Genomic DNA, 113,411 nt, shown 5'->3' with positions numbered 1-113,411 from the left:
GGCCCGGCCTGGCCGGCTTCGCGAAGTCCCTCGCCAACGAGCTCGGCCCGCGCGGGATCCGGGTGCTCGGCCTGCTGCCGGCCCGTATCGACACGGACCGCGTCCGCGAACTCGACGGGCTGTCGGGCGACGCGGAGGCGGCGCGGGCGACGCACGAGTCCCGTATCCCGCTGCGCCGCTACGGCACCCCGGAGGAGTTCGGCAACACGGCGGCGTTCCTGCTCTCCCCGGCGGCGTCCTATCTGACGGGCCTGATGCTCCCGGTGGACGGCGGCGCCCTGCACGGCTTTTAGGGCGTGCCCGGCGGATCTCGGCGGGCTCCCGGGCGCCCGGCCTCAGCTCACCCGTTCCGCGCGGTGCTTCGCCGCGCGGAGGCGGACCTCCGCCGGCAGCGCCGCCAGTCCCGCCGAGTCACGGGCATGGGTCAGCGCCTCGCCCGAGAGACGGCTCAGCGCCTCACCCGGGGCGACGTGCGGTTCCAGCAGCAGGCGGACGCGCGCGGCGGGCTCGCTGCGGCGGCCCGTCAGCCTGACCCGTGCGCCGGCCACTCCGTCCATGGACTCCGCCTCGCTCTCCAGCACGCCTTCGAGCGCGCGGCCGCGCAGCAGCGCGCCCTCGCCGTCGCCGCTGTCGACCAGCACCTCCGCCAGCCGGGCGCGGCGCAGTTGGGACAGCAGCCACCACAGGGCCAGCACGACCACGACCGCGAGGACCGCGATGACGGCCGGCCACCACCAGCCCTCGTTGCGCCAGCGGAGCCGGTTCGCGCGGCTGAGCAGCACATCGTGCGGCCCGCCGTACGGCCACCAGGACGGCACCGGCCACCCCAGCCCCTGGGCGAGCGCCACGCCGCCCGCGCAGAGCAGCACCAGGCCGATCAGGGCCAGCAGCACACGGTTGACCACCCGGACCATCCCGTCATCCCTTCTTCGTGGGCCTGCGGACCTGCACCGTCAGGGCGGGCGGCCTGGCGAGGCCCAGTTCGCCGATACCGGCGCCCAGCGCGTTGTCCAGGTCGGCCCGTACGTCGTCGAGTTCACGGAAGTGGGACTGGGCACGCACCTTCACCTTGGAGCGCTTCACCCGTACCCGCGCGGACTGCACCCCGGAGACCTCCATGGCCCGGTCGCGCAGCGCCAGCGAGGCGGCGTCCCGGTCCAGCCCGGCCCGTACCCCCGTGAAGTCCCGCCGCATCGTCAGCAGCGCGCGCAGCCCCGGGGTGAGGGCGAGCAGGATCAGCCACAGTCCGAGAGCCATCGCGACGGCCGCGGCCACCAGCACCCAGATCTCGTCGAGCGGCTGAGCGGCCAGCTGGCCCGCGAGCCGGCGGCGCCAGGACATGGCGGGATGGCCGGCCCGTACCGCCGCGATGTCGTAGAGCAGCAGTCCTGCCGCGCCGAGCACGACCAGGGCGGCCAGGGCCGCGGGGATCCGGCGCGCGGACCAGAAGCGTCCGGTTCTGCCGCCCCTGTCGTCCTTCGGCGCCGGCTTGGGCTCGTACCGCGTCGCGGACGACGCCTGGTCCATTCCGAGTACGCCGCCCGGCGCGCCGCCCGTCTCCTGCCCGGCTCCCCCGGCCACGGGTTCACTCATCGGATTCTCCCCTGTGCCACACCGCGCGAATGGACGGAGTGCAGCCGTTCGACCTGCACCACCACTTCGGGCACCTCCATGCCCGCCAACGCGTGTACCCGGTGGGCGACCTGCTGACGCACCGCGCCGCACCGCGCACCGATGTCGGTGGGATAGTCCAGCTCGACACCGACCCGGACGTGCGCGCTGCCGTGGTGCACCGTGACGGTGGCATGCGGTGCGGCACCGCCCTCCGGTACGCCGCCGAGCGCTTCCCGCGCCGCCCGCGCGGCGATCTTCGCGACGACCCGGTCCGCGATCGTGATCTCCCCGCGCTCGGCGGCCGCCACCCGGTCACCGGCCACGCCGGGTCACCGCCGCCGGTCGTAGCGTTCGCGACTGCGGAAGAACTCGCCGGGATCCAGATCGCCGTCGAGGAACCTCCCCGCCACAAAACCCACCACTCCCAACGCGGCCACCAGCACAAAGGCTCCGAAGCCGCCGAAATACCCGGCGAATCCGAGCGCCATACCGGCCAACAGGCCAAGCACCGCCATGCTCATCGCGCTCTCTCCTCTTCCGCTCCTCTTCCGGTTACGGCCACCGCTACTGGAGCCGCGTCTCCGGCCCTTCGTCGTCGTCCTCGTCGGGCAGCTTCACATCGCTGACCGCGATGTTGACCTCGACCACCTCAAGGCCCGTCATCCGCTCGACCGCGGAGATGACGTTCTCCCGTACGGCGGCGGCGACAGCGGTGATGGAGACGCCGTAGTCGACGACCAGCTCCAGATCGAGCGCCGTCTGCACCTCGCCCACCTCGGCCTTGACGCCCTGGCTGACGGATCGGGAGCTGCCGGGGACACGGTCGCGTACGGCGCCGAAGGTGCGGGACATGCCGCTGCCCATGGCGTGCACGCCGAGCACGTCGCGGGCCGCGAGGCCGGCGATCTTCTCCACCACACCGTCGGCGATGGTGGTGCGGCCGCGGGAAGCGGGCGGGCCGCCGCCGCGCCTGGTGACGGACGGTTTGCGCGCCTCGTCGCCCGAGAGCTCTCTGCCGGAAGACACGGACTGATTGCGGGGTGCGGTGTCGGACATCGCCATTCATCCCTTTCCGGGCGGTGGTGACCTCTTTTGCACACATTAGGTGCGCTTGCCCGGTCCCGCGCCGTGGATGCGGCAGGCTGGCACGATGACGACTGAGCACAGCACCGACGGATGGACGGCCGCGGTACGGCAACGGCTGGGCCTGGGCAGGCTGCTGCCGCTCGGCGAAGCGGCGGACGGGGCCTGGCTGTCCGAGCAGGCAGCCGTGGGGGCGCTGCGGCGGGCCGCGGCGCGGGTGCCGGGTGTCGCGCTCGGTACGGTGCGGCTCTCCCTGGCGGAGCCGGACGCGCCCGGGGAGCCCGCCGTGCCGCCCCCGCCGAGCGCGCTGCCGCCCGGACCGCTGCGTATCGACGGGGAGTTCGCGGCGGCGGCCGGCGAGCCACTGCTCCCCCTGGCCGACCGGCTGCGCGAGGCGCTGTCCGGCTGTGCGGTGGACCGGCTGGGGCTGTTGGTGACACAGACCGATCTGCGGGTGACGGCGCTGCTGGACCTGACGGGAGAATCACCGGCGCCCGCTGGGCCGGTGGAGGTACCGCTCGCTCTCCCGGACAGCGGGCCCGCGCAGGTGGTGGCCGCCGTCCCCGGTGTGGCACATCTGACGCGGGCCCTGGGCCCCGGAGTGGTCCTGACGCCGGGACATGTCCGGGTCGAACTGGCGACGGCGGCGGGTCACCGCCCGCTGGATGTGGCACGGGCGGTGCGGGCGGCGGTCACGGCAGCGCTGCCGGGGGCTCCTTCGGTGGCCGTACTGGTCTCGGCGATGGAGGCGGCGCCGGACACGCCTTAGGACGCGTACGTATCAGTCGGCGAGACCCGCGAGGTCGCGCAGCCGGCGGGCCTGGGACGCGCGTTCGGCCGTGCGCTGCGCCTCGAAGGAGCGGCCCGCGGCGCCCTGCAGAAGCGCCTTGGTCTCGATCACGGCGTCACGCGGCGCGGCCAGCAGCGCACCCGCCAAGTCCCGTACCGCGGCGTCGAGTTCTTCGCCGGGCACCACAAGGTTGGCGAGTCCGGTGCGCTCCGCCTCCTCGGCCTGGACGAAGCGGCCCGTGGCGCAGATCTCCAGCGCGCGGGCGTAGCCGACGAGCCCCACCAGCGGATGGGTGCCGGTGAGGTCGGGGACCAGGCCGAGGCTCGTCTCGCGCATGGCGAACTGCACGTCCGAGGCGACGATCCTCAGATCGCACGCCAGGGCGAGCTGGAAGCCGGCGCCGATCGCATGCCCCTGGACGGCCGCGATCGACACGATGTCGTTGCGGCGCAGCCAGACGAAGCCTTCCTGGTACTCGGCGATGGCCGCGTCGAGCTCCGTGTCGGAACCTCGTGCGAGGTCCATGAAGGACGGCTCGCCGTCGAAGCCTTCGGGGGTGAACGCCTGCCGGTCGAGCCCCGCGGAGAAGGACGTGCCCTCCGCGCGCAGCACCACGACCCGCACGTCGCCCGGCAGGGACCTTCCGGCGTCTGTCAACGCCCGCCACAGAGCGGGAGACTGGACGTTGCGCTTGGCCGGATTGGTCAGACTTACCGTGGCGACCGCGTCCTCGACGGTGAGCCGTACGCCATCCTTGTCGAGTACTGGTTCGAGCGAAGTCATGGGGCGCCTCCGGTTCGGGCAGTCAGGGCATCGAGCCAAGTGACTGCACAGTAACCACCTGGGCGATCGTGTGATCGACCGGGTGGCCACCATCCGAACCGGTGGCCAGGAGGAGCCATGCTCGGTCGTCAGGCCGAAGCGGCCTTCTTGCCTCGCGTCGCTCCGCCGCGTCCCCGCAGCGTGACTCCGGACTCGCTGAGCATCCGGTGAACGAATCCGTAGGAACGGCCGGTCTCTTCGGCCAGCGCACGGATGCTCGCACCGTTGTCGTACTTCTTCTTCAGGTCTGCCGCGAGCTTGTCACGCGCGGCGCCGGTTACCCGGCTGCCCTTCTTCAGAGTCTCGGCCACCCGTGCCTCCTCATGGGAAGTGCGCTCTGGACTTCTCATGATCACCCCTCGCGAGCCTCCTGGCCACCCATTCGGCAAGGTCTGTACGACCAGCTTTGCCGGACGTAGGCGTCCGGACACGACCGGAATTGCGTATTCCAGACGTGGAGGCCGCCGCCCCCGGCCGCAGTCCCGGCTGAAATGCCAGGTCAGCGGCGTGCCGGGGGTGGCGGCCGAAGATCATCTCCGGGAAGGACCGGCCCGTCGCGCGGCGCGCCGGGGTATGAGACGCACTCACTCAGATGAAGGATCACTGCTGAGCCGAATGATCCATACGGAGTGGATCACGGGAATGGATCACGCGCGTGGATCACCATGCCGATCATGGCACCGGCAGGCCGGCGGGCTGTCAGGCGAGCGCCACCAGATCCGCGTAGTCCGCGCCCCAGAGGTCCTCGACCCCGTCGGGCAGCAGAATGATCCGCTCCGGTTCCAGCGCGTGGACCGCGCCCTCGTCGTGGGTGACGAGGATGACCGCGCCCTTGTACGTACGCAGGGCGCCGAGGATCTCCTCGCGGCTGGCCGGGTCCAGGTTGTTCGTCGGCTCGTCGAGCAGCAGCACATTGGCGGCGGAGACGACCAGGGTGGCCAGCGCCAGCCGGGTCTTCTCGCCGCCGGAGAGCACCCCGGCCGGCTTGTCGACATCGTCCCCGGAGAAGAGGAAGGAGCCGAGCGTCTTACGGACCTCGACGAGATCGAGGTCGGGGGCCGAGGAGCGCATGTTCTCCAGGACGGAGCGCTCCGGGTCCAGGGTCTCGTGCTCCTGGGCGTAGTAGCCGAGCTTGAGGCCGTGCCCGGGGGTCACCTGTCCGGTGTCCGGCTTCTCGACCCCGGCCAGCAGCCGCAGCAGCGTGGTCTTGCCCGCGCCGTTGAGGCCGAGGATGACGACCCTGGAGCCCTTGTCGATGGCGAGATCCACATCGGTGAAGATCTCCAGGGAGCCGTACGACTTCGACAGGCCCTCGGCCGTCAGCGGGGTCTTGCCGCAGGGGGCCGGCTCGGGGAAGCGCAGCTTGGCGACCTTGTCGTGCTGACGTACCTGCTCCAGACCGGACAGCAGCCGCTCGGCGCGGCGGGCCATGTTCTGCGCGGCGACGGTCTTGGTGGCCTTGGCGCGCATCTTGTCGGCCTGCGAGTTCAGGGTCGCGGCCTTCTTCTCCGCGTTGGCGCGCTCGCGCTTGCGGCGCTTCTCGTCCGACTCGCGCTGCTGCTGGTAGAGCTTCCAGCCCATGTTGTAGACGTCGATGTGCGAGCGGTTGGCGTCCAGGTAGAAGACCTTGTTGACGACGGTCTCGACCAGCTCGACATCGTGGGAGATCACGATGAAGCCGCCGCGGTACGTCTTGAGGTAGTCGCGCAGCCAGACGATCGAGTCCGCGTCGAGGTGGTTCGTGGGCTCGTCGAGAAGCAGGGTGTCGGCGTCGGAGAAGAGGATGCGGGCCAGCTCGACGCGGCGGCGCTGACCGCCGGAGAGCGTATGGAGGGGCTGGCCGAGCACCCGGTCGGGCAGGCCGAGCGCGGCGGCGATGGTGGCGGCCTCGGCCTCGGCGGCGTACCCGCCCTTGGTGAGGAACTCCGTCTCCAGGCGCTCGTACTTCTTCATCGCCTTCTCGCGGGTGGCGCCCTGGCCGTTCGCCATCCGGTGCTCGTTCTCCCGCATCTTCTTCAGTACGGAGTCGAGGTCACGGGCGGAGAGGATGCGGTCGCGTGCGAGGACGTCGAGGTCGCCGGTGCGCGGGTCCTGCGGCAGATAGCCGACCTCCCCGGAGCGGGTGATGGTGCCGGCGGCGGGCAGGCCCTCACCCGCGAGGCACTTGGTGAGGGTGGTCTTGCCGGCTCCGTTGCGGCCGACGAGACCGATGCGGTCGCCCTTGGCGATACGGAACGAAGCGGACTCGATGAGGATGCGGGCGCCGGCGCGCAGCTCGACGCCGGTTGCGGTGATCACGGAAAGACTCCAGGGCGGTATGGACGGCGGAAGAGGGCAGGCGGAGGGATTCTTCGACGCCGGCTAATGCACAAGGAGAAATGCCATACGGCCCATTCTAGCCGGGCCGGGTCACTGCTTTCTCTGGCCGGTGCCCCTGGCTCTTCGGGCGGTCCTCCGGGAGTTCGTTGCCGAGCGGGGTGCGGCCGGGGACGATCCGGCCGAGGCCGTCGACGGCGATCACTCCGGATGTCCAGGCGCCCCGCCCGCCGCAGGGCTGGGCGACGAGCAGGGCGCCGCCCGTGCGGACGGAGCGGCGGGGTTCGAAGGCGCAGCCGCCGGCGGCGGGCAGCACCCAGCGCAGATCCCCGTCGGGGACGCGGTAGGCGGCGATGCGCCGCGGAGTGACGACGGCGAGCATCCGGCCCCGGGGGCCGAGGGGCTGGAGCACCCCGGCGGCGCGGCCGGGGCCGGCGGCCAGCCAGTCGGCGAGGCCGGGGAGGGCGCGGTGCCAGCGGACGGCGTCGCCCGTGGTGCGTTCCGTGTCGGTGACCAGACCGTCGCTCCAGAGGGCGAAGGCATGGCCGGGCGCGGCCGCCAGGGAGAGCGGGCGGTGGCCGGTCCTTTCATGGACCCAGCGCAGCGCGCCGGAGCGCGGGTCGCGTGCCTCGACGCGGGGGCCCGCGGAGCGCAGTACGGGGTCGGGGGCGCCCGGCGCGGTGGCGGACACGGCGGCGTGCACGGTGAGCTGGTCGCCGAAGGGGGCGTGCCGGGACTGGTGGGCGGCGGTCACCAGGGGGACGGCCAGTACGGCCGAGACGAGCGCGAGGGCGAGCCGGCTGCCGCTGCGGGCGCCGCCGCCCGTCGCCGTGGCCGGCAGGGTGGTGGTCGGCAGAGCGGTCACTGTTCCCCTTCGGTTCCCCTGGCCCGGATCAGGCGCGAGCGTAGCGACGGGCGGCGCGGCCGGGACCGGCACCTGGTACGACACGGCGGCCGCGACCGGGCACATCCCCCGTTCGGCCTTGCCCGGCTGTCAGTGGCCGGTGCGAGACTGAGATCCACGTCACAGTCCAGCCCGTGAAGGGGTGATCAGCATCTGAGCCCGTCGGCCGGGCACCGGCCGGCGGGCCGGGCCCCTGCCCCGGTGTGCGGTCAGGATCCGCCGGTGTGCACCTGGAACGCGGCCCGGCGCACGGCCTTGGCGAGGGCGGGATCCGGGTGGGCGGCGGCCAGGGCGACCAGGACCTGGACGGTCCTGGGGTGGTCGACGGCCCTGACCTCGTCGAGCAGGGCGGGCACATTGCCCTGCACGGCGGAGTCCAGGTGGCGGACCAGCAGTTCGCTCTCGCCGTGGTCGGCGACGGCCGCCGCGGTGTCGACCCAGAGCCAGGTCGACTCCTCACGGGTGAGGACCTCGGCGGCGTCGTCGGGGTCGGCGCCCTCGTACTCCGCCAGCCAGAGCAGGGCGTAGGGGCGCAGCGAGGTGTCGTCGGCCGCCGCCCGTACCCCCGCCTCGGCCGGAGCGCCGACGACACGCAGCGCCTCGAAGGCGAGCCCGCGCAGGAGCGCGTCCTCACCGCGGGCGACGGCCAGGAGTTCGGTGACGGCGCTGCCGACGGTGCGGGCGGCGAGCCAGGCGCGGTATTCGGCGCGGGCCGGTCCCGGGGTGAGCCGGGCGCAGCCGCGCAGCATGTCCTGGGCGGACTGCTCGATATTGCCCGCCGGGCTCTGGGCGGCGACGCAGATCTGCTCCAGCTTGACCCACACCGCCCAGTTGCCGAGCGGGGTGAGGGTCGCCTGGCCCTCTCCCAGGGTCAGCGCGCCGACGGCAGCCAGGCCCTCCAGGGCCCAGTCGAGGAGCGGAGGAAGGGGGACGTCGGCCGCGGGGGGCTCTTCGGCGCCCTCCGGCCCGTACGGGACCTCGCAGCGCTCCTCGTGGAGTTCGGCGACGCGCTGGCGCAGCAGGTCGAGCAGCGCGGGGACGAGCACGGGCCCGGCCGAGAGCTGGAGGAGGGAGAGCACCTGGGGGACGGCCTCGACGACCTCGGCGACCGTGGCAGGAGCGACATCGGCGGGTGCCGGGTGGACGAGCGACCAGGCGTCGAAGAGGGCGACCCAGCCGCGCTGGACGGCGCTGTCGTCGCGGTCCCAGGCCTGGAGCCGCCAGCCGGGACGCACGGTGCCGCCGTGCAGCTCGACGAGTCCGGCCAGCCTGGCCCGGTCCCAGCCCGCGCGCACCTGTTCCGGTGTCAACTCCAGCGCCGCGGCGGCCCGTTTCTGGGCGGGCTCGGCCAGCGGCCCCGCACCGGGGTCGCGGTCGACGGCCGCCCAGCGGGCGATCCGTACGGCATCGGCGAGGACCGCCCTCGCCTGGCGGGCCAGCTCCGCGGTGGGCGGAGTGCCCTCGGGCGGCCTGGGGGCCGGCCGGCTGCGGCCGTCGGTCACTGCCCGTCGGGCCGTGGCCAACGGCCGCGGGCGGACGAGTCGGAGTCTGGAGTTGCCCAATTGCTCATCAGGCTTTCGGGACGTCACGAGAGGCAGTCTTCCCGGTGACCGCCCGAAAGCCCAAACGGAATCTGTTCTGTCGGTACCGGAACGACCGAGGAGGCCGCCGCGAGGGGGGCTCCGCAAGGGGACGGAAGGGACGGTGGAGGCCCGTTGGACGACGCGGGGGCGGCTGGCTGACCGGACCCGCGCCGACCGGTTCTGCCTGCGACAACGGCCTTCTGGCAGCCCCGGCGCGGGCCGTGGGGCAGCCGCTAACCGAGGGGTGTGAGGAAGCGGCGGAGCGTCTCCTCGTATCCGGCCGGATCCGCGTTCCACATCGCGGCATGCGGAGCCTGCGGCACGATGTGGAGGCTGATCAGCCCGGGGCCGCGGGCCGCGAGTTCACGGGAGCGTTCCCAGGACGCGAGGGTGTCGCCGGGGCCGTGGAAGATCAGCGCCGGGGCACGCATGTGGTCGGGGTCGGCGGCCCGGAGCAGCCGGTCCCCGTGCAGTCCGGTCCTGCCCTGGGCCGCCCTGACCGCGAGCGGCAGAAGCGGCGCGGGGGTGCGGCGCGCGGTGGCCAGCGCCCGCAGGGTGGCCTCCCAGTCCAGCACCGGGGAGTCGAGCACCAGCCCGGCGATCCGACCGCTCAGCGCGGACTTGGCGGCGGCGTGCAGGGCCATCGAGGCGCCGGTGGACCAGCCGTGCAGGACGACCCGCTCGGCGCCGAAACGGATGGCGTAGCGGATCGCCGCGTCGAGGTCGCGCCACTCGGAGTCACCGAGATGACCGAGACCGTCCGGGGAGCGGGGGGCGCCGGGGTCGCCGCGGTACGCGAGATCGAGCACCGGGAACTGGTGCTCCGCCAGGAATCCCATGATGTTCATGGGGTGCTCGCGGGTGGCACCCAGGCCGTGCACGGTGATCACCCAGGTCTCCCGCTGTCCCGGCACGAACCAGGCGGGCAGGGATCCGAGTTCGCCGGGGATCTCCACGTCCTTGTAGTCGAGACCGAGGGCGGTGCCGGGGTCGCCGCTGTACACCTGCGGGGTGAGACGGACGCGGTGGCCGACGACGAGACTGCCGTGGCTGACGCGTTCCAGCCGGCGGACAACGGTGTCGGGGGCGTGCGCCACCCCCTCCAGGACGGGTCCGACGACCGCGTGGACGCCCGGCCCTTCGAGCCCGTACGTACCGGGGCGCAGGGCGGCGAGGCAGCGGGTCAGGGTGACCTGTCCGGCGGCCGTGGCGTGCACGGTGAGGCGGGGGTCGCTGGGCAGGGGCCGCCCCGGCGATGCCTTGAGAGCGACATCGCTGGCGTACCGGCCGGCCGCGACCGCAGCCGCGCCGACCCCGAGCAGTGTGGTGACGGCCGCTGCCGTCGCTGTAGCCGGGCGCACGGTCTCAGTGTCGTCATGCACGCGCCGTAAAGCCAGTGGGCGGGGTCCGTCAGGGGACGGCGGACCCCGGCTCGGCCCGGCTCACCGGCTCGGCCGCGCGGGCGAGCTCAGCCCGGCTCAGCCCGACTGGCCGTAGCCCTTCAGCTTCTCCCCGGCCTCGCGCACCTGGGCCTCGGACAGGAGCGTCGGGGTGTGGCCCGGCAGGGAGCCGGCCGTGAGCCAGAGACGGCACATCCATTCCAGCTGGGCGGTGCGGTCGTAGGCCTGGGCGAGGGAGTCGCCGTAGCTGACGGTGCCGTGGTTCTGGAGCAGGCAGGCCGTGCGCCCGCGCAACGCCTGGAGCATGCCGGCGGCCAGTGCGTCCGAGCCGTACAGCGCGTACGGGGCGACTCGGACGGCGCCGCCGAGGGCCGCCGCCATGTAGTGGATCAGCGGCAGTTCGGGGACGAGGGTGGAGACGGCGGTCGCGTGCACCGCGTGGGTGTGGACCACGGCGGCCGCGGGGGTGTTCCGGTAGACCGCGAGGTGCAGCGGCAGTTCGCTGGTCGGGGTGAGATCGCCGAGGAGCTGCCGGCCGTCGAGACCGACCGCAACGGGGTCCTCCGCGGCCAGCTGTTCGTACGGCACCCCGCTCGGCGTGACCAGGACGAGTCCGCCGATCCGTACCGAGACATTGCCCGAGGTGCCGACGACCAGCCCCTCCGCCGCCGTCCTGCGGGCCGTGGCCACCAGGTCCTGCCAGGCCTGTTCGATCGCTTGCTGCCGCTGCTGACCGGTCATGGGGCGATCTTCTCAGGCGGCCCGTGCAGGGCCGTCACCGCTCCCGGCGCGCGCCGCGCGGAATGTCCTCACATGGGGTCACCGCAAAGACCTGCCTAGTTCATCTTCCGTTCACCCTGACTCCTTACGTTCACCGAGGCCACCGACGTCGAACGATTGCCTGGGTCAATGGAAAACCTCACCCTGCTGCTCGCGATTGTCATCGTGACGGCGCTCGTGTTCGATTTCACGAACGGTTTCCACGACACCGCCAACGCGATGGCGACGACCATCTCGACCGGCGCCCTGAAACCCAAGATCGCGGTGGCCATGTCCGCCGTGCTGAATCTCGTCGGCGCGTTCCTGTCCGTCGAGGTCGCCAAGACGATCTCCGGCGGACTCATCAACGAACAGGGCATCCAGCCAGAAGTGATCTTCGCGGCGCTCGTCGGCGCCATCCTGTGGAATCTGTTCACCTGGCTGCTCGGCCTCCCGTCGAGCTCCTCCCACGCACTCTTCGGCGGCCTGATCGGCGCCACCCTGATGTCCGTCGGCGCCTCCGGGGTCAACGGCGGCGTCGTCGTCACCAAGGTCCTGATCCCCGCGCTCGCCGCCCCCCTCGTCGCCGGCCTCGCGGCCCTGCTCGCCACCCGGCTGACGTACCGGATCGGCCGCCGCACGGACGAGAAGGCCACCGCCAAGGGCTACCGGGCGGGCCAGATCGCCTCCGCGGGTCTCGTCTCCCTCGCCCACGGCACCAACGACGCGCAGAAGACCATGGGTGTCATCACCCTCGCGCTGGTGACCGGCGGCGTCCTCGCGCCGGGCTCCAACCCCCCGCTGTGGGTCATCGTCTCCGCCGGTGTGGCCATCGCGCTCGGCACGTACCTCGGCGGCTGGCGCATCATCCGCACCATGGGCACCGGCCTCACCGACCTCAGGCCGCAGCAGGGCTTCGCCGCCCAGACCAGCGCCGCGACCGTCATCCTGGCCTCCTCCCACCTGGGCTTCTCCCTCTCCACGACGCAGTCCTGCTCCGGCGCCGTGATGGGCGCGGGCCTGGGCCGCAAGGGCGGGGTGGTCCGCTGGTCCACCGCCACCCGGATGTTCGTCGCCTGGGGCCTGACGCTGCCCGCCGCGGGCCTGGTCGCCGCCGGCGCCGAGTTCCTGACCGGCCAGGGCGCCTGGGGCGTCACGGTCGTCGCCGTCCTGCTCGTCGTGCTGTCCGGTGTGATCTGGCTCGCCTCGCGCCGCCGGCCGGTCGACCACACGAACGTCAACGAGACCGGCGGCGAGGCCGGCCCCGCCACGGACACCGAGCCCGCGGGTGTGGTGACCACCGCCATCGCGGCCGTCACCCCGCCGCCCACGGCCGCCGCCGCGGCCGCGCAGGACCTCTCGACCACCATCCCGGCCCCCACGGGCCCCGCCGGCGAGCCGGCGCGAACCGCCACGGTGTAACGGCTCCCCCGCCGACCAGACCGCAAGGAAAAGGACCGCATGAACATCGACTGGGCAGCCCTCGGCTCCGTCTTCGGCGTCAGCCTCGTGGCCACGATCGGACTCGTGGGCCTGTTCACCCTGGGCATCGTGGGCCTCGCCAAGCAGGAGTCCGCCGCCACTCAGGGCGCCAACGGCTCGGTGGCACTGGCCCGCACCGGCGCCTACGCCTGCTTCGCGCTGTGCGCGGCGGCCGTGGCGTACGGCATCTACCTGATCGTCGCCTGACCCCTGAGCACAGTTCGACTACGACACCGTTCGACTACGGCAGTTCGACCCCGGCCGGCCCCGGCGCACTTCGTGTGCGCCGGGGCCGGTTCCTTGTGGCCCGTGGGGAACACGCGCCGTGTGGGGCTGGGCACTCTGTCCCGTCGCAGGTCAGAGATGAGTTGACGGGTGTTTGCGCAGCGTGGTGGACTGCCGGGGCCATATACGGAGGCAGAAGAGGAAGCCGGTGCGAATCCGGCGCGGTCCCGCCACTGTCACTGGGAATCTCGTCCCCAGGAGCCAGGAACTCTCGCCGCCGCATTTCGTCGAGCCGGGGCGCGGACCCTGAGTGAGGACATTTCGCCATGCCTGGCCGCGGTTCAGCCGCCGAGCGGGTCTTCGCGTACGGCGCCACCGCCGGCCTCCTGTGCGACCGGCTGTTCGGCGATCCCCGACGGGGCCACCCGGTCGCCGTGTTCGGCAGGACCGCGGGGGCCGTCGAGCGGACGCTCCGGCGTGACCACCGCGGATGGGGCGCGCTGCACACCGTGGTGTGCGCCGGTGGCGCCGTCGGCGCCGCGGCGCTCGCCGCCCGGGGCGTACGGGACCGTCGCGCCGCCTCTGTGGCCCTGACCGCCGCCGCCACCTGGGCCGTTGTCGGTGGCACCTCGCTGGGGCGGGAGGCGCGGGCCATCGGCGGCGCGCTCGCCGCCGGGGACATCGAACGGGCCAGGGAGCGGCTGCCGCATCTGTGCGGACGTGACCCGCAGGCCCTGGACGGACAGCAGATCGCCCGGGCCGTCGTGGAGTCCGTCGCCGAGAACACCTCCGACGCCGTCGTGGGCGCGCTGGTGTGGGGAGCGGTCGCGGGGGTGCCGGGGCTCGTGGGCTTTCGTGCCGTGAACACCCTGGACGCGATGGTGGGTCACAAGTCCGCCGTGTACCGCCGGTTCGGCTGGGCCTCGGCCCGTCTCGACGATGTGGCCGGCTGGCCCGGCGCCCGGCTGACCGCCGCGCTGGCCGTGCTGGCCGGCGGCGATCCCCGGGGGGCCGTGCGGGCGCTGCGCGACGACGCCCGCCACCATCCGAGCCCCAACGCGGGCCCGGTGGAGGCGTCGTTCGCCGGCGCGCTGGGCGTACGGCTCGGCGGGACGCTCACGTACGGCGGACGCGTCGAGCACCGGCCCGTGCTGAACGGCGAGGGGCGGCCCGTCGAGGTCGCGGACATCGAGCGGGCCGTGCGCCTGTCGCGCCGGGTGAGCGAGCTCGCCCTGGCGGCCTGTGTGGCCGGCCGGTTCGGCTGCGGCGCCCTACGGCGGACAGCTTCGGGAAAGGGACGCGGATGAGTCGGGGCGGGCGCGGCGGTGGGCTGCTGATAGCCGGAACGACCTCGGACGCGGGGAAGAGCGTCGTCACCGCGGGCATCTGCCGGTGGCTCGTACGCCGGGGGGTGAAGGTCGCGCCCTTCAAGGGGCAGAACATGTCCCTGAACTCGTTCGTGACGCGCGAGGGCGCGGAGATCGGGCGGGCGCAGGCGATGCAGGCCCAGGCGGCCCGGGTCGAGCCGTCCGCGCTGATGAATCCCGTCCTGCTGAAGCCGGGCAGCGACCTCAGCAGCCAAGTGGTGCTGCTGGGGCGGCCGGTGGGCGAGCTGAGCGCCAAGGGATTCTTCGGAGAGCCCGGCGGACCGTCGTCCCCCGGAGGAGCCCTGTACGGCGGCGGGCGGGCAGCCCTGCTCGGGACCGTCCTGGAGTGCCTGGAAGAGCTGCGGGGCAGCTACGACGCCGTGATCTGCGAGGGGGCGGGCAGCCCCGCCGAGATCAATCTGCGGCGTACCGACATCGTGAACATGGGCATCGCGCGGGCCGCACGGCTGCCGGTGGTGGTGGTCGGGGACATCGACCGCGGCGGGGTCTTCGCCTCGTTCTTCGGGACGACCGCGCTGCTGAGCCCCGAGGACCAGGCGCTGATCGCGGGCTATCTCGTCAACAAGTTCCGGGGCGACGTGTCGCTGCTGGAGCCGGGTCTCGAGATGCTCCGCGGGCTGACCGGGCGGGCCACGCTGGGGGTGCTGCCGTGGCGGCACGGTCTGGGCATCGACGAGGAGGACGGGCTGCGGGTCTCCCTGCGCGGCGCCGTGCGCGAGTCGCTGACCGCTCCCCCGCACGGCGAGGACGTGCTGCGGGTGGCGGTCTGCGCCGTACCGCTGATGTCCAACTTCACCGATGTGGACGCGCTGGCCGCCGAGCCGGGTGTCGTCGTGCGGTTCGTGGACCGGGCCGAGGAGCTGGCCGACGCCGATCTGGTGGTGGTGCCGGGCACGCGCGGCACGGTGAAGGCGCTGGCGTGGCTGCGGGAGCGCGGGCTCGCCGACGCGATCGTCCGGCGGGCCGCCGAGGGGCGTCCCGTGCTGGGCATCTGCGGCGGTTACCAGATCCTGGGCGAGCACATCGACGACGAGGTGGAGTCGCGGGCGGGCGCGGTGGCCGGTCTGGGACTGCTGCCCGTACGGGTCAGGTTCGACCGGCACAAAACCCTGGCCAGGCCGGTCGGGGTGGCCCTCGGCGAACCCGTCGAGGGGTACGAGATCCATCACGGCGTCGCCGAGGTGCGGGGCGGCGAGGCATTTGTTTCCGACGAGCAGGGACGGGCGCTCGACGGCTGCCGGGTGGGGGCCGTGCAGGGCACGCACTGGCACGGGGCGCTGGAGAGCGACGCGTTCCGGCGGCGCTTCCTGACGGAGGTGGCGCGGGCGGCGGGCCGGCGCTTCGTGCCCGCGCCCGGCACGAGCTTCGGCGCACTGCGCGAGGAACAGCTCGACCTGCTCGGCGACCTCGTCGAGGAGCACGCGGACACGGACGCGCTGATGCGGCTGATCGAGGAGGGAGCGCCCGCCGGGCTGCCCTTCATCCCGCCGGGGGCGCCATGACCACCATCGAGCCGTTCAAAGGAGCGATCAGCATATGAGCACCCCTTTTCCGTTCACCGCCGTCGTGGGGATGGACGATCTGCGGCTGGCCCTGCTGCTCAACGCCGTCAGTCCGGCCGTGGGCGGTGTCCTGGTCCGCGGTGAGAAGGGCACGGCCAAGAGCACGGCCGTGCGGGCGCTCTCGGCGCTGATGCCCCAGGTGGCGACCGTCGCCGGCTGCCGGTTCAGCTGCGATCCCGCCGCGCCCGATCCGCGCTGCCCGGACGGACCGCACGAGAGCGCACCCGGCGTGTCCCGGCCCGCCCGGATGGTCGAGCTGCCCGTCGGCGCGTCCGAGGACCGGCTCGTCGGGGCGCTGGACATCGAACGGGCGCTGTCCGAGGGCGTGAAGGCCTTCGAGCCGGGACTGCTCGCCGACGCGCACCGCGGGGTGCTGTACGTCGACGAGGTCAATCTCCTCCATGACCACCTGGTCGACCTGTTGCTGGACGCGGCCGCCATGGGCGCTTCGTACGTGGAGCGCGAGGGCGTCTCCGTACGGCATGCCGCGCGCTTCCTGCTGGTCGGGACGATGAACCCCGAAGAGGGCGAGCTGCGGCCGCAGTTGCTGGACCGGTTCGGGCTCACCGTGGAGGTCGCCGCCTCGCGCGAGCCCGAACTGCGCGTGGAGGTCGTACGGCGGCGGCTCGCGTACGACGACGATCCGGCCGGCTTCGCCGCGCGCTGGGCCGGCGAGGAGAGCGCCCTGCGGGAGCGGATCGCCGCGGCGCGGTCCCTGCTGCCCGAGGTGCGGCTCGGGGATGCCGCACTGCTGCAGATCGCCGCGACCTGCGCCGCCTTCGAGGTGGACGGGATGCGGGCGGACATCGTGATGGCCAGGACCGCGACGGCGCTGGCCGCGTGGGCGGGGCGTACGGACGTACGCGCGGAGGACGTACGGCAGGCCGCGCTGCTGGCGCTGCCGCACCGGCGCCGCCGCAATCCGTTCGACGCGCCGGGACTTGACGAGGAGAAGCTCGACGACACGCTGGAGGAGTTCACCGGCGAGGACGGCGACGGGGACAACGACCCTGATCCGGACGGTCCCGACGGATCCGGAGGCGGGGGCGGCCGGCCGCCGGAGTCCGGTCCCGAAGGGCCCGACGCGCCGGAGCGGGACGCCTCCGGGCAGGACGACACGCCCGAGCGGCCGGAGCCGCGGCCCGAGCCGGAGGCCGGACAGCCCCAGCGTGCCGGAGCCGGCGAGCAGTCCGCCGTACAGGCCGCCGAGCCGTTCCGTACGAAGATGCTGAGCGTTCCCGGTCTGGGCGAGGGCGCGGCCGGGCGCCGCTCCCGGGCCCGTACGGAACACGGCAGGACGACGGGGTCGCGACGGCCGCGTGGCGCGCTCACCAAGCTGCATCTCGCGGCGACCGTGCAGGCCGCGGCGCCGCACCAGCGGGCGCGCGGGCGCAGCGGCCCCGGCCTGGTGGTCCGCAGGGACGATCTGCGGCAGGCGACGCGGGAGGGGCGCGAGGGAAATCTCGTGCTGTTCGTGGTCGACGCGTCCGGGTCGATGGCGGCCAGGCAGCGGATGAGCGCCGTGAAGGGCGCGGTGCTCTCGCTGCTGCTGGACGCCTACCAGCGGCGCGACAAGGTCGGACTGGTCACCTTCCGGGGGAAGGACGCGGCGGTGGCGCTGCCGCCGACGTCGTCGGTGGACGCGGCCGCGGCCCGGCTGGAGTCGCTGCCGACGGGCGGCCGCACCCCGCTCGCCGCCGGGCTGCTGAAGGCGCACGACGTCCTGCGGGTGGAGCGGATGCGCGATCCCGCGCGCCGCCCGCTGCTGGTGGTGGTGACGGACGGGCGGGCGACGGGCGGCCCCGATCCGGTGGCGCTCGCCTCGCGTGCGGCGCGGCTGCTCGCCGCGGAGAAAACGGCCTCGGTGGTCGTGGACTGCGAGTCGGGGCCGGTACGGCTCGGTCTGGCCGGCACGCTCGCCATGGATCTGGAGGGCGCCGCCGTCACCCTCGACGAGCTGCGCGCCGACAGCATCGCCGGCCTGGTCAGGGACGTACAGGGCGGACAGGGCGCACCCGGCGCCGCGCACGGAGCCAGGGGAACCAACGGACCCAGGAGGGCCGCGTAATGCCACAGGGACAGCCGGAGACCGTACCGGACGACGGGCTCACCACCCGTCAGCGCCGCAACCGCCCGCTCGTGCTCGTCCACACGGGCACCGGCAAGGGCAAGTCGACGGCGGCCTTCGGGCTCGCGCTGCGCGCGTGGACGCAGGGCTGGCCGATCGGGGTGTTCCAGTTCGTGAAGTCGGCGAAGTGGAAGGTCGGCGAGGAGCAGGCGCTGAAGGTGCTGGGGGCGAGCGGCGAGGGCGGTTCCGTCGCCTGGCACAAGATGGGTGAGGGCTGGTCCTGGGTGCAGCGCGACTCGCAGCTGTCCAACGAGGAGGCGGCGCGCGAGGGCTGGGAGCAGGTCAAGCGGGATCTGGCGGCGCAGACGCACCGGCTGTACGTCCTGGACGAGTTCGCCTACCCGCTGCACTGGGGCTGGGTGGACACCGACGAGGTGATCGAGGTGCTGCGCGCGCGTCCCGGCACCCAGCATGTGGTGATCACCGGCCGCAACGCTCCGGAGAAGCTGGTGGAGTTCGCGGATCTCGTCACCGAGATGACGAAGGTCAAGCACCCGATGGACGCCGGTCAGAAGGGCCAGAGGGGCATCGAGTGGTGAACGTCCCGCGCCTGGTCGTCGCGGCGCCGTCCTCCGGGAGCGGCAAGACCACGGTGGCCACGGGCCTGATGGCGGCCTTCTCGGAGCGCGGGCTCGCGGTGTCCCCGCACAAGGTCGGGCCCGACTACATCGATCCGGGGTATCACGCGCTGGCGGTGTCGACGGGGGCGCGGACCCGCCCGGGGCGCAATCTCGACGCGTACATGTGCGGACCCGGGCTGATCGCGCCCCTGTTCGCGCATGGCGCGGCGGGCTGCGACCTCGCAGTCGTCGAGGGCGTGATGGGGCTGTACGACGGCGCCTCCGGCCAGGGTGAACTGGCCTCCACCGCCCAGGTGTCGAAGCTGCTGCGCGCACCGGTGGTGCTGGTGGTGGACGCCTCGTCGCAGTCCCGGTCCGTGGCGGCGCTGGTGCACGGCTTCGCGTCCTGGGATCCGGAGGTACGGATCGGCGGGGTGATCCTCAACAAGGTCGCCACCGACCGGCACGAGCGGCTGCTGCGCGACGCGCTGGACGAGTCGGGCGTACTGGTGCTGGGGGTGCTGCGGCGCACCGACCAGGTCACGCCCTCGCGCCATCTGGGCCTGGTCCCGGCCGCCGAGCGGCACGCGGACGCCCTGGGGTCGATGCGGGAGCTGGCCGGGCGGGTGCGCGCGGGCTGCGATCTGGAGGCGCTGCTCGCCCTGGCGCGCAGCGCGCCGGCGCTGGACACGGCCGCCTGGGAGCCGGACGTCGAGCCGGTGGGCGGCGCCCGCCCGGTGATCGCCGTGGCCGGCGGGTCCGCGTTCACCTTCTCGTACGCGGAGCACACGGAGCTGCTCACGGCCGCGGGCGCGGACGTCGTGCCCTTCGATCCGCTGCGTGACGAGGAACTCCCCGACGGCACCCGGGGTTTGGTGATCGGCGGCGGCTTCCCCGAGGTGTACGCCCCGGAGCTGTCCGCCAACGAGCCGCTGCGCAAGGCCGTGGCGGAGCTGGCGTACTCCGGCGCTCCGGTGGCCGCCGAGTGCGCCGGGCTGCTGTATCTGGCGCGCTCCCTGGACGGGAAGCCGATGTGCGGGGTGCTGGCCGCCGACGCGCGGATGTCGGGGCGGCTGACGCTGGGCTACCGGGAGGCGGTGGCGATCGGCGACAGCGCGCTGGCACGGGCCGGGACGCGGGTCCGCGGGCACGAGTTCCACCGGACGGTGCTGGATCCGGGCGCGGGGACGGCTCCCGCGTGGGGGCTCGTACACCCCGAGCGCCGGCTGGAGGGATTCGTCCAGCAGGGCGTGCACGCGAGCTATCTCCATACGCACTGGGCGGCCACGCCGGACCTGGCGCGGCGGTTCGTGGAGAGATGCGCGGCCTGACCGGGGCCGGGCGGCGCGCGCCCGGCAGGCTCTCATCCGGCGAAGCCGACCACCAGCCAGATGAAGACCACGCCCAGGACCGTGCACAGCAGCGTGGAGCGCGCCGGGTGTTCGTGGTGGGCCTCGGGCAGGATCTCGGCGGCGGCGAGATAGAGCAGGGCGCCGCCGAAGAAGCCGAGATAGCTGCCGAGCACCTCCTCCGGGAGGGTGAACAGCAGCGTGGACGCGGCGCCGAGTACCGGCGCGACGGCGTCCGCGACCAGCATCATGATCGCCTTGCGGCGGTCGTTCCCGTACAGGCTGGTGAGCGTGTACGTGTTGAAGCCGTCGGCGAAGTCATGGGCGATGACGGCGAGGGCGACGGCGGTGCCCATGCCGCTGCCGATCTGGAAGGCCGCGCCGAGCGCGATGCCGTCCATCACGCTGTGGCCCACCATGGCCGCCGCCGCGGTCACTCCCAGCTGGGGGACGCGGCCGTCCTTTCCGGGGGCCGCACCGTGCCCGCCGCCCCCCTGCGGGTCGCCTCCGTGGGCGGCCTGACGGCCGGCGAGCAGGCGTTCCACCAGATGGGCGACGAGGAATCCGCCGACGAACAGCAGCAGCGCCTGTGGCACGCCGAAGATCTCCTCGCCCGCCGCGTGCATCGCCTCCGGCAGCAGGTCCAGGCCGACCACACCGAGCATCAGGCCCCCGGCCAGGCCCAGCACCAGATGACGGCGGTCGGTGACGCGTTGCGCCGTCCAGCCGCCGAACAGCGTCATGAGGAACGCGCCGAGCGCGACGAAGACCGCCATGCGCCCCTGCATAGCCGATCAGGGCCGTGCCGCGCACATCCCGGACCGGCCCGCGGACCGGAAAGGGGCCGTTCGTGACCGCCGGCGCCACCGGGTGGTCGCTGGTCGTGGGAATCGGCGCGAGCAGGGGCGCTCCCGTCGGGGAGGTCCTCGGGCTGATCGAACAGACGCTGCGGGACGCGGGGCTCCCGGCGTCGTCCGTCGCCGAGCTGGCGACCGTCGACACCAAGACGGGCGAGGCCGGGATCGTCGGCGCGGCCGCGCGGCTGGGCGTGCCCGTACGCGGGTACCCAGCCGCCCTGCTGGCCGGGATCGCCGTACCGAATCCGTCCGGTGCGCCGCTGGCCGCCGTGGGGACACCGTCCGTCGCCGAGGCCGCCGCACTCGCGCGCGGGGGTGAACTCCTCGTACCGAAGCGGAAGTCGAGCCCGGCGGGCCGGCCCGCTTCGGTCACCTGCGCCGTGGCGCGTCAGGGGGGCCGGTCGGAGTGGAACCGGTGCGGGCGGACATGATGTCGGTGTTGACTGTGGAAAACAGCGGCCGCGCGGGGCACCGTGGGCCGCACAGTGACGCCCCGGGCTGCCGGTGGCATGCGGAAGGAGCCCGGTGACCCGCGTCGTCCAGCCCATCGAGAGCATGGCGCCCCAGGAGCCGTCGGCCGACCGGCTGTCGCCGGTGCCGGCGCGGTCGCACGTGCCCCCCGTCATACCCTGCGATCAGTCCCGTGGCTCTTATGTCTACGCGCGCTGACCTCTACGACCTGCGGCATCACGGCGATGCCGAGATGCGGGACGGAGCGGCGGGACTGATCGATCTCGCGGTCAACGTCCGTACGGACACTCCCCCGGCCTGGCTGCGCGCGCGCCTCGCCGAGTCGCTGACCGGGCTCGCCGCCTACCCCGACGGGCGGGCGGCGCGCGCGGCGGTCGCGGCGCGGCACGGACTGCCGGTGGAGCGGGTGCTGCTGACCGCGGGGGCGGCGGAGGCGTTCGTCCTGCTCGCCCGCGCCCTGCCGGTGCGCAGACCCGTCGTCGTCCATCCGCAGTTCACCGAGCCGGAGGCCGCCCTGCGGGACGCCGGGCACACGGTGCGGCGGGTGCTGCTGCGGGTGGAGGACGGCTTCCGGCTGGATCCGGACGCGGTGCCCGAGGACGCGGATCTGGTGATGCTCGGGAATCCGACCAACCCGACGTCGGTGCTCCATCCGGCGGCGGAGATCGCGAAGCTCGCCCGGCCGGGGCGGACGCTGGTCGTGGACGAGGCGTTCATGGACGCGGTGCCCGGCGAGCCGGAGGCGCTCGCCGGGTACACCGATGTGCCGGGGCTCGTGGTGCTGCGCAGCCTCACCAAGACGTGGGGGCTCGCGGGCCTGCGGATCGGCTACGCACTGGCCGATCCGCGGACGGTGAGCGCGCTGGAGCGCGCACAGCCGCTGTGGCCGGTCTCCACTCTCGCGCTGGTCGCCGCGGAGGCGTGCATGTCACCCGCCGCGCTCGCGGAGGCGGAGCAGGCGGCGCGGCGGACCGCGGTGGAGCGGGCCCATCTGCTGGCGGGGCTCGCGGAGTTCGAGGAGGTACGGGCGGTGGAGCAGGCGGCGGGCCCGTTCGTCCTCGCACGGATGCGCCGCGCCGATTCGGTACGGGCCCGCCTGCGCACCCTGGGCTTCGCCGCCCGGCGCGGCGACACCTTCCCGGGCCTCGGCCCGGAGTGGCTGCGCCTCGCGGTGCGCGACCGGTCCACGACCAACCGCTTCCTGCAGGCCCTGGACCAGGCATTGACGGCGGTCGGCGGCTGACACGGTGGGTGCCGGCGTCCCGGGCCGGGTGGCCCGGGGCGCCGCGCTCCCGCTCGTACGCGACTCGTACGCGCGACTCATACGCGACTCGCACGCGCGAAGAGCGGTGCCCCTGTCGGAGCACCGCTCTCCCTCACGGCCCCCCCAAGGGCCGGGTCCTCGGGGTCAGCGCCTGGCGCGGGCCCTGGCCAGGACGAGCACGCCGCCGCCCGCCGCGAGCAGGACCGCCGCGCCGCCCGCCAGATACGGCGTCATCGAGTTGCCGCCCGTCTCCGCGAGGTTCTCCTTGACCGGCTCCGCGGCGCCCTGGGGCTTCGGATCCGTCTTCACCGGCTCCTCGGGCTGCTGCGCCTCGGGCTTCTCCGGCTCCGGCTGCTGCGCGGCGGCGGGCACCTTCGGCGACTCGCAGGTGGCCTCGGCGAGCGTGACGGAGCCCTCGACCTCGGCGACGTTCAGCTCAAGGGGGTTGACCGACACCTTGAGTTCGAGCGCCGTGGCCGCGGCCGTACGGGACGTGGTGCGGGTCTTCGACAGGTCGAGCGTCACCTCGCCCACCCCCGGCACCCGGACGCGGGTCGGCCCCCCTGCGGAGAGCGTGATCCTCTTGCCGAGGACGGTCACCCCGCCGAGCAGATTGGACTCGGCGACCGGCCGCTTCCCCGCCTCACAGACCGCCGTCGAGGTGACCTCCTGGATCTCGATGAGCGAGAGCAGCGGCAGGCCCGGCACATGCACCCTCGCGTGCACGAGGTTGGTGTACCCCCGCGCCGTGCGACCGTCGGCCGTCGCCTTCGCGGTGGCCACGTCGGCGCGCAGCACGCTGAAGGGCTTGCCGTGGTCGACCCCGTTCAGCTGGACGCTCAGCGCCGTCTTCGCGGCGCTCGCCGGTGCCTGCACCTCGTTGAGCGTGGCCCTGAGCGGCACCTGGACGGTCTTGTTGAGCAGGGACACATCGAGGCCGGTCCTGAGCACGACCGCGCTCGCCCGCCCCTCGCCCGTACCGCCGGTGGCCTGGGCCGGAGCGGCGAGGAGCACGGGGCCCGCCGTCAGCGCCGCGGCGGCCACGACGGTGGCGCAGCGGCGTGCGGGCATGCGGAAGGTATTGCTGTTCAAAATGGTGGAACCCCCACAGAGATATGGCGTCGCCGACCTGCCGCCACGGGGACACGTGACGGCGGCGACCGAGACACCGGAATCTTTACGCACTGAGAGTGAACCGGCAGACACCTGGGGTTAGTTCACTCCAAAGTGGGGTTTCCGCGTCTATTTTCGATTCTTGTGGCACGGGCGTTCTGGACACTCACCCATGTGACACGGATCCGGGTCGTGCGCCGGTCGGCCCCGGCCAGGAGCACATGAAGACCTTCAACGACGCCGGCCGCCCTCCCGTCACGGTCCGTCAGCCGACGACGAGCCCGTTCAGTACGATCCGCCGCGGCGCCGCCAGGACCCGTACGTCCGCCCGCGGATCCTCGTCGTAGACCACGAGATCCGCCGGAGCGCCCTCCTCCAGCGCCGGGCGGCCCAGCCAGCTACGCGCGGCCCAGGCGGTTGCCGAGAGGGCCTCCAGCGGCGGGATACCGGCCTTCACCAGCTCCGCGACCTCGGCCGCCACCAGACCGTGGGCCAGCGAGCCGCCCGCGTCCGTACCGACGAAGACCGGGACGCCCGCGTCGTACGCCGCGCGCACGGTGTCGTAGCGGCGCTCGTACAGCCGGTTCATATGCGCCGACCAGCGCGGGAACTTGCCCGCGCCGCCCGCCGCGAGCTGCGGGAACGTCGCGATGTTGACCAGCGTCGGGACGATCGCGACGCCGCGCTCCGCGAAGAGCGGAATGGTGTCCTCGGTGAGCCCCGTCGCATGCTCGACGCAGTCGATCCCCGCCTCGACGAGATCACGCAGCGCGACGTCGGCGAAGCAGTGCGCGGTGACCCGGGCGCCGAGCCGGTGCGCCTCCGCGATGGCCGCCTCGACCTCGCCGCGCGGCCAGCAGGCGGTCAGATCGCCCGCGTCGCGGTCGATCCAGTCGCCGACGAGCTTGACCCAGCCGTCGCCGCGCCGGGCCTCCTGGGCGACATAGGCGACGAGGTCGTCCGGCTCGATCTCATGGGCGAAGTTACGGATGTAACGGCGGGTACGGGCGATATGGCGGCCCGCCCTGATGATCTTCGGCAGATCCTCACGGTCGTCGATCCAGCGGGTGTCCGCGGGCGAGCCGGCGTCCCGGAGCAGCAGCGTGCCCGCCTCGCGGTCGCCGATCGCCTGCTTCTCGCTGGTCGCCTCGTCGACGGCGCCGTGGTGGTCGAGGCCGACATGGCAGTGCGCGTCGACGAGACCGGGCAGCGCCCAGCCCTCGACGGTGCGGACATCACGGGCGCCGGCCGGCCGCTCGTACGTGATCCGGCCGCCCACCACCCACAACTCGTCCCTGGCCTCCTCGGGGCCGACGAGCACCCGCCCCTTCACCCGCAGCACCGCGTGATCGCTCATGCGCAGCACTGTACGAGGCCGTGGGTACCCTCGACCGGGCAGATTCCGAACACGCATCCGAAGAGAGCACCGCCATGACACACCCGCTGCTGGACCTGGCTCCGCTGACCGCCGCGCGCTTCGCCGCCATCGAGCGACGCGTCGCCTCGCTCCTCGCCACCGAGAACGATGTCGTGATCATGCAGGGTGAGGCCCTGCTGCCCCTGGAGGGCTGCGTCCGCGGCGGCGCCAGGCCCGGTTCGACCGCCTTGAACGTGGTCACGGGACCGTACGGGCAGACCTTCGGGAACTGGCTGCGCGACTGCGGGGCGACGGTCGTCGATCTGGAGGTGCCGTTCCACACCGCGGTGACCGCGGCCCAGGTGGAACGTGCCCTGGCCGCGCACCCCGGGATCGACTTCGTCTCGCTGGTACACGCCGAGGCGGCGACCGGCAACACCAACCCGGTCGCCGCGATCGGTGAGGTGGTACGGGCCCACGGCGCGCTGTTCATGCTGGACGCCGTCGCCTCGGTGGCCGCCGAGCCGCTGCTGCCGGACGCCTGGGGCGTGGACCTGTGCGTGATCGGCGCGCAGAAGGCGATGGGCGGCCCCGCCGGGGTCTCGGCGGTGTCGGTGAGCGAGCGGGCCTGGGAGCGGCTCGCCGCCAATCCGCAGGCACCCCGCCGCTCGTACCTCTCGCTGCTGGACTGGAAGGAGCGCTGGATCGACGGCGGCCGCCGGACGCTGCTCCACGCCCCCGCCCAGCTGGAGATGCTGGCGCTGGAGGCGTGCCTGGAGCGTATCGAGGCGGACGGCCAGGACACCGTCATCGCCCGGCACGCCTCGGCCGCGGCGGCCACGCGGGCGGGCGCGCTGGCGCTGGGCGGCGGCCTGGAGCCGTTCGTCCACGAGGCCGCCGACGCCGCTCCGGTGGCCACGACGCTCCGCACCCCGGCCGGGGTGGACGCGGGCGAGCTGGTGGCCAAGGCGCTGGCCGCCGATCCGTCGCTGCCGCTGATCGCGGGCGGCGGGGCGTTGGCCACCCAGATGATCCGGGTCAATCACTACGGCGCCGACGCGACACGGGACGCGGTGCTGGCCTCGCTCGCCGCACTGGGCGAGGCGCTCGGCGAGGGCGGCGCCGAGGTGTGGCAGGAGGCGGCCGCGCGGGCGGTCGGCGAGGTGTGGGAGTAGCATCCGGAAATCAAAAAAGGCGCTAATTCAGGAATACGGGAAGGTGCTTTATAGAGAGCAGCTTCCCGTATTCGTATGCCCGCATTTCAATACCCTAAACGCCAAGATTTCAACAGGGCCATCGGAGTGATTCCGACCGGTCTCGCGAGCGTTACGGATATGTGACCGAGTCCACAGACCAGGCCACTTTGCCCCAAAATTTCGGTCGATGTCATCCCAGCTGTCCCCTGATCCGCACGGGCACCCGCGCCCGCCTGATAACACAGGTCGGCTTCTCACCCAACCCCTGCAGAAGATGCATGTTCTGCTTTTGCTCGGTAAATTAAATAGACATGACCGCCGCACAAGCAGACCTTGCAGGCGCCCGAAGCGAATTCACCCGTCCCTTTGCGATCGACACCCCACGAGTGGAGGACGGGGCCGCGATCTGGCGCATCGCCCGCGACTCCGAGGTCCTGGACCTCAACTCCTCGTACAGCTATCTGCTCTGGTGCCGTGACTTCGCGGCCACCTCCGTCGTCGCCCGCGACGAGGGGGGATCACCGATCGCCTTCGTCACGGGATACATCCGGCCCGAGCGCCCCGAGGCGCTGGTCGTCTGGCAGGTGGCCGTCGACGAGAGCCAGCGGGGAAAGGGGCTCGCCGGCACGCTGCTCGACGAGCTGACCGCCCGGGTGGCCAGTGAGCTGGGGATCACGGCGATCGAGACCACCGTGACGCCCGACAACACCGCCTCGGACCGTCTGTTCACCGCCTTCGCCGACCGCCACGGGGCGGCGCTGAAGCGCGAGGTCCTCTTCGACGGCGGGCTGTTCCCCGACGGGGTGCACCAGCCGGAGGTGCTGTACCGCATCGGCCCGCTCTCGCCCTGAGACATCAGTAGACGCGAGACACGCCGACAGCCGGGCGTGAGCGCACCGCGCTCCGTTCCGAGCACCCTCCCGCTCTTCCCCATCCCATCGCCTGGAGACCCCTGTGACCATCACCCCGCCAGCACTGAGTGTCTTCGAAACCCTCGAATCCGAAGTGCGCAGCTACTGCCGCGGCTGGCCCGCCGTGTTCGACCGCGCGCAGGGCAGCCGTCTCACCGACGAGGACGGCCACAGCTACCTCGACTTCTTCGCCGGCGCCGGCTCACTCAACTACGGCCACAACAACCCGGTGCTGAAACGCGCGCTGATCGACTACATCGAGCGTGACGGCATCACCCACGGCCTCGATATGGCGACGACCGCGAAACGGGCCTTCCTGGAGTCCTTCCAGAATGTGATCCTGCGGCCGCGCGACCTCCCGTACAAGGTGATGTTCCCCGGCCCCACCGGCACGAACGCGGTCGAGTCGGCCCTCAAGCTCGCCCGCAAGGTGAAGGGCCGCGAGTCGATCGTCTCCTTCACCAACGCCTTCCACGGCATGTCGCTGGGCTCGCTCGCCGTCACCGGCAACGCGTTCAAGCGAGCCGGGGCCGGCATACCGCTGGTGCACGGCACTCCGATGCCGTTCGACCACTATCTGGACGGCCAGACCCCGGACTTCCTCTGGTTCGAGCGGCTGCTCGAGGACCAGGGCTCCGGCCTGAACAAGCCCGCCGCGGTCATCGTCGAGACGATCCAGGGCGAGGGCGGCATCAATGTCGCCCGCCCGGAGTGGCTGCGGGCGCTGGCCGATCTCTGCCACCGCCAGGACATGCTGCTGATCGTCGACGACATCCAGATGGGCTGTGGCCGTACCGGCGCCTTCTTCTCGTTCGAGGAGGCGGGCATCACACCGGACATCGTCACGCTTTCGAAGTCCATCAGCGGGTACGGGCTTCCCATGTCGCTCTGCCTGTTCACCCCGGAACTGGACATCTGGGAGCCGGGCGAGCACAACGGCACCTTCCGGGGCAACAACCCGGCCTTCGTCACCGCCGCCGCCGCGCTCAACACGTACTGGGCCGACGGTCAGATGGAGAAGCAGACCATAGCCCGCGGTGAGCAGGTGGAGCACGCGCTGCTGGCGATCTGCGCCGAGAGCGCGGGCGCGGCGGCCGAGTTCCGTGGCCGCGGCCTGGTCTGGGGCCTGGAGTTCGCCGACAAGAGCCGGGCGTCCGCCGTCTGCGCCCGCGCCTTCGAGCTGGGGATGCTGCTGGAGACCTCGGGCCCGCGGAGCGAGGTGGTGAAGCTGCTTCCGCCGCTCACCGTCAGCCCCGACGAGCTGGACGAGGGCCTGCGCACCCTGGCCCGCGCGGTCCGCGAGACCGCCTGATCCGCGGTTCACGTACCCGTACGGGACGACCGTACGGGTACACGACATACGCGGACCTACGCGACCACAGAAGCCGCAGAAGCCGCAGAAGAGAAAGGCACCGACGCACCGTGATCGTCCGATCGTTCAAGGACATCGAGAACACCGACCGTCATGTGAAGTCGGCCTCGGGCACCTGGGAGAGCAAGCGCATCGTGCTCGCCAAGGAGAAGGTCGGTTTCTCCCTCCACGAGACCGTGCTGTACGCCGGCACGGAGACCTCGATGTGGTACGCCAACCACATCGAGGCCGTGCTCTGCGTGGAGGGCGAGGCCGAACTGACCAACGACGAGACCGGCGAGACCCACTGGATCGCCCCCGGCACGATGTATCTGCTGAACGGGCACGAGCGCCACACACTCCGTCCCAAGACCGATTTCCGCTGTGTATGCGTCTTCAACCCGCCGGTCACCGGGCGGGAGGACCATGACGAGAACGGCGTCTACCCACTGCTGACAGAGGAGGGCTGACCATGACCACCGCCCCTGCACGTACCGACCTGTATCCCACCCGTGGCGTCGGCGAGGTGACCACCCCGCGTCAGGACCCCGTCGTCTGGTCCGCGCACGGCGCCCCCGGCCCGATCGTGCCGGCCGACCTCGGAAGCTTCGAGCGGGACGGCTTCCTCTCCATCGAGCAGCTGATCGGCCCGGACGAGGTGGCGCTCTACCGCGCCGAGCTGGAGCGGCTGACGACCGACCCGGCGGTGCGTGCCGACGAGCGCTCGATCATCGAGCCCACGACGAAGGACGTACGGTCCGTCTTCGAGGTCCACCGCATCAGCCAGATCTTCGCCGGACTGGTCCGCGACGAGCGGGTGGTGGGCCGTGCCCGGCAGATCCTGGGCTCGGACGTCTATGTCCATCAGTCACGGATCAATGTGAAGCCGGGCTTCGGCGCCTCGGGCTTCTACTGGCACTCGGACTTCGAGACCTGGCACGCCGAGGACGGTCTGCCGAACATGCGGACCGTGTCGGTCTCGATCGCGCTGACCGAGAACTACGACACCAACGGCGGCCTGATGATCATGCCCGGGTCGCACAAGACCTTCCTGGGCTGCGCCGGCGAGACGCCGCAGGACAACTACAAGCAGTCGCTGCAGATGCAGGACGCGGGCACGCCGTCGCACGAGGCGCTGACGAGCATGGCCGACCAGCACGGCATCAAGCTCTTCACGGGCAAGGCCGGTTCGGCGACCTGGTTCGACTGCAACTGCATGCACGGCTCGGGCGACAACATCACCCCGTATCCGCGCAGCAATGTCTTCATCGTGTTCAACAGCGTGGAGAACGCGGCGGTCAAGCCGTTCGCGGCCCCCTCGCCGCGGCCGTCCTTCATCGGGGCGCAGGACTTCACCCCGGTGCGCTGACCGTACGCGTCAGGGGCAGGCAGGCACAGGAGGCACAGGGGCGCGGGGCGGGGGGGGGTGAGCGGGCCCCGCCCCCCCGGGCGGCCCGGGGGGGGGGGGGGGTTCTTGCCCCCCGGCCCCGCGCCCCTTTTCCCGCGTGCGGAGCTCAGCTCTCCAGGGACGGGTAGTCGATGTAGCCCTTGTCGTCGCCGCCGAAGAAGGACGCCGGGTCCGGGGTGTTGTACGGGCCGCCCGCCCGCAGCCGGGACGGCAGGTCCGGGTTGGCGAGGAAGAGCGCGCCGAAGGACACTATGTCCGCGGTGCCGTCCTCGATCAGGGCCAGTTCATCCGCGCTCGTGAATCCGTCGGTCGCGGCGTTGAGGACGAGCGTCCCCGTGAACAGCTTGCGCACGACGAGCGTGAACTCCCGGGTGTTCTCGATCAGATGCAGATAGGCGAGGCCGACCGGCTCCAGCTGCTGGACCAGGGCGGTGTACGTGGGCTCCGGCTCGGGCTCCTCGATGCTGTTGTAGGGGTTTCCCGGCGAGATCCGCAGGGCGGTCCGCTCGGCACCGATCTCCGCGGCGACGGCGCGGGTCACCTCGACGGCGAAGCGGATCCGGCCCTCCACGGAACCGCCCCACTCGTCGGTACGCAGGTTGGAGGAGGGAGCCAGGAACTGGTGGATCAGATAGCCGTTGGCGCCGTGCAGCTCGACTCCGTCGAAACCGGCCTCGATCGCGTTGCGCGACGCGGAGACGAAGTCAGCGATGGTCTCCCGTACTTCGTCGGAGGTCAGCTCGCGCGGGGCGATGAAGTCCTTGGCGCCCTCGTGCGTGTAGACCTGCCCCTGCGCGGCGACGGCGGAGGCGCCCACCGGAGTCAGGCCCTCCGGCAGCAGGACCGGGTGGCCGATCCGGCCGGCGTGCATGATCTGAACGAAGATCTTCCCGCCCTTGGCGTGGACGGCGTCGGTGACCACACGCCAGGCCGCGATCTGTTCCTCGCTGTGCAGACCGGGGGTGTTCGGGTAGCCCTGGCCGACCACCGAGGGCTGGGTTCCCTCGGTGATGATCAGGCCGGCCGAGGCGCGCTGCGCGTAGTACTCCGCCGTCGAGGCGGTGGGCGCAAGTCCGGGGCCGAAGGCCCGGCTGCGGGTCATCGGGGCCATGGCGATGCGGTTGGCGAGCTGCGTACCCGAAAGGTCGATCGGATCGAACGCGGTGGTCATGGAGGCTCCCGTAGCAAATATGTGGTCGGCCAAGTAATCAACCGCGAGTCACTGTAGCTCATTCCTTGGTCGACCAAGCTAAACTCCGTGACATGACATCCGACGACCCTGCCTGTACGGACGAACTGCCCGGCGCCGCGCGGGGCGGCCCGGTCAGTCACGCCCTGTCCCGGATCTCCCGGCTGCACCGCATGACGGCCGGCAAGCTGCTGCGGCGCACCGGCCTCTACCCCGGCCAGGAGTTCCTGATGATGCATCTGTGGGACTCGGACGGGGTGCGCCAGTCCGAGCTGATCAAGTCGATGGACCTCGACCCGTCGACGGTGACCAAGATGCTTCAGCGGCTGGATCACGCGGGGTACGTGAAGCGCTCCCCCGACCCGCTGGACCGGCGTGCGGTGCTGGTCGAGGCCACGTCGGACAGCTGCGCGCTGCGCACCGAGGTCAAGGACGCCTGGACCGAGTTGGAGGAGCACACCCTCGCGGGGCTCGACGACACCGAGCGCGGGGAACTGATCCGGCTACTCGCCAAGGTCGAGTCGAACCTCTGCGCGGAGACGGAGGGCTGCCCGGAACGGGGGGCGGACGCGTGCACCGGCCCACCCGCCGACGCGGAGGACGTCCAGCGCTGAGGGCCTGGCTGAGAACCTAGCTGAGGACGCGTCAGTCCAGTCGGACGGACGAGGTGGAGGCGGCGAGGGCGATCAGTACGGCCGTCTCGTCGAGCGCGTGCGCGTCCTCCGTGAGCCGGCTGGTGGCGATCCGGACATGCGGGCGGGAGTAGGAGACACAGAAGCGGCTGCCCGGCGAGACCGTGACGCCCCGGGCCGCGAGCGTGACCAGCGCGGATGTCTCGTCCGCCACCGGCACCCACAGCATCAGCCCGTCCCGGTTCTCGGTGCGCACCCCACGCCGGGCAAGGCGCTCGGCCAGCTCGTTGCGCCGCAGGTCGTACCGCTCCGCGGCGGCCCGCACACACCGGCTCGCACCCTCGTCGGTGAGCAGATGGGCGAGGGTGTCCTTCACAAGGCGGCCGCCTATCCTCGGCAGCCCTCCGGCGGCCAGCAGCAGCGCGTCGCCATCGCCCGCGCACTGGCCATGCGGCCGAAGCTGATGCTCTTCGACGAGCCGACCAGCGCCCTGGACCCCGAGCTCGTCGGCGAGGTCCTCGCCACGATGCGGGATCTGGCCCGCGACGGACTCACCATGCTCGTGGTGACCCATGAGATCGGCTTCGCCAGGGAAGTGGCGGACCGGGTGGTCTTCATGAACGCCGGCCGGGTGCTGGAGAGCGGCACTCCGGAGGAGGTCCTCGACCACCCGGCCAACCCCCGCACCCGGGCGTTCTTCGGACGGTTCCTGTAGCTCGATTGCGCGCGCTGCGTACGGCGGCCTCGCACGGTGGGGCTGGCTCAGCCGGCGAGCACCTCCAGCGCCCGGTCGACATCGGCGTCGGAGTTGTAGAGATGGAACGCGGCCCGCACGTAGCCCGCCCGGATGGAGACCGCCACCTGGGCTCGCTCAAGGTCGGGGTGCCGGTGCGTCAGTCCCTTGACGGAGACGATCGCGGACTCCCCGGGTACCGGCTCATGACCGAGGCCGGTCAGCCCCGCCCGGAAGCGGGCGGCGAGGGCGGTGCCATGGGCATGGATCGCCTTGACGCCGATCTCCTCCAGGAGTGCGAGGGACTGCTCGGCTCCGTGGTACGAGAGAAAGGACGTGGCCTCGTCGAAGCGGCGTGCGGAGGAGGCCAGTTGCTCGACAGGACCGTACGTACTGGCCCAGAGGTCCTCGGCGGCGATCCAGCCCGCGTGCATCGGCACCAGCGATTCCTGCGCCTCTTCGGTCACGGTGAGGAAGGACGTACCGCGCGGGCAGACCAGGAACTTGAACGCGCCGGTGACGGTGTAGTCGTACGCCCCGGCGTCCAGCGGCAGCCAGCCGGCCGACTGGCTGGCGTCCAGCAGCGTCCGGGCGCCGTGCGCGGCGGCTGCGGCCCGTACCGCGTCCAGATCGGCGATCCTCCCGTCCGCGGACTGGACCGCCGAGAAGGCCACCAGCGCGGTGCCCGGCCGCACGGCCTCCGCCAGGCCGTCCAGCGGCGCGTACCGCAGCACGAGGTCGCCGCGGACGGCGAACGGGGTGACGACCGAGCTGAACTCGCCCTCCGGGAAGAGGACTTCGGCGCCCGGCGGCAGCGAGGCCGCGATCAGTCCGACATGCACGGAGACCGAGCTGCCCACGGCGACCCGCTCCGCGGGGACGGCGGCCAGCCGGGCGAAGGAGGCGCGAGCGGCGCCCACGGACTCGAAGCTCCCCGCGCCCTCCCCCCGCCGGCCGCTCGCGTTCTCCTCGGCCAGGGCGTGTACGGCCTCGACGGCCCGGCGGGGCAGCAGCCCACAGCTGGACGTGTTCAGGTACGTCATCACCGGCGCGAACTCGGCGCCTCCCAGGGTGTCCATGCAGCCACCCTGGAACCCCCTCACCTCATAGTCAATCGCGCATGGCTGAAGGGCACACCCAAGCAGTCCTTATGAATGGGCCCCGGCCTGCGGAATCTCGCAGGAACCGTCGGTGTCACAGACCTCGGCGTCCGGCGCGGATCCGCCGATGGGCGTGATCGCCCGTCCCTCCCATGCCTGCTCGAGCGCCTGCGTGAATACCTCGGCCGGCTGCCCGCCGGAGACTCCGTACCGCCGGTCGAGGACAAAGAACGGCACCCCGTTCGCCCCCAGCTCGGCGGCCTCGCGCTCGTCGGCCCGTACGTCGTCGGCGTACGCCCCGGAGTCCGCGAGCACCCCGCGGACCTCCGCCTCATCCAGCCCGGCCTCGACCGCGAGACCCACCAGCGTCTCCTGATCGAAGACGGAACGCTCCTCGGCGAAGTTCGCCCGGTAGGCGAGGTCCAGCAACTCGACCTGACGGCCGCGGGCCTTGGCCAGATGCAGAAGCCGGTGAATATCAAAAGTACTGCCGTGGTCACGCCCCTCGGTGCGGTAGGCGAGCCCCTCGGAGCGCGCGTTGGAGGCCACATGCTCCTCCATGGCGAGGGCCTCCTCGCGGCTACGCCCGTACTTGGCCGCCAGCATGTCCACCACCTGCGCGGTGTCCCCCTTGGCCCGCCCCGGATCCAGCTCGAAGGACCGATGCACCACCTCGACCCCGTCCCGGTGAGCAAAGGCCGCAAGGCCCTTCTCAAAGCGGGCCTTCCCGATATAGCACCAGGGACAGGCGATGTCGCTCCAGATCTCGACGCGCATGTGTCTACTTCTCCAGGATCACGAGTCTCATACACCACGGAGACACCCCCCGCCCCCACAAAAACACCCCCGGCCCCCCTGCCATTCCCGGCTGGTCGAGACCGACTCTCCATCCTCGTGCGACACACCGAGGTCGTTCCGGAGGCATCGACAGACCGCTGATGAGGGGCTTGAGCACCGCCTTCACGCGGGCCGGAAGAGCTCTCCGTAACTCGGTGTGGCAGCTCGGTGCGTGTCAGGCCGGATGAAAGCGTGAGTGGAGGGGCCCACCCGTGACCGACACCGGCGGCATCGACGTCTTCCTCGGCCTGGACATCGGCAAGGACGAACACCACGCTACTGCCGTGACCTGCGGCCCGATGAGGGATCGGACCGATCAGTCAGCCCTCCGGCCGAAGCCGCTGACGAGCGGCCTCAAGCCGCTGGTCGTAGTCAGACGCGAACAGCTCAGGAAGCGCTTTGTCCAGCGTCCCGGCGATTCGATGGATCGGTGCCCAGACCGCCGGATCATCAACAACGCGAGTGAGATCAGTCATCTGCAGCTTCTCCAGCCAGTGCGACAGAACCAATGCCTCATCACTCGTGAGCTTGATCGTGACCTGGCTATCGCCCATGCACACCCCTACGGCTTGGCCTCCACCCTCGACCACAACAAACCTACTGGTCTCCGACCTTGACCAAACACATAAAGGCACCCGGTCATGGCCCGCCTCCAGTTCATCCGCTCCGCTGTCTACGGCCTGCTCCAGAACCGTTAGTTTGCCTCGATAGCCCTCGGCCGCGCCCGCCGCATCTCCTCCCGTCGCGTCCGCGCCAACGGAACCGTCTACCAACGCAAAGACGGACGCTGGGAAGCCGTCGGCTACGTCCTCGCCCTGCAACACCCGCAAGCGCGTCCGCGTCTACGGCACCACCCGCAAGGAAGCCCTCGCCAAGCTCACCGAGAAGATCGCCGTCAGCAACCCGCGGCGTCCCCGTACCGTCCGCGCATGGCAGCGTCAGCGCATCCCTGACGGACGTCCGCACCTGCTCAACCAGCTCCGCATAACCTGCCAGTGCTGCGCCCGTGAGCACCGTGAAGGTCAGGAAGGAGAACGTGAAGCGGCAGAAGGAGGCTGGAAGAACGACGGCCTCGTCTTCGCCACACCAGCAGGAGGGCCGATCGATCCCGCGAACCTCAATCGCAGCTTCCGCTCACCCCTCGATCGGGCCGGGCTCCGCCGCATCCGCTTCCACGACCTGCCGCACTCCACCGCCACCCTGCTCCTGGAGCAAGGCGTCGAACTCGTCGTGATCAAGGAACTCCTCGGCCACGCCCACATCGGCGTCACCGCCACCGTCTACGTTCACGTCAGGCTCCGCCTCCAGCGCGACGCCATCGACACCCTCGGCACAGCACTCGGCAGCCCGGAGACCACCGAGACGGCACGCTCCGACGGCGACAAACCGCCACCTTGCGCCTCACTCGTCCGCTGACGTTGCCGTCAACTACTGCCGTCACACCACGCAGAAGCCCCGCCAGGGCGTACCTGACGGGGCTTCAAATTTGCTACTGCATGGCTTGCTCCAAGAGGGCGTCAACGTTCATGACGCCCTCGGCGGCAAGTCCCGGGGGGCCTTACTAGGCCGAATATCCCCGCAGGTCAGACGCCGCCCTCCTGGCCGCCTCTAGCGGTCCAGAGAGCAACTTCTTCCGCTTTCCCCATTCCTCTGCCCTGGTGATGGCCTCGCCAAGAAGGTCGAGCAACTCTGCTCGCGCGTCCGCCTCGGGATGCCTTGGGAGTGCCACCTGAACAACCAGCGATCGAAAATCCTCCAGGAATGATCCGATTCTGATGCCGGAGAACTTCGGACCGTAGATTTCCCCTGGGACGAAGTACGTAACCGTTAGGTTGAACGGAACATCAGACGGCGTACCGATTTTCTGTGCTGCCCCCCTCAAGGAGTCGAGCGCAGCAGTCCACCGCTTGTCCTCAAGCCCGCCACCGATGATTGACTTCAGGGACAGGGGGCTGAGAGGCGTGTTCGCGCCTCCATCAGTTTCCGACATCACAACCCCAGATCCATTTTCCCTGCATGTGATTCCTTATTGAACGGGCCAGGCCAACGCTGCACGATCCACTTCTCCAGACCGAGCATATCCGACCGCGAGCCGCTAGTTAGCACACGCATTCGATCTGCGCCCATCGTGGCCATATCCCTCGCGGAATATCGACCTGCCGGGTCTTGGGTGATGCCGGTCTTGAGGTAGCCCCCATTTGCATCCTCCAGAACGTACAGGTAGTTCGTCGCGGTACTGTTCCGCGCGTTTCCGTGAGTAGATGGAGCCGGCGTCGGCCGCGGGTTGAGACTGGGACCCATCTGGCCGTTGGCCAGCCTGGGCTGAGCCCCAGTAGCGCAAGCGCAAGCAGTCGAGTGACTTGCGGTGCTGCCTCCGCAATTGTGAACCAGGAGCGGTGTGGTGCCCGCCAGCACATAGTACGCGTGGACGTCCTGGATGGTGAGGTCGTGGGTGCGTTGGCGCTTGGTGTAGTGGCTGAGCGCGGTGATCTGGACATGCGTTCCTGCGCTTGTCCTGAGCCACTGTCTGACTTGCAGGTCACCAGCGCGGACCCATTGCTTGAGTTCAGGTACCCAGAAGGGGTGGGTGTCGGTGGCTACGATGCTTGAGACCGTGTCACCTGTGGCGATGGTGACTTCAGTGAATTCTTTGTCATCCTCCGTCGTGATGGTGGAGATGACTTTCTTTTTTACGCTTTTCCCCGTGGCGGTATCGGTTGTTGTTACGGTATCGCCGACTTCCACGTCCTCGATTGCTTTGCTGGTGCCGTCAGCGAGCAGCACTCCAGTTCCGGGAAGAAAGCTGTGGCATGTCCTCGTAACCTTCGCAAGAATCTTCCCTGCAATGGCCGTGGTCACCACGGCACTGGCGGCTCCCCACGCAGCGCCGTCGATCATGTCCGAGACTTGCCCGACGGTGCTGTGGTCTGCCTCCTCTGACAGGACGTTGTTTACCGCAGCGCCTGCGGCACCTGCGATCGCACCGCATCCTGCAGCCACTGCGAGGCTGGCGCCACCAGTGGCCGCTGCGCCGCCGACGGCCGTGGTATAGCAGGCGAAACCAACGCCGATTTCAGTGGCCGCTGTAACAATCTCTTTGTGGTCTTGCATCCAGTCTTTGGTGTCTCCCCAAGCGCTCGACCATGCGCACTTGGACCAGAAGCCGCAGTGTTTCCCGCTGCCACCGGAACTGCCACCACTCGCCGTGCCTTTGCTGCCGCCTGTAGAACCTCCTGGAGCCGCGCCCGGCACGGCGCCGCCCTGTCCGGTGGGGTTACAGCTCGCGGAGTGGTTCCCCCCGTAGCAGTTGTCGCTTCCAGCTACGCCTCCTCCCTGTCCGGTGGGGTTGCAGCTTGCGGAGTGGTTCCCCCCGTAGCAGGCAAGGCCGGTGGGGTCGCTTGCTGTGACCGGAGTGTTGTTGGCGTAGCTGTATCCGTTGAGGGATTGGTGCTGGTCGAGTGCCAGGATTGGGTCGACGCTGATGAACTGGCCGGTTCCCGGGTCGTATTCACGGGCACCGATGTGCGTGAGGCCGGTGGTGGTGTCGGCCGGTTTGCCGAGGAATCCCTTGTCGTCGGGCCAGGTGGTGGGGGCAGTGCCGCGGGTGGCTCCGAAGGGGGTGGTGTAGCGCTTGGTGACGGCCCAGGTTGTGGGTTCGAGTACCAGAGTGGCGGTGCCGTGGGGGTCCGCGGCGAGGAAGTTCAGCTTGGTGCCCGTGGAGCCGCTGATGGCGGTGCGTACCGCAATGGTCTGACCCGCTGCGGTGTAGTAGCGGGTTCCGGCCAGCGTCTTCGTGGTGCCCTTGGTGGTGAGGCGGACTTCCGTGCCGCCGAGGTAGAGCACGGTGTCGCCGTCGCCGGTCGCCCGCCGGATCAGGAGTTGACCGGAGGCGTCGTACAGGTAGCTGGTTTCGAGCTTTGGCTTGCTGCCGGCTGCGGGTTCGCTGGTGGAGACGAGTTTGCCCTCGGAGTTCCAGACCAGGGTCTGCTGGGCCTGGGTACCGGGCCGGCTGGTGGTGTTGCCCGTTTCGTCGTAGGCGTAGGTGCTGGTCTTGGGACCGGTGGTCTTGGTCAGCGGGTGGGGCTGGCCGGTGGTGGTGCCGTATGCGTAAGAGGTGGTGGTGTCACCCGAGGCGGCGTGCTGCTTCTCGCTCTCGCGCTGACCCGACTCGTAGTAGGTGTAGCTGGTCCAGTACGGAGCTGCGCCGTCGAGGTTGGCCGTAGTGCGCCCGCTGGAGGCGCAGTCTGCGGTCTTGGGAGTCCAAGCTTCGGTCAGGCGGCGGTTGCCGTCGTACGTGAAGCACTGATAGTCCGCCTTCGCGGTGCCGCCCTGGGTGCTGGCGTCGAAGATTGAGGTGACGTTGCCCGCATCGTCCTGGGTGAATTTGAGCTCCTGCGGCATGTAGCCGTGAACGTCGTCGGTGACGTAGGAGCGGGTCAGGCGGCGGGTGCCGTCCTCGTAGTCGTAGTTGAGGTACGCCTTCTTCGCCGAGGTGGTGGAGTCGGTGCCCACCGTAAGCTGGCGCAGGTCTCCTTGCGGGGAGTACACAGCTGTCTGCAGGTAGGCAGTGGTGCCCTGAGCGGCGGTCTGCTGGCCGAGGGCGTTGTACTTGTTGGAAACGGTCTCGGCAGAAAGGCCTGCGACGGCGGGCTGGGATGCCTGCTTGATGGTGCCGTCGAGGTTGTAGCCGGTGGTGAAGGACAGCGTCTTAGGGACGCCAGCCGTGACCAGCGGGTCGGAGTCGGGCAGAATCAGCTGGCTACCGGTGACCTGATAAAGGTTGTCGTAGCCGGTGACCTTCGTGGTGTAGGCCTTGCCGGTCAGGCCGCCGACGTAGCGCGTGGCCGTGTCCTGCTGGCCTTTGACCAGGGTGTCGAAGGTCCAGGCGGCGAGCTGGGTGGCGTCGGATTTGGTCCCGTCCCACAGACCGGTCTGACGGCCGAGGTTGTCGTAATCGGAGATCAGGGTCTTGCCGCGCGAGTCGCTGGTGCTGGTCACCTGGTCGAGCGCGTTGTAGTAGGTGTGCGAGATGCCCTTGTCCGGGTCGGTGGCACTGCCCTGTCGTCCGAAGAGGTCGTATGTGTAGGACCACTTGGCCTGGTCGGGACCAGTAACGATCTTCTGCTCGCCGGCCGGGGTGTACTCGTACCCCGTGGTGGTGTAGTCGCTGCCGGTCGCCAGCGGTCCCGCGTATTCGCGACGCTCTGTCGTCTGCCCCAGTGCGTTGGTGGTGACCATGGTGGCCTGGCCGCCCGCCGGGGCACTGGTGGACACCGTGTCGCCGGTGTAGTCGGTCTTGGTTTTGAAGCGCTCGGCGCCCCTGACCTTGGTCACGGACAGGGTGGCACGGCCGACACCGTCGTAGGTCGTATCGCTTTCCATGGGCGCCTGGGCGCCTTCGGTTTCCACCAGGTTGCCGGACGGAACTGTTTTGTCCGCCCAGATGTCTGCCAGGGAGGTGACCGCAAGGCCTCGCTCGTCGTACAGGGCCTCAGCGACGAGGGTTCCGCCGTTCGGCGACGGGGTCTGCGTCTGCCGGGGCCGCAGGAGCGAGTCGTAGATGTCGTAGGCGGTGTTATAGCCGGAGCCGTCGCCCTTGAGCGTGCCGGTCGACACCCATGGTGTGTCCGTGGCCGTGACACTGTAGTTGTAGACGTAGTTCGGGGTGGCTTTCAGGACGCTGAGGCGGTTGGGCAGCCATACCTTGGTAACCCGTCCCAGCGAGTCGTACTCGGACTCGGTGATCTTGCCGTTGGGGTCGGTGATCATTGTGGCGGCGCCAGTCGCGAAGTCCGCGATCGTGGTGGTCGTGTAGCCCTTGATGTTGGTACTGGTGCTAGAGGTCAGCGGGCCGATCTTGCCGGACGGGGTGTATGACGCGGTTGTGACGAGTGCGTCGTTGGTGTCCTTGACGGTGAGTGGCCGGCCGAGGATGTCGTAGGTCGTGGTGACGAGCTTTTGGAAGACCGGCGCGTCGTCGAGGCCGTAGGACTTGACTCGGCCCGTCCACTGAACTTCGCCCTGCGTGGGCTTCTGTGTCGCACTCCAGGTGGTGGTGTCGTACGCGGTGGCGATGTCGGAGATGACGTCGCCGGGACTGGTGGAGTCTGCGGGCAGGTCCAGCGCGGAGTCCGCGGTGGAGCAGGGCTTGGCGACCGTGCGGGTCCGGGCTGCCAGGGAGTTGATGCCCAGGGTGTCATTGCGGGCATACCAGGTGCGGGTGCACCTTTCATCATCTGTGACGGCGTCGTCGCCCTTGTCCTCGACGGTTTCGGCCATGCCGTAGTCGTCGAAGGTGGTGACTGTGGAACGGACTCGGTCCTTGGGAGTTTCGCTGCTGGTGATGTTGGTGCGAGCGTGGGTGGCGGCGGTGCGTACGTAGTAGGCCTCGGTGTCTGCGTACGACTTGTGCTGTGTGGCTGTCTTCTTCGACCACGGGTCGTTGATGGTGCCGCCGACCTCGTTGGCTCCGTTGTAGGTGACTGATTCGCGGGTGAATCCGGCGTACGGTTCGGAGTCGGTGATCTCCGCGGCCTTGATACCGGTGACCTTGACGGTTTTCCGCTTGTCCGGGTCGAGGGTTTGCCCGTCGTCCTTGAGGACGCGGTCGCCGTTCATGCCGCGCATGTAGATGGTGACGGTCTTCGACTGGGCCTTGTCAGGGACGCCGGTGAGGTGGGTGACCTGTCCGAAGCCGCGCCAGATGGACCAGGTGCGTTCCTTCTCCTTGGTCATCGGGTCGTCGTTGTAGTGCCAGGCACCGCCGCCGGAGTAGCTGTAGGTGTTCTGTACGGCCTCGGACCCGCCGTGGGGGTCGGTGGTGGACACCGAGGCGACTGGGTACTTCTGGAACCAGTCCAGGATCGGGGTCTTCCCCCCGTTCGGGGACCAGAACACCGGGTAGCAGCGTCCGGTGTTCTGGTCCGGGCGGGGCAGGGTGTCTCTGGAGGTACAGCCGGCGTCCATGTAGGTGACGATGGTCTGTGCTCCGGCCTCGGACGTAACCGTCTTCAGGCGTGGCTTTTCCAGGGACAGGATGTCGTCGGTGGGAGAGTCGACGCGGTTGGGGCGAGCCTCGTGGGTGAAGACGACCGGGTCCAGGGCCAGGTCGGCGCCACGTTTGCCGGTGTGCTTGATCTCGTCCAACCAGAGCGACTGGTCCGTTGAGTCACCCGTGTCACCGGGGTCGATGTAGTGCTGCTTCAGTGCCCAGTTGTCCACGGCGGAGAAGTCGGGGGTGGCCGCTGCAGCGTCCCAGGCGTAGGTGGTGATACCGGTCATCCGCTTGCGGGTAAAGAAGGTCGGGCTGACGTTGCCGGTGCACTTGTCGCCCTCCTTGCAGACGGAGTCGAACGGAACGTCCGGCCAGTTGTCCCGGGTGTCCTCGGTCAGGGAGTCACAGCCGGTGCCGGAAGCGTCGCAGCGCTCGGCGTAGGTGAAGGTGACCTTGTTGGAGGCGGGCTGGGTGGCGAAAAGGCCGTCGGCTCGCTGCCCGTAGCGAATTTCCTTCAGGTGGCCGCCGCGGGTGTAGGGGGTGCCGGTGTTGTCGTCGCCGAGCTGGTCATAGTTATTGGCCTCGGCCGTGTACCAGTAGGACATGGCGTTCTTGTGGGTGTCCTCGACATAGTCGAGGTTCCACCGCCATGCCTGCTTCTTGGCCCGGCCGGAGAAACTTGTGCCGTCCGCATAGCCGGGTTCGCCGGAGTCATCGCCGAAAACCGGCACCGTCCACACCGAGTCGGTGCGGTCAGCAGTGCCAGCGCCATCCAGTTTGTTGAGACCGAAGACGTATTTCGTACCGTCCCCTGTGGTGACGGTCCAGTACTCGCCCTTGCCGTCCACGCCGACATCGCCGTCGTCACCGTTTTCGGCACCGGTGGAATGCGTGACGGTGGAAGCGTCGTCGTTCTTCAGCCGCCACTTGCCCGACGTGTCGTCCTTGACCAGTTCACTGGCCTTGCCATTGAGGACGAGGGAGGCGTTGTCGTACTTCCAGCACAGGTCGAACTTGTCGGTCTGACTGTCGTCGTCGCACACGCCGTATTTGCGTTCGACATACGACGAGGTGATGTCGAAGCCGGTGCCGATCGTGGTGCCTTGGTTGTTGGTGTTCGCGGTCTGGCCGTCCACCGCACCGGAGTCGTAGGAGATCGACAGACTCGGTGCCGGACCCGCCGCCGCCGGCGGGGTGCGCAGGGGGTACGACCAGGTGAACGTGCCCGCGGAACCGCCCGCCTCCCAGGTGGACGAGGCCGCCAACGGGGTCGATTTGTAGTCACCGCTCCCCGACTGAGTGCCTGCGGCCAGCGCCATCAGCATCGTGCGGCCTACGGTCTGGGTGTCTGGCTTGTCGTCAGGCGCGGCCTCGAAGGCGAGTTGCGCATCAATGCGGTTGTGCCTTCGGTCGTTGGTGAAGTCAAGAGGCGTACGGGTGCGGCATACGGCCTTTGTCGGGTTGTTCAACGCGCAGTCCGGCAGGCGCACTGCCTGCAGGCGACCGGCCCAGTCTCCACCGTACGCGGAGACGAAGTTGTCATACCCAATGCCGAGTTGAGCGGCCCCGCCCGTAACCGGGCCGGTTACGGACAGGACGATGCCCTTGACACCCAGCTCGGCTGCCTGCTTCTGGTCAAGGACCTTGACGTTGAGCGAGTCGACCGCTTCGGCCGTCTTGTTTCCCTTGGTCTGGTGTGGGCGGTCCAGCGTCAGTGGGAGGGTGCCGGGCGAAGCCTTCGCCGACCCTGTTGCAGGCATGGCCAGTTGGGTCTCGCCGGCCTCTGGCCAGATGACAACCTTCTCGCGATCCTTCTCCGCTCGCGCGACTGCAGCTCGGCCTTCGGCAGCCGACTTCTCCACCTCTGCCGCTGTCTTCTTGTTCACCTTCGCGGTGAACGGCGACACCTTGTCAGGGTGCAACTTGACCTGCGGCTTGCCCAGCGGATCAGCAGGAGCCGCAAACGCGACCGGCGACAGCAGCCCAGGTATAAGACTGAAGCCGGCAAGCGCCGCGATCCGTCGTGTCCAGGATGTTTCGCCTGGTCGGCTTCTGCGCGTACGCATAGCTGATCCGAACCCGTTCATCTGGTTTTCCGCTCCCCGCATGGGCCGCCTCGGGCGGCCGGTGTTCTTGCCCCACAGCAGTGCCGAGGGGGGACGATTGGTGGGCAACACAAGGAATCTGAAAGCCGACGCAACAGCGCGGCCAGGTGACGGCTCAATCTCTGCCGCCACCTGGCTCGCCGATCAGCCTGCGCCCGAACCCGCCTGCACTTGGGAGCTGACCTGGTCGGCCGTCATAGCGCCGGTCCAGACCCTCAGGTCCTCCAGGCCGCCCGGCAAGTAGTTGCCGGTGTTTCCGCCCTTGGCGCCACGCCCCATGGCCAGCTCACCGCTGCCGGGCTTAGCTGCCGTGAAGCCTGAACTCGCGTCGGACGCTTGATCAAAGCCGCCGACGTACAGATGCAGCTTTCCGTAGCGGGACACTGTCTTGGAGGGATCGGAGGTGTCGTCCCAGACTTCCTGCGCGTCGAAGACTCCGGTCACCTGGACCCACGTGTCGGTTTCTGCGAGCCCTTCACCGGCGACCTCGGCGCTCTGGGTGACCTTGCCGTCGGAACCGAGGGCGGTCCGGGTGAACTTCCATTGATAAACGCCCTCTGCGGGCTTGGTGATCCACAGTGCCCAGGCCGATTCATTGCCCGTGCGCTGGCCGGCCACCTGTCCGGTGTAGCCCACCGGCTTCGTCGCAAGTGCTACGGAGTCCACCTCGACCGCCGCCGAGACCGTGAAGGATCCGCTCTCGTCGATCACAGGGCCAGTCATTGAGGCGTATCCGGTGGTTCCGTTGAGTACCACCGCACTCTGGTCCGTGTTCGGCGCGGCGCCGCCCGCCAGCTTCATCGAAGCTACTGGGTAGGCCGTGTTCTCGGGTATTTCCGTGGCCGTCGCTGCAGCGGCATCCCACTGGGCCACGAGCTCGTTGGTCGGCACATCGTCCACGGCGGCCTGCGCCTCCTTGGCGATCTCGTCGCCAGTGAGGGGGCGCTGCCATACGGCCACCTCGTCCAGCAGGCCGAAGAAGTTCTCGCCGTACTTCCCGCCGACCTTCGAGCGGCCCATCTGCAGGCCTTCATTCGCCGTCCACGGCTCATATGTCGACGCGCCGGTGGACAGCACGACGGGCATTCCCTGCGGGCGGCCGTTCACAAACAACTGAATCGTGTCGTTGGTCTTGTCCGAATCGCCCTTGGCGTCGAAGACACCGGTCAGGTGTGTCCAGACATTGAGCGGTGGGTTGGTCTGGTCGGCAACCGAGCGGATGTACACCGGCCCCGTCGCCGTGTCCTTGGCCAATCGGTTGAAGATCCACTGGTGACCGCCGGCCGAGTAGTACAGGGCAAACGCACTGCCATTGGTTCCAGGTTCAGTCAGTACGACCTGGTTGGCTGATGCATTCGACAACTGCACCCACGCCGAGACGGTGAAAGAGTCCTTGGTGTTCACCACGGCTGAAGCGGTCGCCGCGTAGCCGATCTGCTTGGCCGGGTCAGTGGTGTCGTCGTTCAACCGCAGCGAATAGTCCCCGTCGCCGCGGCGCGCCCGTGTCGACCAGCCCGTACCGTCCGCACCGTAGAACGTCGCGTCGTGACGGGCACCCGCCTCCGTGGCGGTGTCCTTCGCGGTCATGATGCCCGACCCAGGGGCTCCGTCGTCCAAGTGCCAGCGGCCCACCGGTCCGTTGGCCGGTGACACCTTGAAGACGAATTCCGCCGGTGTCCCCCAACGAGTTCGGCCAGAGGCGTCGAGCTTCAGATCACTGGCCTCGACCGAAAGTACCTGGGTACCGGTCAGCGACGGGGTCACGTCGTCGACTGTCACTGTGGATCCGCTGACCTGCTTGGTGTCCTGGGCCGAGGATGTCAACAAGCGCCACCGGTAGGCCTTGACGTCGGTGTCTGCGGCGTTGTGTGCGAAGGTGAAACTGCCCGGAGTTCCCGGACCGCCCTGGCCCTCGCATTTCTCCACCGTGCATTCGCTGTACGGAGTACCTGCCGAGATGGTGGGGGCCTTCGGCGCAGTCGAGTCGATTTTGAAGTAGCACCAGGCCGAGTACGGGGAGAACAGGTCACCCGAAGCCCCGTCATAGGACCAGTGGGACTGGGTACGCGCTTTGAGGCGGTACAGGCCACCATCTGCACGATTGGACGTGCGCAGACTCTGCAGTGTTTCATCCGGTACCCAGCCACTGGCCGGGCGGTAGTCGGACCAGACCTGATGCCATGCGGCGTCATCGCCCCGCTCGACTACGTACTCGGCCTGCAGTGACCCCTCCTCGTCCCCCAGGTGGGCTTCCACCTTCGTCTGAACACGAGCCTGGACCATCGGGTCAACACGGGTGACCATCAGCGGGTCGGCCGAAGATGTCCTGCAGTACGAGGTGTTGCCGTTCCCCGGCACGACGCCCACATTCGTCGGGACACCTGGCTGATGGGCATAGTTGACCTTGAGCTCGGCATTGTCGTCGAACCGCTTCCAAGACCTCGCGTCGTTCTCGTCCTTGGCCTTCAGCATGAATGTCAGACGTTTGATCTTCCCGTCGGCAAACGAGCGGACCGTAGACTTCAGGTTCTCGTCCGACTCAGCAGGATTGTCGTTGAACTCGACCCAGCTGTCGGGTTGCGACGGGCTGCAGTTGTCACCGCGGCCGTAGGACACATTCCGGTCGCCCATCAGGTCCAGGATCTTGGGCCCCGGCCAACGGGTGCCCTCGGACATGTTGTCGGTCCGCACCAGATCCACCCAGTGCGCGTCACAGTTGAACGACCACGTCTCGCGCGCCCGGAAAGTGGCGTCCAGAACGTACTTCCCCGAGAGTTGGCTCGGCGAGAGTTCGTAAAGCATCCGGTTCGTGTAACCGCTGCCGCAGTAGTAGCCGTCCGCGTTCCCGCACAGCCCGACGCCATACTCCCCCTTGAACTGCCACCACCGGTCGCCGTCCGAAGAGATCACCGACCGTTCGGACACCCCAAGCCCGACCGACGGGTCGATACGCACGGGATACACCGTCTCCGCACCCCGCAGCAGGTCCAGATCCGGCGTGACCGAGACGGCCTCACCCTCGACCTTCACCGGGAGCACCGTTGTGGCATCGCCTATCCCCGGCTGCGTGGGATTGCCTTCACCGGCTGGATCCTGCGGATCATCCGCCACTGCCGCGCGAGCCTGCTGGGCCGCGGGCACACGGTCGCCCGCAGAGTCCCACATCTGGCCCGCCGGACCCGTGAAGACCGTGTTTCCGTTCTCGTCGACCGCTCGCAGGCCTCCGCCGGCTCCCGGCACGACCTGCAGGCCGTCACCGGACACCGACAGAGTCACCTGCTCAAGCTCTGAACTAGCAGCAGCCTCAGCCGACTTGACGACCAGCACCTCGTGGTAACCCTCGGCCGTCGCCGTAAGCTCGAGGTCGACGCCCGCCATGACATTTGCATACGTGGCAGTCGCACCGTTGATGGTCGGCTCCGGCAATGCGCCGGCCCAGCCCAAAGACACCGAGCCCTGCCGACTGCCCAGACGGATCATGTCCTTACCACCGCCACCGCCGGTGAACGCCAAACTCACCACAGAGGCCTTCGGTCCCACCGAACCGTCGGAACGGCGCACCAGCGTCGTGTCTACGCCCTGCCACGAACCATCACCTGCGCGCACACGCTGCGGGACCGTCGACTGTGTCAGCGTGAACGAGCCGTCGGGATTCGCCTCAGTCGTCGCATACTCGGTGCGCTCCGCAGTGATCTCGACCGGCTCCCCGGTCTCTGCGGCCTGTGCCAGCGCGGTCTGCTCCGCAACCGAGTCAATAACGTTGGCAGTCGTCTTGATCACAGTCTCGGCACCGGTTGCATGGGCAGGAGCTGCGGCAGCCATCAGCGCAAGGCCAAGGAACGGGCCCAACACCCGCCCAGCTCTCCGTCTACTGACAGACATAGCTCTCTCCCACCCCGGTACAGGGCCTCCCCAGACCCATCACTTCATGACCTTCTGGTGAAGGTCGCTCGCGGACGGTAGGCGCACCCAGCCTTGATCGTCAAGGATTTACATGGCGCATGAACAAACATGTAAAAACCTGCCCCCCACAACAACTTGGGGCACATGAGCATGGGATATGCCAACCTCCCCGAGGTGAGAGACCCGTCGAAATCATGACTCGAAGGGTGACTGACGTACTTGTCCGCACTTTTGGAGGCTGTGTGCCGTGGTTTACGGCTATCACGTGCAGGGTTTCGGTTCGCGTCCCAAGCTCCACGTGACCGCTGACGGGTCAGGCATGGTCGGGCATGTCGGAGCACGGTTGCCGCGCGGGACCGGTCACGACCTGGCCGCACCACCATTACGGATCTGGCCGTCCTGCGCGTCCAGCGGGACGTTTTGGCCCGGTGGCGTCCACACCCACGGCCTCGCAGTTGCTCGCCGCCACCTACGAGAGCATGCTGCCCCGGCTTCTCACTGCCCGTGCTTCGGCACACGAGGTGTGGCCCGGCTGCGGGCCGCCGCCACCTACGAGGGAGGGTTCGGCTGTCACCCGCTGCTGTGCTTCCAAGGCCAACACCAGCGAGACCCTGTCCGGACGGCAACGACCGGGCAACGCCGGGGCGGACACCACACATCACCGGCACCCCCACCGGTGACGATGAACAAGCGGGGCTAAGGGCTGTCCCGTAATCCGTGGTGGATCAGCGCACGGCGTCAGATACGGTGCATCGCAAGGCGGAGGGACGTCCACATACTGGATGTATTCGGGCGTTCCGACAACGCAGCGAGGTGCCGTAGCTGTCGTCGTGCGCCCGCCAGGGATTACGGGACAGCCTTTAGGGGACCTGGTGGATGTAGAGTGCGCCGCATGCGTGGCAGAGGGGCTGTCCGTCGGGCGTGCCCCATGCGTCGGACGACTGCGTGAGAGCTTCCGTGTCCAGGTCACGCCCGCACAGCGCGGTCGTCTCGTGCAGGCGCGTCATGTGCCACACCTCGAGTCCGGCGTCCCGGTCACGGGGAGAGGCGCCGTGCGCGTACTCCGCACGCATTTCGTATTCCATGCTTCAGCTCCTGATCAGCGGTCATGACCCAATACCCGGCCACGCATGATTGCCCCCGCCCCGGGACGGTTGAAACAGGACAGGACGCGAGCGCGGAGAGCAGCGCGAGGTGACTGGCCGGCGCTGCCGGGGTGGGGTGGGTCAGGTGCCGTCTCGGAGGTCTGTGAGGCCCTGGGGGTGGTGGGTGATGTGGTCGAATGTCACCGCGCAGCCCTCGCCCGTCGGCGACTGGGCCAGGAAGCCGACGCGTGCGCGTGCGAGCTCCGGCGGGGTGCCGAGTGTGAAGACCCGGACGAAGGTCCACCGCTCGCCGTCCGGGGAGGCGTGGAAGGCGAACGCCGTGCCCGTGCGGCTGATCCGCAGCCAGAAGCTGTCGCCCTCCACCACGAAGGAGTTGACGTCGTCGGAGTGGCCGCGGGTGACGACCGTGCAGATGGTCGGGTGCGCCGGGGACAGTTCCAGGCAGAGCTTGGCCCACTGGTGTTCGGCGACCTCCAGACAGAGCACCCCCGCGTCGAAGGCCGCGGCGAAGCCGACCGTGACCCGGGCGAGCAGCTGGAAGTCGCCCTCCGGTGTGCCGAGCAGCCGGGGCGCGTCGGAGGCCGATTCCAGGGACTCCCCCGACGGGGGTACGAAGCGGTCCTGCCGGGCGCCCGCCCGGCCGGTGAGCGTCCCGTCGGCGTACGACCAGCCGCCTTCGGGACCGTACGGCCGCAGCGGGAAGGGGAGTTCGGGCAGATCGACAAGGCCGGCCATGTGCGTGCTCAGTTCTCTGCCCGGCCGTCGACGCGGCGCGGCAGGTCCAGGGGGTTGTCGTCGCGCAGCTCGGGCGGGAGCAGCGCGGCCGGCGTCGACTGGTACGAGACCGGGCGCAGCCAGCGCTCGATCGCCGTGGCGCCGACCGAGGTGGAGGTGGAGGTGGACGCCGGGTACGGGCCGCCGTGCTGCTGGGCGGGGGCGACGGCGACGCCGGTCGGCCAGCCGTTGACCAGGACGCGTCCGGCGAGCGGGGTCAGCTCCGCGAGGAGCCGGGCCGCGCCGGGCTCGGTGCCGTCGGCCTCCGCCGCGGCGAGCTGGAGGGTGGCGGTGAGATTGCCGGGGAGCCGGGAGAGGACCGTGCTGATCTCCTCGGTCGAGGTGTAGCGGGCGACCACGGTCACCGGACCGAAGCACTCCTCCAGCAGGAGGTCGTGCGGGCCCTTCGCCGCGAGCAGCTCCGCCGGCAGGGTCAGGAAGCCCGCGCTGACGGTGTGCTCGCCGCCGGCGCCGGGGGTGATCGGGGCTTCGACGCCCGGGAGCGCGGCCCGTTCACGTACGCCCGCGACGAACGCGTTCCGCATCCGGTGGTCCAGCATCACACCGGGCTCGGTCTCGCTGACGGCCGTCGTCAGGGACGTGAGCAGCTGGTCCCCGGACGGGCCTGCGGGGGCGAGTACGAAACCGGGCTTGGTGCAGAACTGCCCCTCCCCCAGGGTCATCGAGCCTGCCAGCCCGGCGCCGATCTGCTCGGCGCGTTCGGCGGCGGCCGCTTCGGTGATCACCACGGGGTTGAGGGAGCCGAGCTCGCCGTGGAAGGGGATGGGCGCGGGCCGGGCGGCCGCGGCGTCGTGGAGCGCGCGTCCGCCCCGTACCGAGCCGGTGAAGCCCGCGGCGGCGACCAGCGGGTGCTTGATCAGCTCGACGCCCGCCTCGAAGCCGTGCACGAGGGTCACCACGTTCTCGTCCAGGCCCACCTTCGCGGCGGCCCGGCGCAGCACGGAGGCGCACAGCTCGGAGGTGGCGGGGTGGTCCGGGTGCGCCTTGACGACGACGGGGCAGCCCGCCGCGAGCGCGCTCGCGGTGTCGCCGCCGGGCACGGAGAAGGCGAGCGGGAAGTTGCTCGCGGCGTAGACGGCGACGACGCCGAGCGGCACCTTCCAGCGGCGCAGATCGGGCCAGGGCGGGGTGCGGTCGCCGTCGGCGTGGTCGATGCGTACGTCGAGGAAGGCACCCTCGTCGACCACTTCGGCGAAGGCCCGCAACTGGGCGGTGGTGCGCGCGAGTTCCCCGGTGAGCCGGACCGGGCCGAGGGCGGTCTCGGCGTCCGCGGCCTCGATGACGTGGTCACCCGCCGCGTCGAGCAGGTCGGCCGCGGTACGGAGCAGGGCGGCGCGCACGGTACGGTCGGCGAGCCCGGACCCGGCGGCGGACGCGCCGCGGACCGCGCTGTCGATCTCCTCGGCCGTGGCCTCGTCCGCGACGTGCTCACGCGGCTTCCCCGTTCGGGGGTCGACACTCCAGACTGGTGCTGCTGCCACGGCGGCTTCCTTCCCGGCCTTCCGGACCTCTGCCATCCCACAGGACTTGTTCGGTATTCTGAACGCGGTTCCTGATAGTGAATCTGAAGGGACTCTATTTCCGCGCGTTCTGTGTGGTCAAGAGCGGTCTAGAAGGCACGAAGGGGCGAGGGACGATGTCGGCTGCCGAAACCGGTGGGGCACAAGTCAAGTCCGCGGTACGGACGGTGGAGCTGCTCGAATACTTCGCGGGACGCCCCGGCATGCACTCCCTCGCCGCCGTCCAGGAAGCGGTCGGCTACCCCAAGTCGAGCCTCTACATGCTGCTGCGCACCCTGGTCGAGCTGGGCTGGGTGGAGACGGACGCGACGGGCACGCGGTACGGCATCGGCGTACGGGCCCTGCTGGTCGGCACCTCCTACATCGACGGTGACGAGGTCGTCGCCGCCGCCCGCCCCACCCTGGACCGGCTCTCCGACGACACCACCGAGACCATCCACCTGGCCCGTCTCGACGGCACCAATGTCGTCTATCTCGCCACCCGCCAGTCCCAGCACTATCTGCGGCCCTTCACCCGCGTCGGCCGCCGGCTGCCCGCCCACTCCACCTCGCTCGGCAAGGCGCTGCTCGCCACCCACAGCGATGAGCAGGTGCGCAAGATGCTGCCGGAGACCATGCCGGCGCTCACCGAGCACACCATCACCGACCGCGAGAAGCTCATCGAGGAGCTGCACACAGTCCGCGAGCAGGGCTACGCCGTGGACCGTGAGGAGAACACCCTCGGGCTGCGGTGCTTCGGTATAGCGATCCCGTACCGCACTCCGGCGCGCGACGCGATCAGCTGCTCGGTGCCGGTGGCCAGGCTCACCCCCGGCCATGAGCAGATGATCAAGGACGCGCTGTTCGACGCGCGCGACCGGCTCACGCTCGCCACCCGGAGACTCTGATGGATGTAAGGCGATGGCGGATGTAAGGCGGTGGTGATGGACGTACGGCTGCGGGAGGTACGGGAGAGCGATCTGCCGGCCTTCTTCGCGATGACGCAGGACCCCGAGGCGAACCGGATGGCCGCCTTCACGGTGGAGGACCCCGCCGACCGGGTCCGCTTCGAGGCCCACTGGGCGCGGATCCTGGACTCGGCCGACGTGCTGCGCACGGTGCTGGCCGACGGCGCGGTGGTGGGGAACACCGCGGTGTACGGGCCGCCGGAGGAGCGCGAGGTGACGTACTGGATCGACCGCGCGTACTGGGGCCGCGGCATCGCGACCTCCGCGCTGCGGGAGCTGCTCGTGCTCGTACCGGAACGGCCGCTGTTCGCCCGCGCCGCCGCCGACAACGCGGGCTCCGTCCGGGTGCTGGAGAAGTGCGGCTTCACGGTCAGCGGGCACCACAGGGACTTCGCACCCGGGCGCGGCGAGGAGATCGACGAGCTGGTCCTCACCCTCGGCGTGTGAGCGGCCCGGCTCGTCGATCAGCCGTCAGGCCTCATGGAAGGTGATCAGCCCTCAGCCCGCGTGGAACAGCTGCTCGACCGGGTCGATGGCGAAATAGACGAGGAAGAGCGCCGCGGTACCCCAGAGCAGCCAGTGCACCTCGCGCGCCTTGCCCAGCACCGTCTTGATGAGGACGTACGCGACGAAGCCGGCGCCGATGCCGTTGGTGATGGAGTACGTGAACGGCATGATGACGATCGTCAGGAACGCCGGGATCGCGATCTCGTACTTCTCCCAGTCGATGTTCCGCACCTGCGCCATCAGCAGGAAGCCCACCACGACCAGCGCCGGGGCCGCCGCCTGCGCCGGGACGATCAGCGCGAGCGGCGCGAGGAACAGGCTGAGCCCGAAGAGAGCGCCGGTGACGAGGGACGCGAAGCCGGTACGGGCGCCCTCGCCGACGCCCGCCGCCGACTCGATGTACGAGGTGTTGGAGGAGGCGGAGGCCGCGCCGCCCGCCACCGCCGCCGCGCCGTCGATCAGCAGGACCCGGCCGAGGTTCGGCACCTTGCCGTTCTCGTCGAGGAGCCCGGCCTCGTTGGAGACACCGACGACGGTGCCCATGGTGTCGAAGAAGTCGCTCAGAAGGAGCGTGAAGACCAGCAGGACGAGCGTGACCACGCCGATCTGCTCGAAGGCGCCGAAGAGGCTGAAGGCGCCGACGAGCCCGAAGTCGGGGGCCGCGACGATGTCCTCGGGAACGGACGGCGCGGTCAGGCCCCAGGCCGCGGGCGCGATGTCGGCGATCTCGTTGATGACGACCGCCACGACGGTCGTCACGGCGATGCCGATGAGGATCGCGCCCCTCACCTTGCGGGCCACCAGGGCGACGGTCAGCAGCACACCGAGGCAGAAGACCAGGACGGGCCAGCCGGCCAGCTGACCCGAGGCGCCGAGCTGGACCGGTACGGAACCGGTCTCGCCGGGGATGCGGGTCACGAAGCCCGCGTCGATGAAGCCGATGAAGGCGATGAAGAGGCCGATCCCGACGCTGATGGCCTGCTTGAGCGACTGCGGGATGGCGTGCATGACCGCCTCGCGCAGCCCCGTGACGACCAGCCCACAGATCAGCAGGCCCTCCAGGACGATCAGTCCCATCGCGTCCGGCCAGCTCATCAGAGGCGCGAGCTGGAAGGCGACAACGGCGTTGAGCCCGAGGCCGGCGGCGACGGCGAGCGGCAGATTACCGCCGAGCCCCATGATCGCGGTCATCACGGCGGCCACCAGCGCGGTGACGGTGACGAGTTGGGGCCCGGAGAGATGGGCGCCGAATTTGTCCTCGGCGCCGCCGAGAATGATCGGGTTGAGCACGAGGATGTAGGCCATCGTGAAGAACGTGGCGAAGCCGCCGCGTATCTCGCGGCCGTACGTCGAACCGCGCTCGCTGATCTTGAAGTAGCGGTCGACGGCGCTCCCCCGGGACGGCGCGGCCCCCACGGGGGTCTCCGGCGTCTCTGGTGTCTCGGGTGTCCTGTCCACGGTCCGGCCTGACATGGTGCTCCTCGCTGGCTGACGGTCACGGGGGGTAGGTGGATTGTGCCCCTGTCAGGGACGGATCAGGTCTCGACCGTGTTACGCATCGCTCCCCCTTGTGCCGCGACCGCCTTGTGCCGCGACCCCCTTGTACCGCGACCGCCGTCTGTACCGCGACCGCCGTCCTTGTGCCGCGACCGCCGCCTAAGGCCTTCTCCCGCCCGGAAGTAGGGCGATTGCCCGATGCCCCTCCCCGGACCTCAGCTGCCACGCTGGCGACCCGTGGGAGACAGAGCGCTCGGGTGGGGCGAAAGGGCTGGTGGGGGCATGGGATGGACCGGTGGGAGCGTCCTGCGGGACCGTAACGCGGGGCTGTATCTGTCCGGGGTGATCGTGTCCGGCTTCGGTACGTCCGCGCTGTGGCTCGCGTCCGGCATCTGGGTCAAGTCACTGACCGGCTCCGACAGTCTGGCCGCGCTCACCGTCTTCGCGATGTGGGCCCCGACGCTGGTGGGGCCGCTGCTGGGGACGGTCGCCGACCGGGTACGCCGGCGGCCGCTGCTGATCGGCTGCAATCTCGCCATGGCGGCGCTGCTGGTCTCGCTGCTCGCCGTCGACTCGGCGGACCGTGTCTGGCTCCTGTTCTGTGTCCTGTTCCTGTACGGGGTGAACGGGGTCGTCCAGGACGCGGCGGAGACGGCCCTCGTCGCCACCGCCGTCGACAAGCGGCTGCTGGGCGACTTCAACGGGCTGCGGATGACCGCCAACGAGGGCATGAAGCTCATCGCGCCGCTCGCGGGCGCGGGGCTCTACGCCCGGTTCGGCGGTGGGCCCGTGGCGGTGCTCGACGCGGTGACGTTCGTCCTGGCCGCCTGGCTCTTCGCGATGATGCGCGTACGGGAGGAGAAACCGGCCCCGGAACCCACGGGGGCCCGGCTCGCCGGGCTGACCGAGGGCGTACGCAGGCTGCGGGGCTCCGCCGTCGTACGCCCCCTCGTACTCGCCGCGTCGGTCACGATGCTGCTCGCCGGGCTCAACGGCGCGACGGCCTTCGCGGTCGTCGACCAGGGCCTCGGCCGCGCCCCCAGCTATCTGGGGCTGCTGTACGCGGTGCAGGGGGCCGGGTCCGTACTGATCGGGCTGGTGGCCGGTCCGCTGCTGCGCAGACTGCCGGAGCGGGTGTTCGCGGCCGCGGGCATCGCGCTGTTCGCGGTCTCGCTCGGGCTGCGGGCACTGCCGTACGACGCGGTGGTGCTGGCGGGCTCCTTCGGGGTCGGGCTCGGGCTGCCGTGCGTGCTGATCGCGGCGCTGACGGCGGTGCAGCGGGAGATCCCGGCCGCGGTGCTCGGCCGGACCGCCGCCACCGCCAACACGCTGATCTTCGCGCCGAACGCGGTGGCGCTGGGGCTCGGCGCGGGCCTGATCGCGTTCGTCGACATCACCGTGCTGCTGCCCGTGGCCGGGGTGATCGGGCTGCTGACGGGCATCGCCCTGGCCTCTCCCGGTCACGCGCGGCGCCGCGCCGTCCTGGCCGCGGACGGCCGGGACGACCACGCGGGAGCGGGTTCGGGGCCTGTCGGATGACCTCTGATCGAAGGCCACCCGACAGGCTCTCAGCCGAGGTGTGACAGACCTGCCGCGACCGACGTCAGGTCCGCGTCCGAGGCCAGACCCGCGTGGTACAGGCGCAGTTCGGTCGCGCCGAGCGCCTCGGCCCGCGCCGCGTCTTCGGCGAGGGTGCCCGGGCTGCCGCCCATCCCGCTGACGACGGTGAAGTTGGCGGCCAGGACGGAGGACTCGGACCGGTGGTCCGCGAAGGGCGTCAGCATCGCCTCCGCCGCGCCCCCGGTGCAGGGCAGGACCACCCCGTCCGCGACACCCAGGATGTGCGCCGGGTCCACGCCCGCGTTGGCGCCGGTGCGGTACGGCGCGGGGTCGGCGTGCAGCAGCACCTGGAAGCCGGGTTCCGCCGCCGCCCGTACGGCCGCGACCGCCGACTCCTGGAGCGTACGGGCGCTCCCGCCGCGCCAGTCGAAGGTGACGGCGGCGAGATCCGCGCCGAGGAGCTTCTCGACGGCGGTCCTTCCCGCCTCGGCGGAACCCGTGGCCCAGACGGGCTCCAGCGCGCGCCGGACGGCGCAGCCCAGCTCGTCCGGGTCCGCCCCGAGTCCGGCGTATCCCGCCCGGCAGTCGGCGCAGAAGCAGAGCGACATCAGATAGTGCGCCGCGTCCCCGAGGCCGACGCCCGCGATCTTGTCGTGGGCGTGCAGATGGGCCAGTCCGTACCAGCCGCAGGACTCCAGTTCGGTGCCGCGCGCCCCGGGACGTACGGCCGCCTCGGCCGCCAGCTCCACCAGGTACGCGGCGACGGCGGGCCGCGCGATACAGGGCGCCCAGGGGTAGCGGTCGCCGTAGGCATTCACCACGGAGGTGTCGGGACGCTCGGCGCCGAGGCGGGAGTTGTGCGCGAGGACCACCCAGCTGTGTACGTCGAGACCGGCGCCGGCCAGCGCCTCGGCGGCCTCGCCGTAGGCATCGCCGGGGGCCCAGGCCCCCGCGGCGTACGGACGCAGGTCGCGCTCCGCCCAGCGGGACTCGTCCGGCGGGTAGAGGACGGCGGCGTGCTCGGCGGTGACGACGCGGTGGCGCGGATGACGGGGAGTCAGCGCGCGGGTGGAGTGGTAGGCGGAGGCGAGGGTGACCTGCTGGACTCCGAGGTCCGCGATCCTCGCGGCGGCGTCCGGGTCGCCCGTCACGTCCCAGGGGTAGAGAAACGCGGAGGTCTTCACGCGCCGCCCTCCGCGCTGTCCCGCGCGCCGTCCCCCACGCCGTCCCGCACTCCGTCCCGCGCGCCGTCGTCCGCGCCGTCCCGCACTCCGTCCCGCACGCCGTCGTCCGCGCTGTCCTTCGGGCCGTTCCCGGCGCCGGCGCCGTCCCCGAGGAGGGCGTAGCCCCGCTCGATGATCTCGCCGAGCTCCTTGATGTGCGCGGGCTGCGGCTCGCTGAGGGGCGGCCGTACCTCCCCGACGTCCAGTCCGCCCAGCCTGACACCCGCCTTGACGAGCGAGACGGCGTATCCGCGTCCCTTGGCGCGCAGTTCGACCAGCGGGCGGTAGAAGCCGTCCAGGAGGCGGTTCACGGTGGTGTCGTCGCCGGTGGCCAGGGCCCGGTGGAAGGCGAGCGCGATCTCCGGGGCGAAGCAGAAGACGGCGGAGGAGTACAGGGTGACGCCGATGCCCCGGTAGGCGAGGCCGGTGAGTTCGGCGGTGGGCAGGCCGTTGAAGAAGAGGAAGTCGCGACCGGGCTCCTCGGTGCGTACGGCGCTCAGGATGCGCTGCATCAGATCGAGGTCGCCGTAACCGTCCTTGAGGCCGATGATGCCGTCCACCTTGGTGAGCTCGACGACGGTCTCGGGGGTGAAGACGGCGTTGTCACGCTGGTAGACGATGGTCTCCAGGCCGGTGGCGGCGGCCAGCGCGGTGTAGTGGCGCAGCAGGCCCTCCTGGTCGGCGACGACCAGATAGGGCGGCATGGCGAGCAGTCCGTCCGCACCCGCCTCCTCGGCGGCCTTCGCGTACTGGACGGCGAGCGCCGTGCCGTAACCGGCCCCCGCCACGACGGGAACCCGGCCCGCCGTCTCCTCGACGGCCGCGGCGACACAGGCGCGGAACTCTTCCGGGGTGAGGGCGTGGAACTCACCCGTGCCGCAGCACGCGAAGACCGCGGCGGCTCCCGCGTCGACGCCCCTTCTGACATGCGCGCGAAAGGCGTCGAGGTCGAGGGTGCCGTCCGGTCCGTACGCGGTGACGGGGAAGAACAGCGGCCCCTCCACTCGGGTGAGGCGGGCGGCGAGCGGGGCTGAGGTCACGGGCGCTCCCTGGGCCGTGCGCCGAGCGCTGACCGCTCGTGCACAATTCTGATCGACGTCCATATCTCTGAACGCTGCCACGCTAGGGCAGCCGCGCGCCGCAGGTCAAGACGGGAAACCGCAACCCAGAGACGGATCAACCCCCTCCGCGCGACACTTGACGGTGCCGCACACCACTCCTTAGCGTGTCCACGCATGTGAATATCGTCTACGGATCTGAGTTTTGATCCGAGCCGTCGAGGAGATTCCGCCCATGTCCGCACCCCGCACCGTCCTGCTCACCGGCGCCGCCGGCGGCCTCGGCACCCTGATGCGGGGCCTGCTGCCCGCGTACGGCTACGAACTGCGCCTCTTCGACGCAACCCCCATCGAGGGCGAGCCGGCCGCCATCACCGCCGATCTGGCGGACAAGGAGGCCCTGCGGGAGGCCGTGCGGGGCGTCGACGCGATCATCCACCTCGCGGGCATCTCGCTGGAAGCCTCCTTCGACAAGATCCTGCGCGCCAATATCGAGGGGACGTACAACCTCTACGAGGCGGCCCGCGCGGAAGGCGTCCGGCGCACGGTCTTCGCCTCCAGCAACCACGCGATCGGCTTCACCCCGCGCCCGCGGGGCGATGATCCGCTCATCCCCATCGACGCCCCGCGCCGCCCCGACACGTACTACGGACTCTCCAAGTGCTTCGGCGAGGACCTCGCGCAGCTCTACTGGGATCTGCACGGCATGGAGACCGTCTCCGTCCGGATCGGCTCCTGCTTCCTGGAACCGGCCTCGGTCCGCATGCTCTCCGTCTGGATGAGCCCCGGCGACGGCGCCCGGCTCTTCCACGCCGCGCTCACCGCGGACCACGTCGGCCACAGCGTCGTCTACGGCTCCTCCGCCAACACCCGGCTGTGGTGGGACCTGACGACGGCGCGAGCACTGGGGTACGAGCCCCAGGACGACTCGGAGCAGTACGCCGAGAAGCTCATCGCGGAACAGGGCGAACTGGACCCGGACAATCCGGACCACGCGCATCTGGGCGGCCACTTCACCACCAACCCGCCGCTGTGGCCCCACTGAGCCGGACCGGCGGACGAGCGGGACCGGCGGAACAATTCGCGCGACAGCCGCATACGCGTACGGGCACGATGAGCGGATGCCCCGGCCTTTCGGATTCAGCTATCAGCAGCGGGGTGACGGCTCGGTCGTCATCACGCATCGCGGCCGCGCCGCCACGGTGCTGCGCGGCGGCCGGGCGGAGAAGTTCCTCGCCGAGGTGGAGTCGGGCGACGCCCAACTGGTGATGGCGCGCTGGACCGGTGCGTACAAATTCGGAAACGAACGCACGGCGCGCGGTCATCCGCGCAATCGGCGGTAGGTAAGGGAACGGTAAAGCGGGTTCGCTCGTTACGTCTGGCATGACAGCTATGACCCCCGGCTCGAACATCCCCCTCTCCACCGCCCATGTGGCGGTGGACGTCGCCGCTCCGGTGCGGCTCGACGTATCGGGCCTGCTGCTCACCGCCGACGGCAAGGTGCGCTCAGATGACGACTTCATCTTCTACAACCAGCCGGCCGGCCCCGGTGTGAGCTACCGCTCGGGCGGGGGCTCCGCGCCGGACGCGATCGTCGTCGACACCGCGGCCGTCCCCGCCGGTATCGAGAAGATCGTCGTCACGGCGAGCCCGGACGCCGCGGGCCAGAGCTTCCAGGGCATCGAGCCCACCGCGACGGTCCGTGACGCCTCCGACGGCCGCGCGCTCGCCACCTTCACCCCGCCGCAGCTGGGCGCCGAGACCGCCCTCGTGATCGTGGAGATCTACAAGCGGAACGGCGCGTGGAAGGTCCGCGCGGTCGGCCAGGGATACGCCAACGGGCTCGCGGGCATCGCCACCGACTTCGGCGTCTCGGTCGAGGAGCCCGCCCCGGCAGCCGCCCCCGTGCCCGCTCCTGCCCCCGCCGTGGCGGACCCGCGCGCCGCCGCCGCTCCCCCGGCGCCGGCCGCTGCGCCCGCCCCGCCCGCGGCCGCTCCGGGCAGCGGCAAGATCAACCTGGACAAGGGCCGGGTCAGCCTCCAGAAGAACCAGACGGTGTCCCTGGTCAAGGGCGGCCGCCCGCTGCTCTCGAAGGTCAAGATGGGCCTCGGCTGGGAGCCCGCGTACCGCGGCAAGGACATCGACCTCGACGCCTCCGTGATCGCCTACGGTCCGAACCGGAACCACCTGGACAGCTGCTACTTCGGCAAGCTCTCCATCCTCAACGGAGCGGTCAAGCACTCCGGCGACAACCTCACGGGAGAGGGCGCGGGTGACGACGAGGTGATCGTCGTCGATCTCGGCCGGCTGCCCGCCGACGCGACGGGCCTGGTCTTCACGGTCAACTCGTTCTCGGGCCAGAAGTTCACCGAGGTCGCCAAGGCCTACTGCCGGCTGATCGACGCGGCCACCGACGAGGAACTGGTGCGCTTCGACCTGACCACCGCCGAGCCGCAGACCGGCGTGATGATGGCGAAGCTGATCAAGCAGTTCTCCGGCGAGTGGGAGATGACCGGCCTCGGGGAGTTCGTGAAGTCCCGCACGGTCCGCGGCATGGTGAAGCCCGCCGCGAAGATCCTCTGACCGACGGCGCGGGCGGCCGGGGGGCGGCCGCGCGGGCGGGCAAAAAAAGACGCCCCTGCGGGCCGCCGCGGTCCCTCAGGACCCGCGGCGGCCCAGGGGCTCGGCCTCCCGCTCCAGGCTCGGCTTCAGAGCTTGGTGAGCTTGGCGAAGGGGCTCAGGATCCTCCCCTGTCGCCCCGAGAAATCGATGAGCACGGCATGTTCGCCCTCGACTCCGATGACTCTGCCCAACCCGAACTGATCGTGGGAGACACGGTCTCCCACATCGAACTGCTCGGGCGGGGGTGAGGCCGGGGCCTGGCGGTTGAAGGGACTGGACGGCAGGTGGCGCCGGGATCCGGCTGACTTTGTCATTACTTGGAGTATGCGCCCAAGGGGCCCTGCCGCGCCATGCCCGGCGTCCGACGGGCCGCCGGATCACCCCTTCCAGGGCCAGTCCGCGTCCCGTCCGCTCTCCAGCAGCGAGACCATGCGGAACGCCGCGTCCGTCAGGCCGCCGAAGGTATGCCGCCCGTCCTGACCGGACGGGGCGTGCCCGGCCCGGTACCCCGCGAGATTCCAGTTATAGACCGGAACATCCGCCGGAACCTGCCCGGCCGGATCCCCGTGACCGTGGTACGCCGCCTGCTCATCCGTGATGATCATCACGCGGTCATGGCGCCGGTAGTGAGTGCGGACGGCCTCGGTGGTGTCCGTGCCGCCGAGGTTCCCGAAACGCTCCAGCACCTTCAGCACGGACTCGCCCCGCCGGTAGGCCACCGGCGCGCTCGTCGTACCGAACTCCACCAGATCGGCGTCCGCCGCCCGCATGGCCACCGCCGCACCGAAGATCGCGGCGGCGTCGGCGCGGTTGAGCTCGGAGCGGTCCGAGAGCCGGTTCCACATCGAACCCGAACGGTCGACCAGGATCAGCGTCCTGCCGGACAGCGACGGCACATTGGCCAGCGAATGACCGAGCGCCTTCTCCAGCGGATAAGCCCAGCGCAGCGACGGCGCGTGCTGGTACGCCGCGAGATAGCGGAACGGGAACTGTCCTGCCTTCGCGACCACTTCGGGATCGGAGATCTTCGCCGCGACCCCCGCCGCGACCTCGTCCCCGACCCCTGCCTGGTCGAAGTTCCGCAGGTTACGGAGCAGGGCCATCGCGCCCATGGACGGAATGACGGCTTCCCAGGCCGCCGCGTCCATCGGCCCCTGCAGCCAGCCCGCGAGCGCCTCCCAGGTCATACCCGCCTCGGCCAGACGCGCCGCGCCGTCGCGGGCGGTGACCACCGCGCGCCGCTCCGCGACCGGCAGCTCCATCAGCGCCCGGTGGGCGGTGAGGACGCGGTCCGAGACGGGCGGGACGGCGGCCTCGGGGTGGTGGCGCCGGTCGAGGGCGTAACGGAACAGCTCGCCCTGCCACGGCTTCGCCGGGTCGGGCGCGGCATGGACCAGGTTGAGGATGTCGCCGAAGCGGTACCCCTTGGCGGCGGTGTCGTACTTGAGCAGCGACTTTCCGTTGTAGAGCCGGCGGACGGCGTCCGCGATGCCGCGCTTGACGGGCTTGGGGACATTACGGCCGTATCGCGAGGTCCAGTAGCCGAGCAGCTCGCCCGGCTCGTCCGGGCGCAGCAGGACGGAGGTGACGACCTGCCGGTTGGCCGGGCCCTCCGTGGCGCCCGCGTCGAGCCGCGCCTTGACGTACTCGGCGGCGCCGACGATCGAAGCGGTGCGCATCCGGCCGTCGTCCCGCAGCCAGCCGAGCAGCGCGGCGGTCCACTCCGGGTCCTCGACGGCGAGCCTGCGCACGAGCCCGGCGAACCGGTCGTCGCGCTCGTCGCCCGGCTCGTAAAATGTCTGCTGCGCGACGAAGTTGGCGACGGCGAGCAGGAAGAGTTCGGACTTGGGGTCACGCAGGACGCCCGCGCCGCCCTCGTGGGTGCGCGTGGTGACGCCGGCCGACCGCACGGGCGACGTGGTGCGGGCCTTGGTGGTACGGGTGTTGAAGCGGGCCATGAGAATTCCCCCGAATTCCAGAATGCCGGATGTTCAGGGAAAGCGCGGCGTGCACAGCGGCACGCCGCGCCTCCCGAGATCAAAGTGGCCGCGGCGTGATTTCGGGAAAGGAAGTAGCCGCGGCCCGCGCACCGGGAGGTGCGTGCCTGACGTCGAATGTCCAGAGATCAAGGCCGGCGGAACCGACGTGTGGTGCTCTGCCGAACTGAGCTACACCGGCACGAAATGCCGATGGCGGGATTCGAACCCGCGGCCTCCCCATTAGAAGTGGAAGTAGGTCCTGCCTGTCGCACCTGGACAAGGATCACTTTAGGAGGAGCGACTGAGCGGGTGCCACGGGTTTTCGGCGGAGCGTGGAACCGGCGGCGTCGGTACGGGCGTACCGCGCGGTCAGTGCCGCGGCGAGCGCCGCCACGGGCCGGTGATGGCCAGCATGATGCCCGGCTCCTGGATATTGGCGTACAGCGTGCGGCCGTCGGGCGAGAAGACGACGCCGGTGAACTCGCTGTCGTTGAGGTCGTTGCGGGCGAGGGGGTACGTACGGCCGCGCTCCGTCGCGCCGAACAGGTGCTGGACACCCTCACCGTCCTCCGCGATGACCAGACCTCCGTACGGGGAGACGGTGATGTTGTCCGGGCCGTCGAAGGCGCCGTCCCGGTCCGGTTCTGCGTTGACGCCCAGCAGCACCTTGAGCGTCAGTGTGCGCCGCCTGGGGTGGTAGAACCACACCTGCCCGTCGTGCGGGGCGCCCGGGCTCTCGTCGCGGGCGTACGAGGAGACGAGGTACGCGCCGCCGTCCGCCCACCACATGCCTTCCAGCTTCCTGGCCCGCGTGACGTCCTCGCCGTCGAACTGCTCCCGCACGTCAACGGTCTTCGCGTCCCGGTCGGGTACGTCCAGCCAGTCCACGCCGTAGACGGTGCCCAGCTTGGTGGCGCGCGAGAGGTCGTCGACGAAGCGGCCGCCCGCGTCGAAGCAGCGGGGTGCCTGCAGGGTGCCCGCGTCGTCGGCGAGCCGGCGCAGCCGGCCGCGCCCGTGCTTGAAGCCGTGCGGCGGAACCCACCGGTAGAGGAGCCCGTTGGGGCCCGAGGCGTCCTCCGTCAGATAGGCGTAGCCGGTACGGGGATCGACGACGACGGCCTCGTGGTCGAAGCGGCCGAAGGCCTTGACGGGCCGGGGGTCGCGGTTGGCGCGGCGGTCGTAGGGGTCGACCTCGAAGACATAGCCGTGGTCCTTGGTCATGCCGTTCTCACCGGCCCGGTCGGAGTTCTCCTCGCAGGTGAGCCAGGTGCCCCAGGCGGTGCGTCCGCCGGCGCAGTTGGTGGAGGTACCGGCGATGCCGACCCACTCCGCGGTGCGGCCGTCGTGGTGGGTCTCCACGACGGTGCAGCCGCCGGCCGCGGCGGGGTCGTAGACCAGGCCCTCGGTGAGCGGCACCGGGTACTGCCAGTCGGCCCTGGGGCCCTTCAGCTCGTGGTTGTTGACGAGCAGCGTGACTCCGCGCGGGCCCTCGAACGTCGCGGTGCCGTCGTGATTGGAGGGGGTGTCCTCGCCGGTCTCCAGCGTGGTGACACCGCTGTGCGTGATGACCTGGTACGAGAAGCCGGCCGGCAGCGCGAGCATGCCCCGGCGGTCGGGGACCAGCTGTCCGTACCCCGGCTCGGGCGCGGCCGCGCCGCTGACCTCGGGAGCGTCCTCGGCGGCGAGCGCGCCGGGCGCGGTGGCGAGGGCGCCCGCGGCGCCGGTGACGACGAATCCCGCCCCGGTGAGTGCGGATTTTCCGGTGAATTCCCTGCGGGTCAGCGGCATCACGGTCTCCTGAAGGGCACCTGAGTCGGGGTTACGCTCCCGACACTCCCGCCCGCGCCTGAACGCCGGTTGAACACCGTCCGACATCGAAAGGCCCCCTTCCATGAACCTGCCAGCCACCGGCCGCCGTGTCCTCGTCAGCGGCGCCTCCCGCGGTCTCGGCCGCGCCGTCGCCCGGGCCTTCGCCGCCAACGGCGACCGGGTCGCCGTCCACTACGGCAGCCGCGCCTCGGACGCCCGGCTCACCCTGTCGTCACTGGCCGGCACGGGCCATGCCCTGGTGGGCGGCGATCTCTCGGACCCGGCCGGGGCGGCGCGGGTCGCGGACGAGGCGGCGGAGGCGCTCGGCGGGATCGATGTGCTGGTCAACAACGCGGCGGTGAACGAGCGTCATCCGCTGCCCACGACGTCGTACGAGGAGTGGGCGGAGGCCTGGCAGCGCCACATGTCCGTCAACCTCCTGGCCACGGCCCTGCTCAGCCACCGCGCCGCCCGCTCCATGATCGACCGGGGCGCGGCGGGCCGGATCGTCAACATCGGCTCCCGGGGCGCCTTCCGCGGCGAACCGGACCACCCGGCCTACGGCGCCACCAAGGCGGCGGTGCACGCCCTGGGCCAGTCCCTGGCGGTCTCCCTGGCCCCGCACGGCATCGGCGTGGCCTCTGTCGCCCCGGGCTTCTTCAGCACGGAACGGGTGGCGGACCGGCTGGCCGGCGCCGAAGGTGACGCGATCCGCGCGCAGAGCCCGTTCGGCCGGGTGGCGTCCCCGGAGGAAGTGGCGGACGCCGTGCTCTGGCTGGCGTCGCCGTCGGCGGAGTGGTCCTCGGGAGCGATCCTGGACCTGAACGGCGCGTCGCATCTCCGTATGTAGGGGTCGGGCCGGGGGTGGGGGCCGACCCCGGCCCTCACCCCCCGCCGCGCGACCCCGCGTCCGTACCCCTCAGGCGCTCCCACGCGAGCGCGCCTTGAACGCCGCCTTCCGCGCGTCCTTCGACGCCGCCCGGTCCCGGTGCAGCCGCCCCATCGCCTCCAGCACCTCCGCCGTCGCCGGATGGTCGACCCGCCACGCCGCGTCGAAGAAGCCGCGGTGCCGGCCGACCAGGCTCTCGACCAGTTCCTGGAGTTCGGCCGGCTCGTCCTCGGCGTCGAGCTGCGCCGCGATCGTGTCGATGGCCAGCCAGAAGATCATCGACTCGGGCGGCGGCGGCACGTCGCCGGCCCCCAGTTCGGCCAGCCAGACGCGGGCCAGGCCGCCCAGTTCCGCGTCGTCCAGGACCTCCCGTACCGCGGGCTCGGCCTCCGCGCCGACGAGCGAGAGCGCCTGCTGGCAGTGGAGGCGGCGCAGCGGAGCGCCGGGGTCGGTGCCGCGGGCGGCGGCCAGCAGTTCACGCGCGGCGTCGGCCGGCGCGCGGCGGGCCAGCCACTGTTCCGTCTCGGCGCGGGCGGACAACTCGGGGAAGTGCGCGACGCCGTCGAGCAGCGCGTGCGCGTCCTTGTCCGCGAGATCGCCGACGGCGGGGGCGTCGACCCCCGCCTCCAGCATCCGTGACCTGATGCCGTGCAGCCCGAGCGGCGTCAGCTGGACCATGCCGTAGCGGGTGACGTCCTCCGCGTCGATGGACGGGGTGGACGCGTTCGCCTGGTCCTCGTTGTCCTCCGCCATCAGGGCCTCGTCCACCGGCATGTACGAGACGAGTCCGATCGGCTCCAGCAGTCGGAACTGGTCGTCCAGCCGCATCATCGCCTCGGACACCTGCTCCAGGATGTCGTCGGTGGGGTCGCCCATGTCTTCGGGCACGATCATCGAGGCGGCGAGGACGGGCAGCGGTACGGGGCCTTCCGCCGCGTCGCCGTCGGCGAGGGTGAGCAGGTAGAGATTGCCGAGGACGCCCTCCAGGAATTCCGCCTCCGCCTCCGGATCCCAGTCCAGCGACTCGAGGTCGATCTCGCCGTCGTCGCCGATGGCCGCGGCCAGGTCGTCCAGGACGGGCGCGGTGGCGTCGGCGAACACGACGTCGAGGGCGTCCAGCCAGAGCGACAGGATGTCCTGGGGGGAACCGGAGGTGATCCGCCCGAGCTGCGGGCCCGCGGTGACGCGCCCCGCGGTGTGGTCCTCGTCCGAGCGGCCGTGCGCGTCCTCGTCCGAGTCCTCGACCGTGACAAGTCCCGTATCGACGGCGACCCGCCACGCCTCGCTCGCGTACGCCTCGCCGTCCCCCTCCGTCAGTTCGTCGCCGAGGCCGAGCACTTCCGCCGCCGCGGGCAGCTGCTCGTCGACCAGCTCGCCGCCGGCTCCGACCCGCGTCCCCGGCCCCGCCCAGCGGGCGAGGCGCACCGCGCGGGCGAGCAGCGGGGCGGCGAGCGCGTCCCGCGCCAGTTCCGCGTCCGAGGGCAGTCGCACCGGCGGCAGGGTGGGGAGGTCTCCGGGCATCTGGCGGTTCTCCTTGCGGCGTGCGGGATCAATAGCCTTTCCAGCGTAGACGTTTTTGGCCCCTTCCCACCCGGTTCCGGTGCCCGACAAGCGGCGTACAGCCGGGCGCCCTTGACAAGAGCTCGTCCAGCCAAGAGATTGACGCGCGTAGAACCGCGTGGAACCACCCTCGTCCCTCACTTCCGGAGTTCAGTGATGCCTTCTTCCGTACCGAGAGCGGCCGCCGTGCCCGCTCTCGTCGCCACCGCTCTGGCCGCCGGACTGCTCGCCGGCGCGGGCCCCGCCACCGCCGCGGAGATCCGGATCCACGGCATTCAGGGCACCGGCCGGATATCCCCGCTGGTGGGCGCCCCGGTCGCCGACGTCCCCGGCATCGTCACCGGCGTACGGACCTCCGGCTCCCGGGGCTTCTGGATCCAGGACCCGAACCCGGACCGCGACGACGCCACCAGCGAGGGCGTCTTCGTCTTCACCAGCACCGCGCCGACCGTCGCCGTGGGCGACTCCGTGCTGGTCTCCGGCACCGTCGCCGAGTACATCCCCGGCGGCGCCGCCTCCGGCAACCAGTCGCTCACCCAGATCACCTCGCCGAAGGTGACGGTCGTCTCCTCCGGCAACAAGGTCCCCGCGCCGGTCACCATTTCGGAGAAGTCGGTGCCCTCGGCGTACGCCCCGAAGGGCGACCCGGCGGCCGACGGCAGCATCAACGGCCTTGCTCTCAAGCCCCGTAGCTACGCCCTCGACCACTACGAGTCGCTGGAGGGCATGAACGTCCGCATCGGCGGCTCGCGCGTGGTCGGCGCCACCGACGCGTTCGCCGAGCTGTGGGTGACGGTGAAGCCGCAGGAGAACGACAACCGCCGCGGCGGCACGGTCTACGGCTCGTACACGTCCCAGAACACCGGCCGGCTGCAGATCCAGCAGCTGGCTCCGGTCGCCGAGCGGCCCTTCCCGACCGCGAACGTCGGCGACACCCTGTCCGGGACCACCGAAGGCCCCCTGGACTTCAACCAGTACGGCGGCTACACGCTCGTCGCCCGCACGCTGGGCACGGTCACCGACCGGAAGCTGACCCGCGAGACCACCCGTCCGCAGCGCGACGCCGAGCTGGCGGTCGCCACGTACAACGTCGAGAACCTCGCGCCCTCCGACCCGCAGGCGAAGTTCGACGCGCTCGCGGACGCGGTCGTGCGGAACCTGGCCTCCCCCGACATCCTGGCGCTGGAGGAGATCCAGGACAACACGGGCGCCACGAACGACGGAACGGTGTCCGCCGAGGAGACCATCAAGAAGTTCACCGCGGCGGTCACCGCAGCCGGTGGTCCCTCCTACGCCTGGCGCACGGTCGACCCGGAGAACAACACGGACGGCGGCGCGCCCGGCGGCAACATCCGCCAGGTCTTCCTCTACAACCCGGCGCGGGTCTCCTTCACCGACCGCCCCGGCGGCGACGCGACGACGGCGACGGGCGTCGTACGCGCGAACGGCCGCGCGGCCCTCACCCTCTCGCCCGGCCGGATCGACCCGGCGAACGCCGCCTGGACGACCAGCCGCAAGCCGCTCGCCGGTGAGTTCTCCTTCCGCGGCCGCCCGGTCTTCGTGATCGCGAACCACTTCGCCTCGAAGGGCGGCGACGAGAGCCTGACCTCGCACCACCAGCCGGTCAACCGTGTCTCCGAGGTCCAGCGGCTCCAGCAGGCACAGTCGGTGAACGCCTTCGTCAAGGACATCCTCGCGGCCCAGCGCGACGCGGACGTCCTCGTCCTCGGCGACATCAACGACTTCGAGTTCTCGGACACGGCCAAGGCGCTGTCCGCCGGCGGCGCGCTGTACCCGGCGGTGAAGTCCCTGCCCGCCTCGGAGCGTTACTCGTACGTCTACCAGGGCAACACGCAGGTCCTGGACCAGATCCTGACCAGTCCGTCGATCACCGGCGGCTCCTTCGACTACGACAGCGTGCACATCAACGCGGAGTTCGCCCAGCAGAACAGCGACCACGACCCGCAGGTGCTGCGCTTCCGCCCCTGAGAAGCCGCGGTGGTCCGGCCATACCCCACGTACGGCCGGACCACCGCTCTCACCCGGCGCTCAGGCTGATCGCGCTGTGTACCGCCGCCACTGTGGCCGGGTGATCCCGGGCGGGCCCGGACCGGCGCCCCTCAGACCACGACGTCGAACCACGGCCGGCGCGTGGCCGCCCAGTGGCCCACCCAGGCCGCGAAGCCCTCGGCGGTGGGGTGGCCGAACGCCGCTCCGTAGGGCGCCGCGCCCACGTCGCTGATGTTCCAGATCCGGCCCCGGTGCGCGCCCGTGACGACAAGATGCCAGTACATACCGCAGCCGTCCGTGCCCAGCACCACGCTGCCGTGGTTGCACACCTCGTCGATGAGGGGCTCGATCTCCTCGTACGGACGGGGGTCGTCCTCCCACACCCAGGCCTCGGTGAGCGGGAAGGGCTTCGACAGCACCCGCTGCTTCTCGTCGCAGCCCCAGTCGGCGGGCACCGCCGCCACGGGTATCAGCCCGTCGACATCGGCGGGCCCTTCGCTACAGCCGTCGCAGATCTCGGCGACCAGCGTGCGGTACGGCTCGGGCAGGACGATCCCCTGTTCACGCTCGAAGGCGCGCACCGCGTCCCATCCCAGCGCCGGCGTGCAGTGCTCCGGCGGGAAGGCCGCGCGCAGCGCGTCGAGTTCGCTCCGGTCCGCTTCGCCCGGGTTGGCGTATTCGGTGTCCATGCTCTCCATGCTCTCCATTGGAACAGCGACCTCTGACAGTTCGGTCACCGTTACCCCGAGGCCCCCTCCGGCACGCCGTGGTGCGGGGCTCCGGTCCTCGTCGCGAGGGGCGGTAAGAGCGGAAGCAGCGGGGGCCGGAAGGTACGCGTCATGGGAGCATCCTGCCGCATCCCGAACGGTCAATCGATCACCATTTGATGCCGAAATACGGGCAGCGCGCCCCGTTTTGACGGCTCAGGACGTCACCGTCCGGTGGTTTCTGAGGGCGGCGCATCCGGCCGCGGCCATCAGCACCAATGCCCCGGCCGCCACAGCGGCCGAACGGCGTATCCCCCTCATGCGGCCTCCTTCCGGATCGGGCCCCTTGTGAGGCCGCCGTCGACCCTGCCGGACACCTCATCGGCCGATACTTTTCAGCGCAGCTACACCTTCACCCCAAGAGGAACTAAGTGGACCTTCACAGTGCCCCGGCGGACACTGCCGGTATGAGCACTCCACGCCCCTTCGGCCGCGCCCTGTGCGCCATGATCACGCCCTTCACCGCCGCCGGAGAGCTGGATCTGGACGGCGCCCGCAAGCTCGCGGGCCATCTGGTGGCCGAGGGATGCGACGGACTGGTCCTGAACGGCACCACCGGCGAGTCCCCCACCACCACGGACGCCGAGAAGACCGCACTCGTCCGGGCCGTGTGCGAGGAGGTCGGCGGGCGCGCCCAGATCGTCGCCGGTGTCGGCAGCGCCGACACCCGGCACACCATCGAACTGGCCGGCGCGGCCGAACAGGCGGGCGCGGACGGCCTGCTGGTGGTGACGCCGTACTACAGCCGCCCGCCGCAGCCGGCCGTCGAGGCGCACTTCCTGCGCGTCGCCGACGCGGCGGGCATCCCGCTGATGCTCTACGACATCCCGGGCCGCACCGGCACCCGTATCGAGCCGGCGACGATGCTCCGCCTCGCCGCACACCCCCGGATCGTCGCCGTCAAGGACTGCGCGTACGACCTGCTCGGCAGCTCCACGGTGATCGCCCGCACCTCGCTCGCGTACTACTCGGGGTGCGAGGAGCTGAATCTCCCGCTGTACGCGGTCGGCGGCGCCGGATTCGTCAGCACGGTCGCCAACGTCGCGCCCCGGCAGCTGCGGTCCGCCCTCGACGCGTACGACTCCGGCGCGTGCGCCGAATCCGTACGCCTCAACCAGCTCACCCTTCCGCTGGCCGAGCTGATGATGGCGTCCGGGCTGCCGGGCACGGTCACCGCGAAGGCGCTGCTCGACGGGCTCGGTATGCCGGCGGGACCGGTCCGTGAACCGCTGCAGCCCGCCGGCCGGGAGACGGCCGACGGGCTGCTGAAGGCGTACGGAGAACTCGCGGGCGCCACCTGCCCGGCGTGACCGCGTGACCGCTGCCGTGACCGGTACGGCCGGTGTGCTCAGTTGTGGCGCTCAGTTGTGGCTGTGGAGCACGTCGTTGAGGCCGCCCCAGACCGCGTTGTTCGGACGGGCCTCGACGGCGCCGGTGACCGAGTTGCGGCGGAAGAGGATGTTGCTCGCGCCGGACAGCTCACGCGCCTTGACGATCTGCCCGTCGGGCAGCGTCACGCGCGTACCGGCCGTGACATACAGCCCCGCCTCGACGACGCACTCGTCGCCGAGCGCGATGCCGATCCCCGCCTCGGCGCCGATCAGGCAGCGCTCACCGATGACGATGCGCTCCTTGCCGCCGCCGGAGAGGGTGCCCATGGTGGAGGCGCCGCCGCCGATGTCGGTGCCGTCGCCGATGACGACGCCGGCCGAGATCCGGCCCTCGACCATGGAGGTGCCGAGCGTGCCGGCGTTGAAGTTGACGAAGCCCTCGTGCATCACGGTGGTGCCCTCGGCGAGGTGCGCGCCGAGGCGTACCCGGTCGGCGTCGGCGATCCGGACCCCCTTGGGGGCGACGTAGTCGGTCATCCGCGGGAACTTGTCGACCGAGGTCACCTGAAGGTGCAGCCCCTCGGCGCGGGCGTTGAGCCGTACCGCCTCCAGGGCGCCGACGGAGACCGGACCGAGCGAGGTCCAGGCGACATTGGCGAGCAGCCCGAAGAGACCGTCCAGGTTCTGGCCGTGCGGCTCGATCAGGCGGTGGCTGAGCAGATGCAGGCGCAGATAGGCGTCGTGGGCGTCCAGCGGCTTGTCGTCGAGCGAGGCGATGACCGTACGGACGGCGACGACCTCGACCCCGCGGCGTGCGTCGGGCCCGATGGCCTTGGCCGCGCCGTCCCCCAGCAGCTCCACGGCACGCTCGGCGGTCAGCCGCTCCGTGCCGGCCGGGCCGGGCTCCGCGGAGAGTCCGGGGGCGGGGAACCAGGTGTCGAGGACGGTGCCGTCCTCGGTGAGGGTGGCGAGGCCGGCGGCGACGGCGCCGGTGGTGCGGGGAGAAGTCGTGTCGGTCATGTTCAGAACTTAACGGGCGGGGCGGGGCGCGGGCGAACCGGTCTCAGGTGACGGGCGCGTCCCCCGCGCGTACGCGTATCCGGCCGGCGCGGCGCACCGGATGGGCCGCGCTCAGCTCAGCCGGTTGGGGTCGCGGCCGCCCGCCGTGTGGTCGACGTCGTCCTCCGCCCGCGGCAGCGGCGCGTGCCCCTCGGAGTGGTGGTTGACCCAGCCGCAGACGCCACAGCTGTAGCGGCCGTCGAGCCCGGCGATCAGCGTGCCGCACTGCCTGCACTCGGCATAGGTGATCTCAGGGCCCGGGGGTGGGGTGTCCATTCGATCAACCTACCTCCGCCGAGCGGAGCGGCCGGTGGGCGGCCCGGCTCACGGAATCAGCCGCCCCAGCATCTCGCGCGCGTACTCGGCGTCGTACACCGCGTCCGTGAGCAGCACCTGCAGACAGATCCCGTCCAGCAGCGCGACCAGCGCCCGCGCGGTGACCGGATCGGTGTGCCGGGCCAGGGCCTCGGCGACGCCGTCGCCCCACTCGGCCGCGACCGGGCGCAGCGCGGGCTTGCGCAGGGCCGCGAGATACAGCTCGTACTCCAGCTCCACCCCCGTACGCTCCCCGGCGAGCCACTCCCCGGTGAGCCGGGCCAGCTCGGCGGGGACATCACACTCCGGGTGGGCGAAGACCTCGCTCTCCCGTACGGCGGCGGCGAACCCCTCGTTGGCCTGCCGCAACGCGGCGACCAGGACTTCGTCCAGGGAGGCGAAGTGGTACGTGGTCGAGCCGAGCGGCACATCGGCCTCGGCGGCGACCGTGCGATGGCTCAGCCCGGCGATACCGCTGCGTCCGACCACCCGGATCGCGGCGTCGATGATGCGCTGGCGCCGCTCGGGGTCGTAACGACGGCTCATCAGTGGGCCCCTCCGAGGTTGAGTACGACCACGCCCGCGATCACGAGGGCGATGCCGGCCAGTTTGACCAGGTTCGCCGACTCCCCCAGGAAGATCATGCCGATGGCGGCGATGACCGCCGTGCCGGCGCCGGCCCAGATCGCGTAGGCGGTGCCTATGGAGAGCGTCTTCAGCGTCTGCGCGAGCAGGGTGAAGGCGAGTACATAGCCGACGACGGTCACCAGCGAGGGCCACAGCCGGGTGAAGCCCTCGCTGTATTTCATGGCCGTCGTGCCGGCCACCTCCGCCGCGATGGCCGCGGCCAGTAGTCCGTATCCCATGCGTACGAGTGTACGCATCGATGTGTACGGCCGTACACACCCCTGTGGCGCACCGGTACGCACCGGTCCGTGCCGAACCGCTACGGTGTGCCGTTCGGGCAGGGGCGAGGAAGAGCGGGGCAGCGGTGACACAGGGCACGGGGTGGGGCGGGGACGGCGGACCGTACGGAAACGGCCCGTACGGGAATGGTCCGTACGGAAGCGGCCCGTACGGGAACGGTCCGCAGGGGCCTTACGGCTGGGGCGGCTGGACGCCCCCTCCGCCGCCCAAGCCCGGGGTCATCCCGCTGGCACCGCTCGACCTGGGCGGGATACTGGGCGGCGCGTTCGCCACGCTGGGCCGCTACTGGAAGCAGCTGTTCGGGGTGGCCCTGACGGTGTACGGCGCCGCCATGCTGGCGGTCGCGGCCGCGGCGGCGGTCGCCTACGGCGCTGTCGGCGACCATCTGCCCAAGGTCTTCGACCCGCCGTACGACGTGGATCCGTCCTGGACCGACATCCGGCCGCTGCTGATCGCCTTCGGCTGTGTCTGGGCCTTCGGCATGCTGGCGCTGCTTGCCGCCACGGCGATGATCCAGGCCACCTGTCCCGCGATAGTCCAGGACGCCGTCCTGGGCCGTCCCGCCACGTTCGGCGCGATATGGCGCCGGGCCTCGGCCCGGATTCCCGCGGTGCTCGGCACGGTCGTCATCAGCGCCCTGATCAGCCTCGTCCCGATGGTCCTGCTGCTCGCGGGGTTCGGCGCCATCCTGTTCACGTACGTGGCGCTGGACGGCTCCGGCGGGGCCGCCTGGCTGATCCCGCTCGGCTTCCTGGGCGCGCTGGCGTTCGCGCCCCTGGCGGTCTGGCTGTGGGTCCGCTTCAGTCTGGCCCCGGCGGCCGCCGTGATCGAGTCGCAGGGCCCGCTCGCGGCCCTGCGCCGCTCGGCGGACCTGGTGCGCGGCGCCTGGTGGCGGATCTTCGGGATCTCGCTGCTGGCCTACGTCATGGCGGCCGTCACGAGCATGGTGATCCAGCAGCTGGTCAACGTGGTGGGCCTGTTCCCCGGCATGATCGGCGCTTCCGACGTCGACGGCGACCCGACCGCCGCTCAGCTGCTGGTGGCCGTGGGCGGCTATCTGCTGCTGGTCCTGTTCTCCCAGCTGATCAGCCAGCTCATCACGACGACGTTCCCGCAGCTCGTACTGAACCTGCTCTACCTGGATCAGCGCATCCGCAAGGAGAACCTGGCCGCCGCCCTGATCGAGGCCGCGGCCGTCCCGCCCGCGCGCTAGCTCCGGTCCGGTCCGTAGCGGAACATGCGAAAGGACCCCACGACCCGGTCGGTCGTGGGGTCCTTTCGTGAGCGTCCGCTCAGACGTTGAAGCCCAGCGCGCGCAGCTGCTCGCGGCCGTCGTCCGTGATCTTGTCCGGTCCCCACGGCGGCATCCAGACCCAGTTGATCTTGAGTTCGCTGACGATGCCGTCCGTCGCCGACTTCGCCTGGTCCTCGATCACATCGGTCAGCGGACAGGCCGCGGACGTCAGGGTCATGTCCAGGGTGGCGATATTGGAATCGTCGATGTGGATGCCGTAGATCAGACCGAGGTTGACGACATCGATGCCCAGCTCGGGGTCTACGACGTCGTACAGCGCCTCGCGGACCTCGTCCTCCGAGGCCGGTTTCATGGTCACGGTCTCGTTCTCGCTCATGCCGTCTCCTTCGTCGCGCTGTCGCCCAGAGCCTGGGCCGTCGCGTCCTTCCACGCCATCCAGCTCAGCAGAGCGCACTTGACGCGGGCGGGGTACTTCGAGACGCCGGCGAACGCGACCGCGTCCTCCAGCACCTCCTCCATGGCGTCGTCCGGCTCGATCTGCCCCTTGGACTGCATCAGCTCCAGGAAGGTGCCCTGGATCTTCTGCGCCTCGGCCAGCTCCTTGCCGACCAGGAGTTCGTTCAGTACGGATGCGCTGGCCTGGCTGATCGAGCAGCCCTGGCCCTCGTACGAGACATCCGCGATCAGCGAACCCTCGTACCGCACCCGCAGCGTGATCTCGTCACCGCAGGTGGGGTTGGTGTGGTGCACCTCGGCGTCGCCGTCCCGCAGACCGCGCCCGTGCGGGTGCTTGTAGTGGTCCAGGATGACGTCCTGGTACATCGAATCCAGCTTCACGGACAGCCTCTCAAGTCCTCATCCGAAGAAGTTACGGACGTGCTCCAGCCCCTCGACCAGAGCGTCGACCTCGGCGGGAGTGGAGTACAGATAGAAAGACGCCCTCGTGGTCGCGGGAATTCCGTACCGCAGGCAGACCGGCCGCGCGCAGTGGTGGCCGACCCGGACCGCGATGCCCTGCTCGTCGAGCACCTGCCCCACATCGTGGGGGTGGATGTCCCCGAGCGTGAAGGAGATCGCGGCGCCGCGGTCCTCGGCCGTGGCCGGGCCGATGATCCTGAGGTCCGGGACCTCCAGCAGCCGCTTCACCGCGTACGCGGTGATCGCGTGCTCATGCGCGGCGATGGCGTCCATGCCGATCGCGGAGAGATAGTCCACGGCCGCGCCGAGGCCGACGGCCTGGGCGATCGGGGGCGTACCCGCCTCGAACTTGTGCGGCGCCGGAGCGTAGGTCGACGAGTGCATCGACACGGTCTCGATCATCTCGCCACCGCCCAGGAACGGCGGCAGGTCCTCCAGCAGCTCCTGCCGGCCCCAGAGGACCCCGATGCCGGTCGGACCGCACATCTTGTGGCCGGTGAAGGCCACGAAGTCGGCCTGGAGGGCCTGCACGTCGACCGTCATGTGCGGGGCGGCCTGCGAGGCGTCGATCAGCACCAGCGCGCCGACCTCCTGCGCCCGCCGGACGATCGCCTCGACCGGGTTGACCGTGCCCAGGATGTTGGAGACCAGCACAAAGGAGACGATCTTCGTCTTCTCCGTGATGACCTCGTCGATGTGGGACAGGTCGAGCCGGCCGTCGTCGGTGAGGCCGAACCACTTCAGCTTCGCGCCGGTGCGCTGCGAGAGCAGCTGCCACGGCACGATGTTGGAGTGGTGCTCCATCTCCGTGATGACGATCTCGGTCTCGTGGTCCACCCGGTACGGCTCGTCCGCCCAGCCGAGCATGTTGGCGACGAGGTTGAGCGACTCGGAGGCGTTCTTGGTGAAGATCACCTCATCGCGGCTGGGCGCGTTGATGAAGGCGGCGACCTTGTCACGGGCGCCTTCGTACAGCGCCGTGGCCTCCTCGGCGAGCACATGCACGCCACGGTGGACATTGGCGTTGTGCTGCTCGTAGTACTCGTTGAGGGCGTCGAGCACCTGGCGCGGCTTCTGCGAGGTCGCCGCGTTGTCCAGGTAAACGACCTTCTTCCCGTCGTGGACCACACGATCCAGCAGGGGGAAGTCCTTGCGGATCGCCTCGGTGTCGAGAAGGCCCGGCAACTGTGTCACGCCGTGACGCCACCCTTCGCGTATGCCTCGTAGCCCTCGTTCTCCAGCTTGTCGGCCAGCTCCGCGCCGCCGGACTCGGCGATACGGCCCTGTGCGAAGACATGCACGAAGTCGGGCTTGATGTAGCGGAGAATCCGCGTGTAGTGCGTGATCAGCAGGGTGCCGACCTCGCCGGTCTCCCGGACGCGGTTGACGCCCTCGGAGACGACGCGCAGCGCGTCGACGTCGAGGCCGGAGTCGGTCTCGTCGAGGATCGCGATCCTGGGCTTGAGCAGTTCGAGCTGGAGGATCTCGTGGCGCTTCTTCTCACCGCCGGAGAAGCCCTCGTTCAGGTTCCGCTCGGCGAAGGCGGGGTCCATCTGGAGGCGCTCCATGGTCTCCCTGACCTCCTTCACCCACGTACGCAGCTTGGGGGCCTCGCCGCGGACGGCGGTGGCGGAGGTGCGCAGGAAGTTGGAGACCGAGACGCCGGGGACCTCGACCGGGTACTGCATCGCGAGAAAGAGGCCGGCGCGGGCCCGCTCGTCGACGGTCATCGCCAGGACGTCCTCGCCGTCCAGCGTCACGGTGCCACCGGTGATCGTGTACTTGGGGTGGCCCGCGAGGGAGTAGGCGAGGGTCGACTTGCCGGAGCCGTTGGGGCCCATGATGGCGTGCGTCTCGCCCTGCTTGACGGTCAGGTCGACGCCCTTGAGGATCTCGCGGGCGCCGTGCTCGGCCTCGACGGAGACGTGCAGGTCGTGGATTTCAAGCGTTGCCATGGGTGACTCAGGACTCCTGGGTGACGGAGACGAGCACATCGTCCCCTTCGATCTTTACGGGGTATACGGGGACGGGGCGCGTCGCGGGAAGACCGGACGGTTTACCGGTACGGAGGTCGAAGCTGGAGCCGTGCAACCAGCATTCGATCATGCAGTCCTCGACCTCGCCCTCCGACAGCGACACATTCGCGTGCGAGCAGATGTCGTTGATCGCGAACACCTCGCCCTCGGTACGGACGATGGAGACCGGCGTGCCGTCGAGTTCCACCCGCTTCGGGGTGTCCTCCTCCAGCTCGCCCAGCCCACAGACACGGACGAAGGCCATCAGAGCGATGCCTCCAGCTCCGCCTCGATCTTGGCCAGCAGGCGTTCCTCGACGTCCGGCAGACCGATCTGCTGGACCAGCTCGGCGAAGAAGCCCCGGACGACGAGGCGGCGCGCCTCGGTCTCGGGGATGCCGCGGGCCATCAGATAGAAGAGCTGCTCGTCGTCGAACCGGCCGGTGGCCGAGGCGTGGCCGGCGCCGGCGATCTCACCGGTCTCGATCTCCAGGTTCGGCACGGAGTCGACCCGCGCGCCGTCCGTGAGGACCAGGTTCCGGTTCATCTCGTAGGTGTCGGTGCCCTCGGCCGAGGCGCGGATGAGCACATCGCCGATCCATACGGCGTGCGCGTCGATGCCCTGCAGCGCGCCCTTGTACGCGGCGTTGGACTTGCAGTGCGGGGCGTTGTGGTCGACGAAGAGGCGGTGCTCCTGGTGCTGGCCGCGGTCGGTGAAGTAGAGGCCGAGCAGCTCGGCCTCACCGCCGGGGGCGGCGTACTGGACGCGCGGCTGGAGCCGTACGAGATCGCCGCCGAAGGTGACCACGATCGACTTGAAGGAGGCGTCCCGGCCGACCAGCGCGTTGTGCTGGGCGACATGGACGGCCTTGTCGTCCCAGTCCTGGACGGAGACGACGGTCAGTTTGGCGCCGTCGCCGATGAGGTAGTCGACGTTGCCGGCGATCACGGCGTCGCCGGTGTGGTCGATGACCACGACCGCCTCGGCGAAGGCTCCCAGCTCGATGATCTGGTGGCCGTAGGCGGTCCCGCCCTCGCCGTGGACGGCGATCCGGATCGGCTCGCTCAGCACCGTCTCCTTGGGCACCGAGACGACCGAGGCCTTCTCGAAGGAGGAGTACGCCTGGGCGGCGACCCGGTCCACCGGCGTACCGGCCTTGCCGACGCGTGCGTCGTCACGGCCGACGGTCTCGACGATGACACCCTCGGGGGCGGTCACCTCGATCGTGACGCTGCCGTCCACCGCGACGGCGGTGCCGTCGTGCAGCCCGCGCAGCCGCTCCAGCGGCGTGAACCGCCACTCCTCCTCACGGCCGTGTGGGACGGGGAAGTCCGCGACGTCGAAGGAGGGGGGCGCGCTCATGCGCGTGGCTACGGTGGACTCGGCGGCCACCGCGATCGACCCGGCGGTGGTGGAACCCGCCGGAATGTTCTGAGCCTCAGCCATGGCTGTCGTCGTGCTCTCTCTCTGCCTCTGCGTAAGAAAACGGTCGCTGCTGGGGAAGGGCGTGTCGAGCCGGGTCAGCCGACGGAGCCTTCCATCTGCAGCTCGATCAGCCGGTTGAGCTCCAGCGCGTACTCCATGGGCAGTTCCTTGGCGATCGGCTCGACGAAGCCGCGCACGATCATCGCCATCGCCTCGAACTCGGAGAGACCGCGGCTCATCAGATAGAAGAGCTGGTCCTCGGAGACCTTGGAGACGGTCGCCTCGTGGCCCATGGACACGTCGTCCTCGCGGACGTCCACGTACGGGTAGGTGTCGGAGCGCGAGATGGTGTCGACCAGCAGCGCGTCACAGAGCACGTTGGACTTGGAGCCCGCGGCGCCCTCGCCGATCTCGATCAGACCGCGGTACGAGGTACGGCCGCCACCGCGCGCCACCGACTTGGAGACGATGTTCGACGAGGTGTTCGGGGCCATGTGGACCATCTTGGCGCCGGCGTCCTGGTGCTGGCCCTCGCCCGCGAAGGCGATGGACAGGGTCTCGCCCTTGGCGTGCTCGCCCATCAGGTAGACGGCCGGGTACTTCATGGTGACCTTGGAGCCGATGTTGCCGTCGACCCACTCCATGGTCGCGCCCTCGTACGCCACGGCGCGCTTGGTGACCAGGTTGTAGACGTTGTTCGACCAGTTCTGGATGGTCGTGTAGCGGCAGCGCGCGCCCTTCTTGACGATGATCTCGACCACGGCGCTGTGCAGCGAGTCCGAGGAGTAGATCGGGGCGGTACAGCCCTCGACGTAGTGGACGTAGGCGTCCTCGTCGACGATGATCAGCGTCCGCTCGAACTGGCCCATGTTCTCCGTGTTGATACGGAAGTAGGCCTGGAGCGGGATGTCGACGCGCACACCCTTCGGCACGTAGATGAACGATCCGCCGGACCACACGGCCGAGTTCAGCGAGGCGAACTTGTTGTCGCCGACCGGGATGACCGTGCCGAAGTACTCCTGGAACAGCTCCGGGTGCTGCTTGAGCGCCGTGTCGGTGTCCAGGAAGATGACGCCCTGCTCCTCCAGGTCCTCGCGGATCTGGTGGTAGACGACCTCGGACTCGTACTGCGCGGCGACACCGGCGACGAGACGCTGCTTCTCCGCCTCGGGGATGCCGAGCCTGTCGTACGTGTTCTTGATGTCCTCCGGCAGCTCCTCCCAGGAGGCGGCCTGCTTCTCGGTGGACCGTACGAAGTACTTGATGTTGTCGAAGTCGATGCCCGACAGGTCCGAGCCCCAGTTGGGCATGGGCTTCTTGTCGAACAGGCGCAGACCCTTGAGCCGCAGCTTCAGCATCCACTCCGGCTCGTTCTTCTTCTCCGAGATGTCGCGGACGACAGCCTCGGAGAGACCGCGCTTGGCAGCGGCGCCGGCCGCGTCGGAGTCGGCCCAGCCGAATTCGTACGTGCCCAGACCCTCGAGCTCAGGATGGGCAGTCTCCGTGGGGAGCGTCATTCGGGGTTCCTCCCGGCTGTGCTTTCAGATGCGTGATGGGTGGTCTGTGGGGTGGCACGGGGAATGAAAGTCGTGCAGACCCCGTCACCGTGCGCGATGGTGGCCAGCCGCTGCACATGCGTCCCGAGCAGCTGGGAGAAGAATTCCGTCTCCGCCTCGCAGAGCTGGGGGTACTGCTCGGCGACATGCGCGACCGGGCAGTGGTGCTGGCAGAGCTGCTCGCCCTGCTGGTTGGGCGCGCTACGCGCCGTAGCAGCGTACCCGTCGGTGCTCAGCGCCTTGGCGAGTGCCTCGGTACGCCTCCCGGGCTCGGCGGCCTCGACCGCTTCGCGGTAGGCCCCGGCCTGGGCGGCGATCCGGGCGCGGGCGAAGGCGGCGACGGCCGCCTCGCCCCGCTCTCCGCCGCCCGCCGCCCGGGCGATCCACTGCAGGGCGTCGGCGGCGAGCTGGTCGTAGGACTGGTCGAAGGCGTCCCGGCCGCAGTCGGTCAGGACGAACACCTTGGCGGGGCGGCCGCGGCCGCGTGAGCCGTAGACGCGCTGGTCGCGCGGTTCCACCACGGAATCGGCGGCGAGGGTGTCGAGGTGACGGCGGACGGCGGCCTGGGTCAGGCCGAGGCGCCCCGCCAGCTCGGAGACGGTGGACGGGCCGTGGTCCAGGATGGAGCGCGCGACCCGGTTGCGAGTCGAGTGCTCGCCGGTCGCGAGTTCCTCCTGGGGAGCCTCGCCAACGTATTTCACAACGCCATTGTTGCGTAATTCCTCCGACCGTGACAACCGTCGTCCGGCGCAGGTCACCGTGCGCTCCATCACTAAGGGTTACCTAAGAAGGCGCGTTCCGCCCGTGCTGACCACCCCTTTCGCCCCCGCGGACCGGGGCCCTCGCGGCGCTGCCTAGACTTCCCGGCATGTACAGCGACCTCCCGGGTGATTCCCTGCCCGAAAGCGGCACCGCCGCGGGCCGGCCCCCCGGAGAGCCCGTCGTGGAGATCCGGGGCCTGGTCAAGCGCTACGGGGGCAAGGCCGCCGTGGACGGCCTGGATCTGGTGGTCCGCGCCGGTACGGTCACCGCCGTCCTCGGCCCCAACGGAGCGGGCAAGACCACCACGGTCGAGATGTGCGAGGGCTACCGCCGACCCGACGCGGGCACCGTACGCGTCCTCGGTCTCGACCCCGTCGCCGACGCCGCCCGGCTCCGCCCCCGTATCGGCGTGATGCTCCAGTCGGGTGGCGTGTACTCCGGCGCGCGCGCCGACGAGATGCTCCGCCACATGGCCCGGCTGCACGCGCGCCCGCTCGATGTGGACGCCCTGATCGAGCGGCTCGGCCTGGGCGGCTGCGGCCGTACCACCTACCGGCGGCTCTCCGGCGGCCAGCAGCAGCGGCTCGCGCTCGCCCTGGCCGTCGTCGGCCGCCCCGAACTGGTCTTCCTGGACGAGCCGACCGCCGGGCTCGACCCGCAGGCCCGCCGCTCCACCTGGGATCTCGTGCGCGAGCTGCGCGCCGACGGCGTGGGCACGGTGCTGACCACGCATTTCATGGACGAGGCCGAGGCGCTGGCCGACGATGTCGTGATCATCGACGCCGGCAAGGTCATCGCCCAGGGCAGCCCCGAGGAACTGTGCCGCGACGGCGCGGAGAACACCCTGCGTTTCACCGGGCGCCCCGGGCTCGACCTCGGCTCGCTGCTGAAGGCGCTGCCGCACGGCAGCACGGCCGACGAGCCTGCGTCGGGCGCGTACCGGATCGGCGGCACGGTCGATCCGCAGCTGCTGGCCACGGTGGCCTCCTGGTGCGCACAGCACGGCGTGATGCCGGACGGCATCTCCGTCGAGCGGCACACCCTGGAGGACGTCTTCCTCGAACTGACCGGCAGGGAGCTGCGTTCATGAGCACCGGTACGTACGCCCCGGCGCCCGGCGCCGCCCCGCTGCTCCGCATGATCACGGCGCAGACGGCGTTCGAGACGAAGCTGCTGCTGCGCAACGGCGAACAGCTGCTGCTGACCGTGATCATCCCGTCGCTGCTGCTGGTGCTGTTCTCGACGGTCGACATCATCGACACCGGCACGGACAAGGCGGTGGACTTCCTGGCCCCCGGTGTCCTCGCGCTGGCCGTGATGTCCACGGCGTTCACCGGCCAGGCCATCGCCACCGGCTTCGAGCGGCGGTACGGAGTGCTCAAGCGGCTCGCCGCCTCGCCGCTGCCTCGCTGGGCCCTGATGACCGCCAAGACGCTGTCCGTGCTGGTCACCGAAGTACTCCAGATCGCGCTGCTGACGGTGATCGCCTTCACGCTCGGCTGGTCGCCGCACGGCAACCCCTTCGCCGTCCTGCTGCTGCTCGTGCTGGGCACCGCGGCCTTCTCCGGGCTCGGCCTGCTGATGGCCGGGACGCTCAGGGCCGAGGCGACCCTCGCCGCCGCGAACCTGGTCTTCCTGCTGCTCCTGGTGGGCGGCGGAGTGATCGTGCCGCTGGACAGGTTCCCGGACACGGCGGAGTCGGTGCTCGGGCTGCTGCCGATCTCGGCGCTCTCCGACGGGCTGCGGGACGTCCTCCAGCACGGCACGGCGATGCCCTGGGGCGACCTGGGCGTCCTCACCGTCTGGGCCGCTGCCGGCCTCGGCGCGGCAGGCGTGTTCTTCCGCTGGGAGTAGGCGGGAAACGGGCCTCCGCGGCCGCGGAGACGCGGCATACGTACCCCTCGTGAAAACCTGCACAAGCTCGCGCCTACCATGGTTGCCGTGCTGACCCCCCTCGCCTACATCGCCCAGCGCTGGACGCCGTCCCCCCGCACGCTCCAGCGCGCCGCGCTCGGCGCCGTCATGATGAGCGTGCTGATCATCATCACCGGCGGCGCGGTCCGGCTGACCGGTTCCGGCCTCGGCTGCGACACCTGGCCCAAGTGCACGGACGACAGCCTCTTCGCCACACCGGAACAGGGGCTGCACGGCGCGATCGAGTTCGGCAACCGGATGCTGACGTACGTCCTGTGCGCGGCGGTCGGCTGGGCGATCATCGCGGCGCGCTCCACCAAGCCCCGGCGGCGCGGACTGACCCGGCTCGCCTGGTCGCAGTTCTGGATCGTGATGGGCAATGCCGTCATCGGCGGCGTCACCGTGTGGATGGGGCTCAACCCCTGGACCGTGGCGGGCCACTTCGTCCTCGCCACCGGCCTGCTCACCGTCACCACCCTGACCTGGCTGCGCACCCGCGAGGGCGACGGCGCCGCACGCCCGCGCGTCCCGCGCCCCGTGCGCAAGCTGTCCTGGGCGCTCGTCGTCGCCTCGGTGGTACTGATCGCGGCGGGCACGACGGTGACGGGCTCAGGACCGCACGCGGGCGACAGCAGCGATGTGCCCCGGATGCCGTTCGACTGGGCCACCGCCGCCCATGTGCACGCGGTGTTCGCCTGGATCGTCTGCGCACTGGCCCTGGCGATGTGGCTGGTCCTGCGCGTGGTGGACGCCCCCCTCGACACCCGGGCGCGCGCCCGCGACCTGCTGCTGGTCCTGCTCGCCCAGGGCGCCATCGGCTACGTGCAGTTCTTCACCGATCTCCCCGAAGTCCTGGTCGGCGCCCACATGTTCGGCTCCTGCCTGGTGTGGATCTCCGTCCTGCGGGTGGCGATGAGCCTGCGCGAGCGGCCGCGGACCACGGCGGAGATCCCCGCGCAGTCGGACACGGCGCTGTCCACCGTCTGACAGCCGTAGCGCTGTCAGCCGTCCGACAGTCGTCCGAGAGCCTCAGGGGCGGCCCGTCAGCTGTTGGCGCGGCCGCCGATCTGAATGCCGGCCATCCGGCTCCACTCGTACGGCCCGGTGCGCACCTTGGCCGCGAACTCCCCGTCGAAGGACTCGTGCAGGGTGAGCCCCGCCTTCTCGGCGGCGTTCTTCGCGAGGGCGTGCGAGGGAGCGACGAGATCGCCCCAGTGGCCGTCCTCCCCGACGAGCACGATGCGGGTGCCCGCCTGTCCGAGGTACGCGAGCTGCCCCTCGGCGCCGCCGTGCCGCTTGGTGAAGGCGCCGATCTGCTTGGCCAGCCGGGCGGCCCTGCGCTCGTCGCGCGCCTCCCGCCGGGACCGGTCCTTGTTCTCGTCGCTGTTCTCGTCGCTCTGGTCGACCTGCTGGATCTCTGCCATGAACGGGATACTACCGACGGGTAGATCAATAAGCGACGGGCGGGGCACGTGGCCTCGGCCACGCACCCCGCCCGCGATGTCTGTCTCCCGGCGGTTACCGCAGGAAGGGATCCACCGCCACCGCCACGAAGAGCAGCGAGACATAGGTGATGGACCAGTGGAACAGCCGCATCTCCTTGAGCTTGCCGCCGCTCTCCCCGGCCTTGGCGCGCGACTGGAGTCCGTGCGCCTCCCAGAGCCAGTAGCCGCCGGCCACCAGCGCCACCGCCGTGTAGAACCAGCCGGTGTAGCCCAGCGGGGTCAGCAGCAGCGAGACGGCGACCATCACCCAGCTGTAGAGGACGATCTGGCGGGCCACCACCCGGTTGGACGCGACGACCGGGAGCATCGGCACACCGACGCGCGCGTAGTCCTCCTTCACCTTCATCGACAGCGGCCAGTAGTGCGGCGGCGTCCAGAAGAAGATGACAAGGAAGAGAATGACCGCGGCCCAGGACACCGAATTCGTGACCGCCGACCAGCCAATCAGCACCGGCATACAGCCCGCGATACCGCCCCAGACGATGTTCTGCGAGGTACGGCGCTTGAGAATCATCGTGTAGACGACGACATAGAAGAGCAGCGCGCCCAGCGAAAGGGCCGCGGAAAGCCAGTTGACCAGGAATCCGAACCAGAGCGTCGAGATCACGGTCAGCGCGAGGCCGAAGACCAGCCCCTCGCGGGGCGAGACCATCCCGGTGACCAGGGGACGCTGCGACGTACGGTCCATCAGGGCGTCGATGTCGCGGTCGATGTACATGTTCAGGGCGTTGGCACCGCCGGCGGACAGATAACCGCCGATACATGTGGTGAGCACCAGCCACAGATCCGGCACGCTCTGAGCGGCCAGGAACATCACCGGCACGGTGGTGATGAGCAACAGCTCGATGATCCGCGGCTTGGTCAGCGCCACGAATGCCTTGACGCGGGCCCCGAACGGCCGATGGCCCCCCGGGCTCGGAGTCAAGACGACCCCTGCGGGTCGGGACTCGACGGCCGTCACGCACACCCCTGACAGAGAAATCCCAGCAAGCTCCCCGCGTGAAGACCGGGTAAAGACTTGCGCGTACCACGCCACTCTAGACGTTGCCCAGATGCCGTTCTTCGCGGGGGTGGTGTCGTGTTGAGGGCCCTCCGGGGACGGCCGGTGACCGTGCCGGGAGGCGAAGTCGGCACACGCGGCGCACCCTGGTAACGCACTCGGAAAGATGGCTGTTGGCTGCGGGTAGGCTCGACAGCGAACCGGTGCGCCCTCAGACACCGGGATTCGATCATGTGGAGAGGAGCCCTGACTCAGGGTGAGCACCAAGCCGATCACCACAGACCTCGAGTGGACCGAATTGGACGGTAGGGCAGTCGATACTGCCCGCGTCCTGGCCATGGATTCCGTACAGAAGGTCGGCAACGGCCATCCGGGTACGGCCATGAGCCTGGCGCCCGCCGCCTACGTACTGTTCCAGAAGCTCATGCGGCACGACCCGGCAGACGCTCAGTGGACCGGCCGCGACCGGTTCATCCTCTCGGCGGGGCACTCGTCCCTGACCCTCTACATCCAGCTCTACCTGGCCGGCTACGGCCTGGAGCTGTCTGATCTCGAGGCCTTCCGCACTTGGGGTTCGAAGACCCCGGGCCACCCGGAGCACGGACACACCGTCGGCGTCGAGACCACCACGGGCCCGCTCGGCCAGGGTGTCGCGAACGGTGTGGGCATGGCGATGGCCTCCCGCTACGAGCGCGGTCTGTACGACCCGGACGCGGCGGCCGGCACCTCCCCCTTCGACCACACCGTCTGGGTCATCGCCGGTGACGGGTGCCTCCAGGAGGGGGTCTCGGCCGAGGCGTCCTCGCTGGCCGGCCACCAGAAGCTGGGCAATCTGGTCCTGCTCTGGGACGACAACCACATCTCGATCGAGGGCGACACGGAGACCGCGGTCTCCGAGGACACCCTCAAGCGGTACGAGGCGTACGGCTGGCACGTCCAGCGCGTCGAGCAGCTGCCCAACGGCGACCTCGACCCGGCCGGTCTGTACAAGGCGCTGAAGGCCGCGCAGGCGGAGACCGAGCGCCCCTCCTTCATCGCGGCCCGCTCGATCATCGCCTGGCCCGCCCCGCACGCGCAGAACACCGAGGCCGCACACGGCTCGGCGCTGGGCGAGGAAGAGGTCGCAGCCACCAAGAAGGTCCTCGGCTTCGACCCGGAGAAGTCCTTCGACGTCGCCGACGAGGTCCTCGCGCACACCCGTGAGGCGCTCGACCGCGGCCGCGAGACGCGCGCCACATGGGAGAAGACGTTCGCCGCGTGGCGTACGGCCAACCCGGAGCGCGCGGCCACCTTTGACCGCGTCCGGGCGGGCGAACTGCCCGCGGGCTGGGAGGACAAGCTCCCCGCCTTCGAGACCGGCAAGGCCGTCGCGACGCGCGCCGCGTCCGGCAAGGTCCTCCAGGCGCTCGGTGAGGTCATCCCCGAGCTGTGGGGCGGCTCCGCCGACCTCGCGGGGTCGAACAACACGACGATCGACAAGACGTCGTCGTTCCTCCCGGTGGGCAACCCGCTGCCGGGGGCCGACCCTTACGGCCGCACGGTGCACTACGGCATCCGCGAGCACGCCATGGGCTCGACGATGAACGGCATCGCGCTGCACGGCAACACCCGTATCTACGGCGGCACTTTCCTGGTGTTCTCCGACTACATGCGCCCGGCCGTCCGGCTCGCGGCGCTGATGCAGGTGCCCGTCACCTATGTCTGGACGCACGACTCCATCGGTCTGGGCGAGGACGGCCCGACCCACCAGCCGGTCGAGCAGCTCTCGGCGCTGCGTGCCATCCCGGGTCTGAACATCGTCCGGCCGGCCGACGCCAACGAGACGGCCATCGCCTGGCGCGAGATCCTCAAGCGGCACGCCAAGGGCGCCCCGCACGGTCTGGCTCTCACCCGCCAGGGCGTGCCCACGTACGAGGCCAACGAGGATGCCGCCAAGGGCGGTTACGTCCTGTTCGAGGCCGAGGGCGGCGCTCCGGAGGTCGTGCTGATCGGTACGGGCTCCGAGGTGCAGCTGGCCGTGGAGGCGCGCGAGCAGCTCCAGGCCGCGGGTATCGCGGCCCGGGTGGTCTCGATGCCGTCGGTGGAGTGGTTCGAGGAGCAGGACCAGGGGTACCGGGACTCGGTGCTGCCGCCGTCCGTCAAGGCGCGGGTGGCGGTCGAAGCCGGGATCGGGCTCACCTGGCACCGCTTCGTCGGTGAGGCCGGTCGCATCGTCTCGCTGGAGCACTTCGGTGCTTCCGCGGACGCCAAGGTCCTCTTCCGCGAGTTCGGCTTCACCGCTGACGCGGTGGCCGCCGCAGCCCGGGAATCTCTTGCGGCGTCAGCGCGCTGACGCCCGTATACGACAGTAGGAGATGCAAACCTCATGACAGACGCACTCAAGCGCCTCTCCGAAGAAGGCGTCGCGATCTGGCTCGACGACCTCTCGCGCACGCGCATCACGTCCGGCAATCTCGCCGAACTGATCGACCAGCAGCACGTGGTGGGCGTCACGACCAACCCGTCGATCTTCCAGAAGGCGATCTCGCAGGGCACCGGCTACGACAGCCAGCTCACCGACCTCGCCACCCGCAGGGTCACCGTCGAAGAAGCCGTCCGCATGATCACGACGGCGGACGTCCGTGACGCCGCCGACATCCTGCGTCCGGTGTTCGACGCGACGCAGGGCCAGGACGGCCGGGTCTCCATCGAGGTCGACCCGCGCCTGGCGCACAGCACGGCGGCGACCATCGCCGAGGCCAAGCAGCTCGCCTGGCTGGTGGACCGCCCGAACACGCTCATCAAGATCCCGGCGACGAAGGCCGGTCTGCCGGCGATCACCGAGACCATCGCCCGCGGCATCAGCGTCAACGTCACGCTGATCTTCTCGCTGGCGCGCTACCGCGAGGTCATGGACGCCTACCTCACCGGTCTGGAGAAGGCCAAGGCCGCGGGCCTGGACCTCTCGAAGATCCACTCGGTGGCGTCCTTCTTCGTGTCCCGGGTGGACACCGAGATCGACAAGCGGCTCGACGCGCTGGGCACGCCCGAGGCCAAGGAGGCCCGCGGCAAGGCGGCCGTGGCCAACGCCCGCCTCGCGTACGAGGCGTACGAAGAGGTCTTCTCCGGCGACCGCTGGGCGGCCCTGGACCGGGCGCAGGCCAACAAGCAGCGTCCGCTGTGGGCCTCGACCGGTGTGAAGGACCCGGCGTACAAGGACACGATGTACGTCGACGAGCTGGTGGCCCCCAACACGGTGAACACCATGCCGGAGGCCACGCTCGACGCCACGGCGGACCATGGCTCGATCACGGGCGACACGGTGCGTGGCACGTACGACCAGGCGCGCGCCGACCTCGAGGCCGTCGAGAAGCTCGGGATCTCGTACGACGACGTCGTCCAGCTGCTGGAGGACGAGGGCGTCGAGAAGTTCGAGACGGCCTGGACCGATCTGCTCAAGTCGACGGAGGCGGAGCTCAAGCGCCTCGCTCCTTCGGAGGGCTGAACCCTTGACCGCAACCCACGGAGCAAACCCGCTCCGTGACGCCGCGGACCGACGGCTCCCGCGTATCGCGGGGCCGTCGGGCCTGGTCATCTTTGGCGTTACGGGCGATTTGTCCCGCAAAAAGCTGATGCCTGCGATCTATGACCTGGCCAACCGTGGTCTGCTGCCGCCGGGCTTCTCGCTCGTCGGTTTCGCCCGCCGCGAATGGAAGGACGAGGACTTCGCGCAGGAGGTGCACGACGCCGTCAAGGAGCACGCGCGCACCCCGTTCCGCGAGGAGGTCTGGCAGCAGCTCATCCAGGGGATGCGCTTCGTCCAGGGCGACTTCGACGACGACGACGCGTTCGAGAACCTGAAGTCGACGATCGAGGGGCTCGACAAGTCGCAGGGCACCGGCGGCAACTTCGCGTTCTATCTCTCCGTGCCGCCGAAGTTCTTCCCCCAGGTCGTCAAGCAGCTCAAGAAGCACGGGCTGGCCGAGAAGGAGGGCTCCTGGCGCCGCGCGGTCATCGAGAAGCCGTTCGGCCACGACCTGGTCTCCGCGCAGAACCTCAACAAGGTCGTCCACGAGGTCTTCCCGTCCAACGAGGTCTTCCGGATCGACCACTACCTGGGCAAGGAGACCGTCCAGAACATTCTGGCGCTGCGGTTCGCCAACACCCTCTTCGAGCCGATCTGGAACCGGTCATACGTCGACCATGTCCAGATCACCATGGCCGAGGACATCGGCATCGGCGGCCGCGCCGGCTACTACGACGGCATCGGCGCCGCCCGTGACGTCATCCAGAACCACCTGCTCCAGCTGCTCGCGCTGACCGCGATGGAGGAGCCCGCCTCCTTCGACGCGGACGCGCTGGCCGCGGAGAAGACCAAGGTGCTGGGGGCCGTACGGCTGCCCAAGGACCTCGGCGCCCACACGGTGCGCGCGCAGTACGCGGCGGGCTGGCAGGGCGGCGAGAAGGCCGTCGGCTATCTGGAGGAAGACGGGATCAACGCCACGTCGAAGACCGACACCTACGCCGCGGTGAAGCTGGAGATCGACAACCGCCGCTGGGCGGGTGTCCCGTTCTATCTCCGTACCGGCAAGCGGCTCGGCCGCCGGGTCACCGAGATCGCGGTCGTCTTCCAGCGCGCTCCGCACTCCCCCTTCGACCACACGGCCACGGAGGAACTGGGACAGAACGCCCTGGTCATCCGGGTCCAGCCGGACGAAGGCGTGACGATGCGCTTCGGCTCGAAGGTGCCGGGCACCTCGATGGAGGTGCGGGACGTCTCGATGGACTTCGCCTACGGCGAGTCCTTCACGGAGTCCAGCCCCGAGGCGTACGAGCGGCTCATCCTCGATGTGCTGCTCGGCGACTCCAACCTCTTCCCGCGCGTGGAGGAGGTCGAGCTCTCCTGGAAGATCCTCGACCCGATCGAGGAGTACTGGGAGAAGCACGGCAAGCCCGCGCAGTACGAGTCCGGGACCTGGGGTCCGGCCGAGGCGGACGAGATGCTCGCACGAGACGGACGGAGCTGGCGCCGGCCATGAAGATCGACCTTACGGACACCACGTCCAGCAAGATCAACAAGGCACTGGTGCAGGGACGCCGGGCGATCGGCACCCCCGCGGTCGGCATGGTTCTCACGCTGGTCATCGTCACCGACGAGGAGAACGCGTACGACGCGCTCAAGGCCGCCAACGAGGCGTCCCGTGAGCATCCGTCGAGGAAGCTCGTCGTCGTCAAGCGCATCTCGCGTTCGCCGCGTGACCGGGCCAAGCCCCGGCTCGACGCCGAGGTACGGGTGGGCGTGGACGCGGGCACCGGTGAGACGGTCGTCCTGCGGCTGTACGGCGAGGTCATGGACCACGCCCAGTCGGTGGTGCTGCCGCTGCTGCTGCCCGACGCTCCTGTCGTGGTGTGGTGGCCGGTGAACGCGCCGGTGAACCCGGCGGCGGACGCGCTGGGCAAGCTGGCGCAGCGCCGGGTGACGGACACCTACGCCGCCGAGCACCCCGTCGAGGAGCTGACGGCCCGCGCCGACGCGTACACCCCGGGCGACACGGATCTGGCCTGGACCCGGATCACGCCGTGGCGCTCGATGGTGGCGGCCGCTCTGGACCAGGTGGACTGCGCGGTCACCTCGGTGGAGGTGGAGGGCGAGGAGCACAACCCGAGCTGCGAGCTGCTCGGCATGTGGCTCGCGAGCCGGCTGAAGGTACCGGTGAAGCGCGGCGTCTCGTCGGGTCCCGGTCTCACGGCCGTACGGATGGAGACGACCTGCGGGCCGATCAAGCTGGACCGGGCGGACGGCTCACTGGCGACTCTCGCCATCGAGGGGCAGCCGGACCGGGCGGTGGCGCTGAAGCGCCGCGAGACCTCGGAGCTGATCGCGGAGGAGCTGCGCAGGCTGGACCCGGACGACACCTACGCGTCGGTGCTGCGGTTCGGTGTGCACCGGCTGGGTGAGGCGTCGGAGCCGGCGTCCGCTTCCTCGAAGGCCGGCCCGCCGGCCGCCGCTGCCGCGGCGAAGAAGTCACCGGCCAAGAAGGCGGCCTCGAAGTGAGTGCTCCCCAACTCGTCGTCCACCGCGACAAGGAGCTGATGGCGCAGGCCGCGGCGGCCCGGCTGATCACGAAGATCGTGGACGCGCAGGCCGCCCGGGGCTCCGCCTCGGTCGTCCTGACGGGCGGACGCAACGGCAACGGGCTGCTGGCCGCGATGTCGGCGGCGCCCGCGCGTGACGCGGTCGACTGGTCACGGCTGGATCTGTGGTGGGGCGACGAGCGCTTCCTCCCGGAGGGCGATCCGGAGCGGAACATCACCCAGGCGCGGGAGGCACTGCTCGACTCGGTGCCGCTCGACCCGTCGCGGGTGCATGTGATGCCGGCCTCGGACGGTGCGTACGGGAGCGACGTGGAGGCGGCGGCCGCCGCGTACGCCACGGAACTCGCCGCCGCGTCCCGGCCGGAGGACCACGCGCAGGTGCCGAGCTTCGACGTCCTGATGCTCGGTGTCGGCCCGGACACCCATGTGGCGTCGCTCTTCCCGGAGCTGCCGGGCGTACGGGAGACCGAACGCACGGTGGTCGCGGTGCACGGCGCCCCCAAGCCCCCGCCGCTCCGTATCTCCCTCACGCTGCCCGCGATCCGCGCGGCACACGAGGTGTGGCTGCTGGCGGCGGGCGAGGACAAGGCGAAGGCCGCGGAGATCGCCCTGTCGGGCGCGGGCGAGATCCAGGCACCGGCCGCCGGTGCCTACGGCCGCAGCCGCACGCTGTGGCTGCTGGACGCGGCGGCGGCGTCGGCCCTCCCCCGCGACCTCTATCCCCCGGCGTCCGCCTGACGCCTCAGCCTCAGCGGTACGACAGCACGCGGCCCGGCTCGCCTCCCCGGCGGTCCGGGCCGCGCCGTTTGCGCGGGTCAGGTTTCGAGAAAGGGCGTCAGCAGGCCGGGGACCGCCGCTTCCGCGAAGCTGAGGCCCTCTTCCTCCGCCGCGTCGAACACGTGGTACGCGCCCGCGCCCGCCGCCGTGGTCGCCGTCAGCGTGAGCAGGCCCGCGCGACGCTGGAAGTACGACTGTCTGACGGTCCAGCCGATCACGCCGCCGCGCTGGAGGGCGACCGTCGTACGGCGCAGTGTTCCCGAGCGGGCGACCAGATAGGAGCCGCTGAGGCCGTGGCCCAGGCTGCGGTAGGCGTCAAGGGCGAGGAGGACGGCCGCCGGCAGCAGGATCACGGCGGTCGCCGACGCCACGTACAGCAGGACGTCGGTGAGCAGCAGCCCGAGGACGGTGAGGATGACGGCCGGCAGCAGTGCGGCGGCCACGGCCCTGCGCAGCCTGCGGCCGCGGGCTGCGCGGGGGTGCGGGGCCAGCCGGGCCGTGTGCGGCGGGGACGCGGGCTCGCGCAGGACCCGCGCCGCCACCGCGTCAGCCACCGCACGCGGCGCGGCGGGCAGCAGGGTCTTGTGGTCGGCGTGCTGGTCCTCCTCGTCCTGGACGAGGCCGGTGGCGACCGCGTCCAGCCTGGCCGCCCCGGCCATCCGGACGCCGAGCGGCTCGACCAGCTCCACGCCCCGCAGCCGCCGCTCCTCGATGGAGACCGAACGGGAGGTGAGCAGCCCCCGGCGGACCCGCAGGGTGCCGCCCGGCTCCCGCTCCAGCCGGTAGTTCCACCACATCTCGATCCACAGGCCGAGCGCGCCGACGACCCCGGCGAGCCCCGCCGCTGCCATGAGGATCAGGATCATCCAGACGAGCGGGGTGTCCCTGAACCGGTCGCCCACCCAGTGGATCACCCGCGCCTGAGCGCCGAACCACTCGCTGACCTGCAGCAGACCGCCGGCCGCCGCGCCACCGAGCGCTGGGGCGAGGAAGGATATCGGGGCGTAGCGGATCCAGCCGGGGTCGAGAACGGCCAGCGTGGATTCCCGGTGCGCCCCGGGCGCCGCCGGCGTGCGGTCGAGCAGCTCCGTGCGCAGCCGCTCGCCCTCGGCCCGGGTGACGGGGTCGAGTTCCAGCGTGGATTCGCCGCCGGAGTGTTCCCCCGTGCCTATGCGGACCTTCACGAGGCCGAGCACCCGCAGCAGGGGATGGGCCGTCAGGTCGACACTGCGGATCCGCTCGCGGGCCAGTGAGCGGCGCCTGACCAGGAACAGGCCCGTGTGCAGCTCGGCACGCTCGGGCCCTATGCGATAGCGGGTGCGGCGCCAGCGGACGTAGTCCCCGCCCGTACCGCAGGCGATCAGCGCCACGGCCCCGGCCAGCACCCAGGCGAGCGCCTGCCAGAGCGGCATGCCGCCCGCCATTCCGATGGCGGCCGGTACACCCGCGCCCAGGACGACCCCCGCCATGACCGCCGCGGTGACGAGGAGGGTACGCCGGTCGAGCCGCCGCCACTCCTGCTCCGCGGGCTCCGCCGCCTCGCTCATGTGGCGTCCCCCGGGGTGGCCTGGGTGATCCGGGTGAGCTGCTCGGCCAGCTCCGCGGCCAGCTCGTGGTCGAGCCCCTCGATCCGTACCGCGCCCTTGGAGGACGCGGTCGTGACGATCACGGTGGAGAGCTTGAACAGCTGCTCCAGCGGACCGCGCACGGTGTCCACGGTCTGGATCCGGGACATCGGCGCGATCCGCCACTCCTGCCAGAAGAAGCCGGTGCGGACATAGACCGCCTCGTCCGTCACCTCCCAGCGGTGCACCCGGAACCACCACCCGGGTATGAGCGCCGTGCAGGCCGTCCCGAGCACCGCCAGCACCACGGCGGGGACCAGCAGCCACAGCCGCGCGGGGGCGATGAGCGCCCCCAGCACGGCCAGCACGGCGACGGGGATCACGGTCAGCAGCAGCCACTGCGCGCGCCACCAGCCGATGGCGCGCTCGTCCAGCGTGTTCTTCGGCGGCCGCAGCCGTCGTATCCCCTCCCCCATCGGTTCAGCGGCCGCGCATCGAGCGGTAGGTGGCGACCAGCGCCGCGGTCGAGCTGTCCAGCCCCTCACCGGCCTCGTCTCCGGTGAGCACCGGCTCGATCTTCTTCGCGAGGACCTTGCCGAGCTCGACGCCCCACTGGTCGAAGGAGTCGATGTTCCAGATGGCGCCCTGGACGAACACCTTGTGCTCGTACAGCGCGATCAGCTGGCCGAGGACGGACGGGGTGAGCTTCTCGGCGAGGATGGTGGTGGTCGGGTGGTTGCCGCGGAACGTCTTGTGCGGCACCAGCTCCTCGGGCACTCCCTCGGCCCGTACCTCGTCGGGCGTCTTGCCGAAGGCGAGCGCCTGGGTCTGGGCGAAGAAGTTGGCCATGAGCAGGTCGTGCTGCGCGACCAGCCGGCGTGACAGATCGTCGACCGGCCGGGCGAAGCCGATGAAGTCCGCCGGGATGACCTTGGTGCCCTGGTGGAGCAACTGGTAGTACGCGTGCTGCCCGTTGGTGCCCGGCGTGCCCCAGACCACCGGCCCGGTCTGCCAGTCGACGGGGTTGCCGTCCCGGTCCACGGACTTGCCGTTGGACTCCATGTCCAGCTGCTGGAGATAGGCCGTGAACTTCGACAGGTAGTGGCTGTACGGCAGGACGGCGTGCGACTGGGCGTCGAAGAACGATCCGTACCAGACGCCGAGCAGGCCGAGCAGCAGCGGGACGTTGTCCTCGGGCGCCGCCGTACGGAAGTGCTCGTCGATGAGATGGAAGCCGTCGAGCATCTCGCGGAAACGGCCGGGGCCGATCGCGATCATCAGCGAGAGCCCGATCGCCGAGTCGTACGAGTAGCGCCCGCCGACCCAGTCCCAGAACTCGAACATGTTGGCCGTGTCGATGCCGAAGTCGGAGACCTTCTCGGCGTTCGTGGAGAGCGCCACGAAGTGCTTGGCGACGGCCTCCTGGCCGTCCTGGAGCTCGGTCAGCAGCCAGTCGCGGGCGGAGGTGGCGTTGGTGATGGTCTCGATGGTGGTGAAGGTCTTCGAGGCGATGATGAACAGCGTCTCGGCCGCGTCCAGGTCCCGGACGGCCTCGTGCAGATCGGCGCCGTCGACGTTGGAGACGAAACGGACCGTCAGATCGCGGTCGGTGAAGGACCGGAGGAATTCGTACGCCATCGCGGGACCGAGGTCGGAGCCGCCGATACCGATATTGATCACGTTCTTGATGGGCCGGCCGGTGTGGCCGGTCCACTCGCCGGACCTGACCTTGTCGGCGAAGGCGCTCATCTTGTCGAGCACGGCGTGCACCCCCGGCACGACGTTCACCCCGTCCACCTCGATGACGGCGTCACGCGGGGCGCGCAGCGCGACGTGCAGCACGGCGCGGTCCTCGGTGGTGTTGATCTTCTCGCCGCGGAACATCGCGTCCCGCAGCTCCGTCACCCCGGCGGCCGCGGCCAGCTCGCGCAGCAGCGCCAGCGTCTCGTCCGTCACCAGATGCTTCGAGTAGTCCAGGTGGAGGTCGCCGGCCTGGAGGGTGTAGCCGGTGCCGCGCGCCGCATCGGAGGCGAACAGCTCCCGCAGTTGCGTCGCCCCCAGCTGCTCGCGGTGCTTGCCCAGTGCGCTCCACTCGGGCATCCGGTTGAGCCTGGTACGGCTTCCTGCGTTCATCTCGGACATCAGCCCACTTCTTCTCGTGCCTGCGTGCCTGCGCCGCCGCTGTCCGAACCAACTTAATTGATCAGCGCCGACAACGACGCGACGGCCAGCGCGAACAGCCCGGCTGCCAGCAGGGCGGGGGTATTGAGCCCCCAGCCGGCCGCCGCCACACCGCCCAGCAGCGCGCCGAACGGCGCCCCGGCCACGGCGAGGGTACGGAAGGCGGAGCTGATCCGGCCCAGCATGTGCGCGGGGCTGCGTTCCTGCATCAGGGTCGTCTGGTTCACGTTCCACACCATCCCGAAGACACCGAACACCGCGAGACAGCTGATCGCCGCCGCTGTCTCACGCACCGTCCCCAGCACGACCAGACTGCCCGTCTGGACCAGCCCGGCGAGGAAAATGCTCCGTACGCGTCCCACCCGCTCGGAGAGCCGCTTGGCCAGCAGGCCGCCCAGCACACTCCCCATCCCGTAGGCCGCGAGGGTCAGGGCATAGCCCTTGGTGCCCGCGTCCAGCCAGCCCGTGACATGCAGGACCAGGGTCGCGATCAGACCGCCCATCCCTATGTTGCAGAGCGTGGTCGCCAGGCACAGACCGCGCAGCGTCCGGTCGCGCCCCAGGGCACGCATTCCCTCGGCGATCTCCCCGCGCAGGGTGGATCCCGCCTTGCGCGGGGCCCGCGCCGGGGGCTCGGCCCGCAGCGAGCCGATCAGCAGCGCGGCCACCCCATAGGTCACGGCGTCGGCCGCGTACGGCACGGCGGCGCCCGCGAGCAGCAGCACCGGCACCAGGGGCGCGGCGAGAAAGGCGTTGGCGATCTGCTGTCCGGTCATCAGCCGGGCGTTGGCGCTGCCCAGCGCCTGCGGCGGCACCAGCGAGGGCAGCAGGGCCGTGGCGGCGTTGTCGAAGAGCGTCTGGAGGGTGGTGAGGACGAAGGCGAGCGCGATCAACAGGGCGATCGACGCCTGGCCGAGGCCGACCGCCACCGCGAAGGCCGCCATCAGCGCGCCCCGTACCAGATCCACACCCCACATCGCCCGCCGCTGGTCGACCCGGTCCGCGACCGCCCCGCCGAGCAGCCCGAACAGCAGCCAGGGCAGATAGCCGCAGGCCGTCACCGAGGCGATCAGCAGCGGGTCGTCCGTCAGCGAGGCGGCGAGCAGGGGCATGGCCGCCGCCCGCAGCGCGTCACCGAACCGGGAGATGACCGCGGCCGACCACAGCCGGCCGAACCCCCCGCGCCACGCGGGCGCCCGTACCTCCACAGCGTCGACAGCCGTCACAACTACCCCTTCCGGTCGACCGATTCATGACCGTAGGGGGTGCCACTGACAACGCGGCCCGGACGCCGGAGGCGCCCAAAGGGGGCGGTACGGAACAAAAACATTCCGGCCGGACACCTTGAAGGGTCCGGCCGGAAAATGTTGGCTACCAGAAAATGTTGGCTAGATTTCGCCACGCAGTTTGGCGAGTGCTTCGGCGAGGATCGCTTCGCCGTCCGCGTCGCTGCGCCGTTCCCGTACATAGGCGAGATGCGTCTTGTACGGCTCGGTGCGCGGCGGAGCCGGCGGATTGTCCCGGTCCTGGCCGGCCGGGAAACCGCAGCGCGGGCAGTCCCACGTCTCCGGAACCTGTGCGTCACTGGCGAAGCTCGGCACCGTCTCGTGCCCGTTGGAGCACCAGAAGGAGATGCGCAGACGCGGCGCGGACTCGCCACGCTCGGCCTCACCCATCGGCCCCGCTCCGACCCGGCTTCCCCGGATCGCGTTGCCACTTGCCACGGTCGTAACTCCCTGCGTGATGGTGCCGCAAAGCATCGATAGGCAGCTCCGCTGCCAAGGCGCCCCAGTCTACGTAAGGCCCAACGCGCGTCCAGTGAAGGGAGTTACCCCCTGCCGCCGGGCGCGGAACCCCATGATAGGCCGCGCCCGCGGCGCCGTACGCGTGGTCAGCTGTCCAGCTTGAACAGCAGACCAAGGACGACAATGCACGCGAACCACAGCAGACCGACAACCACGGTGATGCGGTCGAGGTTACGCTCGGCGACCGAGGAACCACCGACCGACGACTGCATTCCGCCACCGAACATGTCGGAGAGACCGCCACCCTTTCCCTTGTGCATCAGCACCAGCAGCATCATCAGCAGGCTGAAGATGATGAGGGCGATCGAGAACCCCATAACCACGGCTGGACCAACTTCCTCGGACTGACGGGACTGAGACGGACTGCGGGGACCGGGCGAGATCTTCCGTGACACACAACCGGAAATGCTCACGCGGCCCCCGCAAGGGTACGACGGATCCGTGCTACCGCATACTCACTGGTCGCGGAACCTGACGATCTTGACGAACTCGTCGGCGTCCAGCGCCGCGCCGCCCACCAGGGCGCCGTCCACATCGGGCTTGGCCATGATCGCGGCCACGTTCCCGGACTTCACCGAGCCGCCGTACTGGATGCGGACCTGGTCGGCCAGCTCCTGCGAGTACAGCTCGGCCAGCCGCCCACGGATCGCACCGCAGACCTCCTGGGCGTCCTCCGGGGTGGCGACCTCGCCCGTGCCGATGGCCCACACCGGCTCGTACGCGATCACGATGGACTCGGCCTGCTCGGCCGGGATGTCCTTGAGACCGCCGTCGAGCTGGCTCAGCGTGTACGCGACCTGCTCGCCCGCCTTGCGGATGTCCAGGCCCTCGCCGACACAGAGGATCGGGGTCAGGCCGTGCCGGTACGCGGCCTTCACCTTGGCGTTGCAGATCTCGTCCGTCTCGGCGTGGTACTGCCGCCGCTCGGAGTGCCCGACGGCCACGTAGCCGCACTTGAGCTTCGCCAGCATGGCACCCGAGATCTCACCGGTGTACGCACCGGATTCGTGCGCCGAGATGTCCTGGGCGCCGTACTTGATCTTGAGCTTGTCGCCGTCGACCAGGGTCTGTACGGACCGCAGGTCGGTGAAGGGCGGCAGGACGGCGACCTCGACGGCGTCGTAGTCCTTGTCCGCCAGCGCGAAGGCGAGCTTCTGGACGTGCGCGATGGCCTCGAGGTGGTTGAGGTTCATCTTCCAGTTGCCCGCCATCAGCGGGGTGCGGCCGGTCTTTTCTGATGAAGCAGCCATTAAGGGGTCAGTCCTCCAGTGCGGCGAGGCCGGGAAGCGTCTTGCCTTCGAGATATTCGAGGCTCGCGCCGCCACCGGTCGAGATGTGGCCGAATGCCTTCTCGTCGAAGCCCAGGATGCGGACGGCGGCGGCGGAGTCGCCGCCGCCGACGACCGAGAAGCCCGGGGAGTCGACGAGCGCCTGGGCGACGGCCTTGGTGCCCTCGGCGTAGTCGGGGTGTTCGAAGACGCCCATGGGCCCGTTCCAGAAGACGGTGGCCGCGTCGGCGAGCTTCGAGGCGTACAGCCGGCCGGTCTCGGGGCCGATGTCCAGGCCCATCTGCCCGGCCGGGATGGCGTCCGCCGCCACCGTGGTGGGGTGGGCCGGGGCCTTGGTCTTGAGGTCCGGGAACTCCGGGGCGACCAGGACGTCCACGGGGAGTACGAACTCCACGCCACGCGCCTTGGCCCGCTTCAGGTAGTCCTGGACGGCCGGGATCTGGTCCTCCTGGAGCAGCGAGGAGCCGGTCTCGTGGCCCTGCGCCTTGAGGAAGGTGAAGACCATGCCGCCGCCGATCAGGATGCGGTCGGCCTTCTCCAGGAGATGGTCGATGACACCGAGCTTGTCGGAGACCTTGGCGCCGCCGAGCACGACGGCGTACGGCCGCTCGACGTCATCGGTGAGCTTCTTGAGGACGCCGACCTCGGTGGCGATCAGACCGCCCGCGGCGTGCGGCAGACGGGCCGGCAGGTCGACGACCGAGGCGTGCTTGCGGTGCACGGCTCCGAAGCCGTCGCCCACGTACAGGTCGGCCAGTTCGGCGAGCTGGTCGGCGAAGGCGCCGCGCTCGGCGTCGTCCTTCGAGGTCTCGCCCGCGTTGAAGCGGAGGTTCTCGATGACGGCGACCCGGCCGTCGGCGAGGTCCGCGACCACGGCCTTGGCGGAGTCGCCGACCGTGTCGGTCGCGAACGCCACGTCGGCTCCGAGGAGTTCACCGAGGCGCGCGGCGACGGGGGCGAGCGAGAAGGCGGGATCCGGGGCGCCCTTGGGGCGGCCCAGGTGGGACGCGACGATCACGCGGGCGCCGGCCTCGGCGAGCCTGGCGATCGTCGGCTGTACGGCGCGGATGCGGCCGTCGTCGGTGATGCTGGTGCCGTCGAGCGGCACATTGAGGTCGGCGCGGACGAATACGCGCTTGCCGCCGACCCCTTCGGCGAGAAGTTCGTCGATCGTCTTCATCTGCTGCTGGACTCCTTGAGGGTGTCTGGACAGGCCGACAGGGCTCGGTCGCCGCGGGTGCGCCGACCGAGCCCTGTCGCTCACATCGAGATGCCTACCGGCCCTGGATCAGAGCTGGCCGCCGACGAAGACGGTCAGGTCGACCAGACGGTTGGAGTAGCCCCACTCGTTGTCGTACCAGCCGATGACCTTGACGCTCTTGCCCTGGACCATGGTCAGGGAGGAGTCGAAGGTGCAGGAAGCCGGCCAGTTGACGATGTCCGAGGAGACGATCGGGTCCTCGGTGTAGTCCAGGATGCCCTTGAGCTGGCCCTCGGCGGCCTTCTGGAACGCGGCGTTGACCTCGTCCTTGGTCACCTCGCGCTCCAGCTCGATCACCAGGTCGGTGACGGAGCCCGTCGGGACCGGGACACGCATCGCGATGCCGTCGAGCTTGCCCGCCAGCTCCGGGATCACCAGCGCGGTGGCCTTGGCGGCACCGGTGGTGGTCGGAATGATGTTCTCCGCGGCGGCCCGGGCGCGACGCAGGTCGCTGTGCGGGAAGTCCAGGATGCGCTGGTCGTTCGTGTACGCGTGGACCGTCGTCATCATGCCCTTGACGATGCCGAAGTTCTCCAGGAGAACCTTGGCCATCGGCGCCACACAGTTGGTGGTGCAGGAGGCGTTGGAGATGACGTGGTGGTTCGCCGCCTCGTACTTGTCCTGGTTGACGCCCATCACGATGGTGATGTCCTCGCCCTTGGCCGGAGCCGAGATGAGGACCTTCTTGGCGCCGCCCGCGATGTGCTTCTCGGCGTCGGCCTTCTTGGTGAAGATGCCCGTCGACTCGATGACGATGTCGACGCCCAGCTCACCCCAGGGGATGTCGGCCGGGTTGCGCTCGGAGAGCACCTTGATGGTGTGACCGTCGACCGTGATGGTGTCGGCGGTGTGGGAGACCTCGGCCTTGAGGCGGCCCAGGATGGTGTCGTACTTCAGCAAATGTGCCGTGGTCGCAGTGTCACCCAGGTCGTTGACAGCCACGATCTCGATGTCTGCACCCTGCTCCAGCAGCGCGCGGAAGTAGTTACGACCGATGCGGCCAAAGCCGTTGATGCCTACGCGGATCGTCACGAACCGATCTCCTCGTTAGGTACGCCGGGTTTCGACGCCGGCGAGTTGTATGGGATGTCCCCGACCGCTTATGACCCTACCTCTCCACGGGCCGCCCGGTGACATCGAGCGGCCCTGCGAGCCGACGGCGGCCCGTACCCACCAGTAGGGGGTACGAGCCGCCGCCGGGCCGGGCGCCCGGTACGCGTGTGCCGGGCGCGGCCTCAGTGCCGCAGGGCGCGCAGCGCCTTGCCGAGCACCGCCGCGCGCTGCGCCGCGTCCTGCACGTGCTCCAGGCCGAAGCCGAGCAGCACGGTGTCACGCGTGGTGACCGCGGCGTACGACTTGAAGAGCTCCTGGGATCGCGCCCAGTCCCCCTCCACGACGGGGCTTCCCGCCGGGGATCCGGGGGTGGTCCAGACCCCGAGGGAGGTCTCGAAGCCCTCGGACTCCTTCTCCGCACCGCCCACGGCCAGCCGCGCGCTGTCCGCGAAGACGCCCCGCCCGCCGCTGCCGGGGTCGGTGATGTAGCTGAGGGACAGGTCGACCTTCTTGCCCGCGTAGGCGCTCAGGTCGAAGGCCACCTGCTTCCAGCCGTTGGAGCTGCCGGTGAGGCTGTTCCAGGCGCCACTGGTGCCGGTCGCGGTGCAGCCGTCCGTGCCGAGCGTCAGATAGCGGCCCAGGAACGGGTGGCCGTCGAGGAAGAAGCCGGCCTCGCACTCGGCGGGGACGGTGGTGCTGCTCGCGCCGCCGGCCTCGGGGAGTGTGGTCCAGTCGTCGGCCCCGGTGGTGTGGGCCTCCAGGACCGCGTGGTCGTAGCCCGGCTCGGTGTTCCAGTTGAGCGCGAAACGGAGCTCGGGCTTGTCGGCCGCGGTGACGCCGGTGAGGTCGACGGTGCGGGCGAGTCGGCGCCAGTCGTTGTCCTCGTGGGCGGCGGCCGCCATCCACTGGCCCGCGTAGGGGGCGTACGGGTTCACGATCCCCGCGTACGTGCCCGCCTGCGCGCTCTTGAACTGCGGATACGTCGCGGGGTTCAGGACGTCGGAGGTGACGGTGTAGGCGCCCGCCGCGTTCAGCGGGTTGCCGGGCGCCGCCCCGAGCGGTCCGCTCGCCCCGGCGAGCGTTCCCGCACCGGTGAAGCCGGTGGCGCCGGGGCTGGACGTACGTCCGTACGCACCGAGGTAGTACTGACTGAAGTCGTCGGTCGCGGCGCGCCCGACCTGGGCGTTGCCGCCGGCCTGCTCGCCGGCCTCGATCAGCTTGCCGCCCTCGTTGAGGAAGGCGCGCACGGCCAGCTGGGTGGCGCCGCCCGGGGCCACGGCGCCCGTGTAGTGGACGGCGGTGGAGAAGTGGCTGAGGACGCCCAGCGCGTGCGGGGCGCCCTGCGTGGCGACGTCCCAGACGGCCGCGGTGCGGCCGTTGGCGCGCAGGGCGTCGACGTACGCCCGGGTCTGCTGGGCGGCCGCGCCCTCCTCGGCGATCACGAGCGTGTCGGCGCGGGAGCGGTCGGCGACGGTGTAGGTGAAGCGCTCGCTGGAGGTGGACCTGCCGTTCTTGGTCCGTCCGGTGAACCAGACCTCGACCTTGTCGCCCGGATCGGCGTCCTCGACCTCGGCGCGGTACTCGTCGAAGTGGAGGTTGTCCTCGCCGCCGTAGGTCTCGCCGCCCTTCCAGGCCTTGAGGTTCTCGTCGTGCGTACGGCCGCCGTTGATCCGGTAGTTGAGCTCCTTGTCCCGGACCGACTTGCGGGCGATGACGGAGACTTCCTGGTCGGCGCCGCGCGCGTACGAGGTGGTGAACGGGTCGAGGGTGAAGTCGGGGGCGTCCAGGCCGACCGAGGAGGACGGCTGGTCGGGGTGGGCGGCGGTCTCGGCGACGGAGAGCGCGAAGGGGACGTTCTTGGCGAACTCCTCCTGGATCAGCTTCTCGTCGTCGGGGAAGTTGAAGCCGGACCGGCAGTCCCTGGCCTCCCACGCGTCACCGGGGTCACTCGCGGAGGCGGTCTGGCAGGTCGTCATCTCCGGGGTGAACATCATCGTTCCGTTGACGTTCGCCGCGTGGCCGTCGGCCTCACCGTTGGTGGTGTACAGCTCGGAGGAGACCTGCGGGTAGTAGCCGGGGACGGCGGAGTTCTCGGGCGTGCCGGCGAGCGCCTTGTAGAGGACGTCGTCGGGTGTCGGCGTGGCGACCTGCCAGCCCACGCCGTAGAGCAGCAGTTCGGCGGCGGAGTGGTAGTTGATGCCGTAGTCGAAGCCGATGCGCTTCTCGAAGCGGTCGATCGCCTGCGTCTCGGGCTCCGAGTTCGGGCCGGCGCCGCGGTAGGTCTCGCTGGTGGAGCGGGGCGACGAACCCTCGTCGTCGTAGCCCCACTTGTAGCCGAAGTTCCGGTTGAGGTCGACGCCGTCGGCGGAGGTCAGCGTGCCGTCCCCGTCGACCTCACGGAGGTTCTTGCGCCACAGCCGGGCGCTGTCACCGGTGTGGGTGTAGTCGTAGCCGTCCGGGTTGGCGGAGAGGACGAACCACAGCTCGGTGGAGTCGACGATCTTCGTGATCCGCCGGTCCTTGCCGTAGCCGTCCACGAAGTGGTGCATCAGCCGGCGCGTCATCTCGGGAGTGATCCACTCCCGGGCGTGCTGGTTGGACATGTAGAGCACGGACGGCTTGGCTCCGTCCTTGGTCGTCCGCGCGCCCTTGCTGACCTTGAGGGCGAGGATGTCCTGCCCCTTGAGCGTCTTGCCGATGGAGACGACCTTGGCGATCCCGGGGTTGGCCTGCCCGGTCGTGACGATCTCCTCCTGGAGATTGCCCTTGCCGCTGTACGGGCGGTAGACACCGTCGCCCGCGGCCCGCAGCCGGGCCGCGGCCTTCGCGGGAACCGTGCGCTCGGTGACATCGACGCCCTGCTTCCCCAGGGCGCGGGCCTGGGCGTCGGTGATGAACAGCTCGACCTTCGCGGTCCCCTTCTCGGGGGCCCGTTCGGTCAGTTCGTGGGCGTCCTGGCCGGCCGAGAGGAGCAGCGGTATCTGCTCCTTGGTGACCTCGGCGTCGAAGACCTTCACCGCGTCCGCGCCGGGTCCTGCCTCGGATCCGGGCTGTGCCTGGGCGGCGGGCGCCGCCGTCATTCCGCCCAGCAGCAACGCGCCCGCCGCGAGGATCGATCTCGCTCTTCGTCTCATGTGCCCCCCTTGCCGTTGTGTGCCACATCCGTGGACAGACGTCAGGCTGACCATGCTCCATGATCATGTCAAGGGCCTACCGGTAACCCGCAACATGCCTGCTGCCAGCACCTATTGGGCGCGGGCAGCAGGCGACGGGGCGGACTCAGAGCCGCTCAGCCGACGAGACCGTCGGCCAGCTCCTCGCTGAGATTGGACTCCGTGCCCGGAATCCCGAGATCCTGCGCCCGCTTGTCGGCCATGGCCAGCAGACGGCGGATCCGGCCCGCGACCGCGTCCTTGGTGAGCGGCGGGTCCGCGAGCGCGCCCAGCTCCTCCAGGGACGCCTGCTTGTGCTCCATACGCAGCCGGCCCGCGGCGGCGAGATGCTCGGGCACCTCCTCGCCGAGGATCTCCAGCGCGCGCTGCACCCGGGCGCCGGCCGCGACCGCGGCGCGGGCGGAGCGGCGCAGGTTCGCGTCGTCGAAGTTGGCGAGACGGTTGGCCGTGGCGCGGACCTCGCGGCGCATCCGCCGCTCCTCCCAGGCCAGCACCGATTCGTGCGCGCCGAGCCGGGTCAGCAGCGCGCCGATCGCGTCCCCGTCCCGTACGACCACGCGGTCCACCCCGCGCACCTCACGGGCCTTGGCGGCGATCTGCAGTCTGCGGGCCGCGCCGACCAGCGCGAGGGCGGCCTCGGGGCCCGGGCAGGTCACCTCCAGCGAGGAGGAGCGGCCGGGCTCGGTGAGCGAGCCGTGGGACAGGAACGCGCCGCGCCAGGCGGCCTCGGCGTCACAGGTGGCACCCGAGACGACCTGCGGGGGCAGTCCGCGGATCGGGCGCCCGCGGCCGTCGACCAGGCCGGTCTGCCGGGCGAGCTGATCACCACCGGTAATCACCCGTACGACGTAACGGCTGCCGCGGCGCAGTCCGCCGGGGGCCATCACCACCAGCTCGGAGCTGTGCCCGAAGATCTCCAGGATGTCCTTGCGGAGCCGGCGCGCGGCGATGCTGGTGTCCAGCTCCGCCTCGATCACAATGCGGCCGCTCACCAGGTGCAGCCCGCCCGCGAACCGAAGGATCGCCGAGACCTCCGCCTTCCTGCAGCACGTCCGGGTGACGGGGAGGCGGGCGATCTCGTCCTTCACCGCTGGCGTCATCGCCATGGGCCGATCCTTCCATGCATCCGAAAAATACGGTCGTACGCGGCTGCCAACAGCTCCGGATCGTGGACCGGGGAACTGTCGGGCGCTGCCACCGGCGCCAGCTCGACCGCGGCACCGAACCGTTTTGCGGCATCGGCGAGTGACTCGCGGTCGGGCACGGCGGCCTGGTCGGCCAGCACCACGTCCAGGGCGAGTTTAGGGGCGTGTCGCCCCAAAACCTCCAAATGACGCTGCGGTGAGAACCCATCGGTTTCACCGGGTTGTGGCGCGAGGTTCAGCGAGAGGACCCGGCGGGCCTTGGTCTCGACGAGCGCTTCGAGCAGCTCGGGCACCAGCAGATGGGGGATCACCGAGGAGAACCAGGAGCCGGGACCGAGCACCACCCAGTCCGCGTCCATGACCGCGGCGACGGCCTCAGGGACGGCCGGCGGGTCGTGCGGCACCAGATGCACCGACTGCACCTCACCGCGGGTGAGCGCCACCGTCGCCTGGCCGCGCACCGTCTGCACCTCGTCGGGCCGTGCCGGGTCATGGCCCCGTACGAGCGCCTGCAGCTCCAGCGGTACGGCGGACATGGGCAGCACCCGGCCGTGCGCGCCGAGGAGCTTGCCGACCAGGTCCAGGGCCTGGACATGGTCACCGAGCTGCTCCCAGAGAGCGACGATCAGCAGATTGCCGACCGCGTGCTCATGAAGCTCGCCCTGGGACTGGAAGCGGTGCTGGATCACCCGGGCCCAGGTCTGGCCCCAGTCGTCGTCACCGCACAGCGCCGCCAGGGCCTTGCGCAGATCGCCGGGCGGCAGGACGCCGAGCTCCTCCCGGAGCCGGCCGCTGGAGCCGCCGTCGTCGGCGACGGTGACCACGGCGGTGAGGTCGCCGGTGATCCGGCGGAGCGCCGCGAGGGAGGCGGACAGGCCCATGCCACCGCCGAGCGCGACGACCTTCGGCTGGGCACCGCGCCCCCGCGCCGACAGCGCGGGGGCGCCCCTGCTCAGCCGGCGCAGGCGGAAGGTGCGTCCGGTCACTCGCGCCCCATGTCCCGGTGGACGACGACGGTCTCGACGCCCTCGGAGGCGAGGCGTGCGGCGACCTTCTCCGACATGGCGACGGAGCGGTGCTTGCCCCCCGTACAGCCGACGGCGACGGTCACATAGCGCTTGCCCTCGCGGCGGTATCCGGCGGCGATCAGCTGGAGCAGCTCGGTGTAGCGGTCGAGGAACTCCTTGGCGCCCGGCTGGTTGAAGACATAGGCGGACACCTCCTCGTTGAGCCCGGTGAAGGGGCGCAGCTCGGGAACCCAGTGCGGGTTGGGCAGGAAGCGGCAGTCCACCACCAGGTCCGCGTCGACCGGCAGGCCGTACTTGTAGCCGAAGGACATGACGGTGGCCCGCAGCTCCGGCTTCTCGTCGCCGGCGAACTGGGCGTCCATCTTGGCGCGCAGCTCGTGGACGTTGAGGCTGGAGGTGTCGATCACCAGATCGGCGTCACCGCGCAGCTCGCGCAGCAGGTCGCGCTCGGCCTCGATGCCGTCGACGATCCGGCCGTCGCCCTGCAGCGGGTGCGGTCGGCGTACGGATTCGAAGCGGCGGACCAGCGCCTCGTCGGAGGACTCCAGGAAGACGATCCGCCGGGTGACCTCCTTCGCGTCGAGGTCGGCGAGGGACTCGCGGAGGTTGTCGAAGAACCGGCGGCCGCGTACGTCGACGACGACGGCGATCCGCGCCACATTGCCCTGCGAGCGGGCGCCGAGCTCCACCATGGTGGGGATCAGCGCGGGCGGCAGGTTGTCCACGACGAACCAGCCGAGGTCCTCCAGACACTTGGCCGCGGTGCTGCGCCCCGCGCCCGACATGCCGGAGATGATCACCAGCTCGGGGATGGCCGCGTCGACGGCCTCACCGGCCTCCTTCGTGGTGCCCGTACTCACGTGCTCCGCTCCGTCCCGGTCGTGCTCAGTCATGCGTACTGCCCCCGTTGTCTTCCATGATCTCTCCTGTTGCCGTGTTCACGGCGGGTGCCGCCGGGGCCGCCTTGGCGAGCGCCACGGCCACGGACTCCGCCGTCTTGCGGCCGAGGCCCGGAACCTCGCAGATCTGCTCGATTGTCGCCTGCCGCAGCCGCTTCACCGAGCCGAAATGCTTGATGAGGGCCTGTTTGCGGGACTCGCCGAGGCCGGGGACGTCGTCCAGCGGACTGGTCCTGATGCGTTTGGCCCGCTTGGCCCGCTGATAGGTGATCGCGAAGCGGTGCGCCTCGTCGCGCACGCGCTGGAGGAGGTAGAGGCCCTCGCTGGAGCGGGGCAGTACCACCGGGTCGTCGTCCTCGGGCAGCCAGACCTCTTCGAGCCGCTTGGCGAGGCCGCAGACGGCGACATCGTCGATGCCCAGCTCGTCGAGGGCCCTCTTGGCCGCCGCGACCTGGGGCTGTCCGCCGTCGACCACGACCAGCTGGGGCGGGTAGGCGAAGCGCTTGGGCCTGCCGTCGTCCTCGACCGGGGATCCGGCCGGAAGCTCGTCGGAGAGCCCGGCGGCCGGCCCTGTGGGGGTCTCGGCGGCCGGCCCTGCGGCGGGCCCGGTGACCAGCCCTGCGGCGGGCTCGGCGATCGGCCCTGTGGTGGGCTCGGCCGTGGGCTCCTGCTCCGGCTGCTCCGACCACTCCCCCGTCTTCTCCTTCTCCTGCAGATAGCGCCTGAAGCGACGGCTGATCACTTCATGCATCGACCGTACGTCGTCCTGGCCCTCGAACCCCTTGATCTGGAAGCGGCGGTATTCGCTCTTGCGAGCGAGGCCGTCCTCGAAGACCACCATGGACGCCACGACGTCGTCGCCCTGGAGATGGGAGATGTCGAAGCACTCGATCCGCAGCGGCGCACTGTCCAGGCCGAGCGCTCCCGCGATCTCCTCCAGGGCGCGCGAGCGGGTGGTGAGGTCGCTGGCGCGCTTGGTCTTGTGCAGGACAAGGGCCTGCTGGGCATTACGCCCGACCATCGCCATCAGGTCCTTCTTGTCGCCGCGCTGCGGGATCCGCAGGGACACCTGCGAGCCGCGCCGGTCGCTCAGCCACTGGGTGACCGCGTCCGTGTCCTCGGGCAGGGCGGGGACCAGCACCTCCTTGGGGACGGTGTCGCCGCGCTCCTCCCCGTACAGCTGCTGCAGCGCGTGCTCGACGAGTCCCGCCGTCTCGACGGCCTCGACCTTGTCGGTGACCCAGCCGCGCTGGCCGCGGACCCGGCCGCCACGGACATGGAAGATCTGTACGGCGGCTTCCAGCTCGTCCTCGGCGACCGCGATCAGATCCGCGTCGGTGGCATCCGCGAGCACGACGGCGTTCTTCTCCATCGCGCGGCGCAGCGCGCCTATGTCGTCGCGCAGCCGGCCCGCCCTCTCGTACTCCATCTCCTCGGCCGCGTCCGTCATCCGCTGCTCCAGCCGGCGGATGTACGTGCCGGTACGGCCGGCCATGAAGTCGCAGAATTCCTCGGCCAGTTCGCGGTGCTCCTCGGGGGTGACCCGGCCGACGCAGGGCGCCGAGCACTTGCCGATATAGCCGAGGAGGCAGGGCCGGCCGGTCCGCTCGGCGTTCTTGAACACCCCGGCGGAGCAGGTCCGTACGGGAAAGACACGGAGCATCAGATCGACCGTCTCGCGGATGGCCCAGGCCTGTCCGTACGGACCGAAGTAGCGCACGCCCTTCCTCTTGGCGCCGCGCATGACCTGAACCCGCGGGAACTCCTCGTTCATCGTCACCGCGAGGTAGGGATAGCTCTTGTCGTCGCGGTACTTGACGTTGAAACGGGGGTCGAACTCCTTGATCCAGGAGTACTCCAGCTGGAGCGCCTCGACCTCGGTGGAGACGACGGTCCACTCGACGGAGGCGGCCGTGGTGACCATGGAGCGGGTGCGCGGGTGCAGGCTCGTCAGATCCTGGAAGTAGTTGGCGAGCCGCTGGCGCAGGCTCTTCGCCTTCCCGACGTAGATCACCCGGCGGTGATCGTCGCGGAATTTGTAGACCCCCGGCGAGTCGGGGATCTGTCCCGGCTTCGGGCGGTAGCTGGAGGGGTCGGCCATGCCGTCCACCCTACTGGCGGGCACCGACAGTGTGGCCGCGCCGGGAGTCCGTCCGCGGTGACGGCCGTCAGGCGTTCGGTCCCGCGACGAGCTTTCCGCCCTCGGCCCTGACCGGCACCTCGGACAGCGGCACGGTCGCCGGGCCCTTGAGCGCCTTGCCGGTGGTGACGTCGAAGCGGCTGCCGTGGCAGGGGCAGTCACCCACGGTGCCCTCCAGCTTCTCCAGGAGACAGCCCGCGTGGGTGCACTGCGCGCTGAACGCCTTGTACTGGCCTTCCGCCGGGCAGCTCACGACCAGCCGCTGTTCCCGGTAGAGCTTGGCGCCGCCGACCGGGATCTCGTCCGCCGCGCCGAGGTCGACCGGGGAGGTCGGCGTCGGGTCCTCGGCGTGCCCCAGCTTCGATTCGGTGGAACAGGCCGCCAGACCGAGTCCGGCCGCGCCGGCGAGCGCGGCGCCCTTCAGCACGGTGCGGCGAGGGGCGGGCTGGCCGGGCATGGTGACTCCACGGGGCAGGGGACCGGGCTGGTCGGGCCGGTCGGGCGGGCGGGGCGTGTCGGTGACATACGCGACGATACCGGGGCTGTTCCGGCGGGCGTTCAGCGGCTGTCGCCCCGGAGCCGGGCGAGGAAGGCACCGGCCGCCGCGCGGAAGCCCTCCGGGTCCTCGCTCCAGGGCATGTGCCCGGCGCCGGGCAGGGTCGTCCTGGTCACGTCGGGCAGCGCGCGCTCCAGCGAGTCCACCGCCCGCCGGGGCCGGATGTCGTTCTCCCCGTCCACGATCAGTACGGGCAGGCCGAGCGCCGCGCACCGGTCCCGCAGCCCGTCCGTGGCCGAGGTCCGCCGCAGCTCCGCGGTGATGGTGGCATTGCACGCGTAATTGACGCCGAACCACGGAGTCGCCATGGCCTCGGCCCGCTCCAGGGCGCGGCGGCGGTCGCGGTCGGCGAAGTCCACCGACCACTGGAGGACCGCGAACTCCCGGTCCTCCGCCTCCGTACGGTCACCGCGCCGGTCACGCAGCTCCTCCCAGCGCTCGCGGTGTCCGCCCAGCTGCCCGCGGAAGGTCTCCTTGTACGCCGCGTGCCACGTGGAGTCGTCGTCGATGCCGGTGCCGGAGACATAGATCAGGCCGCTGACCCGCGCGGGACGGGCCAGGGCGTAGCTCAGGGCCAGCCGGGCGCCCCAGGAGTGACCGAGCAGCGCCATCCGTTCCAGGCCGAAGTGGCGCCGTACGGCATCGAGGTCGGCCACCGAGCGCTCGGTGCTGTACGGCCCCGACCGCTGGGAGCGGCCGCAGCCGCGCTGGTCCCAGCGGAACACCCGGTGCTCCCTCAGCAGGGCGGCCGGCTCCTCCAGGGTGTCCCAGATGCCGGGCCCGCCATGGCAGAGGATCACGGGCTCGCCCGGCCCGTCCGCCGCCCGGGCTGCCCAGAGCCGGATCCCGTCGTCCGTCAGTACTGCCTCGCCCGGCACGGCCGTCTCGTCCATCCCTGGATTGTGCGGGGTGCGGAATGGACGGGACAGCCGTTTGATGAGGCGGTGATCTCCCGGCGGGGTGCGCCGGTCAGGAGCGGCGCGCGGCCGCGCTGGCCGGGACCGCCTTCTGGGCCGGTGTCTTCTGAGCCGGGGTTTTCTGGGCCGCTGTCTTCTGGGCCGGGGTCCTCTTGGCCGTGGCCTTCCCCGCCGTGGCCTTCTTCACCGGCGCCGCGTCGCTGATCCGCTCGACGTCCAGGATGTCGCGCAAGAACTTGCCCGTGTGGCTGGCCGGAACCCCTGCCACCTGCTCGGGGGTGCCTTCCGCGATGACCAGACCGCCGCCGTTGCCACCCTCGGGGCCCATGTCGATCACCCAGTCCGCCGTCTTGATGACGTCAAGGTTGTGCTCGATGACGATCACCGAGTTGCCCTTCTCGACCAGACCCGACAGCACCGTGATCAGCTTGCTGATGTCCTCGAAGTGCAGACCGGTCGTCGGCTCGTCCAGGACGTAGACCGTACGGCCCGTGGAGCGCTTCTGCAGCTCGCTCGACAGCTTCACACGCTGCGCCTCGCCGCCCGAGAGGGTCGGCGCGGACTGGCCGAGCCTGACATAGCCGAGGCCGACCTCGTTGAGCGTCCTGAGGTGGCGCGAGATCGTCGGGACGGCCTCGAAGAAGTCCAGGGCCTCCTCGATCGGCATGTCCAGCACCTCGGCGATGGACTTGCCCTTGTAGTGGACCTCCAGCGTCTCCCGGTTGTAGCGGGCGCCGTGACAGACCTCGCACGGCACATAGACGTCCGGCAGGAAGTTCATCTCGATCTTGATGGTGCCGTCGCCCGAGCAGTTCTCGCAGCGGCCGCCCTTGACGTTGAAGGAGAAGCGCCCGGGGAGATAGCCGCGGACCTTGGCCTCCATGGTCTCCGCGAAGAGCCTGCGCACATGGTCGAAGACGCCGGTGTACGTGGCCGGGTTGGACCGGGGCGTACGGCCGATGGGCGACTGGTCGACATGGACCACCTTGTCGACCAGGTCGTCGCCGTCGACGCGCGTGTGCCGCCCCGGCACCGACTTGGCGCCGTTCAGCTCGCGTGCCAGGTGCGTGTAGAGGATGTCGTTGACCAGCGTCGACTTGCCGGAGCCCGAGACGCCCGTGACCGCCGTGAACACGCCCAGCGGGAAGGACACGTCGATGTCCCGCAGATTGTTCTCCCGGGCGCCGTGCACGGTGAGCCGCCGCCCCGGGTCGACGGGCCGGCGGATGACGGGGGTCGGGATGGCCCGCTTGCCCGACAGGTACTGGCCGGTGATCGATTCCTTGTTGGCCAGGAGCCCCTTCAACGGCCCCGAGTGCACGACCTTGCCGCCGTGCTCGCCCGCGCCGGGGCCGATGTCCACCACCCAGTCGGCCACCTTGATGGTGTCCTCGTCGTGCTCCACGACGATCAGGGTGTTGCCCATGTCACGCAGCCGGACCAGGGTCTCGATGAGCCGGTGGTTGTCCCGCTGGTGCAGGCCGATGGACGGCTCGTCCAGGACGTACAGCACCCCGACAAGACCCGAGCCGATCTGGGTGGCCAGCCGGATGCGCTGGGCCTCGCCACCGGACAGGGTGCCCGCGGCGCGGTTGAGCGACAGATAGTCCAGGCCGACGTCGACCAGGAACTTCAGCCGTTCGTTGACCTCCTTGAGCACCCGCTCGGCGATCTTCTTGTCCCGGGCGTTCAGCTTGAGCATGCCCAGGAAGTCGGCGCAGTCGCTGATCGAGAGCGCGGCGACGTCGGCGATGGACTTGTCCATGACCGTGACCGCGAGGACGATCGGCTTGAGCCTCGTGCCCTGACAGGTCGGGCAGGGCACCTCGCGCATATAGCCCTCGAAGCGCTCCCTGCTGGAGTCGCTCTCGGCCTCGCTGTGCCGCCGCTTGACGAAGGAGACCGCCCCTTCGAAGGCGGGGGTGGTGTACGCGCGCTCGCGGCCGTACCGGTTGCGGTAGCGGACCTCGACCTGGGTCTTGTGGCCGTGCAGCAGGGCCTTCCTGGCGCGCTGCGGCAGTCCGGCCCACGGGATGTCCGTACGGAAGCCGAGGGCCTCGGCGAGGCCGCCGATCAGCCGTCCGAAGTACTCCTTGGTGTGTCCGTGGGACCAGGGGTGGATCGCGCCTTCGTCGAGGGACTTCTCCTCGTCGGGGATGATCAGCTCCGGGTCGACCTCCATGCGCGTCCCGATACCGGTGCAGTCGGGGCAGGCGCCGAAGGGCGAGTTGAAGGAGAAGGAGCGGGGCTCCAGCTCCTCGAAGGAGAGATCGTCGTACGGGCAGTACAGATGCTCGGAGTACATCCGCTCGCGCTCGGGGTCGCCCTCG

99 protein-coding genes, 3 pseudogenes and 1 riboswitch (2 of these 103 cut by a window edge) are annotated in these 113,411 nt (G+C 70.4%); of the genes and pseudogenes, 37 read left to right on the top strand and 65 right to left on the bottom strand.

Features of this window, described 5'->3' with window-relative positions:
• On the top strand, positions 1-293 hold the 3' end of the coding sequence (locus ACFVWW_RS29220) for an SDR family oxidoreductase (protein ID WP_384191899.1). Its footprint begins 463 nt before the window's first position; the window shows 293 of its 756 coding nt (coding positions 464-756); its start codon lies beyond the left edge, outside the window; its stop codon occupies positions 291-293.
• Between the two features lie 42 nt (positions 294-335).
• On the opposite strand, the gene amaP is transcribed toward ACFVWW_RS29220, so the two are convergent.
• Genes amaP through ACFVWW_RS29195 form a run of 5 tightly spaced genes read right to left on the bottom strand, consistent with a single transcriptional unit; the run spans position 336 to position 2,670 of the window.
• A complete protein-coding gene (amaP, locus tag ACFVWW_RS29215; protein WP_384191896.1) occupies positions 336-914 on the bottom strand; it encodes an alkaline shock response membrane anchor protein AmaP in 579 nt (192 codons plus the stop codon).
• 4 nt (positions 915-918) lie between these two features.
• Entirely contained in the window at positions 919-1,593 is a 675-nt protein-coding gene (locus ACFVWW_RS29210; RefSeq protein ID WP_384191894.1) for a DUF6286 domain-containing protein, read from the bottom strand.
• Positions 1,590-1,937 carry an Asp23/Gls24 family envelope stress response protein gene (locus ACFVWW_RS29205; protein ID WP_384191891.1) on the bottom strand — a complete coding sequence of 116 codons (348 nt, stop codon included), beginning with the start codon at positions 1,935-1,937 and terminating at the stop codon, positions 1,590-1,592. The genes ACFVWW_RS29210 and ACFVWW_RS29205 overlap by 4 nt, the downstream gene beginning before the upstream one ends.
• Positions 1,938-1,943: 6 nt before the next feature.
• Positions 1,944-2,135 (bottom strand): hypothetical protein, encoded by a 192-nt coding sequence (locus tag ACFVWW_RS29200; protein WP_384191888.1) that lies wholly within the window; start codon positions 2,133-2,135, stop codon positions 1,944-1,946.
• Positions 2,136-2,178: 43 nt separating this feature from the next.
• Positions 2,179-2,670, bottom strand: a complete 492-nt coding sequence (locus ACFVWW_RS29195) for an Asp23/Gls24 family envelope stress response protein (RefSeq protein WP_384191887.1) — start codon at positions 2,668-2,670, stop codon at positions 2,179-2,181.
• Between the two features lie 94 nt (positions 2,671-2,764).
• Between ACFVWW_RS29195 and ACFVWW_RS29190 the strand changes: the two genes are divergently transcribed.
• Entirely contained in the window at positions 2,765-3,466 is a 702-nt protein-coding gene (locus ACFVWW_RS29190; RefSeq protein ID WP_384191884.1) for a hypothetical protein, read from the top strand.
• 12 nt (positions 3,467-3,478) lie between these two features.
• Here ACFVWW_RS29190 and ACFVWW_RS29185 read toward each other — a convergent pair whose 3' ends face one another.
• The 7 genes from ACFVWW_RS29185 to ACFVWW_RS29155 form a co-directional block, all read right to left on the bottom strand.
• Complete coding sequence (locus tag ACFVWW_RS29185) at positions 3,479-4,270, bottom strand: enoyl-CoA hydratase/isomerase family protein (protein ID WP_384337460.1); 792 nt, start codon at positions 4,268-4,270, stop codon at positions 3,479-3,481.
• A 128-nt stretch (positions 4,271-4,398) separates the two neighbouring features.
• A complete protein-coding gene (locus ACFVWW_RS29180) occupies positions 4,399-4,620 on the bottom strand; it encodes a helix-turn-helix domain-containing protein (protein ID WP_030753304.1) in 222 nt (73 codons plus the stop codon).
• A gap of 388 nt (positions 4,621-5,008) precedes the next feature.
• Positions 5,009-6,607, bottom strand: a complete 1,599-nt coding sequence (locus ACFVWW_RS29175; RefSeq protein WP_384191878.1) for an ABC-F family ATP-binding cassette domain-containing protein — start codon at positions 6,605-6,607, stop codon at positions 5,009-5,011.
• 97 nt (positions 6,608-6,704) lie between these two features.
• Complete coding sequence (locus tag ACFVWW_RS29170) at positions 6,705-7,490, bottom strand: hypothetical protein (protein ID WP_384191875.1); 786 nt, start codon at positions 7,488-7,490, stop codon at positions 6,705-6,707.
• Between the two features lie 248 nt (positions 7,491-7,738).
• Positions 7,739-9,118: a hypothetical protein gene (locus ACFVWW_RS29165; protein ID WP_386877746.1), complete on the bottom strand. Its 1,380-nt coding sequence runs from the start codon at positions 9,116-9,118 to the stop codon at positions 7,739-7,741.
• Between the two features lie 227 nt (positions 9,119-9,345).
• Positions 9,346-10,473 carry an alpha/beta hydrolase gene (locus ACFVWW_RS29160; protein ID WP_384191869.1) on the bottom strand — a complete coding sequence of 376 codons (1,128 nt, stop codon included), beginning with the start codon at positions 10,471-10,473 and terminating at the stop codon, positions 9,346-9,348.
• Positions 10,474-10,590: 117 nt separating this feature from the next.
• The gene (locus tag ACFVWW_RS29155; RefSeq protein WP_384191866.1) at positions 10,591-11,253 is read right to left on the bottom strand and encodes a class II aldolase/adducin family protein; all 663 of its coding nucleotides are present in this window, start codon (positions 11,251-11,253) and stop codon (positions 10,591-10,593) included.
• A 168-nt stretch (positions 11,254-11,421) separates the two neighbouring features.
• Between ACFVWW_RS29155 and ACFVWW_RS29150 the strand changes: the two genes are divergently transcribed.
• The 7 genes from ACFVWW_RS29150 to ACFVWW_RS29120 all read left to right on the top strand — a co-directional run bounded on the left by ACFVWW_RS29150 (position 11,422) and on the right by ACFVWW_RS29120 (position 19,947).
• On the top strand, positions 11,422-12,693 hold the full coding sequence (locus ACFVWW_RS29150) for an anion permease (RefSeq protein WP_384191863.1): 1,272 nt from the start codon (positions 11,422-11,424) through the stop codon (positions 12,691-12,693).
• 39 nt (positions 12,694-12,732) lie between these two features.
• Positions 12,733-12,960 carry a hypothetical protein gene (locus ACFVWW_RS29145; protein ID WP_384191860.1) on the top strand — a complete coding sequence of 76 codons (228 nt, stop codon included), beginning with the start codon at positions 12,733-12,735 and terminating at the stop codon, positions 12,958-12,960.
• 176 nt (positions 12,961-13,136) lie between these two features.
• Positions 13,137-13,272: riboswitch (cobalamin riboswitch) on the top strand.
• 32 nt (positions 13,273-13,304) lie between these two features.
• Entirely contained in the window at positions 13,305-14,285 is a 981-nt protein-coding gene (locus tag ACFVWW_RS29140; protein ID WP_386877747.1) for a cobalamin biosynthesis protein, read from the top strand.
• Positions 14,282-15,868 carry a cobyric acid synthase gene (locus ACFVWW_RS29135; protein WP_386877748.1) on the top strand — a complete coding sequence of 529 codons (1,587 nt, stop codon included), beginning with the start codon at positions 14,282-14,284 and terminating at the stop codon, positions 15,866-15,868. The genes ACFVWW_RS29140 and ACFVWW_RS29135 overlap by 4 nt, the downstream gene beginning before the upstream one ends.
• 34 nt (positions 15,869-15,902) lie before the next feature.
• Positions 15,903-17,996 carry a putative cobaltochelatase gene (locus ACFVWW_RS29130; RefSeq protein ID WP_386877749.1) on the top strand — a complete coding sequence of 698 codons (2,094 nt, stop codon included), beginning with the start codon at positions 15,903-15,905 and terminating at the stop codon, positions 17,994-17,996.
• Positions 17,996-18,595, top strand: coding sequence for a cob(I)yrinic acid a,c-diamide adenosyltransferase (cobO, locus tag ACFVWW_RS29125; RefSeq protein WP_384191851.1), 600 nt, complete (start codon positions 17,996-17,998; stop codon positions 18,593-18,595). The genes ACFVWW_RS29130 and cobO overlap by 1 nt, the downstream gene beginning before the upstream one ends.
• Positions 18,589-19,947 carry a cobyrinate a,c-diamide synthase gene (locus ACFVWW_RS29120; protein ID WP_386877750.1) on the top strand — a complete coding sequence of 453 codons (1,359 nt, stop codon included), beginning with the start codon at positions 18,589-18,591 and terminating at the stop codon, positions 19,945-19,947. The genes cobO and ACFVWW_RS29120 overlap by 7 nt, the downstream gene beginning before the upstream one ends.
• 32 nt (positions 19,948-19,979) lie before the next feature.
• Here ACFVWW_RS29120 and ACFVWW_RS29115 read toward each other — a convergent pair whose 3' ends face one another.
• Entirely contained in the window at positions 19,980-20,741 is a 762-nt protein-coding gene (locus tag ACFVWW_RS29115) for a ZIP family metal transporter (RefSeq protein WP_384191846.1), read from the bottom strand.
• A 98-nt stretch (positions 20,742-20,839) separates the two neighbouring features.
• On the opposite strand from ACFVWW_RS29115, the pseudogene ACFVWW_RS29110 reads away from it, so the two are divergent.
• Together ACFVWW_RS29110 and cobC are read left to right on the top strand one after the other, a co-directional pair.
• Positions 20,840-21,223: pseudogene (locus ACFVWW_RS29110) on the top strand (cobalamin biosynthesis protein); the annotation flags it as partial.
• Between the two features lie 251 nt (positions 21,224-21,474).
• Entirely contained in the window at positions 21,475-22,536 is a 1,062-nt protein-coding gene (cobC, locus tag ACFVWW_RS29105) for an Rv2231c family pyridoxal phosphate-dependent protein CobC (protein WP_386877751.1), read from the top strand.
• Between the two features lie 165 nt (positions 22,537-22,701).
• Here the strand turns inward: cobC and ACFVWW_RS29100 are convergent, their stop codons facing one another.
• A complete protein-coding gene (locus ACFVWW_RS29100; protein WP_386877752.1) occupies positions 22,702-23,649 on the bottom strand; it encodes an SCO1860 family LAETG-anchored protein in 948 nt (315 codons plus the stop codon).
• Between the two features lie 286 nt (positions 23,650-23,935).
• Entirely contained in the window at positions 23,936-25,027 is a 1,092-nt protein-coding gene (locus ACFVWW_RS29095; RefSeq protein WP_386877753.1) for an amidohydrolase family protein, read from the bottom strand.
• A 74-nt stretch (positions 25,028-25,101) separates the two neighbouring features.
• On the opposite strand from ACFVWW_RS29095, the gene ACFVWW_RS29090 reads away from it, so the two are divergent.
• From ACFVWW_RS29090 to thpD, 5 genes are all read left to right on the top strand, one after another.
• On the top strand, positions 25,102-26,202 hold the full coding sequence (locus ACFVWW_RS29090; protein WP_386877754.1) for a pyridoxal-phosphate-dependent aminotransferase family protein: 1,101 nt from the start codon (positions 25,102-25,104) through the stop codon (positions 26,200-26,202).
• Positions 26,203-26,534: 332 nt separating this feature from the next.
• The gene (gene ectA / locus ACFVWW_RS29085; RefSeq protein ID WP_384193855.1) at positions 26,535-27,074 is read left to right on the top strand and encodes a diaminobutyrate acetyltransferase; all 540 of its coding nucleotides are present in this window, start codon (positions 26,535-26,537) and stop codon (positions 27,072-27,074) included.
• A 103-nt stretch (positions 27,075-27,177) separates the two neighbouring features.
• Positions 27,178-28,446 (top strand): diaminobutyrate--2-oxoglutarate transaminase, encoded by a 1,269-nt coding sequence (gene ectB / locus ACFVWW_RS29080; protein WP_384193858.1) that lies wholly within the window; start codon positions 27,178-27,180, stop codon positions 28,444-28,446.
• A gap of 110 nt (positions 28,447-28,556) precedes the next feature.
• The gene (locus ACFVWW_RS29075; RefSeq protein WP_384193861.1) at positions 28,557-28,955 is read left to right on the top strand and encodes an ectoine synthase; all 399 of its coding nucleotides are present in this window, start codon (positions 28,557-28,559) and stop codon (positions 28,953-28,955) included.
• 2 nt (positions 28,956-28,957) lie between these two features.
• Positions 28,958-29,854 carry an ectoine hydroxylase gene (gene thpD, locus ACFVWW_RS29070; protein WP_384193863.1) on the top strand — a complete coding sequence of 299 codons (897 nt, stop codon included), beginning with the start codon at positions 28,958-28,960 and terminating at the stop codon, positions 29,852-29,854.
• A 145-nt stretch (positions 29,855-29,999) separates the two neighbouring features.
• On the opposite strand, the gene ACFVWW_RS29065 is transcribed toward thpD, so the two are convergent.
• Entirely contained in the window at positions 30,000-31,064 is a 1,065-nt protein-coding gene (locus tag ACFVWW_RS29065) for an alkene reductase (protein ID WP_384183387.1), read from the bottom strand.
• Positions 31,065-31,156: 92 nt separating this feature from the next.
• Between ACFVWW_RS29065 and ACFVWW_RS29060 the strand changes: the two genes are divergently transcribed.
• The gene (locus tag ACFVWW_RS29060; RefSeq protein ID WP_384183390.1) at positions 31,157-31,696 is read left to right on the top strand and encodes a MarR family winged helix-turn-helix transcriptional regulator; all 540 of its coding nucleotides are present in this window, start codon (positions 31,157-31,159) and stop codon (positions 31,694-31,696) included.
• A gap of 31 nt (positions 31,697-31,727) precedes the next feature.
• Here ACFVWW_RS29060 and ACFVWW_RS29055 read toward each other — a convergent pair whose 3' ends face one another.
• On the bottom strand, positions 31,728-32,090 hold the full coding sequence (locus ACFVWW_RS29055) for a hypothetical protein (RefSeq protein ID WP_386877755.1): 363 nt from the start codon (positions 32,088-32,090) through the stop codon (positions 31,728-31,730).
• On the opposite strand from ACFVWW_RS29055, the pseudogene ACFVWW_RS29050 reads away from it, so the two are divergent.
• A pseudogene (locus tag ACFVWW_RS29050) lies at positions 32,079-32,429 on the top strand (amino acid ABC transporter ATP-binding protein); the annotation flags it as partial. The gene ACFVWW_RS29055 and the pseudogene ACFVWW_RS29050 overlap by 12 nt on opposite strands.
• 47 nt (positions 32,430-32,476) lie before the next feature.
• Here the strand turns inward: ACFVWW_RS29050 and ACFVWW_RS29045 are convergent.
• From ACFVWW_RS29045 to ACFVWW_RS29035, 3 genes are all read right to left on the bottom strand, one after another.
• Positions 32,477-33,526 carry an aminotransferase class V-fold PLP-dependent enzyme gene (locus ACFVWW_RS29045; protein ID WP_386877756.1) on the bottom strand — a complete coding sequence of 350 codons (1,050 nt, stop codon included), beginning with the start codon at positions 33,524-33,526 and terminating at the stop codon, positions 32,477-32,479.
• 69 nt (positions 33,527-33,595) lie between these two features.
• Entirely contained in the window at positions 33,596-34,324 is a 729-nt protein-coding gene (locus ACFVWW_RS29040; RefSeq protein WP_386877757.1) for a DsbA family oxidoreductase, read from the bottom strand.
• A gap of 380 nt (positions 34,325-34,704) precedes the next feature.
• Positions 34,705-34,938 (bottom strand): hypothetical protein, encoded by a 234-nt coding sequence (locus ACFVWW_RS29035; RefSeq protein ID WP_386877758.1) that lies wholly within the window; start codon positions 34,936-34,938, stop codon positions 34,705-34,707.
• 177 nt (positions 34,939-35,115) lie between these two features.
• Here ACFVWW_RS29035 and ACFVWW_RS29030 point away from each other — a divergent pair.
• Positions 35,116-35,800: pseudogene (locus ACFVWW_RS29030) on the top strand (tyrosine-type recombinase/integrase).
• Positions 35,801-35,945: 145 nt separating this feature from the next.
• Here the strand turns inward: ACFVWW_RS29030 and ACFVWW_RS29025 are convergent.
• The 6 genes from ACFVWW_RS29025 to ACFVWW_RS29000 all read right to left on the bottom strand — a co-directional run bounded on the left by ACFVWW_RS29025 (position 35,946) and on the right by ACFVWW_RS29000 (position 50,768).
• Entirely contained in the window at positions 35,946-36,374 is a 429-nt protein-coding gene (locus ACFVWW_RS29025; RefSeq protein ID WP_386877759.1) for a hypothetical protein, read from the bottom strand.
• A complete protein-coding gene (locus ACFVWW_RS29020; protein WP_386877760.1) occupies positions 36,374-43,465 on the bottom strand; it encodes an RHS repeat-associated core domain-containing protein in 7,092 nt (2,363 codons plus the stop codon). Before ACFVWW_RS29020 ends, ACFVWW_RS29025 begins: the two co-directional genes overlap by 1 nt.
• 162 nt (positions 43,466-43,627) lie before the next feature.
• Positions 43,628-47,305, bottom strand: coding sequence for a LamG domain-containing protein (locus tag ACFVWW_RS29015; RefSeq protein ID WP_386877761.1), 3,678 nt, complete (start codon positions 47,303-47,305; stop codon positions 43,628-43,630).
• A 941-nt stretch (positions 47,306-48,246) separates the two neighbouring features.
• A complete protein-coding gene (locus ACFVWW_RS29010) occupies positions 48,247-48,471 on the bottom strand; it encodes a hypothetical protein (RefSeq protein ID WP_384183402.1) in 225 nt (74 codons plus the stop codon).
• Positions 48,472-48,612: 141 nt separating this feature from the next.
• On the bottom strand, positions 48,613-49,227 hold the full coding sequence (locus tag ACFVWW_RS29005; RefSeq protein ID WP_386877762.1) for a DUF1349 domain-containing protein: 615 nt from the start codon (positions 49,225-49,227) through the stop codon (positions 48,613-48,615).
• Positions 49,228-49,235: 8 nt separating this feature from the next.
• Positions 49,236-50,768 (bottom strand): aldehyde dehydrogenase (NADP(+)), encoded by a 1,533-nt coding sequence (locus tag ACFVWW_RS29000; protein ID WP_386877763.1) that lies wholly within the window; start codon positions 50,766-50,768, stop codon positions 49,236-49,238.
• A 155-nt stretch (positions 50,769-50,923) separates the two neighbouring features.
• Between ACFVWW_RS29000 and ACFVWW_RS28995 the strand changes: the two genes are divergently transcribed.
• On the top strand, positions 50,924-51,694 hold the full coding sequence (locus ACFVWW_RS28995; protein ID WP_384331206.1) for an IclR family transcriptional regulator: 771 nt from the start codon (positions 50,924-50,926) through the stop codon (positions 51,692-51,694).
• Between the two features lie 36 nt (positions 51,695-51,730).
• The gene (locus ACFVWW_RS28990; protein ID WP_384183413.1) at positions 51,731-52,201 is read left to right on the top strand and encodes a GNAT family N-acetyltransferase; all 471 of its coding nucleotides are present in this window, start codon (positions 51,731-51,733) and stop codon (positions 52,199-52,201) included.
• Positions 52,202-52,252: 51 nt separating this feature from the next.
• On the opposite strand, the gene ACFVWW_RS28985 is transcribed toward ACFVWW_RS28990, so the two are convergent.
• A complete protein-coding gene (locus tag ACFVWW_RS28985; protein ID WP_384183416.1) occupies positions 52,253-53,734 on the bottom strand; it encodes an NCS2 family permease in 1,482 nt (493 codons plus the stop codon).
• A gap of 306 nt (positions 53,735-54,040) precedes the next feature.
• Between ACFVWW_RS28985 and ACFVWW_RS28980 the strand changes: the two genes are divergently transcribed.
• Complete coding sequence (locus ACFVWW_RS28980; RefSeq protein ID WP_386877764.1) at positions 54,041-55,297, top strand: MFS transporter; 1,257 nt, start codon at positions 54,041-54,043, stop codon at positions 55,295-55,297.
• A gap of 29 nt (positions 55,298-55,326) precedes the next feature.
• On the opposite strand, the gene ACFVWW_RS28975 is transcribed toward ACFVWW_RS28980, so the two are convergent.
• Positions 55,327-56,502 (bottom strand): hypothetical protein, encoded by a 1,176-nt coding sequence (locus ACFVWW_RS28975; RefSeq protein WP_386877765.1) that lies wholly within the window; start codon positions 56,500-56,502, stop codon positions 55,327-55,329.
• The gene (locus tag ACFVWW_RS28970) at positions 56,499-57,581 is read right to left on the bottom strand and encodes a 5-dehydro-4-deoxyglucarate dehydratase (RefSeq protein ID WP_386877766.1); all 1,083 of its coding nucleotides are present in this window, start codon (positions 57,579-57,581) and stop codon (positions 56,499-56,501) included. Before ACFVWW_RS28970 ends, ACFVWW_RS28975 begins: the two co-directional genes overlap by 4 nt.
• A gap of 253 nt (positions 57,582-57,834) precedes the next feature.
• On the opposite strand from ACFVWW_RS28970, the gene ACFVWW_RS28965 reads away from it, so the two are divergent.
• The 3 genes from ACFVWW_RS28965 to ACFVWW_RS28955 all read left to right on the top strand — a co-directional run bounded on the left by ACFVWW_RS28965 (position 57,835) and on the right by ACFVWW_RS28955 (position 60,182).
• On the top strand, positions 57,835-58,644 hold the full coding sequence (locus ACFVWW_RS28965; protein WP_386877767.1) for an NAD-dependent epimerase/dehydratase family protein: 810 nt from the start codon (positions 57,835-57,837) through the stop codon (positions 58,642-58,644).
• A gap of 76 nt (positions 58,645-58,720) precedes the next feature.
• Positions 58,721-58,942: a hypothetical protein gene (locus ACFVWW_RS28960; RefSeq protein WP_384183433.1), complete on the top strand. Its 222-nt coding sequence runs from the start codon at positions 58,721-58,723 to the stop codon at positions 58,940-58,942.
• A 40-nt stretch (positions 58,943-58,982) separates the two neighbouring features.
• The gene (locus tag ACFVWW_RS28955; protein ID WP_386877768.1) at positions 58,983-60,182 is read left to right on the top strand and encodes a TerD family protein; all 1,200 of its coding nucleotides are present in this window, start codon (positions 58,983-58,985) and stop codon (positions 60,180-60,182) included.
• Between the two features lie 125 nt (positions 60,183-60,307).
• Here ACFVWW_RS28955 and ACFVWW_RS28950 read toward each other — a convergent pair whose 3' ends face one another.
• From ACFVWW_RS28950 to ACFVWW_RS28940, 3 genes are all read right to left on the bottom strand, one after another.
• Entirely contained in the window at positions 60,308-60,535 is a 228-nt protein-coding gene (locus ACFVWW_RS28950) for a hypothetical protein (protein ID WP_078490871.1), read from the bottom strand.
• Positions 60,536-60,598: 63 nt separating this feature from the next.
• Positions 60,599-62,179 (bottom strand): TROVE domain-containing protein, encoded by a 1,581-nt coding sequence (locus tag ACFVWW_RS28945; RefSeq protein ID WP_386877769.1) that lies wholly within the window; start codon positions 62,177-62,179, stop codon positions 60,599-60,601.
• 390 nt (positions 62,180-62,569) lie between these two features.
• Positions 62,570-63,988 carry an alkaline phosphatase PhoX gene (locus ACFVWW_RS28940; RefSeq protein WP_384331227.1) on the bottom strand — a complete coding sequence of 473 codons (1,419 nt, stop codon included), beginning with the start codon at positions 63,986-63,988 and terminating at the stop codon, positions 62,570-62,572.
• A 103-nt stretch (positions 63,989-64,091) separates the two neighbouring features.
• Between ACFVWW_RS28940 and ACFVWW_RS28935 the strand changes: the two genes are divergently transcribed.
• Positions 64,092-64,859, top strand: coding sequence for an SDR family NAD(P)-dependent oxidoreductase (locus tag ACFVWW_RS28935; RefSeq protein WP_384183444.1), 768 nt, complete (start codon positions 64,092-64,094; stop codon positions 64,857-64,859).
• A 69-nt stretch (positions 64,860-64,928) separates the two neighbouring features.
• Here the strand turns inward: ACFVWW_RS28935 and ACFVWW_RS28930 are convergent, their stop codons facing one another.
• A complete protein-coding gene (locus ACFVWW_RS28930; protein ID WP_384331233.1) occupies positions 64,929-66,419 on the bottom strand; it encodes a hypothetical protein in 1,491 nt (496 codons plus the stop codon).
• A gap of 195 nt (positions 66,420-66,614) precedes the next feature.
• Between ACFVWW_RS28930 and ACFVWW_RS28925 the strand changes: the two genes are divergently transcribed.
• Positions 66,615-68,447: an endonuclease/exonuclease/phosphatase family protein gene (locus tag ACFVWW_RS28925; protein ID WP_386877770.1), complete on the top strand. Its 1,833-nt coding sequence runs from the start codon at positions 66,615-66,617 to the stop codon at positions 68,445-68,447.
• 131 nt (positions 68,448-68,578) lie between these two features.
• Here the strand turns inward: ACFVWW_RS28925 and ACFVWW_RS28920 are convergent, their stop codons facing one another.
• Positions 68,579-69,157, bottom strand: a complete 579-nt coding sequence (locus tag ACFVWW_RS28920) for an SMI1/KNR4 family protein (RefSeq protein ID WP_386877771.1) — start codon at positions 69,155-69,157, stop codon at positions 68,579-68,581.
• Between the two features lie 485 nt (positions 69,158-69,642).
• On the opposite strand from ACFVWW_RS28920, the gene dapA reads away from it, so the two are divergent.
• Positions 69,643-70,545 carry a 4-hydroxy-tetrahydrodipicolinate synthase gene (gene dapA / locus ACFVWW_RS28915; protein WP_386877772.1) on the top strand — a complete coding sequence of 301 codons (903 nt, stop codon included), beginning with the start codon at positions 69,643-69,645 and terminating at the stop codon, positions 70,543-70,545.
• Between the two features lie 51 nt (positions 70,546-70,596).
• On the opposite strand, the gene dapD is transcribed toward dapA, so the two are convergent.
• The 4 genes from dapD to ACFVWW_RS28895 form a co-directional block, all read right to left on the bottom strand.
• Positions 70,597-71,586, bottom strand: coding sequence for a 2,3,4,5-tetrahydropyridine-2,6-dicarboxylate N-succinyltransferase (dapD, locus tag ACFVWW_RS28910; protein ID WP_384183456.1), 990 nt, complete (start codon positions 71,584-71,586; stop codon positions 70,597-70,599).
• Between the two features lie 111 nt (positions 71,587-71,697).
• Positions 71,698-71,901, bottom strand: a complete 204-nt coding sequence (locus ACFVWW_RS28905) for a hypothetical protein (RefSeq protein WP_384183458.1) — start codon at positions 71,899-71,901, stop codon at positions 71,698-71,700.
• Positions 71,902-71,949: 48 nt separating this feature from the next.
• On the bottom strand, positions 71,950-72,486 hold the full coding sequence (locus tag ACFVWW_RS28900; protein ID WP_384331236.1) for a TetR/AcrR family transcriptional regulator: 537 nt from the start codon (positions 72,484-72,486) through the stop codon (positions 71,950-71,952).
• Positions 72,486-72,806, bottom strand: a complete 321-nt coding sequence (locus tag ACFVWW_RS28895; protein WP_384183463.1) for a DMT family transporter — start codon at positions 72,804-72,806, stop codon at positions 72,486-72,488. Before ACFVWW_RS28895 ends, ACFVWW_RS28900 begins: the two co-directional genes overlap by 1 nt.
• Positions 72,807-72,931: 125 nt before the next feature.
• On the opposite strand from ACFVWW_RS28895, the gene ACFVWW_RS28890 reads away from it, so the two are divergent.
• A complete protein-coding gene (locus ACFVWW_RS28890; protein ID WP_386877773.1) occupies positions 72,932-74,080 on the top strand; it encodes a hypothetical protein in 1,149 nt (382 codons plus the stop codon).
• A gap of 79 nt (positions 74,081-74,159) precedes the next feature.
• Here the strand turns inward: ACFVWW_RS28890 and ACFVWW_RS28885 are convergent, their stop codons facing one another.
• The 8 genes from ACFVWW_RS28885 to ACFVWW_RS28850 form a co-directional block, all read right to left on the bottom strand.
• Entirely contained in the window at positions 74,160-74,498 is a 339-nt protein-coding gene (locus ACFVWW_RS28885) for a metal-sulfur cluster assembly factor (RefSeq protein ID WP_384183468.1), read from the bottom strand.
• Positions 74,495-74,959, bottom strand: coding sequence for a Fe-S cluster assembly sulfur transfer protein SufU (sufU, locus tag ACFVWW_RS28880; RefSeq protein ID WP_384183470.1), 465 nt, complete (start codon positions 74,957-74,959; stop codon positions 74,495-74,497). Before sufU ends, ACFVWW_RS28885 begins: the two co-directional genes overlap by 4 nt.
• Positions 74,960-74,977: 18 nt before the next feature.
• Positions 74,978-76,234, bottom strand: a complete 1,257-nt coding sequence (locus tag ACFVWW_RS28875; RefSeq protein ID WP_384183473.1) for a cysteine desulfurase — start codon at positions 76,232-76,234, stop codon at positions 74,978-74,980.
• The gene (gene sufC / locus ACFVWW_RS28870; RefSeq protein ID WP_384183476.1) at positions 76,231-76,995 is read right to left on the bottom strand and encodes a Fe-S cluster assembly ATPase SufC; all 765 of its coding nucleotides are present in this window, start codon (positions 76,993-76,995) and stop codon (positions 76,231-76,233) included. Before sufC ends, ACFVWW_RS28875 begins: the two co-directional genes overlap by 4 nt.
• 7 nt (positions 76,996-77,002) lie before the next feature.
• Positions 77,003-77,320, bottom strand: a complete 318-nt coding sequence (locus tag ACFVWW_RS28865) for a bifunctional 3-phenylpropionate/cinnamic acid dioxygenase ferredoxin subunit (protein ID WP_384183479.1) — start codon at positions 77,318-77,320, stop codon at positions 77,003-77,005.
• Entirely contained in the window at positions 77,320-78,501 is a 1,182-nt protein-coding gene (gene sufD, locus ACFVWW_RS28860) for a Fe-S cluster assembly protein SufD (protein ID WP_384183482.1), read from the bottom strand. The genes ACFVWW_RS28865 and sufD overlap by 1 nt, the downstream gene beginning before the upstream one ends.
• Positions 78,502-78,575: 74 nt before the next feature.
• Positions 78,576-79,997: a Fe-S cluster assembly protein SufB gene (sufB, locus tag ACFVWW_RS28855; protein WP_384183484.1), complete on the bottom strand. Its 1,422-nt coding sequence runs from the start codon at positions 79,995-79,997 to the stop codon at positions 78,576-78,578.
• Positions 79,994-80,737 carry a helix-turn-helix transcriptional regulator gene (locus tag ACFVWW_RS28850; protein ID WP_384183487.1) on the bottom strand — a complete coding sequence of 248 codons (744 nt, stop codon included), beginning with the start codon at positions 80,735-80,737 and terminating at the stop codon, positions 79,994-79,996. Before ACFVWW_RS28850 ends, sufB begins: the two co-directional genes overlap by 4 nt.
• A 167-nt stretch (positions 80,738-80,904) precedes the next feature.
• Between ACFVWW_RS28850 and ACFVWW_RS28845 the strand changes: the two genes are divergently transcribed.
• The 3 genes from ACFVWW_RS28845 (at position 80,905) to ACFVWW_RS28835 (ending at position 83,699) form a co-directional block, all read left to right on the top strand.
• On the top strand, positions 80,905-81,888 hold the full coding sequence (locus ACFVWW_RS28845) for an ABC transporter ATP-binding protein (protein ID WP_384183490.1): 984 nt from the start codon (positions 80,905-80,907) through the stop codon (positions 81,886-81,888).
• On the top strand, positions 81,885-82,652 hold the full coding sequence (locus tag ACFVWW_RS28840; protein ID WP_386877774.1) for an ABC transporter permease: 768 nt from the start codon (positions 81,885-81,887) through the stop codon (positions 82,650-82,652). The genes ACFVWW_RS28845 and ACFVWW_RS28840 overlap by 4 nt, the downstream gene beginning before the upstream one ends.
• A 78-nt stretch (positions 82,653-82,730) precedes the next feature.
• On the top strand, positions 82,731-83,699 hold the full coding sequence (locus ACFVWW_RS28835) for a heme A synthase (RefSeq protein ID WP_384331248.1): 969 nt from the start codon (positions 82,731-82,733) through the stop codon (positions 83,697-83,699).
• Positions 83,700-83,755: 56 nt separating this feature from the next.
• On the opposite strand, the gene ACFVWW_RS28830 is transcribed toward ACFVWW_RS28835, so the two are convergent.
• Both ACFVWW_RS28830 and ACFVWW_RS28825 read right to left on the bottom strand, forming a co-directional pair.
• Positions 83,756-84,136 carry a hypothetical protein gene (locus tag ACFVWW_RS28830; protein WP_386877775.1) on the bottom strand — a complete coding sequence of 127 codons (381 nt, stop codon included), beginning with the start codon at positions 84,134-84,136 and terminating at the stop codon, positions 83,756-83,758.
• Between the two features lie 94 nt (positions 84,137-84,230).
• Positions 84,231-85,178, bottom strand: coding sequence for a heme o synthase (locus tag ACFVWW_RS28825; RefSeq protein ID WP_384331253.1), 948 nt, complete (start codon positions 85,176-85,178; stop codon positions 84,231-84,233).
• Positions 85,179-85,473: 295 nt separating this feature from the next.
• Here ACFVWW_RS28825 and tkt point away from each other — a divergent pair, with 295 nt between their 5' ends.
• From tkt to pgl, 5 genes are read left to right on the top strand one after another with little or no spacing between them, the layout of a single operon-like run.
• Complete coding sequence (gene tkt / locus ACFVWW_RS28820; RefSeq protein ID WP_384183504.1) at positions 85,474-87,549, top strand: transketolase; 2,076 nt, start codon at positions 85,474-85,476, stop codon at positions 87,547-87,549.
• Between the two features lie 33 nt (positions 87,550-87,582).
• Positions 87,583-88,701, top strand: coding sequence for a transaldolase (gene tal / locus ACFVWW_RS28815; protein ID WP_384183507.1), 1,119 nt, complete (start codon positions 87,583-87,585; stop codon positions 88,699-88,701).
• Positions 88,702-88,705: 4 nt separating this feature from the next.
• The gene (zwf, locus tag ACFVWW_RS28810; RefSeq protein WP_384183509.1) at positions 88,706-90,235 is read left to right on the top strand and encodes a glucose-6-phosphate dehydrogenase; all 1,530 of its coding nucleotides are present in this window, start codon (positions 88,706-88,708) and stop codon (positions 90,233-90,235) included.
• Positions 90,232-91,251, top strand: a complete 1,020-nt coding sequence (opcA, locus tag ACFVWW_RS28805; protein WP_384183512.1) for a glucose-6-phosphate dehydrogenase assembly protein OpcA — start codon at positions 90,232-90,234, stop codon at positions 91,249-91,251. Before zwf ends, opcA begins: the two co-directional genes overlap by 4 nt.
• Positions 91,248-92,030 carry a 6-phosphogluconolactonase gene (gene pgl / locus ACFVWW_RS28800; RefSeq protein WP_384183514.1) on the top strand — a complete coding sequence of 261 codons (783 nt, stop codon included), beginning with the start codon at positions 91,248-91,250 and terminating at the stop codon, positions 92,028-92,030. Before opcA ends, pgl begins: the two co-directional genes overlap by 4 nt.
• A gap of 77 nt (positions 92,031-92,107) precedes the next feature.
• On the opposite strand, the gene ACFVWW_RS28795 is transcribed toward pgl, so the two are convergent.
• From ACFVWW_RS28795 to uvrA, 17 genes are all read right to left on the bottom strand, one after another.
• On the bottom strand, positions 92,108-93,616 hold the full coding sequence (locus ACFVWW_RS28795) for a PH domain-containing protein (protein WP_386877776.1): 1,509 nt from the start codon (positions 93,614-93,616) through the stop codon (positions 92,108-92,110).
• Complete coding sequence (locus ACFVWW_RS28790) at positions 93,613-94,110, bottom strand: PH domain-containing protein (RefSeq protein ID WP_386877777.1); 498 nt, start codon at positions 94,108-94,110, stop codon at positions 93,613-93,615. Before ACFVWW_RS28790 ends, ACFVWW_RS28795 begins: the two co-directional genes overlap by 4 nt.
• A 4-nt stretch (positions 94,111-94,114) precedes the next feature.
• Positions 94,115-95,767 (bottom strand): glucose-6-phosphate isomerase, encoded by a 1,653-nt coding sequence (pgi, locus tag ACFVWW_RS28785; protein ID WP_384183669.1) that lies wholly within the window; start codon positions 95,765-95,767, stop codon positions 94,115-94,117.
• 62 nt (positions 95,768-95,829) lie between these two features.
• The gene (locus ACFVWW_RS28780; protein WP_384331270.1) at positions 95,830-97,041 is read right to left on the bottom strand and encodes an MFS transporter; all 1,212 of its coding nucleotides are present in this window, start codon (positions 97,039-97,041) and stop codon (positions 95,830-95,832) included.
• Positions 97,042-97,203: 162 nt separating this feature from the next.
• Positions 97,204-97,539 (bottom strand): RNA polymerase-binding protein RbpA, encoded by a 336-nt coding sequence (locus ACFVWW_RS28775; protein ID WP_082412914.1) that lies wholly within the window; start codon positions 97,537-97,539, stop codon positions 97,204-97,206.
• A 167-nt stretch (positions 97,540-97,706) separates the two neighbouring features.
• A complete protein-coding gene (gene secG, locus ACFVWW_RS28770) occupies positions 97,707-97,937 on the bottom strand; it encodes a preprotein translocase subunit SecG (protein ID WP_384183672.1) in 231 nt (76 codons plus the stop codon).
• Positions 97,938-98,075: 138 nt separating this feature from the next.
• Positions 98,076-98,870 (bottom strand): triose-phosphate isomerase, encoded by a 795-nt coding sequence (tpiA, locus tag ACFVWW_RS28765; protein WP_384183526.1) that lies wholly within the window; start codon positions 98,868-98,870, stop codon positions 98,076-98,078.
• 7 nt (positions 98,871-98,877) lie between these two features.
• The gene (locus ACFVWW_RS28760; RefSeq protein WP_384331277.1) at positions 98,878-100,089 is read right to left on the bottom strand and encodes a phosphoglycerate kinase; all 1,212 of its coding nucleotides are present in this window, start codon (positions 100,087-100,089) and stop codon (positions 98,878-98,880) included.
• A 108-nt stretch (positions 100,090-100,197) separates the two neighbouring features.
• Positions 100,198-101,202 (bottom strand): type I glyceraldehyde-3-phosphate dehydrogenase, encoded by a 1,005-nt coding sequence (gene gap, locus ACFVWW_RS28755; RefSeq protein WP_384183531.1) that lies wholly within the window; start codon positions 101,200-101,202, stop codon positions 100,198-100,200.
• Between the two features lie 203 nt (positions 101,203-101,405).
• The gene (locus tag ACFVWW_RS28750; RefSeq protein ID WP_386877778.1) at positions 101,406-104,357 is read right to left on the bottom strand and encodes a M14 family zinc carboxypeptidase; all 2,952 of its coding nucleotides are present in this window, start codon (positions 104,355-104,357) and stop codon (positions 101,406-101,408) included.
• Positions 104,358-104,512: 155 nt separating this feature from the next.
• On the bottom strand, positions 104,513-105,502 hold the full coding sequence (gene whiA / locus ACFVWW_RS28745) for a DNA-binding protein WhiA (protein ID WP_384183537.1): 990 nt from the start codon (positions 105,500-105,502) through the stop codon (positions 104,513-104,515).
• A complete protein-coding gene (yvcK, locus tag ACFVWW_RS28740; RefSeq protein WP_384183540.1) occupies positions 105,493-106,527 on the bottom strand; it encodes a uridine diphosphate-N-acetylglucosamine-binding protein YvcK in 1,035 nt (344 codons plus the stop codon). The genes whiA and yvcK overlap by 10 nt, the downstream gene beginning before the upstream one ends.
• On the bottom strand, positions 106,524-107,462 hold the full coding sequence (rapZ, locus tag ACFVWW_RS28735) for an RNase adapter RapZ (RefSeq protein ID WP_384183543.1): 939 nt from the start codon (positions 107,460-107,462) through the stop codon (positions 106,524-106,526). Before rapZ ends, yvcK begins: the two co-directional genes overlap by 4 nt.
• Positions 107,455-109,569, bottom strand: coding sequence for an excinuclease ABC subunit UvrC (uvrC, locus tag ACFVWW_RS28730; RefSeq protein WP_386877779.1), 2,115 nt, complete (start codon positions 109,567-109,569; stop codon positions 107,455-107,457). The genes rapZ and uvrC overlap by 8 nt, the downstream gene beginning before the upstream one ends.
• Before the next feature lie 67 nt (positions 109,570-109,636).
• The gene (locus tag ACFVWW_RS28725) at positions 109,637-110,065 is read right to left on the bottom strand and encodes a Rieske (2Fe-2S) protein (RefSeq protein WP_384183548.1); all 429 of its coding nucleotides are present in this window, start codon (positions 110,063-110,065) and stop codon (positions 109,637-109,639) included.
• Between the two features lie 101 nt (positions 110,066-110,166).
• On the bottom strand, positions 110,167-111,057 hold the full coding sequence (locus ACFVWW_RS28720) for an alpha/beta fold hydrolase (protein WP_386877780.1): 891 nt from the start codon (positions 111,055-111,057) through the stop codon (positions 110,167-110,169).
• A 76-nt stretch (positions 111,058-111,133) separates the two neighbouring features.
• On the bottom strand, positions 111,134-113,411 hold the 3' portion of the coding sequence (gene uvrA / locus ACFVWW_RS28715) for an excinuclease ABC subunit UvrA (protein WP_386877781.1). The gene runs 722 nt beyond the window's last position; 2,278 of the gene's 3,000 nt are visible here — the last part of the coding sequence; its start codon lies off the right edge, out of view; its stop codon occupies positions 111,134-111,136.

Source organism: Streptomyces sp. NPDC058198, assembly GCF_042882605.1.
Taxonomy (GTDB): domain Bacteria; phylum Actinomycetota; class Actinomycetes; order Streptomycetales; family Streptomycetaceae; genus Streptomyces.
The sequence above is the reverse complement of the archived record's forward strand: the minus strand, read 5'-3'. Positions and strand labels throughout refer to the sequence as shown.

Bases quoted from the DNA above. Each gene is read 5' to 3' on its own strand.
- amaP (WP_384191896.1), bottom strand. From the start codon at position 914: ATGGTCCGGGTGGTCAACCGTGTGCTGCTGGCCCTGATCGGCCTGGTG.
- ACFVWW_RS29210 (WP_384191894.1), bottom strand. From the start codon at position 1,593: ATGAGTGAACCCGTGGCCGGGGGAGCCGGGCAGGAGACGGGCGGCGCG.
- ACFVWW_RS29200 (WP_384191888.1), bottom strand. From the start codon at position 2,135: ATGAGCATGGCGGTGCTTGGCCTGTTGGCCGGTATGGCGCTCGGATTC.
- ACFVWW_RS29195 (WP_384191887.1), bottom strand. From the start codon at position 2,670: ATGTCCGACACCGCACCCCGCAATCAGTCCGTGTCTTCCGGCAGAGAG.
- ACFVWW_RS29190 (WP_384191884.1), top strand. From the start codon at position 2,765: ATGACGACTGAGCACAGCACCGACGGATGGACGGCCGCGGTACGGCAA.
- ACFVWW_RS29185 (WP_384337460.1), bottom strand. From the start codon at position 4,270: ATGACTTCGCTCGAACCAGTACTCGACAAGGATGGCGTACGGCTCACC.
- ACFVWW_RS29155 (WP_384191866.1), bottom strand. From the start codon at position 11,253: ATGACCGGTCAGCAGCGGCAGCAAGCGATCGAACAGGCCTGGCAGGAC.
- ACFVWW_RS29150 (WP_384191863.1), top strand. From the start codon at position 11,422: ATGGAAAACCTCACCCTGCTGCTCGCGATTGTCATCGTGACGGCGCTC.
- ACFVWW_RS29145 (WP_384191860.1), top strand. From the start codon at position 12,733: ATGAACATCGACTGGGCAGCCCTCGGCTCCGTCTTCGGCGTCAGCCTC.
- ACFVWW_RS29140 (WP_386877747.1), top strand. From the start codon at position 13,305: ATGCCTGGCCGCGGTTCAGCCGCCGAGCGGGTCTTCGCGTACGGCGCC.
- ACFVWW_RS29135 (WP_386877748.1), top strand. From the start codon at position 14,282: ATGAGTCGGGGCGGGCGCGGCGGTGGGCTGCTGATAGCCGGAACGACC.
- ACFVWW_RS29130 (WP_386877749.1), top strand. From the start codon at position 15,903: ATGAGCACCCCTTTTCCGTTCACCGCCGTCGTGGGGATGGACGATCTG.
- cobO (WP_384191851.1), top strand. From the start codon at position 17,996: ATGCCACAGGGACAGCCGGAGACCGTACCGGACGACGGGCTCACCACC.
- ACFVWW_RS29115 (WP_384191846.1), bottom strand. From the start codon at position 20,741: ATGGCGGTCTTCGTCGCGCTCGGCGCGTTCCTCATGACGCTGTTCGGC.
- cobC (WP_386877751.1), top strand. From the start codon at position 21,475: ATGTCTACGCGCGCTGACCTCTACGACCTGCGGCATCACGGCGATGCC.
- ACFVWW_RS29095 (WP_386877753.1), bottom strand. From the start codon at position 25,027: ATGAGCGATCACGCGGTGCTGCGGGTGAAGGGGCGGGTGCTCGTCGGC.
- ACFVWW_RS29090 (WP_386877754.1), top strand. From the start codon at position 25,102: ATGACACACCCGCTGCTGGACCTGGCTCCGCTGACCGCCGCGCGCTTC.
- ectA (WP_384193855.1), top strand. From the start codon at position 26,535: ATGACCGCCGCACAAGCAGACCTTGCAGGCGCCCGAAGCGAATTCACC.
- thpD (WP_384193863.1), top strand. From the start codon at position 28,958: ATGACCACCGCCCCTGCACGTACCGACCTGTATCCCACCCGTGGCGTC.
- ACFVWW_RS29065 (WP_384183387.1), bottom strand. From the start codon at position 31,064: ATGACCACCGCGTTCGATCCGATCGACCTTTCGGGTACGCAGCTCGCC.
- ACFVWW_RS29060 (WP_384183390.1), top strand. From the start codon at position 31,157: ATGACATCCGACGACCCTGCCTGTACGGACGAACTGCCCGGCGCCGCG.
- ACFVWW_RS29045 (WP_386877756.1), bottom strand. From the start codon at position 33,526: ATGGACACCCTGGGAGGCGCCGAGTTCGCGCCGGTGATGACGTACCTG.
- ACFVWW_RS29040 (WP_386877757.1), bottom strand. From the start codon at position 34,324: ATGCGCGTCGAGATCTGGAGCGACATCGCCTGTCCCTGGTGCTATATC.
- ACFVWW_RS29035 (WP_386877758.1), bottom strand. From the start codon at position 34,938: ATGGGCGATAGCCAGGTCACGATCAAGCTCACGAGTGATGAGGCATTG.
- ACFVWW_RS29025 (WP_386877759.1), bottom strand. From the start codon at position 36,374: ATGTCGGAAACTGATGGAGGCGCGAACACGCCTCTCAGCCCCCTGTCC.
- ACFVWW_RS29020 (WP_386877760.1), bottom strand. From the start codon at position 43,465: ATGAACGGGTTCGGATCAGCTATGCGTACGCGCAGAAGCCGACCAGGC.
- ACFVWW_RS29015 (WP_386877761.1), bottom strand. From the start codon at position 47,305: ATGGCTGCCGCAGCTCCTGCCCATGCAACCGGTGCCGAGACTGTGATC.
- ACFVWW_RS29010 (WP_384183402.1), bottom strand. From the start codon at position 48,471: ATGGAATACGAAATGCGTGCGGAGTACGCGCACGGCGCCTCTCCCCGT.
- ACFVWW_RS29005 (WP_386877762.1), bottom strand. From the start codon at position 49,227: ATGGCCGGCCTTGTCGATCTGCCCGAACTCCCCTTCCCGCTGCGGCCG.
- ACFVWW_RS28995 (WP_384331206.1), top strand. From the start codon at position 50,924: ATGTCGGCTGCCGAAACCGGTGGGGCACAAGTCAAGTCCGCGGTACGG.
- ACFVWW_RS28990 (WP_384183413.1), top strand. From the start codon at position 51,731: ATGGACGTACGGCTGCGGGAGGTACGGGAGAGCGATCTGCCGGCCTTC.
- ACFVWW_RS28985 (WP_384183416.1), bottom strand. From the start codon at position 53,734: ATGTCAGGCCGGACCGTGGACAGGACACCCGAGACACCAGAGACGCCG.
- ACFVWW_RS28980 (WP_386877764.1), top strand. From the start codon at position 54,041: ATGGGATGGACCGGTGGGAGCGTCCTGCGGGACCGTAACGCGGGGCTG.
- ACFVWW_RS28965 (WP_386877767.1), top strand. From the start codon at position 57,835: ATGTCCGCACCCCGCACCGTCCTGCTCACCGGCGCCGCCGGCGGCCTC.
- ACFVWW_RS28960 (WP_384183433.1), top strand. From the start codon at position 58,721: ATGCCCCGGCCTTTCGGATTCAGCTATCAGCAGCGGGGTGACGGCTCG.
- ACFVWW_RS28955 (WP_386877768.1), top strand. From the start codon at position 58,983: ATGACAGCTATGACCCCCGGCTCGAACATCCCCCTCTCCACCGCCCAT.
- ACFVWW_RS28950 (WP_078490871.1), bottom strand. From the start codon at position 60,535: ATGACAAAGTCAGCCGGATCCCGGCGCCACCTGCCGTCCAGTCCCTTC.
- ACFVWW_RS28945 (WP_386877769.1), bottom strand. From the start codon at position 62,179: ATGGCCCGCTTCAACACCCGTACCACCAAGGCCCGCACCACGTCGCCC.
- ACFVWW_RS28940 (WP_384331227.1), bottom strand. From the start codon at position 63,988: ATGCCGCTGACCCGCAGGGAATTCACCGGAAAATCCGCACTCACCGGG.
- ACFVWW_RS28935 (WP_384183444.1), top strand. From the start codon at position 64,092: ATGAACCTGCCAGCCACCGGCCGCCGTGTCCTCGTCAGCGGCGCCTCC.
- ACFVWW_RS28930 (WP_384331233.1), bottom strand. From the start codon at position 66,419: ATGCCCGGAGACCTCCCCACCCTGCCGCCGGTGCGACTGCCCTCGGAC.
- ACFVWW_RS28925 (WP_386877770.1), top strand. From the start codon at position 66,615: ATGCCTTCTTCCGTACCGAGAGCGGCCGCCGTGCCCGCTCTCGTCGCC.
- ACFVWW_RS28920 (WP_386877771.1), bottom strand. From the start codon at position 69,157: ATGGACACCGAATACGCCAACCCGGGCGAAGCGGACCGGAGCGAACTC.
- dapA (WP_386877772.1), top strand. From the start codon at position 69,643: ATGAGCACTCCACGCCCCTTCGGCCGCGCCCTGTGCGCCATGATCACG.
- dapD (WP_384183456.1), bottom strand. From the start codon at position 71,586: ATGACCGACACGACTTCTCCCCGCACCACCGGCGCCGTCGCCGCCGGC.
- ACFVWW_RS28905 (WP_384183458.1), bottom strand. From the start codon at position 71,901: ATGGACACCCCACCCCCGGGCCCTGAGATCACCTATGCCGAGTGCAGG.
- ACFVWW_RS28900 (WP_384331236.1), bottom strand. From the start codon at position 72,486: ATGAGCCGTCGTTACGACCCCGAGCGGCGCCAGCGCATCATCGACGCC.
- ACFVWW_RS28895 (WP_384183463.1), bottom strand. From the start codon at position 72,806: ATGGGATACGGACTACTGGCCGCGGCCATCGCGGCGGAGGTGGCCGGC.
- ACFVWW_RS28885 (WP_384183468.1), bottom strand. From the start codon at position 74,498: ATGAGCGAGAACGAGACCGTGACCATGAAACCGGCCTCGGAGGACGAG.
- sufC (WP_384183476.1), bottom strand. From the start codon at position 76,995: ATGGCAACGCTTGAAATCCACGACCTGCACGTCTCCGTCGAGGCCGAG.
- ACFVWW_RS28865 (WP_384183479.1), bottom strand. From the start codon at position 77,320: ATGGCCTTCGTCCGTGTCTGTGGGCTGGGCGAGCTGGAGGAGGACACC.
- sufD (WP_384183482.1), bottom strand. From the start codon at position 78,501: ATGGCTGAGGCTCAGAACATTCCGGCGGGTTCCACCACCGCCGGGTCG.
- sufB (WP_384183484.1), bottom strand. From the start codon at position 79,997: ATGACGCTCCCCACGGAGACTGCCCATCCTGAGCTCGAGGGTCTGGGC.
- ACFVWW_RS28845 (WP_384183490.1), top strand. From the start codon at position 80,905: ATGTACAGCGACCTCCCGGGTGATTCCCTGCCCGAAAGCGGCACCGCC.
- ACFVWW_RS28840 (WP_386877774.1), top strand. From the start codon at position 81,885: ATGAGCACCGGTACGTACGCCCCGGCGCCCGGCGCCGCCCCGCTGCTC.
- ACFVWW_RS28835 (WP_384331248.1), top strand. From the start codon at position 82,731: ATGGTTGCCGTGCTGACCCCCCTCGCCTACATCGCCCAGCGCTGGACG.
- ACFVWW_RS28830 (WP_386877775.1), bottom strand. From the start codon at position 84,136: ATGGCAGAGATCCAGCAGGTCGACCAGAGCGACGAGAACAGCGACGAG.
- tal (WP_384183507.1), top strand. From the start codon at position 87,583: ATGACAGACGCACTCAAGCGCCTCTCCGAAGAAGGCGTCGCGATCTGG.
- opcA (WP_384183512.1), top strand. From the start codon at position 90,232: ATGAAGATCGACCTTACGGACACCACGTCCAGCAAGATCAACAAGGCA.
- ACFVWW_RS28795 (WP_386877776.1), bottom strand. From the start codon at position 93,616: ATGAGCGAGGCGGCGGAGCCCGCGGAGCAGGAGTGGCGGCGGCTCGAC.
- ACFVWW_RS28790 (WP_386877777.1), bottom strand. From the start codon at position 94,110: ATGGGGGAGGGGATACGACGGCTGCGGCCGCCGAAGAACACGCTGGAC.
- pgi (WP_384183669.1), bottom strand. From the start codon at position 95,767: ATGAACGCAGGAAGCCGTACCAGGCTCAACCGGATGCCCGAGTGGAGC.
- secG (WP_384183672.1), bottom strand. From the start codon at position 97,937: ATGGGGTTCTCGATCGCCCTCATCATCTTCAGCCTGCTGATGATGCTG.
- tpiA (WP_384183526.1), bottom strand. From the start codon at position 98,870: ATGGCTGCTTCATCAGAAAAGACCGGCCGCACCCCGCTGATGGCGGGC.
- ACFVWW_RS28760 (WP_384331277.1), bottom strand. From the start codon at position 100,089: ATGAAGACGATCGACGAACTTCTCGCCGAAGGGGTCGGCGGCAAGCGC.
- ACFVWW_RS28750 (WP_386877778.1), bottom strand. From the start codon at position 104,357: ATGAGACGAAGAGCGAGATCGATCCTCGCGGCGGGCGCGTTGCTGCTG.
- whiA (WP_384183537.1), bottom strand. From the start codon at position 105,502: ATGGCGATGACGCCAGCGGTGAAGGACGAGATCGCCCGCCTCCCCGTC.
- rapZ (WP_384183543.1), bottom strand. From the start codon at position 107,462: ATGACTGAGCACGACCGGGACGGAGCGGAGCACGTGAGTACGGGCACC.
- uvrC (WP_386877779.1), bottom strand. From the start codon at position 109,569: ATGGCCGACCCCTCCAGCTACCGCCCGAAGCCGGGACAGATCCCCGAC.
- ACFVWW_RS28725 (WP_384183548.1), bottom strand. From the start codon at position 110,065: ATGCCCGGCCAGCCCGCCCCTCGCCGCACCGTGCTGAAGGGCGCCGCG.
- ACFVWW_RS28720 (WP_386877780.1), bottom strand. From the start codon at position 111,057: ATGGACGAGACGGCCGTGCCGGGCGAGGCAGTACTGACGGACGACGGG.